This is a genomic window from Paenibacillus antarcticus (assembly GCF_001637225.1).
GTDB lineage: Bacteria > Bacillota > Bacilli > Paenibacillales > Paenibacillaceae > Paenibacillus_AQ > Paenibacillus_AQ antarcticus.
Window position 1 is genome coordinate 1 of record NZ_LVJI01000012.1, and the last position, 109,802, is coordinate 109,802.

Consider the following 109,802-nt stretch of genomic DNA (forward strand, 5'->3'; position numbering starts at 1 on the left):
CCTGTTGCTCCTGTTACTCCAGTAGACCCCGTGGATCCTGTTTCTCCTACTCCTGGACCTGTAGGTCCTGTTACACCTGTTACTCCCGTGGCACCAGTGGCTCCTGTTACCCCAACACCTGTAGGTCCTGTAGGTCCTGTAGGTCCTGTAGGCCCCGTTGGACCCGTCGGTCCTGTTACTCCATAACCATATTCTCCTAAAGCATACGAAATGGAAGCCTGAATCTGTCTGATTACGTCAACCATTTCATCTTTGCAAGAAGGGGCTATGCATAATACAAGTACATACACTAACAATTGTTCAAGCAATTGTTGTAGCGTTGTCCCAACACTAATAATTGAAAAAGGTGTTACCTCCGTTGAGACTATCGTCAATTCTAATATAGCTTGGACCTCTGTTGGATCCTGACCACAAAATTTCGGGGTTTTTAAAAAGTTCACTAATTGCCGCAAAACTGCCTGAAGATCAGTGATATTCTGTGTTGTTGGGTTCGTAAGTGCTGGTGGAACAACCTCCGAAAGCCTTATAAGAATGTTTAATAAAGCCTTAGCTTCTGAATCGTGATGACATGGGAATTCACTCATATGACTGTATCTCCTCCTTAAACCTTTTCTGAATTATTTAGAAGATTGAGTCATGCCAAATCTTCAATAGTACAATATATTCAGAGAAGAATTATTTGGTGCACAAACAAGCTGAATATTTTGTCGGTAATATAATTATTTGGAAAAACATACAGTCTATATATGTTTATATTCGGAGGGATTTTATGATAACGATAAGTCTCTGTTTAATAGTGAAAAATGAAGAGCAAACCCTTGATCGTTGCTTATCTTCTGTAGCTAAATTAGTAGACGAAATCATCATTGTGGACACGGGTTCGACAGATCTCACCAAGACGATTGCAAAGAAATATACGGAAAAATTATATGATTTCAAATGGATTCAAGATTTTGCAGCGGCCCGTAATTATGCGTTCAGTCAAGCCACAAAGGACTATATTTTATGGTTAGATGCAGATGATGTCGTGAAAGAGGAAGATGCTATTCGTTTTAAAGTTTTGAAGGACACACTGGACCCTTCTGTAGATTCCGTTACCATGAAATATCATCTAGGATTCGACTCCTTTGGAAATGTAACATCTAGCAACAGACGCAATCGACTTGTTAAACGGAGTAAACAATTTCGCTGGATTGGTGCAGTTCACGAATACCTTGAAGTAGGTGGAACCATTATCAATAGTGATGTTGCAGTAACGCATAGTAGCATTCATCATGACAGTGATAGAAACCTTAACATTTATGAGCAACGTTACACTAATGGAGAACAATTCTCTCCACGGGATCTTTATTATTTTGCCAACGAGTTATTAGACCATCGTATGTACGAACGTGCAATTACGTTCTATGAGAAATTCCTGGATACAAAAGAAGGGTGGATTGAAGACAATATTTCAGCATGTGGGAAACTTTCGGATTGCTACCATGGTCTAAATAATAAACAGAAGGAATTAGAATCGGCCTTAAGATCCTTCGAATATGATTCGCCTCGCGCTGAATTTTGTTGCAGAATAGGATATCATTTTCTACAGAAAGACCAAATTAACAATGCTATCTTCTGGTATAACACGGCTACTAAACTCGAACGAAACGCTAATAGTTGGGGATTCCAAAACCTTTCTTGTTCGACTTGGCTTCCTCATTTACAGTTGTGTGTTTGCTACGATAGAATCGGCAATTATCAGCTCGCCTACGAACATAACGAAGAAGCTCGCAAATATCGCAGTGATGACCCTAGCATCATACAGAATAAAACGTATTTGGAATCCATTCTTCACAAAGTGGAGGAGAATGTACAAGGTGAACCACTATGATCCATCCTAAGAAGCGCATATTGATCGGAAGCCCCATTCACCAAAAACCTGCTATTTTACAGGAGTTTCTTGCCTCGCTTCTTCTTTTAAAACAACAATTTATTGAACTAGACTTTTATTTCATAGACGATAATATAGATCAAGATTCAACCCACATTCTTCAACAATTCTCCCAACAATCCGAACACGTACTTCTTCAATCCTCTGGACTTTCTGACGACTATATTCGAGATGACACGACACACCTGTGGAACACCAATCTGATCTGGAAAGTAGCCAAATTCAAGAACACAATAATTCAGCACGCAGCCAAATTGAATTATGATTATTTATTTCTCATAGATTCCGATCTCATTCTCCATCCAGATACAATTGAGCATTTAGTTGCGACTGATAAAGATATTATTTCCGAAATATTCTGGACCCAGTGGCAGCCTGATGCTATGTTTCAGCCTCAAGTATGGATGCGTAATGAATACGATCAATGGGAACAACATCATGGTGAACGATTATCTAATGAAGATATTGCTATCCGATTCGCACAATTCATTTCCAAACTGAAGAACCCAGGTTTATATGAAGTAGGAGGATTAGGAGCCTGTACCTTAATTAGTCAAAATGCGATTAAAGCTGGTGTCAATTTCGATCTCATTCATAATGTTTCCTTCTGGGGGGAAGATCGCCACTTCTGTATCCGTGCCGTAGCATTGGGTATTCCATTATATGTAGATACACATTATCCTGCACTCCATCTATATCGAGATTCAGATCTGGATAAAGTATCTTCTTTCAAGAAAGAATCTGGAATCATTCAAATTGAAGAGTCTGATTCTATCTCAGAAACTCAACCCCCTTCCCCTGTAAAGATCATTCATGATCACCCAAAACTGACACTGACGATGGTTGTGAAGAATGAAAGTACCCGCTTTCTCAGACAAGTACTTGAGGAACACCGTAAGTACATTGATGAGGCCGTTATTATTGACGATGGCAGTAGTGATGGAACAATCGATCTATGTTATGAAGTTCTTCAAGGTATTCCAATACGCATGATTCACAACGATGTCTCTAAGTTCTCCAATGAGATTGATCTGCGTAAGCAACAATGGGAAGAAGTAATCAAGAGTAACCCCGATTGGATTCTCAATCTGGATGCTGACGAAATGTTCGAACCCAGATTTGCGATAGAAATCCATTCATTACTTCGAAATGCCGATGTTGATCTATACTGCTTTCGTCTCTTCGATTTATGGAACCAAGATCATTATAGAGAAGATCAATATTGGCAGGCTCATTTCAATTACCGTCCCTTTCTCATTCGATATAAACAAGATTTTGCATTTCAGTGGAAAGAAACTGCTCAACATTGTGGTAGGCTTCCAGAGAATATCTTCGCGTTACCACACTCTTTATCCAACCTGAGATTGAAGCATCTTGGATGGTCACGACCTGAATACCGATTAGAGAAGTATTTAAGATATCTTGCGTTAGATCCCAATGGCGAATTCGGTTGGAAGGAGCAATACGCCTCCATTCTAGATGAACATCCACATTTAATACCGTGGGTAGAATAAATGATTTAACCCTACTCTGAATGGAAAGGAGTCCTAATGAGAATCGTTCATACAATGCCTTTAATGATTCGTAGTGAACCTTTGAATACAGAAGATCTAACTATGGCGTACGCGTGCTTTGAAAGCTTAGCCTTATCCGATGATGTACTCGTGATTATCTACAATCAAGGTGGACTGAGCAATGACCAATTGAACCAGATATGCTCCTCCTATCAATTTACTGCCATCATACTTGGTGAAGGGGAGAATGTTGGGATTGCTCCCGCAAGACAGCGTTGTTTCGAGTATATTTGGAAACATTATAGCGATACAGCTTATATATCAGAAATTCACGTCGATATGGTATTCCCACCGAACTGGCATGCACCACTAATAGACTATTTAGATATCAATGATGAGCCTATGATTTCTCCAGGTATTATTACAATCACAGGAGAATTACAACCTCTCGGACAATATACGACCATTCCTTCAACTTATCGCGAATTAATTACTCACTTGGAGAGTTTAAGCGTAGAAGAAATTCATAAGGGATTTGTACACCCTGTGATACACAGAGCGAGTGCTTTACGTTCTGTCGGTGGTTATGACACACAATTTTTAAGTGGTAAACAAGGTTATGAGGATGACAGCCTACTCCTTGGTTACGTCTATTATATGGGAACTAAGACCTCTTGGCGTCCCAAGTGCTATTTAAAATCATGGGTATACCATGCCACTATGGCCCAGCGTATGTCTCTTCCCGATAAATATATTGATTTTGCCATAAATGAGAAAGGGCTGTTTCAACAATATGGAGCATACGGATTGAAGAAATTATCCGAGATTCACTCAAATTCCGATGAATTCGAAACGATAATTGATAGATATATTCATGGGGAGGACTAATATGGTCGATCAACAAAAAGAAGTGTGGGATACATTATGGTCACATAAGGTTTCATATCAATGGGATTCACTTAGTCAAGTCATTTACGATACCATCCACCAATGGGTCAGTCCCATTCAGAATTTGAGTATTCTAGAAGCCGGATCTGGTACCGGTAAAATTTCATTACGGCTCGCCTCAGAGGGTGCTCAGGTAACACTCGTAGATTATTCGGAGAACGCACTAGCGAATAGTCGAGAGGCATTCGGACAAGAAAGTTGCCAAGGAACATTTATTCTATCCGATATACGTAATATCCAAGCCCCTGACCATAAATATGATCTCACTTGGAACGCAGGCGTATTAGAGCATTTCACATTTGATGAGAAAGTAGATATCTTAAATGAAATGGCAAGGATCACCAAACCAGGAGGCACTGTCCTCATCTTAACACCCTATTCAAAGTGTCTACCTTATCGAGTTGGAAAAGCCTTTGCCGAGAAACAAGGTGTCTGGATGTATGGTGTAGAGGAACCAGTAACAACACTTGTGGAAGAATTTAAAGAGAGTGGAATCGCTTTACTTAGTGAGACAGATATTGGTTTTGTGAACAGCTTAGATTTCCTTGACTTTATTCCCCAATCGGACATCATCAAACAATCCATTATTCAATGGTACCAGGAGCTTTCAAGTGAAGAGCAAGGCTTATTTCCAGGGTACTTACTCGTCAGCGTGGGAAAAAAAGAAGGTTAACTATGCTCTTATACATCATCAAATCGCATCAATAAACCGTAACAAACCAAATATAGTGTACAGCTTATGGTTACCCTACCCAATGCTGTACACTATTTTTCTTTTCAAATTCCAGATCTATTCTCATTAGACTTCCCACCAATTAAAATTCAGAACAGATGTCATCGTTAATCCAATCGCAGAACTTGAAGAAGTAACCACTGCTGAAAGAGAACTACCTGGTGGAAGAATAATACTTCCTACGAACTGTTGCGCAAAGGTTCCTGGTGCTAGTTGAAATGAAGCTACAATAGTGCCTCCAGTTATCGCTCCTGTTGAGGATTGGGCTGTCGAAGTACTCGTTGTAGTATTCCCAAAGTTATTATTAGTAGGTGTTAATGTAGAAGGACTTGTTAATATCCCCCCTTTTACCATAGTCATAGTACCTGTTAAAGAAGACAGTAAAGATGAACCCCCAATACTACCATTGACTTGGGATAAGTACACCGTTCTACCACTACCAATCGGATTAGATAACAGAAGAGAAATAGTCGCTGAGGTAAGACCTAATACTACCAAGGACGAAGCGGAGCCAAATATTGAAAAAAGCCTTCCAAAATTACTAGCATTGGATTCGGGAGGTGCGCTAATAGCTGGGTTCTGATACGTATTCGTCATTTGAACATTTACTGGTTTGGTTATCGTATCAAATACATAATAGTTCGGCATTTCAACGTTCTCCTTTATATCGAATTAGTATTCCCACCAATTAATGCTAGCTGTTGCAGCAGAAGTACCTGATGAAAGTGTCGCTGTTACCGTAAATGATGTATTCGGAGGGACGATGATACTGCCAGTATAATTAATAACAAATGGGCCAGCAGCCAATAACATGGATGACACTGTAACAGGACTTCCTGTAACCGCTGTCGTTGCACTTTGTGCTGTCATCACACTTACCGCTGTGCTACCAAAGTTTAAATTCACCTTCGTTACAGCAGTTCCACTAACCGTCCCATTCTTTATAGTCGTTAAGATAACTGCCGCTGTTGCTGCACTTCCTAAAACACGAGAAACATACATATTCTTACCACTACCTGATGGATTGGTTATTTGAAGCACTAACGGAGCTGCTGTTGTGACCGTAGATGCAAAATTCACACCAAACAACATTCCTGCTTTGGAAGCAGATCCTTCCGGAGTAGAATCTATCCCCGGCATGATGTAAGTATTTACCTGCTGTGTATATAAAGGATTATCTATCTGATTAAATACAGAATAGTTTGCCATCATCCTCTGCCCCTTTTCTTTACATTTACTATAGTCATTAGATTGTATATTGCATTCTACTTCACTATATGCAAATTAATCGTACAAGTTGTGTAGGAGAATGCGTATTTTCACTGCTTCTTTAGCCTTATTAGAATGAAATGAAGTATAAATGACTAATTATATCACGTGTCCAATCATGAATAAGCTCGCCTCATATATTGATATCAGCAACAGACTCTATTTGAACTCAACATGATACATCTTACCTGCGTGTGGCCGCAGCGAATCCGTAATCAATGTATACATGAATGTTGGCCCTCGCCGATGGCAAGGGCCATTTATTTATGTCTTCACCTGATTCGATAATCTGCCTAAATTCAACGAACACAAAAATGGATTTACTTTTAGGAGGTGAATGAACATCTGTGATAAGCAAATCCAAAATAAAACAAAAACTATCAAACCAAGTAGGCTCAAACCGTGCAAGCCCAAAAAATGCAAACCAAAAAAATGCAAATTCAAAAAGAAAAAAAAGACATGCCTTCCCTTTAAAAAAACATGTTTCGTTAAACAAATTAATTACTACAAAATTGTAAAACCTGTACGCATTGTTCGACCCATCCAGGTCGTTGCAAAGGATTTAGATATAAGAAATTTAAACCCAACGAGAGATAAGATAGAAATATTCGGGTCAAATGGACAAGAACTAGTCCCTATACGAACCGATGCCATGGGACGACTTGAAGTCATTTCTAGCTCTAGTACAAGTACCATTTTTATGGAAGAAGAATTCTTGAACATCAACGTATCACACGCTATTACATCTCTTCCTGCACAAGACTCTAGAACTAAATCTATGACCTCTTATGCCGTTGCTAACCGCGGGGATGAACCTATAATCGTAAGAGTAGAAATTAGTCCTAATGCCCTTGATTATGCCAAAGACATGCAAGAAACTGTCCCTCCGCAATCCATGCGCGTATTCGTTCCTAACCGATTTCTTAAATGGACACGGTTATCCATAAATACAGAAGCATCAACAAGTGCAAGCATTGTCGATGTATATTTCCAATCTCAAACGACAGGAAGCGAACAAAAAATTTAGAATGAAAGGAAGAGATGTCTTGCCAAACTTTAGCGCTTTTCAATCAGATCCAGATAATCTACGTACTCTTATCTTTGGTCGAGATGAAACATCTGTTGATCGAGCAATAGCGACAGATTCTAACGGTAATATCTCAACCAACATCTTAAACGGGACCATTACGAGTGTACTCGGTGCTACCATTACTGCCGGTACGCTATCTTCCGCTGGGACCGTAACGAATATCTTAAACGGGACCATCGACAGTGTTCTCGGTGCCACCATCACGGCCGGTACGCTGTCTTCCGCCGGTACCGTAACTAATATCTTAAACGGGACCATTACGAGTGTACTTGGAGCTACCATTACGGCAGGTACTTTATCTTCCGCCGGGACTGTAACGAATATCTTAAACGGGACCATTACGAGTGTACTTGGCGCTACCATTACGGCAGGTACTTTATCTTCCGCCGGTACCATAACGAATATCTTAAACGGGACCATCGACAGTGTTCTCGGTGCTACCATTACTGCCGGTACGCTATCTTCCGCTGGGACTGTAACGAATATCTTAAACGGGACCATCACGAGCGTTCTCGGTGCCACTATTACTGCCGGTACTTTATCTTCCGCCGGGACTATAACTAATATCTTAAACGGAACCATCGACAGTGTACTCGGTGCTACCATTACTGCCGGTACCGTAACGAATATCTTAAACGGAACCATTACTAGCGTTCTTGGAGCTACCATCACGGCCGGTACGCTGTCTTCCGCAGGTACTGTAACCAACATCTTGAACGGGACCATTACCAGTGTTCTTGGGGCTACCATCACGGCCGGTACGCTATCTTCCGCAGGTACGGTGACCAACATCTTGAACGGTACCATTACCAGTGTTCTTGGGGCTACCATCACGGCCGGTACGCTATCTTCTGCGGGTACCGTAACGAATATCTTAAACGGGACCATCACGAGCGTACTTGGAGCTACAATTACAGCCGGTACTTTAAGTAGTGTCACTTCTATTTCGCAACGAAGCTTTATTGAACAATCTACGTTAGGCGTTGCAACCACTAACGTACTAACACCTTTACCAGCGATCACTACAAGCGTACTTGGAACATATTCATTCTTTATTCAGAACACCGGTGCCAACCCTGTCAATACACAGCTTCAAATCAGTGCTGACGGAACCAATTATTACGTCGATACTAATGGTGATAACCCACTAGCAGCAGGTGCCATTGATGTACTTGTCCCATCTCGATTCTTAAAATATACTCGCGTCGCGTACGTTTCAGCAAATCCAGCAACCACTTCAACCATCAACGTTATTTTCAACGCACAGGGAACCTAATTAAGAATAATCTCATAATATATCATGAGTCTTTAGAGTACATGGTCTTCCGTGTACTCTTTATTCGTGCATCCTAAACGTTATATCTATTGTCAATGAAGACTTGTTTTGAAATTGCTCCTAGCATTACGGGTTACAGCGTGAGGAGGAACATCCATGAATGAACATTCTATTGGCGTTCATATTATTACAAAAGATGAAGCAGAATTATTACCGCAATGTCTAGAAAGTGTACAGCACGCAGATGAGATCATCGTAATTGATACCGGTTCGAAGGACTCTTCCATTCTGATCGCTCGGTCTTATGGAGCCCATGTCATATCCATGGATTGGGAGAATAATTTCTCCAAGCCCCGTAATGAAGCGTTACGCCATGCGAATACGGAGTGGATTCTGATATTGGATGCAGACGAGCGTCTATTAACCCCACTTCATATCTTAAAAGAACAGTTGAGTTCCATTGAATCTCAGATTCAAGCTGTAACGGTTACTGTTGATAATCTGGTTAGTAGACAGCCCGAGAATCGGGTTACACATCAAGCGTTGAGACTATTTCGAAGTGACCGCGATTATGAGTTTCGAGGAATCATTCATGAGCAAATTGAGCCTTCTATTATTGATAAACATGGACTCTCTGCCATAACTAACTCAGATACTCAAATCATACACCTTGGTTATTTGCCTCAATATTTACACAACAAGAACAAAGTAGCACGTAATCATGCGTTACTTCAACAATCGTTAATGGAAACACCAGATGATCCCTTTCTTCTTTATAATATGGGTGTAACCCACTGTCAGGCAGGTCAATTAGAACAAGCACAACTTTGCCTTGAACACAGCTTAATGCTTGTTCCCCATAATCAGTCTTACCGTGCAAACTTGATACGCGATTTATGTAAGATTTATTTAGAACTGAACCTAACAAAACCATTAGATATTCTGTTGATTCATGAATTGAATCGTTACTCGGATTATCCCGACCTACATTTCTTACTTGCTCAATCTCTAGAACGACAAGGTTTACTTGAAAGAGCATACGATGCTTATCAGAACGCGACTTCTTGTACAATCGGCATATTACATCAGCGATACATTACCGAATTGGGTGTAGCACATTTTCTACCGTATTGTCACATGGGGATGATCGCACAACAATTAGGAAGAATAGAAGATGCAGCCCGCTTATTTCATCTATCCCTTCAGTTCAATCCATTATATACGCCCTCACTGAAGGGTATTACCTCAAGTTTTGATGCACTAGACGTGCCAAATAAGGACATTCACGCCTTACTACAACAGCTTGTAAATCCCCAAACAACAGAAGATCATATTCTAATAATAGAGGCACTGAAGGAAATACATGCTCATGAGTCTATTGCAAGTTACTCACAACAATCATATGTCTCTAACCCAAGAATCCTATTCGATGTTTGCATCTCACTTATTACAATTTCTCACTTAGAAGAGGCCTCCGTCCTGTTCAATCAACAAATGCCCCATCTTTCGTATGAGGATCTAATTGTGGCATGTCAGATGTGGGCTATTTGTCAATGGCAACAAGATCCGAAAGAACTTCAAGATAACTTTTACGTAAACATGCCCCTTGATATGTGTAAAAGATATGAGTTTGTGGATCAAATATTACAAATCCCTTCGGATACAACCAAACATCATTACCCCCCAGATATATTAGAACTTGTTATTACTCTTGTTCGCCAATCCGTGTTATTACACCAACCAGAAATAGCCCAGCGTCTTATAGAACATTTCCCCGAAGGTAAACTTACCTATGCTTCAACGTTGTATGTTCATGGAGATACGATGGCAGCGGCGGAAATACTACTATCTTTGTTACAACAAGATCTACTTGATGATGAAGCTAGCATTTACTTAGGTGAAATTCTGATTGATAAAGGCCATTATGCACAGGGTGCTGCATGGTTCGAACAACTTCTTCAGGCCCATCCCAGAAATGAAAAAATAATAACTGCCGTATCCATCTGTTACCTTCATCTCGCAGAGTCCTATATCACTGAGGCACTCGGATTAGCTGATAACCATCACAGCAGTCATCTACATGAAGATCTTAGCTCTATCCGATCGGCTATTCTATTATTGAATCGTACAGGATGGCATACCACAATAAATCTCAAGAGAACGACAACAGAGGTTCGTCATGATTAATAACCCTCACCCTCCAATAACCTTATGTATGATTGTAAAGAATGAGGCTGAACATTTAGCCAACTGTCTGGAAAGTATTCAAGAAGTTGTTGACGAGATCATTGTGGTAGATACCGGTTCTACGGATTCTACCATTCAGATCGCACAGCATTATGGAGCAAACATCATCTCACTTCCTTGGACTTCAGACTTTGCAACTGCACGTAATGTAGGAATTACCCAAGCAAAAGGAACATGGATTCTAGTCTTAGATGCGGATGAAGAACTGGATCAAGGTAGCAAAGACGAGTTAAAGCTGTGCGCTATGCATTTGCAATATGAAGGATTTTTCTTACGAATTCATAACCATACAGGAAAAGAAAAATCATCACCTACAGCAACCGTTAATCCTATTCTAAGAATGTTTCGCAATCGACCTGAGCATCTTTTTCGAGGCATTATTCATGAACAAATTGCAGCATCCATTACTGATCATCGTCCGAATGCTGCCCTTCACCTCTCAACGGTTATGATTCACCACTATGGATATGCAGATCATACAGTCATCGAGAAAGATAAAATACAACGAAATGTAACATTACTCGAGATAGCACTCAGCAGATCACCGAATGATCCCTTTCAACATTTCAATATGGCCGTTGAATATATGCGATTAGGTGAACACCAGAAGGCATTGACTCATATTCACAAGTCAATGGAACTTAGCGTAGCAGATACGAGTTATGGTCATTTACTGCACAAGTATGAAATTCGATGCCGATATGCATTAGGTGAAATCGACGAAGCACTGAATTGTTGCAACGAAGCCATTACTATGTATCCAGAATACACTGATATATTCCACCTCAAAGGAGCTATATTATTTGCAAACCGAAAACTTCAAGAAGCTAAATCAGTGCTAATGAAAGCAGTTGAATTAGGCCCCGCTCCCACGCACTATCATACAGAAACTGGGCTTGGGACCTACCTTTCATGTAATATGCTGGGTCAAATAGCCGAAGAAGTGGGTCATGATTCGGAAGCTATAACATGGTATACGAAAAGCGCTTTATTTCAATCAGACTGGGTGCAGAGTTCGAATCGAATATTGCGTATTATGAAATGTTCAAATCAGGAGCAAGATATTCCAGAATTGTTAGCTAATCAATTTCCACTTCAAATTCAATCCACAGAGATTAGGAATGAGATCATCCATTGGTTAGCCTTAGATGGCTCCTATCAAGCAGCTCAGACGCTAAATACACAGTTGGATACGAACATGACAGATGAATTGAAGGCGTCATGGAGAAGTTTAATATCTTCTGACCAACCCTTTACTTCAGACTTTTCTCAGGAAACACTTACCTTAGCCATTCCCTACGCATATCAATTTGGACAGGAGAATAAAGCATTTAATCTTCTTCGACAATGGGAACTTCGCTATCAGAACGAATCACGCATATGTGCTGATATATTACATTCTCAAGAACACGTCCAAGATCCAGTCCTCCAACCAAATAAGCCTACGGAGTCATTAATGAATGAAGCTATTCTTCTCAGTCGTACTTGGATTGCTCTCACAGACGCTCTACTTAGTCGAACTGAACCAACCTCACCCCACTATTCAGCCATCCGTCGCGTACGACTCATGCTACCCTTACCACGAATCAAGTAAAGGGGACCTCATCACATGCCAAAATTAGATATTTCCCTATGTATGATTATGAAAGATGAAGAACTTCATTTAGAGCGATGCTTATCTTCTATTCATCAACTCGTATCTGAAATTATTATTGCTGACACAGGCTCCCATGATAAGAGTGTCAGCATTGCCCATAAGTTCGGAGCACAAGTCATTCATATTCCTTGGGAAGATGATTTTGCAAAAGCAAGAAATACAGTACTGCAACAAGCATCCTGTTCATGGATTCTAGTCTTGGATGCTGATGAAGAAGCGGATAACTGGCAAGTAGAAGAATTATGTAATTTGCTTAACAACAATGATAACCAAGGGTACTTTCTATCTTTAAAAAGTTATGTAGGTGAGACAATAGAGCGCAGCTATGTTACCGATACGGTATGCCGATTATTTAGAAATGATACACGTATCACTTTCTCTGATCACATTCACGAAAGTGTAGCTCCGAGCATATGGGAAATACCTGATGCTAATATTGCATTCTCATCGTTACGTATTAAACACTATGGCTATTTACAGCATGAGCTTGTTCGTAAAGATAAGGGGACCCGCAATTTAAACATTATTCAACATAACTTACAACAGCAGCCGGGTCATCTACCACTTCTCTATGCACTCGGCACAGAGTATTATCAATTGGGCGATTATGAATCGGCCTCCACAATCTTGATCCCATTATTACGCCAGGTCCCGGCACATTCCGGTTATACATCTGACTTATATTTAAAATCTGCTTACGCTTTATACATGTGTCGGAAGCTTAAGCAATCTGAAGATATCCTCTTGGAAGGTATCGTTCTTTTCCCTGATTTCACAGATTTACTTGAAACTTATGCTTTCCTGTTAGCCGAACAAAATCGCTTCTCTCTAGCATATGAATATCTTCAAAAGGCACTCAAAGCAGGAGACGTATCCATCAAGTATAGTTCAACTTCTGGAAGCGGTACGTATCGAACTCATTGGGTCGCCGGAACAATCTGTGAACAGCTTCTTTTATTTGAAGAAGCATTAAGACACTATGAACAATCTCTGGAATTTCGCTCTGATTATATGCCTTCTTGGAGGAGCATCGTCCCTATATGTCTGTTATCTAACCAAATCCCTCGTCTATTACTCATCACCGAGAAATACCATAAATCACTATCCTCTGATATCCTAATGTTCCTAACGCCTTCCGCACTTAACAGCAGATCTACGCCTTGGCTATCTCAGCTGAGATCATATCTTCCCACAGAACCCGAGACCATTGTTGATGCCATGCTGATCCAACAGTCTGGTGATCGTCACGATAGTGTCCAGAGACTAGAAGTATTACTTCATACTTTTCCCAATCATCCAATGATTCTCTCCTATCTATGGGCAATAACGTACGAATCGGAGATGTCTCAATCTACTCTTCGATGGATGAATCAGTTAATACAAGTCAGACCTGATATGAACAGCATACAGAAACGCTTAGAAGATCATCCTGACACTTCCTTCAATCCACTCAACCAACAGCTACTTGAATACGGTATACAATTATTTATCCAGACAGGTTCTTGGAATACATTACTAGCCTTATTTCGGCATTCAAGTTCTGAGATTCACTGGTCTACACTCCCTCAATCTATTCTCGCAGGTTTACTACAATCCCCTCAGGCTGTTCAGCAACAATGGTGTCAGATCTTCTTGCAACAACAAGAACACCATTATTCCGATGATCAAACGCATGAACAAACAAGAGTATCCTCTGACATCTCCGAATGGCTATACTATGCTTCTATTGCACAAGCCTGTGGGGAAATACCTGAACTGAATGAACGAATAGAAGAATCGTTATGTCACTCCCGTGAAGTAATTCAACTTGTCGCACTCGCCTACTACAAACTTCTTCGTGTCGATCCAATTCATACGTCGTATATTCCAATAGGCTCAATCTGCTGGCCTCTTCTCTTTCGATCCTATATCAGCATCTAACATATGTTTAAATAACTTTATCCATTGCAACTTCCATACTTTCTTATCAAAGGCACCAGCCGTTCTCCGTCCGTTAGATCCCAAATATCTTCGTACATCAGCATGATCTAACAATCTAGATATTCCATTGAACAAATGATCTTCTAATGGCTCAACTAATATACCGTTATAGCCATCTACAATAAAATCGTTAATCCCACCACGATTACCAGCAATTATTGGAATACCACAACTCATCGCTTCAAGACAGGAATAGGAACTCCCTTCCTTAAAAAAAGAAGGAATCACAACGATATTAGCCTTCTTATATGCTTCATCCATTTTACGGAAAGAATATTTCTCATTAAAGATACGACCCTTATGCGGATGATTCTTAAGCCAGAGTCTGAAAGCAAAGGTATATTCGTTCTCTTCTTCTGACTCATTCGCAAATTCAACGATTACTTCAGGATAAACTTGTAGAATTCGATCAATCAAGAGAAGCGTATTAAGGACCTCTCGTCCCTGATCCAATAATCTTGGAAATACAATACGCAAAGCGTTTCTTAGTTCAGACCAATGTAGAACTGGTTTGAATTTCAATAGATCCACGCTCTGACGTATAACGATACCCAGAGCCTGCTCTTTCGTATGCTGATAACAACGAATTCCAGCGAGTGCGAGTGTATTCACTACTACAATTTGCTGTAAACGATCATAAGTAGCCTCTTCTAATGAACAGTCAACTACACTTCCTTGAGCATAGCTGATCCCAATACTTCCGATTTGATATGGAAATGCAGGGCCTAACTCCTCTATCCCTGCATAAACAATAAGTCCATCGATCGTATCTGACATTTGCATAATCTTTTGAACTCTCTCTTCTTCCCTTACTTGACGTCCTATGATCTCTATATTTCCTATTTGCTTGTGAAAAGAGCCTATAGATGTCAGTTGATGAACGGTTATCTTCATTCCTAGCTCTTGAATCGACTCACATAATTCCCATATGTACCGCTCTACTCCGCCTCCTGGGATCACATATGAGCCTTCACTATTCAAATTAAACAAATGAGATGTGAGTATACTGATCTCTTTCATAAGCGATTCTCTTTCCATTCGATCAATGTAGGATACTCATCGAGAATCGATTGGTACTGTTCAAGACTTCCCCATTCTCCATTGGGGTCGCTCGACATATAGCGTAAATATTTCTCATATCGTTCTTCTTTAGACACAGCCCAACCATAATGCTTCACCCTAAGTTCCGATTGAAATCCAGGTAATACGGCATAAGAAAGTGGAAGCCGCGGAACATGCTGATCCATTCTTGGATAGAAATAATAGAAATCAGGTAAATATCGTACGAGTAAACGTGTATGCCGCTGGTGAATTAACCACAGATCATCTTCACGGTAATGGGTGCACCCTCCCCAGAAATCATAGATACGAAACCCTACCCAGTCATACTTATCCTGATTAATTAAATCCCTCATTTGTAACTTGGCAAGATCTTCGTAAAATTCATCTGCGTCAACAGCTAAGAGCCAATCAGGATCTGTAGAAATGGCTAAGTCCCACAATCTTTGTCGTAGTTGCCACTCGTGGTTAAATTCAGATTTATCCAACTTTATAAGTCTTGTTACCTTAGCAAAAGATTGACATAATTCAAACGTTCCGTCGGTACTAGCATCGTCAATAATGACAATTTCATCTACGAACTCGCTCAAATCGTATAACACAGATTCAAGATAACGATTCGCCTCGTTACGAACTTGCATCATGGCCGTTAGTCGATTACCCGACGTCTTACGAATAGGCTTATGATTCATAGGCTATACTCCTTAACATTCGCTCTGCAGACTCTTCATACGAAGACATTTCAGTTAGCCATTGTAAGGCACTCAGCTCTACTGTCGTTGCTGTAAGGATGGCCTTTACGGCTTCATAAGGTCTGTTATGAAGCATATGGATCGTTCCTCGTATCAACAGGCTATTGACCAAACTTATTTCACTGTCCATCTCATGGCTTAAAGAACCTTCCTCTGTCAATCTCAGAGCATCCTCATAGCGATAGGTCTGCATATAATTGTCCCTTAATAACGATTTCGATTCAGAAGAATTTAACGGCTTTAATGTCCGAATCGCAGAAGCATAGTCTTCATTCAGTCTAAATATCTCAGCTTTTACTAAATCATCTTCTCCATGGTCTAGCCAAAGCCTCATCTCAATCACCTTCATTTGATCCACTTCAGAATATACTGAAACAGCATATATTCGAATTGCTTTCTCCAGATCACCCACTTGAGCCGCCATACTGGAGAGAAATCGATAATGAGAGTCTAAACAGTCTAAATAATCATGAAGAACCATCTGTTCAAATGAATTGACTACATACATACCCGCATCTGAACTTTTTCCTAACAAATACAGATAGGTTGCTGCCAGATAACTAATCGTGGCATGGAAGGGATACGTTGCACCCAAATCAACGTAATACTTGCAACGTATTTCCCATTGCACATAAGTCCATTGTTCAAACCGCTCTCCCTTGTTCATACACGATAATGCTTCGAACCAGATCATCTCATAATCGTTTAGAAATAATGTATCTTGCCGATGATTTACCATGCCATAAGTGAGCGGACTTTCTCCACTTAACAGAAATATACCTTCTCTTCTAAGACACTGCTCCAAATATATCCGCTCCGAGGCCGTACCTACGATATCTGCATGGGCTGCCAGAATTTCACTATATTTATTCCACATCTCTGCATCTTGGTCATCAGGGCACCTTTCTAGAAGTGCAATCATGTAGCGGGGATGAAGCGAGTTGACCGTCTTCAACCAATAAGGAGAACACACGATAGTCGTATACTCTGTTAGATCTAGTGACAACATGTTGGTTAAAGATATTGAACAGACATCATAATCTTGTTCATCCTTCTTCATCACTTCACCAACAACGATAACCTCATCACGGTCAGGTAATAGTTTCAGCATTCTTTTGTAAGAGAAATCACCCCAACCATTGTGACAAAATATCATATATTTCATGCCGAACCCCCCATTCTTCGGAAATCCCTATCTATTCATCCTCCGTTCCTTTTGTCCAATACACCGCTCGAAGTGAAGCGCGAGGGATGAAATAATACTCTTCAAGTGACCTCACGTAAGATCCCGCTTCTTGTATACGGCGATGTGCAGTTAGTGAAAGAGGAACAGGTAATGGCTCTTTGGGAATGTGAACCTGGGCTTCTAAGTTCGGAGTATCATTTCCTGTATTGACAACAACATCAGCGGATTCACGATACATGAAGTCCACCACTCTGGTTACATAGTCCGATTCGTAAGCTCTGGTAGCGAACATGAAAATGATAACTTCTCCTTTGGCTAACATGAAAGCCGCTTCTAGCGCCTCATGCCATTCTTCTACCTCACGCACCTTGATTAAGGCATCCAAACTACCCCAGATTCTATGTTCATTACAAGGGAGTTCCTGATGCTCTCCTATCAGAATACCAACCCATTGGATTCGACTGTATGTCTGTTCAATCTGCGTTGAATACTCGGGTTCAAATGTTGTATCCAATACCTCACTGACCACAAGAAACACAGTTATAAACAATGGTTCATGATGAATCGATATGAACGGTTGAATTGAACACTTAGAAATATCCAGTTCAGATATGCTCTTTAATGGGTAAGCCTCTCTCTCCATTCCCCATTTCGAACAAAATACATCCCATTCATCTGAGATAATCTTCTCTCCACGTCTCGGTTGGAGGGAATGAAGTGCTTGCACATACACATCCTCACACAACGCTAACTGTCTTGTAATCATGCGCGCTCTCAGACACCAGTCTGCAACTTTCAGTTCACGTGAGCGAAGACGTGGATCGAAGCCTCCTACAACATCAAGTAACTCTCTACGAAACAATAGACAGGATCCGGTGAACATCGTAACTTGGCGCCACAACCCTTGATTTCTTGGGTTGTGCTCCTCAGCATAACTTACAAGATCAACATGAGATTGAAACCATAAGTCAAGCTTTCCATCAAATTGTTCCGTAGGTGACATCGGGGACACGATCATGACATGTTCTTCGTCCAAACATGGCCAGATAAGACTGGACAACCACCTTGGTGTTACCATGATTCTATCTTCCATAAGCACAACAAATGGCGTCTCAATCGTTAAAAACGCTTGATTTACTCGATCTATTCCTGCCTCGTAAGGCCAGAACTCAATGGGATCTTCTTTTGCAAAATATTGCTGTATCGAGGGGAACTCTAAGCTGCCCGGGAGTGCAATAATTCGAATTGGATGTTCTGAATGAAGCAGTAGCAACTGTATACTATGAACCGCCCATACTGGATCAGTCATTTCCAAGATGATCGTTACTTTATCAATACTTGGTAAACCAATGAGCCCTATGTGATCCAAATGTGCGAATCTCTTTGCAAGATGCTCCGTATTTTTTTCGATGTTATCCCTGTTAGACATGATCCGTCACGCCCCATCGTCATACTATTCTATATTTATTGTATGATCGCCCTGGATTCATATCCCATAATTATCTTCTGGTTTGTCCTTTATGTATGCTCTGAACACAACAAAGGACTGAACCGATGATTGTCATCAGGTTCAGTCCTTTGTCTTACGTGGAACTATTTTATGGAATAAATTGTTGAACAATTCGTATAACTACGCCATCTTGTATCGTCAAATGGTAAGGGAATTGACTGAGATCCATCATTTCTGTATTCGCGAACACTTCTTGAAACTTATCTAGTGAAATAGGTTCATTCCAGTTAATGTCCATACCTTCATAGGTACCATCACGATCATAAATTTGCATCAGTACTTCCAAATTATCAGACACTTTATATGTTGTTAAATCTTCGTTGTCATTGACGATGTAATATCCATCTGGCGGACCCTCTAAGTCTCCAATATCTTGTTCACGTTCTAAGAATATCTTGTTAGCAGCTTCACCTTCATACCACTGAATATCATCTGCCTGAATGAATAGCTGTCCATCTTTATGTTCAAGCTTTGAAATATAAGCCGTGACTGTTTCTTTGTCAACTGGTACTGGCTCATACCCCACTGCACTTGCGGATGTGATAAAAGTTAAAAGTACAACCATCATAATCGTCATGATCAAAGCTGATTTTTTTCTCATGGAAATTCTCCTTTAATTACGTAATCATTACGCAACATTCAACTTCTTATATTTTACAATTACCCATCTAAAAAGTTATTCAATCATTTCCAATTCCCTTGAATGACTCTTACATAACTATAGACGATTCATAAGGCCAAAACGTTGCAATAAAGTTACAACAAAATTTAAATTTTGTACTTTTGTAAACGTACTATATTCAACCAAGAAGAAACGGCTACACCATCCCTTAAGGATGAGTAGCCGCCGCTATGGAAAATATAACCCTGTTACATTTTAGCCGTTCGAAAGCGCTGTGCAAGAACACCGTGTTTGGGTGAACATAAGAAACTAATCATAAACACGATACCTGTTGCAAAAGCCATGGATCCCGAGATAGAGGTATCTAGCAGTACCGCTATATAATAACCACCTATAGCAGATATTACGCCGAATGTTCCACTCAGAACAAGCATGATGGATAACCGATCCGTCCATAAGTACGCGGCAGCCGCCGGTGTAATCAGCATCGCAACAACCATAATAGCTCCTACAGCATCAAAGGCTGCAACCGTTGTAATGGATATTAGCGACATGAACAGATAGTGCATCAATGCGACGGGTATACCAATACTGGCTGCAAGCAAGGGATCGAATGAGGTTATTTTCCACTCTTTATAGAAGGCAAGTATGGCAACAACAACAATAATCAGTACGATCATAAGAATTAAGGTAGCCTCGGGTATCGCACCAAACCCAGGCAATTGGATGAGATCCCAAGGTACAAAGGTGATTTCGCCCATTAGTGCATGTTTCACATCAAGATGTGCATTCCCAACCTGCGTGGCGATCATAATGACTCCGATCGCAAAAAGGGTCGTAAACACAACACCAATCGAAGCGTCTTGCTGTACCCCCCGGGAATTAAACCATTGAACAAGCACCGCTGTGAGAAGACCTGCAATGATTCCACCTACCATCATGTGCCAACCACTCAATTCGCGTGTAATTAGATACGCACTGACGATACCTATCAACACCGAGTGGCTAATGGCATCTGCCATCATCGCCATCCGACGAAGAATCAGAAAGACGCCCATCAATCCACAAGATAATCCAACAAGAGATGCAGTGAGTAAAATCCATCCGGTATACGACATGCTATTCTCCTCCTTGTGTCAGATTAGATTGCGAAGAAGATACATGTGCTTTTCGCTGTGTACGAAGTTGTAATGCTTGTATTAATATCCCCTTCTGGATACCAAATACGAGTGAGATGACAAAGAGCGCAGAAGACGTAACGATAATAAAGGGGCCCGTTGGCCAACCATTCCCCATCGTACTTATGATCGTTCCGATCAATCCAGCTCCACCCCCAAATAGACCTGATAAGACAACCATCCATTTGAAGGATTGTGTCCAGTACCTTGCGCTTACTGCTGGAATAATGAGTAGTGCAGACATCAGGATTACGCCAACGACTTGAATCCCAGTAATAATAACTAGCACGAGTACCGTTAAATAAATACCATTCATTATTCGACCTGACAGTCCAAGTCCTTTCGCGAAATCAGGATCAAACAAGAATATTTTCCATTCCTTAAATCCAATAAATAAGACCAATATCACGAGTACAGCGAGTATGAGCATCGTATATACATCTTTACGAACCATCGAAGCCGCTTGACCAAAAATAAAACTGTCCAACCCACTCTGATTACCACCTGGCATTCGATTCACCATGGTTAGGAGCATAATTCCGAATCCGAAGAACACGGAAAGAATGATCCCCATCGCTGTATCCTCTTTAATCCGGGTTGAAGAACGGATCCAGTGAATGAGGAATGCTGCAATGATCGCACTGATCGCAGCACCTGCCATCATCACAGGTAAGCTCTTTACACCCATCAGTGCAAAACCTATAACAACGCCCGGAAGAGCCGCATGAGATAAAGCATCGCTCATAAGACTTTGTCGCTTCCAATAAGACAGACATCCCATCATGCCTGAGGCCATTCCCAGAATTAACGTACTTACAATAACCCACTGTGCATTGTGGGACAATAAAATATTCATGTTGAAGCCCCCATCATATAGCGGAGTGTTCCTCCATATGTTTGATAAACATTGTCCTTCGTAAATACTTCCTTCGTTATGCCATGGGCAACAACTGTTCGATTCAACAACAACACATGATCGAAATAATCTTCGACCGTTTGCAGGTCATGATGAACAACCATTACCGTTTTGCCCTTCATTCTCAATTCATTCAGAATCGTCATAATGGCCTGTTCTGTAGCCGCATCAACACCCGCCAAAGGCTCATCCATGAAATATAGATCAGCCTCTTGCACAAGAGCTCGTGCTAAGAAGACACGTTGCTGCTGCCCACCCGACAACTGACTAATTTGGCGTCCCGCGTAGTCGGCCATTCCCATCTTTTCAAGAGAATCCATTGCCTTCTCCCGATGTTCGCGCTTCGGCCATTTCAGCCATCCAATTCGTCCATACAACCCCATTAATACAACGTCTAGTGCATCTGTTGGGAAATCCCAATCTACAGAACCCCTCTGAGGAACATAACCTACTCTCGTCTTCATTTTGTTAAGCGTGGATCCAAAGAACGAAACCTCCCCAGAAAGTTTAGGGTGCAATTCCAACATCACTTTCAATAAAGTAGATTTACCTGCCCCGTTAGGTCCTACAATACTCGTTAACGATCCCGGCTCTACATTGAAGGACACATCATTCAGTACTTTATTCTTCCGATAAGAAGCCGTTAGATCATTTACAGTTAATACCGTCATAGTCACTCACCCTTTCCTGTTAGCGCATCATAAATTACATCTACATTGTGTTTGTACATTCCGATATAAGTACCTTCTGTCGTTCCCTTGGCTCCCATAGCATCTGAGAACAATTCCCCACCTAACTTCACAATTAACCCGGCGCTTGAAGCACCTTCCATAACTGCTGTGATTGAACTCTTATTGATACTGGTTTCCACGAAAACTGCCGGTATCTGATATTCAACAAGCAGATCAATGGTCGTCTGAATGTTAGATATGCCAATTTCAGCTTCTGTACTTAACCCTTGAAGTCCAACTACCTTCATGTCGTACATTCTTCCTAGGTATCCGAATGCATCATGAGCTGTAACGAGTACCCGTGTTTCTAATGGAATCTGTGACAATTTAGCTTCTGACTCCGCCTTTAGTACATCTAATTGTGTGAAATAAGCCTTCTTATTGTTTTCAAAATCGTCCGCATCCTCTGGGGAGAATTTCTTTAGCTCTTCTGTTGCAGCTTCTAATCCTTGCTTCCAAAGGTCAATGTCAAACCAAATGTGCGGGTCGATCGCACCGGAGTCATCTGTAAGTAACTGTTTCTTATGAATAACTTCTGTAATCCCTAGAACGGGCCTGGTCTTGCTAATATGTTCAAATATCTCTCCCATTTTCCCTTCAAGATGATGTCCACTATAAAAAATAACATCTCCACTCGCTAACTTCTTAATATCGCCTTGCGTGGCATTATACAGATGGGGGTCTACACCAGGACCCATTAGACTTATTACTTGTACGCGATCCCCACCTATGATGGATATTGGCTCTGCAATTTGTCCAATCGTAGTCACGACTTTTATTTTATTACCGTCTTCGGAATTGTCCTCTACCGAACCACATGCTGATAACACGAACACAAGTGTCATACCTAGAACCCACATGAATCCTAATTTCAACTTTCTCACTTTTCTCCGCAATCTTCTCTCCCCCTATATATTCCTAGTATGTATGGATGTCTCTATCGTTTAACAACTCACAACTTCACCTGAACCACATTTGTTTCCCTTAGGCAAAATTTATTTCCTTACACAAAAGTAATTCCTTATACGTTTTTTGTCAAGTATTTTGTAATTATTCTAGTTATTTATATTCAGAAAATCGCCTACTGTTCATAACTTATTGTTATTAAAACAGGGTATTATCAATAAATACTGTAATAATCTTTTACATGGTTAACTATGTTTGTCGAGAACAACAATCTTTTTTAAACCATAATCAGAAAAGTTGTGTTATGCAAAAGAAGACCTTGGGCATGGTTATGCCGAAGGTCTTCTTTTTGTTTATTGTAAAGGCGAGCACCGCTTTCGCAGTATCCTTGGTGGAAACTTCTAGGGAGCCTCACTTCCTATCACACTTTATTTCTTCACTTGATTTATGGGTATTGTGATCTCTAATGCAGGAAAAAACACCTTTTTTATTTCACCATCTTCTTCAAACTCAAATTTACTTTTGTCGACTTTATCATGAATATATTTGAATGTCTTAATGGTAATAGATTTAGGCATCGTTACAAAAGGTTCAAAGTGGGAATCCGTCAAATGAACATTACCACGCCCGGTTGGAAACGATCCGGAACCACCGCTAATTTGTTCCAGTTCATTACCCTTATCATCATAAATAGCATAGCCTAACTGCGGTTGCGATGATCGTTGTCTCATTGTTTCTGGAAACGTAATACGTGTGGTTATACTCGTTGTAATCGGCGTGATTTCAACCTTTTCAAGCGTCATGTTGATACTCTCATATTTTCGAGTTATAAATGGCGTTAGCACCACGTTATCTTTGGCATTCTTCTTCACTGGAATATTAAACGTAAATGGCTCTGAAATTCCTGACACTGTCGTCGTTAATGTTAATTCAAATTCATCAGGAAAAACCTTACCTCCTTGATTACGTAAATCTGAAATATGTAAAAAGGCTGTATTATCATTGTTTCCCGGATTCATAAATGAACCCATAGATTTGCCATACGGTGCATAAGATTGGGTAGACTTCCCGTTAATCAATAGGTCCCAACCGCTAATTTTTTTTGTTATAGTATCCTCTAAAAGTTTTTCCTCAGAAGTCTGGCGTTCAATCCCAAGAGAAACACGGATACCATCGTATACGACAACGGGCACTTTCAATGTTAACCCCTCATGAGTAACAATTTTATTAAGTGTTGTAACAAGACCTTTCTCATCCGCAGTTTTTAGGCCATAATCACTTGAATACTGAAAGATTGTGCCCTTTACTTGGCCCTGTTGGATGGAAGCAGTCGTTGTTGGTGAAACAATCCTTGTACTACCTATAACCAAAGTTACAACTGCAGCGGCTTTTGCCACACTTATCATTATTCTACGCAGTACATTTCTCCGATGAGAGCGATTGTATCTGGAGTCTTTCAAGCTGTTACTTTCAACTAGCTTCATTGTCCGTTCAACCGTATCTACACTTGTGCCCTTCACACCGTTACTTTCAACCCGCTTCATTGTCTGTTCAACTATATTCACTCTCATAGGCGTTTCTCGGATTAACTTCTTCAAATAATCGATCTCTTTATCCTCCAATTCTGAACGGTTGCTCATAGACTTCCCCTCCCTTATTCATGGGCTTTATTAGTTTTTTACGAAGCCGTTCATACTTTTTCCGAACCGTTGTCGGTTTAAGATCCATAATGGCAGCTATTTCATCGTAACTGTACTCTTCAAGAGATCGTAACAACAGAATTTGCCGTTCTTCAACATTCAGATGTTCTAATAAGTCATGGATGATCTCCGTATATCCGTGATCTTGTTCTTGCTCTCTGTTCTCCTTGTACTCCACTAAAGATTGATGATTCTTATTTCTTTTCTTAATGAGATCTACACAATGATTGTGAGCAATTTTATATAGCCATGCTGATAAAGAGGCCGTATGGGCGTAACGATGGATATGCTCCAACCCTTTTATAAATATATCCTGAGCAGCATCTTCTGCCTCTTCTTGACTCTTGAGGAGATAATAGCAGTACACAACGATTCGTCTTTGGAACATTTGAATAATGTAGGCATACGCCTGCTTGTCCCCTGTCTGTACCTTATACACCACATTCTTTATTTCTATATCGAAGTTCTCATCTGAACGACGTGATTCCTTCATTTAACCCCTCCTTTCTGCCTATATAACTGAAAATATTAGGGTTTTGTGACAGATGAGATGTTTTTATTTTCCACTAAGTAAACTTAACAAATAACAAGCAATAATACCAAAAAAAGAATAAGCGAAAAGAGCCTTACTCTGGCAGCAGGCTCTACATGGTTCATATGAATCATTACATCCTATATTAATATTCTATGATATAAGAAAGGGTTGGTCTTCTAACGCAATTCCCATCTTGCAATCATTCATTAATTTATCGTAAATAGCATTAATTGTGCGCGAACTTGGCATGCATTGATTACATTTATCCGCAATGAAATATTCTGAAAGAGAATCCGTAACTTCTGAAAGTGATTGGTCTTTTAGACTTCCCAAATTATAATTACTCGAAGCAAACCGAGGTTCGGCTTTTAAATCACAAGGCAAATATGCCATAGGGGCTTACTGTGGGTCTTGTATATTTCACAAAACATTGATTGACTCTTGATTTGTTTGGTATATGACCGTCCATCCATGCCACGAGTTCATCCGAAATATCTATTGTTGTATTATTGTAGAATCCGTTATTATCTTGTTCTCGTATTTGTATAAGTTGATTACGAATGATCTCAAATTCTATATCCGAAAACCCGTCTGTAACGTCTACTTCGTCTTTTCGAATGCATAGAAAATCAACACCTAAGTCTCTTGAAAAATCGCACATTTCTAATATTTCGCTATAATTCATAGGTTGAATGACAAATCCGATCCCTATTCTAAGCAAGGATCCTTCTTCTCTGGCCTTTCTAAGCTTCGCTACATTATTGCTAACGTTCTTTAATGCTTGTACTTTCTCTGGCATACCGGTTATTCGGTTATATGTAGTGGATCTAGGTGAATGTATGCTAAATCTGAACTGTTCCGCTTTCTTCAAACTTTCCCAGATATTATTATTTAATTTCTCTAAATTAAATCCGTTAGAATAGACATGGATGGTCATTCCTAGACTAGATACGTAATCAATCAGTTCACCCGCATCACGATTCTGAAAAAACTCTCCGCCACCAGAAAACACGATCGTCTTTACCCCTAATATGTTAGCCTCGTCAAATAATTGTTTCCATTCGTCAAATGTCATCAGTCCTTGAATATCCAAGCCTTTGGATGTATACGTTAATTCATTCTTATCAGACCACAAACACATGGTACAGGAATAATTACAAGTGCCTTTCGTAGAATGAACTTCTAGAACGTCAGGTACAATCGGTTGGCCCGAGATCAACTTGCGGAAGTTGTCTGGTTTGCTTAACCAACCCTTAATGATTGAATTCGCGCTCTGATAGAAAAGACGTTTATGATAATACAAAGAATGGATGTAGTCTACAATTGCAGTGTCTTCCTTAATTAACTTATAGGCGTGTTTTACTTCTTCAAGAGATACATTTAACTCTCTCATTAATACTTCTGAACTTTTCTCAGGCGATGTTAGGTGAGTATAGATCACAACTCTTTGCGATTCAGAAATTTGTTCTTTCATAAGCAGCTCATTCATATCGGCTAGTACTGATGTTAACACCAAATCTTTCATTGCTATCAGCCTCCTAATTTTAGATTAATATATGCTCCTACTGAAGCATTTATATCAATTGGAGAACTGATAGGGAAATATAAAAGAGAGTATGAGTTTCCTCATACCCTTATTTAATGATAAGAATTCCACCACATGATGACTTCTGAATATATTCGACCTCTAGTCCCTGTGCTTCTAGTTGAGGAACAATGCTATCGGCAACCATATAATATTCGTCATGATCCCAATGGTCTCCTGATACTATCTTGCATTGATCATGATCTTCCTGAGTTCTAAAGGAGACATCCGCTATAACAATGACACCGGAATCCTTCAAGTTACCTTTCATTTGAATAATGAAGTTAATCTTCAATGGGTCTTCAATATGATGAATAGCATATGACGACACGATATAATCATATTTATGACAACCCAATTCACTCGGAAGTCCATGTTGAAAATCAAATAAGAAAAACTCCCCATTTGGCATCTTTGCCTTTGCTAACTCAATCATTTTAGGTGAAAAATCTAGCCCGTGTATTTGCACACCTTTTTTGTAAATTTCATACGTTAGCGCTCCAGTACCAATTCCGATATCCAATACATAAGTATCTGGATTAATCTCTACGATATTCTGCACATAAGCCAAAAGATCATAGTAACCATCAAATGGGTATCCTGTACTTTTCAATATGGATTCTTCATAATCCCCAGCCCACGTGTCAAATCCTTCGCTTGTTAACATCTTATTCCTCCATATATATCATTTTTATCCATATACACATATCATTTACCCAACATAAAAGATATTACTTCATTCGACTATCAATCAATATTGTCTTAATCATCTCTTCATAAAAGAAAAACAATAAACAACGCAGTAACTGATCAAAGTAACCGCAAATATCATTCCTGTAAATGGCAAGACATGCTGTAGTTGTACAGGATCTGTTAGCAGAAGTAATGTATCCTGAAAGATCTTAGATGGTTTCAACAGCACGTCCCAGCTATTCCAACGAACAAATCTCCCAATATATATCCCCAGACTACTTAGCATTAGAATTATAAGAGCAAACAACCACCCAGTGATTTCACCAAATGTTCTACGCACTAACCCGTGAACTGAAAATAAGGAAACAATACTTAGTAATAATCCTATCAATGCCGCTGAGAAGAATAGGATTAGATGGTACCAAAATTCAAGATCATGTGTAAAACGTTCCCCTGCTTCAGGTTTATAATGAACGAACGGGTGCAACATATCGGTAATTAAGTATGCTGAATTGGGATAGAAGAATAGCCATGCCAATCCAATCAAAAGTAATAATATCCATCTAAATGTACGATTCTTGCTCATGTATGCATATACAATGTTCATCAACAGCGTTAACCCAACAGGTACCCAAGCTAGGAACACATCCCAGTTCAAATATAAATATAATTGCCTATTCGTATATTCCCTTAAATACGCTGCTAATGACAGACATCCTATGGTTGCAATGAACAGTAGAACTACAATGACGATATTAGGCTGTACATTTCGTTGTTTTAACCTTTTCAGGTCGCCACCTCCTCGAATCAAGCCAATTTCAACTCACAACGCCGTAGTCATATAAATTGTCGTAACCTCATCATATCTCTACACTGTAGACCATTCTCAAATATAGGTTCATCATAATGTCTTATGAAATAATCCTTATCGATGCCTACGATTCTAAATCCACATTTCTGATACAGATATAACTGCGGAATACTTGAGTTACCCGTGCCAATCTCGATACATGAATAACCTAATTCCTTTGAGGTCTGTATCGCGTGTTGAATTAATTGTTGACCGATCCCTTTACCTTGTAAAGACTCTTCCACAGCAACATTCATAATCTCTATCGTGTAAGAACGGGTTGGAAGTATGACATAAGTTCCTACAATCTTCCCATCAAGTTCCTGTACATAACATTTACTTCTTGTGATATAAGCTTGTATGGCTTGCTCCTTTGGATCAGCCAGTAATAGTAATGCCATCGGATACTTCGTCACTTCGGTTATGGTCATTCTAATTCATCCTTACTTCTTCGTAGAAATGATTCTTTAATTCTTCAACCGTCTTAACAATATATGTTGGTTTACTAACCGTCAGTTCCTCATGACTTCCATATCCATATTCAACAGCTATCGATGCAATGTCATTCTTATGAGCCCCAATAATGTCGTGTTTACGATCCCCGATCATAACCGTCTGCGACTTATCCAAATTATTATCTTCTATAATGGCCCGGATGATCTCACCTTTATCTGAACGAGTACCATCTAGATTACTACCATAAATATGTGTGAAATAAGGAGTCATTTCGAAGTGCTGTATGATTCTCTCTGCGAACACCGTTGGCTTCGATGTAGCTACAATTAACATCCTACGCTGATTAATCAGTGACTGTAGTAATTGGAGAATACCTACATACACTTCATTCTCATACAAACCTCGATCTGAGAAGTATTCTCTGTAATATTCAACAGCTTTCTTGCAATCCAATTCTGAGAACCCATAATATTCTGCAAATGAACCAGCTAAAGGTGGTCCGATAAAAGGTTCTAGCTTGTCCAAATCATTTTCAACAATGTCAAATCTGGACAATGCATATTGAACGGCCTGCGTAATACCTAACTTAGGATCTGTAAGCGTGCCATCTAAATCGAATAGTATGTTTTGAAATTGCATTCTTAGCACCCCTTCTATCTACACTTCCAGTGAGTAATGATAATACACTTCATCTCGACTAAAACCATTACGCTCATACAGCCTTTGCGCATTCACATTATCCGATGAGGTAGATAATTCTATTCCTTTAGCCTTTGTTATACGTGCAACATTCGATGCTGCATCTAATAGTGACTGCGCAACACCTTGTCTTCTACATTTCTCAATGACAAACAAGTCGTTAAGTATCCACATTTTCCTCATCGAGATGGAAGAGAACGAAGGGTACATCTGTACAAAACCTATGGGTTCTCCATCAGTCGCATCTCTGGCTAACAATATAACAGACTCATTATTGTCAAACCTATCGGAAATAAAGAAACGAGCATTAATCGTGTCTGAGTCTTGTCCATAAAAAATTCGGTATTGATCAAAAAGTATTATGACTTCTTCTATATCTTCTTTCGTTGCTTGAACAATTGTATGCATGCTTTCACGCCCCTTCATACCCATAATATATCATCCTGAGCATCTATTTCCATTTAAATTCCTTCGCGCACAGATTAATCATCAGATAAATGTGCTTTTTTATTGTATCTGAATCCAATCAATTTCCACTCTCACAACATATATTGTTTGGAGAAAGGAGGTTGATATAAATGGTGCAATCAAAAAACGTAATTACTCAAGTCGTCAACCCACGCCTTACCGTCTATTCTGAAGAGAATTTTCGTGGATTACGCAGAATTTTAAGAGGCAATCTAGGTATTCGAAATCTGGAAAATCTTCTAGGTGGAGTTGATAGTCTTAGATTCTTCTCTACAAATCCAAATGCAACGTTAGTATTATTCTCACGCACAAGATTTCGTGGCGAATTCCGCGTCATTCGTGGGAACCGAAATATCCGTGATTTAGATGATTTACTTGCTGGCCGTGATGTAGAATCTTTAATCTCATCTAACCAAAGATTAACCTTCGCACAAATTCGACAAATTCGTAGAACTGGCGTATTACCACGTGGATATCGAACAATCTAATCATTTGATTTACCATGTTTAAAGAGGCTGCTATTCTGTGAAATCCAACAGAATAGCAGCCTCTCTTTGTGTAATGAATATTGTTATGTAATTAGCCCAATAACGTTTTTCTCTTAAACACCATTATAATGTCACTGGATTGCCCTTACGAATAACTCATAATTCTTAATGGCGTGCAATAAAGTCATTCAATTGACCCATATGATGTTGATCATGCCATATGAAATCTTGGAGATATTGTGGAATATGAAAAGGTTCTCCGCTATCCAAATAACTTGCGAGATAGGCCTCTTCAGATAACTTACGAATATGCTGTATAATCTGTTCTCTTATGTTCATTGATTGTTCTATGAGTTGCTTAATATTCGTTCTCTTCCCATATTCCTTTGCGTTGTCATTAAATTCATCGAAATCCTGATGAATTATAGTCAGTTTCTCTTCCTTATAAATCTTCTCGATGGCTGTTTCGAAGAAATACTTATCCCATAACATCATATGGCTAACGATTTCCCGTAATGTCCATTTTCTCTCTGCTATTTCTTCATTCCACACATCTTCATCATACTCATTAAGTTTCATTATACAACCTATCCACTCACTAAATTGTTCTAATAATTGATCTCTACTTTCCATGATCTCCTCCGACATAACCAACCTCCTAAATTTATTATCCTCGAATTGAATGCATCGCTATTCCCACTCATATCGTCCATTGATTATGAAGAATTGCGACTAAGACCCAAGTATTCGCTTCTTTCTCGAACACAAGACGCAAGCTCTTCCAATCCATTTCTTCAAACTTTGGATCAAATCCATCGAAGTAATATTCAACGACAATACTTTCTGGATATATCATACGAACATTGTTAAGTGAATTCCCTAATCCAAGCGTCTGATTGTACCCAACCTTAGGAGCACTTGCAAAGTCATTACTATATACAAATCGTTTGTAGTAAGACTCAAATGTCATCGAAATAGGATCTCCAGTCCCATCTTCGGTGCCCCATAAATAGGTTTTCGTATTATTGAATCCTTCGGCAATCTTCTCATGAGGTATTACGATGTTCCTCTTCTGATCAATATAATTATAGGGTGCGAATAGAATTCCATGTTCTCGACTAGACAAATTCGAGAGTGTTGTGAAATCCTTATTCTTAATAGCTAGCATTGTCTTATCCGCGATTGTCGCAATCTGTACCTTTGCATCTTTTGGCGAAAGGAATGACTCTATCGCAGCGGTATGATTGGATGCATCCCAGCCGATCGTTGCCCCCATACTTTCCATGGCGATTCGAAGTGGGATAAATACTTTTCCTTCTCTAATCTCAGGTACTTCCAATATCTCTTCTTCTTTAGTATTTATCAGTGCTTGCTTACTCCCAACTAGAAATTGTACATTGTGTTCTCCCTTGTACACAATAATCTTTCGTTCTTTAGGTATCCAGGTTACAGTAGCACCAATAGCTTCAGCAACGACTCGAATAGGCACCATTATGGTCCCATTGCGTTGAAAGGATGTTCCTTCTCCCTGAATCCATGCACCATCTACTGTGATTTGAAAGGGCTTATCCGCATGAATTACTGAAGTAGCTGAACCCATACTTACAAGTAGCAGCAGACCTATCGTTCCAATTTTTCTTGAAAAGTATCGAAGTTGACTTGTATGTTGCATATATACCATCTCCCGTCACATCCATAATACCCCATTTCACGAGTTGGTTTTGTTAATCTTTTGTCATATTAAATTCACGTACAAAAAGAGCCAAAGAATAACATTCTTGGCCCTTTGTTAACTTTCACTTTTGTTTAATTAATCAAGATACAGCTTTACATTTCTCACTCTTCTGATTGAGTTTGCAGGAATGACATACGCCTTGGAAATCAAGACGATGATCCTCCACAGTAAATCCAAATTCTCGCTCAACACGCTTCTCTAAAAGAAGTAACCAATCCTCCAGAATTTCCTGCACCGCTCCACATTCCGTACAGATTAAATGATGATGGAAATGAGGTTGATTCTTTCTTCGTAGATCAAATCGATACACCCCGTCACCAAAATTAACTTTTTCAATGACATGTAACTCTTTTAATAATTCTAATGTCCTGTACACGGTGGCAATCCCAATTTCTGCAACTCTATTTTTAACTATCATATAAATTTCTTCAGTCGTTAAATGGTTATCTTCATTCTCAAGCAACACCTTAACCGTTTCTTCCCGTTGAGCAGTAAGCTTATATCCTTTGGCCGTCAATTGCTTTCTGATCTCATCAATACGTGCATCCATCATTTCATTAACGCCTCCTTCTATACTCTTGTTACCTTCTTCTCAAATTACTTAATTATAATTATTATCATTAAATAATAACTTAATTTATGAATAAACTCAAGTTGAATTTAAATATACGATGTATACAAGAAAGTGACAGTGCGAATTAACCTTGCATTAAATACCGCTATATCGTAATATTACGTTATATTGATTTATCGAAAGGTGAATAACTCCTATGGACAACAATTTTAAAGCTTACAACGAAACTGCTGATATATTGAAAGCATTAGCTCATCCAGTCCGTTTGTGTATTCTGCAAGGACTAATCAAGAAAGGATCCTGTAACGTCACTCACATGCAAGAATGTTTAGAACTGCCACAATCAACGGTCTCACAACATCTTCAGAAATTACGTAGTATGGGGATCGTACAAACAGATCGTAATGGTCTTGAAGTAAACTACAGTGTTGTAGATCCGAGAATTAAGATGATGATCACTACTTTTTTGGGAGGAGAAATAAATCATGAGTAATAAAGTTCTGATTGTTGGGGGAGTTGCTGGAGGAGCTTCCGCAGCCGCAAGGCTTCGTCGTTTAGATGAAGAGGCCCATATTGTGATGTTCGAAAGAGATCCTTACATTTCCTTTGCTAATTGCGGACTCCCTTACTATATTGGAGATGCCATCAAAGATCGTTCGAAATTATTAGTACAGACGCCTGAAGCGATGCATCAACGATTTAACATTGATGTTCGAATCCAAAGCGAAGTCATTTCAATTAATCCTATCGATAAAACAGTTCGTGTGCAAAGCAAGGAACGTGGGATCTATGAAGAAAGTTATGATCATCTAATCCTGTCACCTGGAGCTAAACCTATCCAGCCCAACTTACCAGGAATTGAAAGCTCTAGAATATATAAAGTCAGAAATATTCCCGATACAGACCGTATTAAACAGAAGGTAACGGGCGAGGGTACACGTTCAGCTATCGTTATCGGTGGCGGTTTTATTGGCGTAGAGATGGCAGAGAACTTGAAAAAAATTGGACTGGATGTGACTTTAGTCGAAGCAGGATCACATATTTTGGCTCCATTCGATGCGGAAGTCTCTAATATTCTTATGAAAGAGTTAGAAGATCATCACGTGAATCTATATCTCTCCAACAGTGTACAATCCTTTCATGAAACACAAGATCAGATTGAAGTCCATTTAGCAAATGGTGATGTTCTAACCAGTGATATGGTGATTCTGGCCATCGGCGTAACGCCTGACACGAACTTCTTGAAAGATAGCGGATTACATCTCGGACCTCGTGGCCATATTATAGTGAACGAGAAACTCGAAACAAATCTAGAAAATGTTTATGCAGTAGGCGATGCAATTGAAGTTATAGATTATGTAAATGGAAGTACTACAGCCATTCCCTTAGCGGGCCCTGCTAACAAACAAGGTCGAATTGCTGCTGATAATGTATGTGGATTAGGCACGGTGTATAAAGGTACTCAAGGTACTTCTATTATCAAAATATTCGGCTTAACGGGAGCCTCTACAGGGAATAACGAGAAGACGCTACAACGTTTAAATATTCCTTATAGAGTAATCTATGTACATCCAAGTTCTCATGCTTCTTATTATCCTGGAGCTAGCCCCATTACCATTAAACTTCTGTTCAATGACGAAGGAACAGTGCTAGGCGCACAAGCTGTTGGTTTCGATGGGGTCGATAAAAGAATTGATGCTATCGCCACAGTCATCCATTTCCACGGTACCGTTACAGATCTTGCAGAGCTTGAGTTAGCCTACGCTCCTCCTTATTCTTCTGCCAAAGACCCGGTCAATATGGCAGGTTATACAGCTGAGAACTTATTAACGGATAGAACTTCCGTATTTGTTCCCAAAGATATAGAAACACGTGATATAGAGAATACGATTCTCGTTGACGTTCGTTCCGAGATTGAACATGTGAATGGTCATATCCCTGACTCGTTGCTGATTCCAGTAGATGATCTACGAAATCGACTACAAGAATTAGATCGAAACAAAGAAATTTGGGTTTATTGCCAAGTTGGATTACGAGGTTATACCGCTTCTCGTATTCTAACGCAACGAGGCTTCAAAGTACGCAATCTCACGGGTGGATACAAGACATATCAAATGTCGCAGTACACTCCCCAATCACCGAATAAACCTTTGTTAGCATCCGTTCATTCAGATGTACAAGAAAAGATGGCAGCAACATTTGAGCGCGCAATTCATGCTGATGTGGTACTTGATGCCTGTGGATTAAGTTGCCCAGGTCCTCTTATTCAACTGAAATCTACCATGGATCAACTTAAAGATGGTGAAGTTCTGCATGTGACTGCCTCAGATCCTGGATTCTATGGTGATGTACAAGCATGGGCACAGATGTCTTCACAGCAAGTGCTTCAAGTCAATAAGACTTCAACAGGAATGATTGAAGCTTATCTTAGAAAGCAAGCAATACCATTGCTACCTACTTCTGAACGAGTAGTATCTCCCACTTCTGAGGGCACTTCCATGATCGTCTTCAGCGGGGATCTAGATAAAGCGATAGCTTCCTTTATTATTGCGAATGGTGCCGCGGCAAGCGGTAAAAAAGTGACCATGTTCTTCACTTTCTGGGGATTAAACATTATTCGTAAGCAGAACAAAATTTCGGTCGATAAAACCTTCATAGGTCGAATGTTCGGAGCGATGATGCCTCGCGGAAGTCGTAAATTATCGATGTCCAAAATGAATATGATGGGTATGGGTTCTAAGATGATTCGTGGCATTATGAAAAAGAATAATGTTTCTTCACTAGAAGAATTAATTGAGTCTGCCATCGAGCAAGGTGTAGAGATTGTAGCCTGCCAAATGTCCATGGACATCATGGGCCTTGCACGAGAAGAGTTAATCGATAAGATTGAGATCGGTGGCGTTGGATACTACCTAGGGAAAGCCGATCAATCAGGTATAAATCTCTTTATCTAAAATTTTTCAATACACAAAACCAGTCTAACATTATGGTTAGACTGGTTTTGTGTTGTCTACTTTTATCTCCATAAATCGATCATTGTCTATCATTTAATTCAATGTCATACTCCGGATTCTTTAGTCTAAATCTCATCACAAGTTGAATAAGGATAGCAGCAAGCAGTATAGCTAAATTGAAATAAAAGGCGACATACAATGAGAAAGAAGATACCAACATTCCCGCAACAATGGGAGATACAATAGCACCAAGCTCTGAAAAGGAAATCACATTCCCTATAAATGAACTCCGCTGCTCTTGACGAACAGTATCCGCAATATGAGCAAAGAAAGAATCCAGGTAACATGCCCCTCCAATTCCACCAATCAACATACCAAGGTAAACAATCCAATGTTGATCAAATGCCAAGAACAGAATTACTTCTACTGCAATCAGTGACAATCCAATCATACAGATCATTAATCTATCCTTTAATCGATCAGATATCATCCCAACAAATGGTGCTGAAATAAATGTAGATACACCCACCACCGTAAAGGCGGCACTCGTACTAAATGAGCTCCACCCCATAATATGAGTAGCATACAAAGCAAAATAAGTAAGGAAAACAGCAAAAGCACTCATTTCTAAAAAATGAACAGTCGAATAAAAAGCTAACTTTTGATTGATGTTGATTTTTCGACTCTTATCCTTTACAACGATCGCTTCAGAACGCTGTTCGAAATGATTACCTTTTATTCGTATTAATGCAAATAATGCAAACCCTGTACAGAGAGCAACAAAGTAAAAAGGAACATTCAAGGCGAAATATAGGGACATCCAACCACTAATAACTGGTCCTAGAACCATACCTGCACCATCACTGCTACTTATATAACCATTTAAAGTTCCGCGATTGTCTTCCGTACTCCACTCATTTATAGTGCTTCTAACAAATACAATTAATCCTGTTGCAATAGCTCCTTGAATAAAACGCAATCCACATAGAATCAAATAATTTGTTGTCAACGCAAATCCAATCATACTGATAACTTGAAGAGCTAACAAACTGATACCTACGGACTTGCCACCCCATCTTTTTAGCAAATACCCCGTAGGTACACCTCCGCATACTTTACCCACATAAAATATCGCAAAAATAACACTCATCGCAAACACCGAAAATTTCATTTGCTCTATAAATAATGGGAACAAGGGTAAGATCATATACCCTCCCATATTTGTAAAGAAACAAATCATAACCATGAGCACTACATTGTTATTCAACCCATTTGTTCGCATCAATTATCCCACCTTGATTTGGCTTCTCCGCACTAAGATATGCACAGATAACAAAAAAAGATAAAGGATTTCTCTTCATTCTATTTCATTCGCACTCGCAATGACACGCCAGTTGTTATTCAACGTAGACGTGATTACACCCTTACCTCTTATATAATCTGCAAGCAATTCCACCATATCTACTTGTATTTCCTTGATGATCTTCTTACCCTTGAACATAGGATACTCTCCACCACCACTAGCGCGGTAATTATTCATGACTACATCATATTCGCGGCATAATGATATCGGATTACCCTCATATTCTAATCGTACAATTCGATCACCACGGACTCTCGATACGTCCATTATATATTCAATACCTTCCCACATATCGTAATTGAAGTGCTGTGGCTTTGGAGTTAAGAAATCTCCACTCACTTCAATTTCCCCCATATCATTTAGCTGAAAATATTGAGCAGATCGTTCAAGTGCATCCTTTATATCTTGTCCACTAACCCGCATTACCGTTAATGTGTTGGGATATTTATAATTAATCATAATATCTCTCATCGTAATGTTAGGGCCAAATCCAGGTGAATGATTATCAAATAATGCCGCACAAGAAATTGTAACACCACTCAACTCCATTTGTACGCCGTTGATCCACTCCATAAATGGATGATCCGTCAGTCTAGTCTGAAGTGGATTTGAAATACGCATATCTTCACCTACAACAGATCCAATGGATTGATCCAACCATACTTCCAAAGCCTTCTCTGCCGGCTCAGCTAACTCTAATATTAACTGATCTGATTTCGTGTTCTTCGAAGATAAAAGTTCAGATTGTTTATCCACAACCAACCACTGATTATTAATCTGCTTCATTTGTACCGTTACTTTCCCTAAATAACACCCTTCACTCCCCGGCTGAATCACACAAACACCATTTACCGTTTCACCTGCAAGGCTTCGATGCTGATGACCTGTTAATAACACATCAATTCCAGGTACCTCTAGGCAAAGAGCATACCCTTGATTCTCACCCGTTAATGTTTCACTCGCTTCCCCTGTCAATACATCTCTCTCAAAGCCTCCATGATAAGATACGACGACTATATCTGCTCGCTCCTGATCTCGTAAATATGCAACCCATCGTTTAGCAGTTACAACGGGATCGATGAACTTTATTCCCCGAATATGATCTTCTTGTTCCCAGTTTGGAACATATGAAGTTGTCAGACCTAGTACAGCAAGGCGTACGCCATTGTCCCATTCCCAAACACGATAGGGAGCTCCAAATAAAGGTTCTCCCGTTGTTTCTGATATGACATTCGCAGATAACCACGGGAAATTTGATGCAGCAACTTCCTGTTCTAGATAGTTTCTCCCGAAATTAAACTCATGATTGCCAGGTACAACAGCATCATAACGAATAGCGTTCATGCATTGAATGACCACACTAGGATGAGAACAATCTACTTTTGCCTGATGATAAGTTAACGGAGAACCCTGTAGGAAATCTCCATTATCTATTAATAGAATCTCTCCCCCCATTTTACGTTGTTCAGCAATTAAAGTAGATATGATAGATAGACCATGATCCACAGAACGACCATCTTCATACGAATAGGGCCTGATGTAACCATGGTTATCACTTGTCTCTAATATAACGATCTTCATTTCACTCATCGGTTCTCTCATTTTCGATTACATCTCCCTTTATCCATTCCACACGTTGATAAATAGTATAGAGATGGATTGTATGTAGAAAGATTGTGATTTGTAATCAATATATTAAACACTTTGTAGTTTATCAACATAGGATAAACTCACTTTATTTTTAACATATATTTCATAAAAGTTATCATCCAATTTAATCCTTCAATTTACATATTCTGATAGGATGGATCTTGTCAGGAGTGAAAGAAAGAATCCATATTATTAGGGGGAATTGATTTTGTTTAAGAAAACATCAGCATTATGTATGACGTTACTACTTGGAGTTAGCCTAACGGCATGTGGTAGTAATAACGCTAAGACAACAAATGCAACAGAACCAGCTAAGGACTCTACTAAACCAACAACCGAAGCTTCCACAAAACCTGCTGAGACTGGTTACATTCCGAAAGAACTAGAAGTTCAATTCGTTCCATCTCAGAATGCTGAAACACTGGAAGCTAAGACCAAACCTCTTGAGAAGCTATTGGGAGATAAACTCAATATCCCCGTTCATGTGAGCGTTTCTCCAGATTACAATACGATTGTTGAGGCATTATCTTCCAAGCAAGTTGATATTGGATTTCTACCTCCCAATGCCTATGTACTTGCTCATGATTTGAGAAATGCAGCTGACTTACTACTTCAAGCCCAACGCTTTGGCGTTAATGATGAGACTGGACAACCTACGGAAGAGAAAGTGAACTTCTACAAATCTATGATTCTTGTGAAAAAAGATTCAGATATTAAAACACTTGCAGATTTAAAAGGTAAAAAGATCGGTTGGCAAGATGTTACTTCATCCGCAGGTTATGTATTTCCAGCAGCTGAACTGAAAAAGGCTGGTGTTGATCCAGAAACGGATGTACAAGGTGTGACCATTAAGGGTCATGACGCTGCCATTATGGCCTTGCTTAATGGTCAAGTCGATGCTGTTGCCAACTTCCAAGATGCTCGTAATGTTGTCGCAAAAGACGTTCCAGACGTATTCGAGCAGACTCGCGTACTTCACTTTACGGCTCCTATTCCAAACGATACGATCAGCGTTCGTTCCGACATGAATCAAGAATGGCGTGATAAGATCGCTCAAGCTTTTATCGCTATTACTGAAGATCCAGAAGGAGCTCAAATCGTAAAAGATATTTACACACATGTAGGTTATGTCGTTGGCGATGATGCTAACTTCGCTCCGGTTCGTGAATATGCTGAGGCAGTAGGTCAGAAGATCAAGTAACCATTCCCTTTACTCCAAATACTCCTCACTAGTGTAGGAGTTAAATCATTCACGCCGCTCACGTTTTAGTAACGTGGCGGCGCTGTGTGCTTTTATGTATTGAATAGTATTTCTTCAAGAAAGAAGGGTTAATGATGATTGAATTGCGGCAAGTCTCTAAGACATTCCCCAATGGAACCATTGGATTAAAGGACATTAACTTAAACATACAGGCAGGTGAATTTGTTGTTATCGTAGGATTGTCAGGTGCTGGTAAATCGACGTTACTACGTTCAATCAATCGATTAAGTGATGTCACTTCCGGTGATATTCAGATAGATGGTCAATCCATAACAACTGCTTCTGGTAGCAAGTTACGCTCAATCAGACGCAATATTGGTATGATTTTTCAAAGCTTTAATTTAATTAAACGTACCACTGTACTCAACAATGTTCTATCCGGGCGTGTAGGTTATCACTCAACCTTAAGGACCCTCCTTGGCTCCTTCCCAAAAAGGGATGTCGAGATTGCTCTTACTGCATTAGAAAGAGTAAACATTCGAGAAAAGGCCTATATTCGTGCAGATCAACTATCTGGTGGACAACAACAACGCGTATCTATCGCTCGTGCATTAGCACAGGAGGCAACCATCATATTGGCAGATGAACCCGTTGCTTCATTAGATCCCCTAACGACCCGACAGGTCATGGATGATCTTCAACGAATAAATCGAGAATTAAATATTACGACTATTGTGAATCTTCACTTTATTGATTTGGCACGTGATTATGCTACGCGAATTATCGGACTTCGTGCTGGAGAAATCGTATTCGATGGAAGTGTAGATGAAGCAACCGATGAGATACTTGCTGAGATCTATGGACGTCCAGTAAAGGCGGACGAGTTCTTAGATACATCAAGGGAAATGCAAGTCGTAGGTGTGGAATGAAATCGGACATCCAGTTAGCCAACTCTACCGTCATCCCATCGATACCGCCATCACCTAACGATTCAATTTCCGATGCATTGGATAAACCCAGACGAGGTAAGCGGATCGCAACATGGATATTGTTCATTGTCATTATAATTGTGTGCTCTCTTTACATCGACGTCACCCCTTATCAGCTGTTTGTCGGATTACCAGAAATGGGTGTTCTACTTAAAGAAATGTTTCCTCCCGATTGGAGCTATCTTCCAACCATTTGGGCACCTACCCTGCAAACGATAAAAATAGCCGTTGCAGGTACAATATTAGGTGCCATTCCGGCCATTCCTGCTGCCCTTTTCTCTGCCAATAATATTACGCCTTATAAAAGTATATCGCTACCTTTGCGAACCCTATTAAATCTTGTAAGAACTGTTCCAGATCTACTATTTGCAGCAGTCTTCGTCGCCGTATTTGGAATTGGTCCATTTGCTGGGATGTTAGCTCTGTTATTCTTTTCATTCGGGATTATTGCCAAATTAACATACGAGTCAGTGGAAGCGATCGATCCTGGTCCACTAGAAGCGATGATGGCGGTGGGTGCTACGCGCATTCAACTCATTGTGTTTGGTGTGATACCGCAAGCACTACCCGCCTTTATCTCATATCTACTCTATACTTTCGAGATTAATATCCGCGCTGCTACTGTACTTGGTTTCGTCGGAGCGGGTGGTATCGGGTTGCTACTTAATCAATCACTTGGACTATTTCGATACGATCGTGCTGCGACGATAATTATATTAACACTTGCGGTCGTTCTAATTATCGATTATACAAGTACTCGTATACGGGGGAAGCTATTATGAATCGTGTACATTACTTACGTAAATGGATGATCACAGCATTCGTTCTTATCCTATTTATTTGGTCCATGCTGGGATTAGATTACCAAGGGTTTCAATCTACATCTAAGGTCGTCTCTTTATCCATCTTAAAAGGCTTCATGCATCCTGATTGGGCATATGTTTATCTTCCTGAAGGAGAGGACTTATTACGTGAACTCCTAGAAACCTTAGTTATTTCAATTCTAGGTACCTTTGTCTCAGCTATTTTATGTATTCCGTTTGCCTTTTGGGCTGCAAGAATATGAGTCGTCTACGCGTTCTCCCTGGAATGGGTAAATTCACATTGAGTGTGATCCGAGTGTTCCCTGAAATGATTGTCGCTATTCTATTTATTAAAGCTGTTGGACCTGGATCTTTCGCTGGGGTTCTCGCTCTGGGTGTACATTCTATTGGTATGTTAGCCAAATTATTCTCTGAAACGATAGAAGGCATTGACTCAGGCCCAGAAGAAGCGCTTATCGCTTGCGGTGCAAATCGATTACAAATCATCCGTTTTGCAGTCATACCTCAGGTCATTCCTCAATTCTTGTCATACACCTTATATCGTTTTGAGATTAATATTAGATCTGCCACAACACTCGGCCTGGTTGGTGCAGGCGGTATTGGGACGCCATTAATCTTCGCCCTTCAAGTTCGTAATTGGAACAGAGTTGGTGTGATTCTATTGGGCATTGTACTGCTTGTTGTTGTAACAGATTTTATCTCCAGTCGCTTCCGTGCAAAGATTATATAGGCATAATGGTTCTTCAGTTACTTTATTATTCACAAAGAAACGGAGCTGTCAGTTTAGTTCATCTGACAGCGCAATATTACATTTAGCTTAGATTTCTACGATTAAATCCTTCGAATCATTTCTTACATTCCCTACTGTAGATGATACCGGATAGGCCTTCATCTCACTCGACTCATAGGGTCTAAGCAAATTCATGATAGCCATTTCATCATGGTTATCTCGGCTCAACCATTCCGTTTCATCTTTACGATGTATAATAACGGGCATTCGATCATGTATGTCAGCCATGAGGCTATTCGGTGTTGTGGTGATGATCGTACAAGTACTCAGTTTCTTTCCGCTGGGATCGATCCAAATGTCATATAAACCAGCCATTGAGAAAATACCATTATCACGCATAACGATTCGATAGGGTTGTTTGCTACTACCTTCCTTTTTCCATTCATAAAAACCATCTGCAGGAATGATACATCTTCGCTTACTTATAAGACGTTTGAACGATGCTTTCTCAAGAAGTGTCTCCGATCTCGCATTTATCATTTTACTACCCATCTTCTGATCCTTAGCCCATGAAGGGACGAGCCCCCAGCGGAGTTCTCCTACTCGATTCTCTTTCCCATTATGTATGACAGCAGGTACAAATTGCATAGGTGCCGCATTATATTTCGGGACATATTGGATCATTGTTGAATCGTTCGTGAGATATCTGATCCTCAACTCTTCCATAGAGACTGTTATTGTGTAACGTCCACACATATTCAACACCCCCCAATAATAATTATCTCCCAAGATCTATCTCTTTAGTTCCTCTACAATCTCTTTCTAATTAATCTAATCTGCCCTCGATGATTAACCTCATCCTCAAAAACGTGATACCATTTGAAATAGTTGTTAGCAGGCTTGTTATACCAGAAATCCTCATCTGTACGGTTGAGCCACTCATCATCTACCGTTGCGAATAACTGATACGTTTTCTTACGTACTTCATTTAATCGATCTATATAGTAGTCTAACCCATGCCCATGAATCTTTGCGCGGCCTTCTTCTCCTAAATTCAATGCTGGATGCCATACCAATAATTCAGCTTCTGACAATTCTCTACCTTCAAATGTTTCAACTTGATAAGCAACCTCTACAGCCGCAAAATGCATTAACAATGAACCTATCGAGTTACTATCTGTATCTAATATGAAATCTAATTGTTCAGTAGATAACCCCTTAACCGCTTCTAACGTTGTATGTCTTGCATAATTCATCATGGATAACAACCGACCGATTTGAGGTGTATATCCAGGTATATCTGTAATTAAATAGATTTTGTCCATGTTTATCATGTCGTAAACCTCTCTTTACATCAAATTTTCAATAGAAATGGGTCATATCCCTAAGTATTCATACTGAGCTCTTCTTGTTCTAGGTTTATGAATTATGATGGTATTGCGCCCCCCTCTATTCATATATTCGCGCATTAGAATCCTTTCCCTTTTTAACCTACTACAATGAAATACATTGACAAATAATGTATACACGAGTTAATATATAACCAACGGTTACTAACCACTGGTTACTTTTATCTTATTTATTAAAAGGAGTGCTCCTCAGGGATGTTAACTAAACAGGAACTTCGTTCACAAGCAACAAAGAAAGAGATACTAACGGCTTCTGCACAATTATTTGCTACAAAAGGGTTCGATTCAGTAACGATGCGAGAAATCGCCAAAGTGGCGGGCTGTTCACACACGACGATTTACATCTATTTCAAAGATAAGGAAGCGCTTCTTCATCAACTCTCTATGCCTCCACTCGAAGCCATACAGACACAGATGGAGCATATTTCTTTACAAATTGATCTGTCCCCTGAGGATAAGCTCAAACGGATCAGCCTTGAATTCATTCGATTTTGCCTGCTTCATCGAAATATTTATTCGATCTTCATGACTGTAAAGGCATCGCGTGTGGATGTAGAAGTCTCAGACAATGAAGTTAATACCATGCGAATAGCATTGTTCAACCTTCTGGAGCAATCCCTTCAGCAATACCTTGTCATTGAGGACGATGACGAACGTCTAATCATGTACACTCGTATCTACTTTTATACCTTGCATGGCATTATAAGTCTGTACACTGGCTCGGAAGAATCCCTTGAAAGCATAGTAGACCGGTTATTGCCGACTTTTGAAGAGGCGATTGAGGTACTATTAATTGGGTTTAAGGAAAAATTAAAAGGAGATGTATAACATGAAAATCACGCAAATCTCAGAACATATATGGAGCTTAAAAATATGGATCGTCATTCCGATTCACGTGTGGGTTGTTGTGGATAAGGATGACGTAACTTTAGTGGATGCAGGATTGCCTTTCATGGCCAAAGGTATTCTTCAATTTATTGAGAAGCTGAAGGCTGGCCCGTTGACTAGAATTGTCTTGACCCATGGTCATGGGGATCATGTCGGAGCCATTGAAAAGATACTATCAGTTATACAGGTTCCTATTTTCGCACACCGCATTGAAATTCCTTATATCGAAGGAAAAGTAACCTACCCTCGGAAAAAAAAGCCAATGATTACTGTAGCTAAGCAACGAACACAAGCACTTCCAGAGAACGAAGGGGAACTTCAATCTATGGGAGGATTAACGCCTTATTTCACACCCGGTCACTCACCAGGTCATGTTGTGTATTATCATCAGCAGGATCAAGTGTTATTGGTCGGAGATCTCTTCACTGCTAAAAAGGGAATACTCCGCAAGCCAATGGCCATCTTTACCGGAGATATGGAAGAAGCCATCAGAAGCAGTGCAATTGTGAAGCAATTGAAACCCTTACGTCTAGAAGTATGTCATGGCACATCGGTTCTCCAACCTGCGAATCAGTTAGATACCTATTTGAATTCATAGGAGTAATATCCTCTAAAGCCATTGTTGCGGGTACGGTAATGGGATTGCTACTGGTTCTATCTTTGGTCAGCGATTGGACATCGATTGGATAACCCGATTCATATGGTGATCTTCTGCCCAGACAGGCAATCACATCACAAAGCTACCATAACATCATGGTAGCTTTGTAAGAACACTCATTCTATCTTTCTTATTTGAATGCCACTACTCTTAACCGCTTATAGTCAGCGATCCAAGATTCACCATCAAATAATGATTCACTAGCATGAGTAGCTATTTTCGTGAAAATATCTTTCTTATCCGACTCGGAGATATCTTTGAAAAACACATCAGCTGCAAGTCCATTTAACCAGTGCTTAAGTCCATTTTTGCCGTCTTCAAGTTGTGTAGGACGGTCGAAATGGACCGCGTATGTTACTCTAAAACCTTGTTGTTCCAGCAATTGAGTATATTCTCCGATGCTCGGGAAGTACCAAGGGTTGAGTTCGTTCGCATCAACACCATAATCTTGAGATAAAACATCGGTTATCGACTTTACAATCATCTCAACGTTACCCCTCCCACCGAATTCCGCAACAAAACGGCCACCTTTCCCTAATGCATGCCAGACACTTGAAATGACACCCTCCGCATTCTTAACCCAATGTAGCGCTGCATTCGAGAATACAGCATCCACAGGTTCATCCAACGTGAAATTCTCAGCATTTCCACTGATGAAATGAATGTCAGGGTACTTAGTTCTAGCTCGATCCATCATCTCTTCGGATAAATCCATCCCGATAACGGAAGCGCCTTGTTGTGCAATTTCATGACTTAAATCCCCCGTGCCACATCCCAGATCTAGGACTGTCTCTCCTTGTTGCACATTCAGAATCTCTAGAATTCCTCTTCCATATTGTGATACAAATCCTAATTTATCATCATATAATCCTGCTTTCCATTCATGAATTGAACCCATATTATACATCCCCTTCAATACCATTTAATGTAGTTGAAGGTATTATTACATAAATATACTTATTCTTGAAATATATAAAATAAATAGAACTTATAGCTTTCACTTATAAGGCATGAGAAGTTCAACTAGTACAGGAATACACGTAAGAAGCTACCGTAACAATCACGGTAGCCTCAACTATTTAATCTTACATTACATTTTCTCAGCGACAATTGTAAATGTCTTAGGAATACCCTTATCGAACACTTCGGAAGAGAGGTTAGGCAATTCTTCTAAGATCTTAATGAATAACCCTTCACTTGCAACAGCAGTCACAATTTCTCCGATAGTCCATTTTCTTAAGCGAACTTTTTGCACATCTGGTTCTTTGTTCTCATAAGAAGTGAATTTAGAGAACGATATTTCCTTTTCCTCAAGGGAGGTATCGAAATAATCGCCTGTCACTTTGTGCTTTCTGATGTTTGCTGTAGTGCCTTTGGATGAGATTAATTTAGTTGAAATCGGATGAAAATCCTGTAGAATTAGTCGACCGCCCTGAGTAAGCAACTCAGACACGACATTAAATAATGGGTGCAAATCCTCAAAGTAATGAAGAATTCCAAACTCCATAAATACAATATCGAACTCTCCAGATAACTTCTCCATCGGCAAGCTTAGTACATCAGAAACGATATAATCTATCTTCACTTCGGCTGCATCAGCTAGTTCTAATGCATACGTTTCATTCTCAACGGAGAAATCCGCTATCGTAACCTCTGCCCCTAATAAGGCTAATGCTACAGCTTTATTCCCATTAGAACCAAGTAGATTAATGATTTTTTTATCTTTAACTCCGTCCATATGTTCGAACGCGTTACCAATTCTTTTGATAGGGTCATCTATGATCTTCTGTGCAGCTTCATTCGGTGTACCAAACCGATTAACCCACGCTTGGTATGCTCCTGTATTCCAAGCACTTTTATTCTGTTGAAATGGTTCCACTTTCATTCCTCCATACCCTTATGCTGGGATTCAATAGTTGAGATTTCCTTCCCTCACTAGAAGGACACGTCAAGAAATCATACCATGTTCAACACATGTCTTCAATTTATTATTTAATTACAATCGCTTTTTAGAACGGCATACATTTTCTGGTCTATGAATTCGCCCTTTATCTTTAACTGTTGGCGTAATATGCCTTCAAATTTCATTCCCACATTCTCCAGAACACGTGCCGAACCTATATTATTATAATTACATCTTCCTTCTAGACGATTCACATCGAGTTGTTCAAAACTATATGTAATGACCTCTCTTGTCGCTTCAGTCATGATCCCTTTATTCCAGTATTGACTCGAAAGAGCAAAGCCAATCTCTGCTCTCTGATGTCGTACGTCCCAACTGATTAATCCAGTTCTACCTACTAATTTATTGAGAGGCTTATACACAATTCCCCAACGATATGCCTGTCTAGATTCGTACTTCGCAGTTGCATATTCTAAATCCTTAATGGTATCTTCAAGCGATTCATGCCGATCCCATAAAGTGTTGGCAGATACAATGGGATCAGAGGCGAATTCATAATAGTCTTGTATATCATCTAAACTTAACTTGCGAAGTAGAAGACGTTCGGTTTCAAACACAGGCATTTCATTAAATAATTTTTCTACCTGCATGACCAGCACCCCTAATCAGATCATTTTCCTAAAACCTTGTACCTCATCTAACTTATATCCTAGCGACTCATAAAATTTATGGGCATCCTTACGATATGCACTTGATACGAATATAATATAATAGCAATCTGCAACCTTCGCGATATTCTCCATTTCATTCATGATCTTTCTTCCGAGACCCAAGCCCCGAAACTGATGTGAAATCACCACATTCTCAATGACCATGAAGGGTCTACAGTCCCCAACGAGATCTTGGCAAACAATCCCAATAACTGAACCCGCTAATTGACCATCAACCTTTATTCCAGTCAGACGATAATTCACATTACTCTTCATGCTAGTAAATTGTGCCTGCATCTTTACAAGATCAGACGGACTACCAATTAGTTCCTCATATAATAAACTAAGTTTCTCTAGATCTTCATGTTCAATGGGTTCAATACTAATCATACATAATCAACCTTTCTAATCTACGATGCTTTCCTTATTAATCAAACCAACCATGTGTAGGGATTTCAATCATCACTTTCCCAATCAATTTATCATAATCTATAAATGGATAATTCCATGCATGTGAGTCAAAACTTACGTTACGATTATCTCCTAAGAACAAATATTTATTTGCCGGCACGACGACAGGTCCAAAGTTATAATTCATTTTTTCTTGGATATACGATTCGTTAACGATTGTTTTATTTCGATATAGTTCTCCATCTCTTACTTCGATTTCATCTCCAGGTAATCCAATTAATCTTTTTACATATTTCTTATCTTCCTCTGGTGCTTGAAATACGATAATGTCCCCATGATTTAAGTTAGTCATCCACATCATTTTCTCTACAATAAGATGATCGTTGATCTGAATTGTCGGGATCATAGATCCCGTAGGAACTTTCATTGCTTCTGCTACATATGTCCGAACAAATATGGATACGACAAGTGCGATTAAGATACTCGGTAAATATTGCTTCATTATTTTCAGCATCATTATTCCTCCTGATTACGTATCAAATAAAATTAAGATCATTCGTTAACACAACAGATGATTGTATTTGTTCCTCTGGCACATGCCAATATTTACGTAATAACGTCTCTTTAGATGCCTGAGATACTACCTGAAATCCATGCTTCTCATAGAAACTAATTGCCCAGAATGCTGACGCCCATGTTCCAATAAGTAATGGCTTCTTTGTTAAAGTAATCAAATAGGCTAATAATTCCCCGCCTATGCCATTGTTCCGTTGATTGCTCCTTACATAAGCATGACGTATAAGAGATACTTCACCTTTTTCTTGCAACCCCATAACACCAACAATCTCGTTATCTACTTCATATCCCCAGAAAAGTACGCCATTCATTATTTCTACATTTAACTCTTCTAAAGACATATAAGGTTCATAAAATCTATCTTCAGGTATGATTCCTTTATATGCTTGTGCAGCATCATTAATAATATCATATATAGACTCCACATCGTATTCAACACATACCCGAATCATATTCATCCATCCCTTTCAGCGTTTTATTACACTAATCTCATTTCAAAAATAACCTCATCATCCTCGATCTCTCCGGTCTCTAGGAAACCCATCTTTAGGTACAATGCTCTTGCTGAGTCATTATCCGGGTCAAAAGAAATCCTAATCGCGGCTATATTCGTCATCGCCTTCATTTCTTCTATTATTTTCTTCATACTTGCTTTCCCATAACCTTGTCCTTGGAAGCTTGCATCAATCATAAATCGTGGAATCCAATGGCACATATCCTTCGGATCTGGCTCACTATCGATTAGAGCAAATCCTATTACTTCATTGTTAGCATAAATAGCGTAAGGCAATAAATTGGGTTCTACCTTCGATTGCGCAATCGAATACAGATTAGGCGCAATAAATTTCGTCTGATCTTCTTTTAACTTTAATCGAATACACTTATCCCAGTTATTTATATCTAATGCCTTCAATTCAATTGTTGGTTCTATCATTTTTTAGCATCCCCTTTGGTATTTTTACATTACCGTACCGATTAACCACATTAAATATAACAAATAATGGAATGAACTGCACTGTTAAATACCCAATGTAAAGAAGCCCAGTAGATACGACCCTCTGGACTTCAATTCATATTAGAGAATAATTGTACCGGTTATAAGAACAAGCTTCCTTCCATTGGGCTACTAGCGGAAGCATACCGTTTCTTCGGAATTCTACCCGCTTCGAATCCTAATCTACCCGCTTCAATAGCAAGTTTCATTGCCATAGCCATCTTCACGGGATTCTGAGATCCCGAAACAGCCGTATTCAGTAATACTGCATCGGCTCCAAGCTCCATGGCGAGTGCCGCATCAGAAGGACTACCTATACCAGCATCTACAATAATCGGAACGGTTGCTTGCTCAATAATAAACGATAGGTTCAACGGATTAATGATTCCTTGACCTGATCCAATCGGGGATGCCCCTGGCATGATGGCATGAACACCTAATTCTTGTAGTCTTTTGGCTAACAATACATCATCTGACGTATAAGAAAGAACGATAAATCCCTCCTCTAGTAACATCTCAGAAGCTTTTAATGTCTCCAATGGATCTGGCAACAACGTCTTCCAATCACCAATCACTTCAACTTTAATCATGTCGCACAGACCAGAGGCTTTCGCTAATCTTGCGATACGAACTGCTTCTTCTGCTGTTGAAGCGCCTGCTGTATTTGGAAGTAATGTATATTTACTAACATCTAACATCTCTAGAAAATTAGGCTGATTCGCCTCAAATATGTTCATCCGCCGTACCGCAAACGTTAATATTTGCGCCTCGGACACGTCAACGGCTTCCTTCTGGATATCAAAGCTTGGGAACTTACCCGTTCCTAGTAATAATCTCGATTTAAATTCATATGATCCTATCTTTAACATCTCAGCCACCTCCTACAAAGTGAACAATCTCAATACGATCTCCGTCTGACAAACACTTTGTTTCATGGTTAGATTTATCTACAATTTGTTTATTCAACTCAATAATCACAATCCTATTCTCTAATCCAAAATGAACAAGCATTGACGTAATCGTCGTGCAGTGACTAGGGATGTCAATCTCTTCGCCGTTAATCTCTAACTTCATGATGGAACACCTTCCTTCTCAAAATGAACATTCTCATGACGATCTACGCGATAAGAATCAAGTGAAATATTCTTATCTATCTTCCCTTCGGCCCAATCTGCAACGATTTTACCAGTCATGGGACTAAGTAGAATACCATTACGATAATGGCCTGCTGCCACATATAATCCTTTCCAATATGGATGTTCACCTAAATAAGGTAACCCATCTAATGTCTGTGGACGTAGGCCACTCCATGCTCGCTCCCACTCCGCATCCACAATACACGGTAAGAGTTGCTTCGATGCATCTAAGAGATTCCCAATTCCACCTAACGTCACCTTTCGATCATAACTATGTGAAGTCGTAGTTGCTCCAACAACCAAACGTCCTCCTTTCTTCGGAACCAAGTAACATCCATGACTAAAAATTGTAGACTGTACTAGAGGTGCATGACTCAGAACAGAGAAACACTCACCTTTCACCGGATAAATGGGACATGTTAATCCAGCCTGCGTAAGAAGTGAACCACTCCACGTTCCTGAAGCAATAATCACTTGATCAGCACGGATAGTTCCCTCACTCGTGATCACGCCAGTAACACGTCCTTCAGCCAGAAGAAGCGATTTCACTTCAGTGAACTCCTTTATTTGTGCTCCAAGTACTGCGGCAGCTTGTGCAAACGCTGAACATAGCTCTGGAGCATCTACTTGACTATCTTCTTCGATTAACATGGCCCCTCGTATTTCCGAGGAAATACTTGGCTCTTTGTGTCTCACTTGTTCCATCGACAACCACTCTGCTTGTTCTCCCGCTTTCTTTTGAAAATCTAATGTACACTGAATGTCCGTCACATCCACATCTGACATAGCTACTCGGAGCAGACCTCTTCGTTTCAATCCTATGTCTATCCCTGTTAACTCTTTTAAATCAGTAGAGAGTTGAGGGAATAACGTACGGCTAGCCAGCGCCAAATCGAACATAGGTCCAGCTTCCGTTATTTCCGCTTGCGCTGCGAGCATCCCCGCTGCCGCATTCGAAGCTTGGCTTCCCACACGATCACGATCTAAGAGAACGACCTTTATCCCTCTCGCAGACATGTAGTACGCAATGGCACTTCCGATAACTCCGCCACCTACAATAACAGCGTCTATTGGCTTCATCTGATCAGTGTCCTCCTCATAGTATTGAACATAGGCTTCTTGATGAGCATCGACAAAACGAACCTCGGAAGATCGTTTAACGATCTAATACCCTTCGGTACTCCCTTGCCGACTTTAATGGATTGTCACTTTCAGTAATCCCCGACAGTATCGCAATTCCTGCTGCACCAGTTGCTACAATCTGATGCACATTCTCAAGAATAATACCCCCTATCGCAATCACTGGAATAGGAACTTTCTTCACCAACTCTTCTAAAGATTTCGTTCCTCTAGGTTGCTGGCCCGGCTTCGAATTCGTTGGAAAGATATGACCATATACTAAATAATCAGCACCTTGCTTATACATCTCATCAGCTTCTTGAACATTATGAACAGAACGTCCTACTCTCAATCCGGGAAACACGCGCCTGATTACTTCAACATCTAAGCTATGATGACTGAGTTGGATACCTCCAACACCAGCGGCCCAAGCCACATCAACTCGATCGTTAATGATCACTTTACTCAGAGGTACCCCACCAGCCTTAAAGGATAGCATTGCCAGCCAAAGTTCTTTCGCGGTGCTTGATTTCTCCCTTAGATGAAAGGCTGTTACATATGGATGTATACGTGATGCTATCCTAGCAAAACGTTCCAACTCAGACTGACCATTCGAAATCACATGTAACTCTCGAGCACACATCCCATTTCCCTCCTACTCTTCACCCAGTCAAAATATGAAGTAAGAAATAATACCAACAAAAAAAGCCACCCTCTACATAGAAGGTGGCTCTATAACAATAGTCAAAAGAATGCAGACGCATATACGCATACAGACCTATCTTAACCAAAGCATTCAAGCTCACTTCCCTACGCTGGTACAATCCAGATCAGGTTCAAAGGGTTTGGAATCACATACTTCCGTCTCAGCTAAATAGCACCCCTAGTGATCAAACGTATTCAATTGGATACATCCTAACACAAATATTGGGAAAATTGAACCCCTATAACGATTCATCATAGCATTTTCTTTATTCTTATTAGATATTCTTATTAGATAATATAAAAAAAAATAATTTATAGTCTGAAAAGGGGTAATTACATAATGAGATTTACAGTAAAGACTAAATTTATTGCAGTTTCAAGTATGGTTAAAGGGTATTGAAACCATTCAAGCCATCAACTATCACGTAGAACATATCGATTACGCTAAACATCAAATCCTATCTACAAAAGTTCTACAAGAACGCTCCGATTTACTAACAGATATCTCTAGTAATATGACTACAGTTGATCATTTATTATTAACCTATCAAGAATCCCTTCTGAATGACGACGCCAAAGCAAATCTCACGAAGTTAATATTAGTCAAGTCTCAACATTAATCGGACATATTTCATCCCAAACAAATCTACTCGCATTAAATGCAGCTATTGAAGCAGCACGTGCTGGCGATGCTGGTATGGGATTTGCTGTGGTGGCTACCGAAATACGTAAGCTAGCATCACAGACTGATGCATTCGTTCTTAATATTTCGGAATTAATAAATAGTATCCAGACGGATTCCGCAATGGCGGTCAAAGTAATGAATGAAGGTCTAATTGAAGTTAATGCAGGATTACACGAGGTTGGTGAAGCAGAGATAGCATTCTAACAAATCTTTAAATCTTCTGAGCTTGTTACCCTGAAAGTACAAGAAACGGCGGCTGCAACTGAACAAATGGCTACTAGTACGGAAGAAGTTGCAGCAACTGTTACTAATGTAGGTGCTATAGCCCAACAAACATCAGCTACAGCTCAGACAGTGGCGTCCGCTGCTGAAGAGCAGTTGGCATCTACAGAAGAAATTACAGCTTCAGCTAAAAGCTTATTAGATATATCTCAAGATTTATCCAAAGTTGTAAATACCTTCAAGACTAACAAAACAAATCTCTAACCACTTACAATAAATATGATTCAACCCAGCTTCTAAAGTTGGATTGAATCATATTCTTATGACAACAGCCCTATTTCTCTGCCCATTCCTTAAATATCTGTATCATTTCTTCTAAATTCTTCAACCCACCTGCACCTTCGAAATATCCATCTTTTATCCAACATCTTATCCAGTCATTGTCATCACGATCGATGATAATTTCATTTAACAATTTACCTTCCAGTTCAGTTTCAAGCAAAGGAATCGTTACTCTCCATCCTGGTGTATCGATCGATTCAATTTTCAACCCATGGGTTTGCTCCCATTCATCGTCACAATAGCTTTCGTACCAACTTTCTAACCATTTAAGATAACTCATCCATACCATCCTCTTTCTTTTTCATCTGATTAACCCATGACCAATCCGCAACAAAAGATATAACTATCCCTACCGTATATCTAATTAAATCAATTCCCAAGAAACCTTTACCTAATATGAGTGCGCCCAATAGGGTTGATCTTATATCATTAATCCAACCCGCTTGGTATAACTGACTGAATTCAATTGTAAAACTAAAGATCATACTCAGATAAACAGACATAAGTAATCTTTGTCGTAAGAATAATATTCTACAGCCGAAATATACCATACTTGCCCACAACGCGTCTCCGAAATGTCTTGATATAAATAGTGGTAAAACATCTGTAAAGGATCTCGAACTCATACCTAGAATGATGACCATTAAGAATATAATAATATAGACTACCCTACCTCTAAACCATTCAATGACAGCTCACCGCCCACATAATATATACTTCATTCGAAAAACAGGTGTCTATACTCATTTAGGGTTCATTTTACCTTTGGCTAGATGGGTTTGCAACTTCGGAGCTTACGATTATTAATATAAAAGAGTCATGGAATAGGAATAATCTTCCGACCCCATGACTCTTATACTTACAACGATTCATTTAACGATTCATTCAAGCATTCTCTGCTGATGGCTTGACTGCTATCAAAATAAGTACCCCACCTATTCCCGCGAGTGCAGCCATTATACCGAATAAGATCCAGTGATTCACATTTTCAAGTAAGGATACGATTGGAGGGCCCAAAGAAACACCAATAAATCTCGTACTGCTATATAAAGATGTAATCGTCCCTCGTTGTTCTTTCTCAATACCTTCTGTAAGTAGCGCATCCATACAAGGAAGGGCGATACCAATCCCTGCACCACATAGGGAGAACAGACTAATTACAAACACAATTTGACTACTAAAGCCTGTAATAATTAGACATATCGTGATGAGCGCCATCCCACCGAACCCGATCCATTTCATCTTGTTCTTATTCTGTCCAATTACTTTTCCACCGATATAGGAACTTAGGCAAAGTACTGCAAGTGGAATCGCCAATACTAATCCTTTGAGAATTCCATCAAGCTTATATTTTGATTCTAAAGTTTCTGATAAGTAGAAGAGTACCCCAAACAATATAAACATACAGATGCAACCCACAGCGAATATAGCGTACAGCCAACGACCTTTCTCCTTCAATACATCTTTCGTACCAGACAGGAACTTTTTTAATGAAACATTACTTGGCGTTTTACTTGGCGTTTGGACGAGAAATATGACGAGTACCAACGAGATCATGCAGAGCACCGGTATACTTATAAAAGGCAAATACCACAATGCTATCCCAAGTGCTGCACCAAGGATTGGACTAATGACTTTACCTAATGTGTTCGAGGTCTCTATAATCCCCAACCCTTTACTTACCTCTTCTTCTTGGTCAAACATATCTCCCACTAAAGGAATCACGATAGGAAATGCCCCCGCCGCACCAATCCCTTGAAGAAGTCTCCCCCCCAATATGATCCAGTAAGCTGTCATATCAACCGTAAGCCAAGCTGCAATGGCAGAGATCGCCCCACCCACTGCTGCGATGATTAGACTTGGAATGATGACTTTTTTCCTACCGAATCGATCTGAAAGATACCCTGCAATAGGAATTAATAGTATAGCCACAATCGCATACACTGTAATTAACATGCTTACTTTAAAAGAACTCACATGAAGTTCCCGTGAAATCAGAGGCAATATAGGAATTAGCATGGAGTTACCAAGCGTCATGATGAGCGGAATAGATGCAAGAGCAACCAAGTCCCACTTCTTATTCTTCATTCTTAAACCACCTTTAGGGTACTTCAGACATACCTATTGTGGTTTAATTGTTCCAAACCTATTCACATGATAAATTTATAAGGGTGAAGATAAGAAATAGGCTCTCAGAAAGAGCCTATTCCTCGTTCTCCATATATACCCGGAGTGGTGGAAATGATTCCATAACAGCCGGGTCATCCGATTCAACGTATCTCTTAAGTGAGAACAGCTTGTTCTCCCAGAATCGTTCGTAGTAAGATAGCCATTTCTTAAGTTCAAGCAATGGTTCAGGATCTAATCTATAACGCGTTTCGCGACCAACCTTCTGATCTTTGACGAGTCCAGCGTCCGCAAGTACTCTTAGATGCTTGGACACGGCTGTACGACTCATTGTAAAATGTCCGCTTATGATGGTTACCGACATCTCCTGATCGCCAAGCAAGCGCAGTAGTCTGCGGCGCGTTGGATCGGCGATGGCTTGAAATACATCATGCTTAGATACGGACTCAGCCATCTTAGACCTCAACAAGCTTTCTAAGCGAATTCACCAAGCCAACCCATCCATTCGCCATTCTCTCGCGTACAATAGCATGTGTCTCTCCAAATTCAGTTATACTATCTGCATCCCAACCTGAATGAGTGAGTGTGAATTCTGTTGTACCGTCTACTTCAACTAATTCGAACGTTATAGCCCAATCTTTACCCCAATTGAAAGAAAGCTTATGCGGCGGATCAATAATCGTTACTTTACAAGGCGATTTACCAAAAGGTCCTGCTTCCAAATGAAACTCATGACCGTCGATCGGTTGAAAATCATTAGGCATAAACCATGCCGTTATTCCCTCGGCAGTTGCAACAGCGTCCCACACCTTTTGAATCGAAGCCTTAAGGATGAGGGTTTGTACAATATCCGGTATATCCTCTTGCGCTTGTGTATGTTTGTTGTCCATTGAATGGCCCCCATTAATATAAATTACGAAACAATTTGGTTTCATTTAATTATAATACGACACCTTTTGGTTACATGTCAAACATACCCTTGTTCTTTTTCTTGTTAGCATCTCCAAGAGCCTGTAGACCATACTTTATGCACAATTACGCAAAAAAAGGCAGTCAACTAGGACCGCCTAAATACTAACTTTAAGATTACAGATCTAACAACATTTACTTAATGAGATCATATTTCTCTGAACTAACCTCTGTGATGAAATGGCTTGGTTCACCTAGACTGTACATGTGAAGAAGATGCATAGCACGTGTACAAACCGTATAGAACAGCTTCCGCTCACTCTCACGAGAATATGCCTCATTAGAGGCGTTATAAATAATTACAGCATCAAACTCAACACCCTTAGCCAAATACGACGGAATAACCAAAGTTCCTTTTACAAACGAAGGCGTTGTTTTGGTTACCTTTTTCAGTGTCAAATCCTCCTTAAGAGAATCATACACTAGGTTGCTCTCCTCAAGCGTCTTACAAATAATCGCTGTATGTTCATACCCTTGATCATTAAGAAGTTTAATATCTTCAATGATCTTCTTGTGTAGTAGATCACGATTAGTTTCAATCACAACCATTGGCTTATCACCTTGGCGATTAAATGGGACGATATTCTCCCCACCAGGCATCATACTCCGAGTGAAATCTACAATTTCATAAGTTGAACGATAGCTTCTTATTAAGGATATCACTTCTGTTTCTTGTGGACCGTACAATTGCTGAAGCGATTCCATACTATCAAGCACAGATGCATGAGCATAAATCCCTTGGTTTAAATCTCCGAGTGCCGTCATGCGGGCACGTGGAAACAATCTTTTTAAATATTCAAGTTGGAATGGCGAGTAATCCTGTACTTCATCGATGAATACATACCGGATGGCATTGTTCGTCTGAAAGCCTTTGACCAATTCCTCTAAATATAGATAAGGGGTCGCATCCTCATAAGATAATTTACCGCTCTTCAAGTTAGCTACCGTAATTTCGCTAATTTCATTCCAGTAAGCAGGTAACGTACTCTGCCCGCTAACAGACTGAAGAAGTCCTTTACTTAAAAATAGTTCACGATACAATCCCTTAGCATCCACGAAACGTTTGCGTTTAATCCATCTACGAACGGGTTTCAACCATTCATTCACAATCATACGAGCTAGTAGATCTCTCTCCTTCTCATAATCATCGAATGTGTCTTTCTTCTTATGTTGTTTCCGTCGAACACGAGTATATGCTTTCTGATATTCATCAGCACTTAGCAGATCAATCTGATTATCTACCCAAGCTGCCTCTCGTTCATTCTTAGCGAATACTGACAATTCCTTCAGCATCCAATCCCGCATCATCTCAATACGATTATCTAACTTGACGCCGGGTTCAAAGCTGTAGAACTTCTCTTTCATCGTATCTGAAGAAATAATCAGTCTTCCTTGGAATTGAATGGCTCTGAACATCATCCCGCGGGACTCTAAGTATTCTTTATATCGGATAATGACCTCCAAATAAGCAGGAGATGATTTATAATTGATGGATGCCTTCTTTACTTCAAGTGAATGTCCTTCATCTGTATTTAGCATGGTTTCCATTTGTGAAAATATATCTTCAAGTTCAAATTCTTTAGCTAGTCGAAAATCTAAATAGGCCTGAAAGGTTGTCTGTTGCATATTCTCTTCACCAAGTTCAGGCAACACCGATGACACATAACTATTAAACAGGGGGTTAGGCGAGAAGAGGAGAACTTGATCTGCCTTCAAGATCGCACGATATTTATACAGTAAATAGGCGACACGCTGTAGTGCAGCAGAGGTTTTGCCACTACCTGCCGAACCCTGCACAACCAACATCCGACTCTTGTCATTACGTATTACTGCATTTTGTTCCTTTTGGATCGTAGCTACGATACTCTTCATTTGATTATCAGCACTATGGCTAAGCACCTGCTGAAGCAGCTCATCGCCAATCGTTACACCCGTGTCAAACAGGACTTCAATTTGAGCATTCCGAATGACGAACTGCCGTTTAAGCTTCATTTCTCCATTGATCTCACCCATAGGTGTATCATAACTAGCATGTCCCGGTGCTCCATCATAATATAGACTGGATACTGGCGCACGCCAGTCATATACTAGAAATGTTTCATCATCGTCGTCCAAGAAAGAAGCTATACCAAGGTAGATCGTTTCATTGTGATTCGATCCATCTTCTTCAAAGTCAATCCGACCGAAATAAGGAGACCTAACGAGTAACTTCATTTTCTTCAGGGACTCCGAAGACTGAAGGTGACTCCGTTCACGCTCTGACAATACCTGAGACTGCTGTCGTAGACTCGTAGAGGTTTCACCTAAGTCATCTGAACTACTAAAGTTCACTCTTACTTCGTCCCAGAATTCCTTACGTAAATCAACGACGTCACCCCGTACGTCACCTACTTCTCGTTGAAGTTTCTCAATTCTCTGTGTAACTTTTCTAGTTACATCATCGACTCGATGCTGTTCGTCACGCCACTTTTGGTCGCTCGTGCCCATGGTTGTTTCATCCCCTTACTTGGTTTGACAATATTAATGAATGGTACTATAATATAGTATTATTTGTATTTTTATGTTTTTCTTCCATTTAGATAACATGATCTATTGTAACAATCCGCTAAATAGAAATCAAATAACATGATTTATAACATTTAAACGGATATCACCTTTAATAGATGATATCCGTTTCTTGCGTTCCTATGCTTTATTCTTATCTATTCTCACACAACAGGGTCAAATAAAGGAACAATATCAATGCCCTCAGCTGAGATTCTTACTAGTCCCTTGTCTGACATACGAATCTCCGGAATTACTACAAGTGCAAGTAATGATAACGTCATGAACGCATTGTTAAGACTACATCCCGCACGTATCAATGCATGACTTATCGCCTCTGACTGAAGTGCTACCGTCTCAAACGGCTCTGGAGACATCAAGCCCCCAACAGGTAGTGGAAATGACGTAACTTCATCTCCTATTACCATAACCACACCACCCTGCATTTCAGCGGCTAAGTTTCCTGCCTTAACCATAAGTTCATCATCATTCCCAATTACTATTAAGTTGTGACTATCATGTGCTACTGTCATAGCGATCGCTGAAGGAATATTCAAGCCAACACCTTTCAGTATCCCCACTGCATGCCCTCCATTTAGACCATGACGTTCAAATACAGCCATCTTACATAAGTCATCTGAAGGATCTAGATTCACATGATGATTGTCTACTTTCACATGCACTTTTCTTTCTCGCGTGTCCACGTGATTCTCAACCACTTCAATTGCTTTAGCCACGATAGTCCCCTCAGCTATAGGAGCTTCTATCTGGAAATCCAGTTCAACCAATTGTCGACCAAGATGGACGGTCTCGAATGCTTCTTTAGGAATAGAATACCCTTCCCACGTCGTCGTCATAACGCCATTCTCAGCGACAACTTGGCCTGAAGCAATGGTCAATACCACATCCACATCGGCTATATTCCCATCAAGCAATATAATATCAGCACATGACCCAGGCGTTATCGATCCAATATCTCTAGCAACACCAAAACGTTCAGCTGTATTTATGGTTGCCATTTGGAAAGCAGTCACGGGCTTAACACCTTGGGCAATCGCATGACGTACTACAAAATTCATATGACCTTCTCTTAATAGAGATTCAGAACTTCGGTCATCGGTTACTAGCATCATTCGTCTTGTATCGATTCCACTTTCAGTATGAGCTTTAATTGTCTCTGCCACATCATGCCAAGCAGAGCCTTGTCGCATTTTGGCATACATACCAAGTCGAATTCGTTCAATGACATCTTCCTTGGTCACACATTCGTGATCTCCACTCACTCCGCTAGCTGCGTATACAGGCAAACGCCAGTCATCCGACTTCCACGTGAAATGTCCATCTGCATATTTCCCTGCACGAAGTGTCGCCTGAATTTCACGAATCATTCTATCATCACCATAAACGACACCGGGGAAGTTCATCACTTCACCTAATCCAATCATGTCCGGACCCCAACTTAGTGCTTCAGCTACTTCTTCTGGTCCAATGAAAGCCCCTGTTGTCTCAAGTCCAGGATGCGTTGAAGGAACACATGAAGCGACCTGCATATATGCCGCAAGGGGTGTCGTTCTTGCTTCTTCTAACATAAATCGCAGACCTTTAAGACCCATCACGTTGGATATTTCATGTGCATCGAAGAACCCTCCAGTTGTACCCAATGGAAGTACTGCCTTTGCGAATTCTGTTACAGTAAGCTGAGTACTCTCAATATGACAATGTCCATCCAAAAGTCCTGGTGCTGCATATTTTCCTTTTCCATCAATGACAATCGTGTTCTCATCTATAGCATGACTTATATCTTTACCTACATACGCAATTCTTGAACCCTTTATCGCTATTGACATTCCCGGTAGTATTTCACCAGAAACAACATTCACCAGTTTAACATTGACGAGCGCGAGCGTCGCTTTCAAATCTCCACGTGCTGTGGCTACAAGCTCAGGCATACAGTCCGCTAAAGTCGATCTGTTCGATTGAAATAATTGTGTCATAATAAATCCTCCCTAAGATAGATCTCACGATGAATTAAGCATCTAATGTGTTATAAGCTTGTTATGTATTATAAATGTATGTCACCTTCACGTAAATTAATATTTCATGAGAACAGAAAATACATTCATAATGTAAAAAAATTTCCGTTATACATTATGACAAACCAGGAGTAATTCAACTGTTATCAATATGATACCTACTCATATTGGCAATCTATCACACTCGACAAAAAAACTACCTTTGCAAACAAGGTAGTATATTTCTATCTCTTGCGAAACTTATTTAACCAACTCCGCCATCTACCCAAGATCAATTTGGGCTCGACTTTATCCTCATCATATCTGTGATTGTTATCTACTAGTCGATTAAGCCGATTTAATTGAAGCCCATAATCATACATCGATGCGGCAACAATAGCTAATCGATAGGACCCCTTGCCATCTTGTTCAATATAATGCTTCAGGGTTCCTTTGATAAATTCATCACTACTTTCTTCCGTCAATAAAGCGTCTGTCGTATTTGGCTTCAGCTTATGATCGAACTTGAGTAGAATATGTTCATGAAATTTAGTTAACATTTCAATCTCATCGATGAAAGCCTGATCAGTATCTGATATCCGTTCCGACTGGAAGTAATGATCTTCGATCGTTTCTAGCACTTCTCGACCTTTTTCCAATGCATGAAACATTTGCTTATATACTACTAGATGCCTGCTTTCATTAAATGAATTGCGCTTTAGCTTCTTATGTTCTTCCTCAAATAATACGTATTTATCAGATAGGAATCTTATGTCACCTTCTAATTTATTCTTTTCATCTCTAAATATATTCTCTTTCATCTCATCTGTAATGGAAGTCCGGAGCAATAAAGACATTTGATCGAAAATACCATGAATCTGTCCATACAATTGCTGCTTCGGTTTCGGTGGAATGACGAATATATTAATTAAAAAGGCCGAGATAATCCCAATAATACTAAGTGAGAATCGATTCAAAGCAAATTGCCACTGTCCTGAAGCCTCCATTACGGCAACTACGGTAACCAATGTTAACCCGATTGTATCGCCCATATTGAGTTTCAGACAAATCATAATAACTAGAATACAGACAAGCCCAACCGCAATAGGTTCACTTGAGAAAAAATACCCTGCGAGCATCGCAATAACCGCACCCAATGTATTGGTCTGAAGTTGATCTAGAAAGTAACGCCACGAACGATAAATCGAAGGTTGCATTGCAAATATAGCCGCTACAGCAGCAATAACGGAAGGGGCTAAATTAAGCCAAGAACTTAGATATAGGGCAAGGGTTACTGCAATCCCTGTTTTTAGCATACGTGCGCCAAAAGTCATAGCCAACTCTCCTTTCACAATAGGTTATACATGTATTACCCCATCCACGAACTAATGATGCATTAGCGTGATTAGGCCATTATGCATGAAATCACAAAGAATGATCATACTAATTCTGGAAAACAAAAGTATGAAGAGGTGAAATAAAACATGAATCACATGAGAAACTTTACTACACTAGCGTTAACAACGATGATTGCTGGTCTTATCGTGAGCGGAACACAAATCGTTTATGCAGATGAGACAGTTCCTGTAACTGATCCTCCTCATCATAGACCGCATGGAAATCATCATAAACATGGTGGTATCACAAAAGATGCAGCTCTTTTACTTGGGATGGAACGTCAGGACTTGTTAAAGGAATGGCAGAAAGGTAAAACGCTTGTTCAAATCGCGCAAACACAAAAGGGATGGAATGAAGAAACGTTCATCCAAAAGTTAAGTGACATTGAACTCAAAAAAATCGATGCTGCCATCAAATCTGGTAAGATAACTGAAGAACAAGGAATCCTAATCAAGAAAAAATTGCCTGGGAAACTGAAAAACGTGCTGAATCACAAACATGGTAATCACCATGAACGGATACCTGGCACTTTCACACACCTTTAACTTAATTAACCGCCTAAACTTTAAAATCCTAACTTATCGTTAGGATTTTTGTTATTTCATTTGAAATTATAATAATTTCTTCTTCTCAGGAGCTGACACCGGTACTTCCAGTAAATCCAGAGCGAACATGAAGATTGGCACTCCGAGAATAAGTCCCCATACGCCTAAGAAGTGTTCAAACACGATTAGAACAGTGAATGTATAGAAAATAGGTAGGTGCGTCTTGGAGGACATAAATTTAGGATTCATAAAGTAAGCTTCAAATGCGTGTAACCCCGCTACCATAAGAAGTACATAAACCACTTTTACGACGCCACCGATTTTGAATGCAATCGCACACAATGGAATTAATGAAACAAAGACACCTACTACCGGAACAAGTCCTAGAAGAAAAATCATAATTGCTAAGGCAAATAAATTTGGGAAACCAAACATCCAAAGGAATAATGTTGAGATTAAACAGTTAATGATCGCGATCAAGAATTGAACTTCAATTACTTTGCCGAAAGAGAATACAAACTTTTTACCGAAGTAGGCTAATTCATCATAGAAATAAGAAAATTTGCTTTCCTTAAATTTCGCACTGAAGTGAGTAACTTTCTCCTTCTCCAGCATGAAAAACAAGCTCATAATAAGAGCGATACCTATGTTGAAGCTCCACGTACCAATATTAGAAATCGTCTTCACGATAATATCCCAGCCCTGATCCACATAACTAGCTATATCAATCTTACGTGCTGATTCCATGAGATAGTTCATCACTTTATTATCCGTTGGTTCAAAGGGTTTACTATAAAATGCTATCACTTGCTGCACGAGATCATTCAACTGAGATATCAGCTTAGGTGCATATTTGATTGTACCGACTGTTAATACTGTCAGAACAAGTGCATATAGAATCACAACTATTACAATACCTTTAATCTTAAAACGTTTTGTGATGTTCTTGGTAAGGAATGAATGAACACGATTAACCAAGTATGTAATAATAAACGTGATTAATAAAAGATTCATCATACTTTTAAATGCGTAAAGCGCCAAGACTAACGTTATCAGAACGACTATTCTTTTTACTGCTGGGCTTTGTAGTACTTCTTTAAAGGATGTCATCACGTATGGCTCTGCTCCCTATATTTAAGGTATTTTTTAATATCGATAACGGCTTCTTTCACATAATTAACACTAATACCTATTGTATCATTAGACTCATACTGTTGAAAAGTGTGATCCTCCCTCGTCAGCAGATATTTTTCGAGAAAAATTAAAATCCCCTTAAAAAAATAAATAACTTTTTTATAAACTCTTAAGGATTGAATCTGAAACTTCTGATACACTGGTATCTAGTAAGTGTTCACATATTAAAGGGGGATTTAAGTTAATGACTGACAAACAATTAGGGAATCCAGGAAATGAACCATTCGAAGGAAAACCCGAAGAATCAAACTTAGACAATAATACAAACATTGAAAGTGAAGTTGTGTTAAGCGAACCGACGACAATTACAACTTCAGAACCACTTGAATTGAAAGAAGAGATTGTTGATCTACCTCTAGACGCTCAGGAACCATTAGAAAATGCTTCTGCTCCTGTTCCACCATCAAACAGTAACCGTAACCTATGGATGGGTCTTACGCTTGTACTTGCTGTCGTACTGGTGATCGTTCTTATTAAACCACCATTTAATAGCGGTGGTAGCAATGAAGCTGTCGCTACTGTAAATGGCGTTAAAATTACAAAGGACAAGCTGTATAACCAATTGGTTACCATTGGTGGTGTTCAAACACTAGATAATATCATAACGGAAGAACTTATTGATCAAGAAGTTACAAAGGCTAAGATCACGATTACAGATGCAGATGTAACGAAAGAACTCGATTCTCTCAAGAAGAGTCTTGGTACGGAAGAAGCATTCAATCAAGCTCTTACCCAAGCTGGTATGACTTTGGACGACCTTAAGAAGGAAATGGATGTACAGGTTAAAATTCGTAAGTTAGTTGAACCTCAAGTGAAAATCACTGATGCAGATATCAAGAAATATTTCGAAGAAAATGTCGGCGCATTTGATACAGCAGAACAAGTAAGAGCTTCCCATATTCTAGTGGCTACAAAAGAAGAAGCTGAAAGTATCTTGAAGGAACTTGAAGGTGGAGCTGATTTCGCCACTCTTGCCAAAGCTAAATCTCTGGATACAAATTCCAAAGAAAAAGGTGGAGACATGGATTTCTTCGCTCGCGGTGATGTTGGTGATGAAGATTTCGAAAATGCAGCATTTGCTCTTGAAAAAGGAAAGCTTAGTGGTGTTGTCCAATCATCTGGCGGATTCCATGTGATCAAAGCAACTGATCATAAAGATTCACATAAAGCAACGTTAGAAGAGAAAACAACAGAGATTAAAGAACTATTAACAAGTCAACAAATTACAACTTTATCTTCTACATGGTTAGCTACTCTTAAAGAAAAAGCTGATATCAAGAATACATTAGTTAAAGATGAAGTAGCTCCTACGACAGAAGAAGTAGTTCCTACGGCAGAAGAACCAGCTGCAACAGAATAATAACATATTCCTAAAAAATAGACTGCATGGGTACCCCGTGCAGTCTATTTTTATGGACTTTTTTAATCTGTAATAGGACTTCTAGCCTGAATCAATAATTATTAAGACCCATATATAGACTCTAGCTCCTATATAATGATAGTATATGAAAAAGAAGTTACATAAATTAGGAATATGGAGGATGTTTGCTATGTCATGGCTATTTAGACTTCCACTTCACCAAAAGGTTATCGCTGGATGTTATCTTGTTGCTGCCCTATTCTCTCTTCCTGTCTTTGTTACCTTTATTGTATTCGGAAAAATTTTTGTTGGAATCATACTTATTGCATTACTTTTAGCTCTTACATATCCTCTTTCTCGGTTTATTGAGAAAACGCTAACATCATCCTTTGATGAGATATCTATCGTCACTACTCGAATTGCACAAGGTGACTTCTCAGAACGAGCAAGTGAAACAGGCTCCATGGTCAAATTGAATCAGTCCTTCAATACTATGATTGATAAACTAACTACAATACTAAATGATGCATCTAGCATAACGAAACAAGTCATGGGAACGAGTCGCGGCATTACAGACAAGAATCAGGAACTGAAGCTAGTCATGACACAAGTAGCATACTCTTCGCAAGAACTAGCAGTTGGAGCGAATGAAATCTCTCAAGATATTGCAGGTATGACAGAGTCCATTCAAGATATTGAAGAAAAGGTAAGTAATTATACTATTTCAACTAAAGCTATGAATGAACGTTCTATAAACACACTTCAACTCGTTGAAAGTGGCCGTGAATCTGTTGCACAACAAGCTGAAGGTATGAAAAAAAATATTTATGCCACTCAACAGGTTTCCAAAAGTATTGATGCCCTATCTAGGAACGCAAAACGTATTTCTAGGATCACAAAATCGATATCTGATTTAGCTGAACAGACAAATCTACTATCCCTCAATGCTTCTATTGAAGCCGCACGTGCTGGCGAACATGGTAGAGGATTTGCTGTTGTAGCTCAAGAAGTACGTAAATTGGCTGAAGAATCAGCAACGTCTACCCAGGGAGTATTCGGGTTAGTAAGAAGTATAGAAGATGATATACAGCAAGCCCTTGATAACATTCTTATCAATGAAGAAATCGTGAGCCAACAGAATGAAATGATCGTTGAGGCTGAACAAATATTCTCCCAAATTATATTAAGTGTTCAGTACATATCCGAACAAATTGCTGCCTTCTCTAATGAAAGCGACATCATGTTGGAAAGTGCCCACAAAATTTCGTCTTCCATACAGAATATTTCAGCTATTACGGAAGAATCTGCAGCCGGCACACAACAGGTATCTGCATCCATGAATGGACAGATGTCTACTATCCAAGCTGTGGCTGAAGAAGCAGAGATTATGAATAAGTCTGTTTTCCAACTTCAGAAGACGATTAATATTTTCAAATTCTAATACTTAGAACAAACAAAGAGGCCCTTCAATGGGCCTCTTTGTTTGTTCTATTCGTATAGTGCAAACACTAAATTTCTGGAAAGTATCACTTTATATCATCCGAAGGTTCTTGAACATCATTAGCCTTCATTTCATCTTCATCAACCGATTCAACGACATTCCGCTGGTAGTGTCTACGTTTATCCTTATTCCGCTCTGCTTTGTTTCTTCGTATTAACCACAGAACTAACCATGCAATAATTACAAAGAGTAAGATTGGCGAAGCTCCAAACACAATAACGACCAACCATTGAAACAAAATGCTTAGAGCTGTAACGGTTCCTTTAAGTGCATCATTCGCGCGTTCGAATAAAGGTGCCTTCTCTTCCTTAATTAATGCTGAATCTACCACCCCTTCCTGTTGAAACAACCGAACTGTAATTGTAGAGTAGGACACATTATTATTAATGTAGCGCATCCGTCCTTTGGTTTGTTCAATATCTTCCTGAATTTTTCCTAGTTCATTCGCAAAAGCGACCAATTCATTCGTCTTTGTTGCCTTTTCCATAAACGCTGTATACTGCTTCTCCATAACCTCTTTCACTTTAAGACGGGATTCCAGATCTACATACTCCTCTGATACATCCTGACCTTTCATACTTTGCTGTAACGATTCATGCTTTATTTTCTCTATTTTATTTAATAAGGATGAGAACCCATTCGCTGGAACTTTAAGGACAAATGTGCCTCCAACCTCTTGTGTCGATTGATCCTCTGAGAACTCCACAATATATCCACCTGAAAGTGATACCAAAGTCCTCACTTCTGACTGAGCTTCTGAGTAATTCTTGACGCGCATAACGAGATTCGCCGTGTAAATGAGTTTCTTATTGAGTCCCTCTGCCGTTGAAGGACTATTAAATCCAACTGGTTGCTCAGAAGATACCACTGTCGTGGAAATTCCGCTAGTCTGTAGTTCTTTATCTGATAGGGCCGTCTTATCTTGCTCTCCCTCCTTAGGAGCCTCAGATTTTTCTTCGGTTGTAACAGATTGTGATTGTGATTGTGATGTTTCCGTACTGCTTGCATCTTGTGTATCTGCTTTGGATGCCGAATGATTCGCNNGATTCGCATTGGATGCCGAACAGCTACTTAACAACATTGACAATAAGAGAATACAAATAAACCCCCGTTTACGCATAGTTCCCCTCCCGATTTCTTTCATTCTAGCACCATCATCTTCGGCTTTATTGACGCTATACTCAGTGAACCGATATCAGATGCATTCTTTAAAGACGTTTACAATACTTGGAAAGTTGCACCTAGATGGAATAGATTGATGTTAACAATTTATCTTGTTTGTATGAAGCTTCTACGTGTATAATGATACAGCAAACATACGTTTGCATTAAGTCAACTTCGTCAGTCACAGGAGGTCCTATGAAAGGAACTACACATCTTGCTATTGGTACGGTAATCGGCATTGCTGCTGCTATGTACTATCCATTTACGATCCAGAATGCAGCTATTTATATTTCAGTATCCGCCTTTTCTGCGCTTAGTGCAGATTTAGATGGACCTAGTATTCTAAGCTCCAGAATTGGTAAGGTCTCCAAACAACTGCGTCAACTTCTAGTCTGGATTGGCGTATTACTCACATCTGTGTTAACCTTTCTGTTTTTATCCGAGAAGTCATTCTACCCCGAATACTCCATCATTTGTCTGGTCGCTTTATTATTTGGTTTCATTACCAAGGAAGGATTAATTCGCAATGCGCTTGTTAGTGCAATAGGTGGAATAATTATGTATGGTGGTTGGTATTTCCATATGAACTGGTTAATCGGGCTTGGTCTATTCATCGCTTGGGCACCATGGTTGAAACATCGGGGAATGACCCACACAGTGTGGGCGGTATGTATATGGGGAATCATAAGTTATGGCATGGAACAACAGCTACAAGTTAAAGGCTTAATGGCTGTATCGACAACAAGCTACCTCTCACATCTACTCGCTGATACGTTAACTCCGCAAGGTGTGAAATGGTTATATCCTCTTTATAAGAGATCAATAAAGCTACATCTGTGAAGGCTTCGGACAGGAAACCAAGCGGGAGTGATGATATTTCATTTCCTCTTGGTTTTTTATTTTATTTATTATTATATGGGATTCCAAGTTACGTTCTAACACTGTCAAAATGTATAGGAAAGAAATAATATTTCCTTCCTCGTCCACGCTTTTATTATCAACTACGAATACCTTATAGTATCACGATTTGAGAATTGCTCTTGAAATAGGCATAAGAACTTAAACAGAAAGGAGATAAATTTTTCATGTAATAACTATAATTAATGCGAATAAAAATCCTATCTAAAGGAGTCAATCAATATGACCACTTATTATATAAGTAACACCGGTAACGACTCTAATGTAGGAACCAGTAAAGACTATCCATGGGCTACATTAAGCAAAATTCGACAATCAGGTATTTCATTCATTTCAGGAGATAGTATCCTTTTAAAGAGGAATGACACCTTTTATGGTAGTTTAGACTTGCCGGGAGGGATATTAGAGGATAATAGGCTACTTATATCATCTTATGGTACTGGTGATAAGCCAAAAATATGTGGGTATAAGAATCTATATATTTCTAGTTCTTGGACACTTCATGTAAGTGGCGTATGGAAGATATCCCTTAGAGATACCTCGAAGTTCACAGGCAATATCTACACAACAGATACTAATGTAGGGTTTCTAAAAGTAGGTGGGGTCATCAAAGGTTTCAAGAAGTCAAAATTAACGTCTCTTATCAATCCTTGGGATTTCTACTGCGATGCCACTTATTTATATGTAAAAGCAACAGCGAATCCAACTACATTAAATACTGATATTCGAGCTACAGTTAATAAGGCTCTACATGAGAAAAAAAACAACACGAAGATAATAGGTATTGAGTTTATAGGCAGTGGTAGCCATGGGATGGCGGGAGCATCTGAAAATACAGATATTTATGATTGTGATGTTCATGAAATCGGTGGGTCTTACTTGGAAGGCTATGGTGATGGAACTGTTAGATATGGTAATGGGATAGAATGTTACACTTATTCCAAAAATGTCGTTATAGAGAACAATCGAGTATATGACTGTTTTGATGCTGCTTTTACCACACAAGGTCCCATACTACAAGGTAAATCTGGATTTGAAGACATCGTAATCAAGAACAACGTAGATTGGAATAACACCCAATCCTTTGAGACCTGGGCTGAAGGATCTGTAGTTGGAATCGGTTTTATACGGTGCAAATTCGAAGAAAATATATGCTTGAATGCAGGTTGGGGATGGGGTTATGATGTACGCTCAGATGTCTACTTAGGACAAAACTTACTCCTGTATCAAATAACAGTGCCCGTAGTAGATATCACCGTAAAAAATAATGTATTCTATAATCCAAAACAGAGTGCTTATTGGGGTTCTAATACTTTCGGTGGTAACTTCCCTACAGGCTATAACTTGGATGGAAATCAGGTTTTCATAGAAAAAGGAAAACTAATCAATGGAAATACCCTTGGTGGCACTTTCAAGATAGAGAATTATAGTTCTTTTGTAACAGCTACTGGAAAAGATAAGACATCAAGTTTCTATATAATACCCAATAATACTAATCAAGATATTCCTACCATGTTTACAAGTATCATAAATACGCTTGGTTTATCTAATGCCAAGGATAATATAATACAATTAAATTTAAGCGCAATCAAAGGCTCACTTGAAAAAGTGAAAGCCTCCCTCCTATCAAGCTCCACACTCGCTGAGCAAGTTATCCACACAGATAGGGGAATAGAGATACTACATGCTGGCTCATATGCTAAAGCAGTGGGAGGATATGTATCGTACTATACAGATGTTATAGGAACTGGCTATGCTAAATTGTTTACAACCACTATAACTAACGGGAATTCGAGAATGGACTTAACGATGGATTACATGTTATGTGGGGATTCTGTTAATAATCGAAAAACAGTTGGTAAGGTTAATTTACAGGTTATCCCCTCCCCCGTACTAGGAACTGGTACGAAAGTTACCCTTGATGTAATTGAGTTTTTAGATTTTAATTTAGGGTTTACTAGGACAGATTTTGTTGCTGTTGTAGAGAAAGAAACATCAAGTACTGTAATCGTTTCACTATTCTTCAATGTCGCAAAAAAGGATTGGATTAGACTCTGTTATCAACCCAACTTGTTATTTACAACAAGTCCTGCAAACGAGCCATATGTATTCTATAATAATCAACCTTTAGTAACATCGCTACCTAAGGGAACAAAAATATTGCCCTCTAATGATACTATGTATGTCCGAAAACCAACCGTTGGTACGACAGTCCCTACTAGCAAACCTAGTTATATAGGTCAACAATTTATTAACACTACCACTAAAAAGGTCTATATAGCGACAGGAATAACAGCAGTCACCGATTGGACAGCCATGAACTAAATATTTGGGGTCAGTAACTCTTAAAGAGCTCTTAAAAGAGTCTACTGACCAACTCACATCAATATTTTATTTCGATTTTACAATTATTGATTTAATCGTTTTCTTATTCATTTGAAATAGCGTAAAGGCTCTCAATAGCTTCGTTCTCTTTGTATTGTTAACGATGCGGATATGATAATTGATCTTAACCCTATCTGCCCAAAAAAACTTGTATTCTTGCCGACCACTCATAAAATCAATTTCTTTCACTCCACTATTCAAATAATGCTCCAACACTCGATTCAAAAGAATTAAGCCTACGCCGTATTCATTAAATTCAGTCGAGAATGACGTAATATACAAATAAACTTTATTCCGATAAGAAAAAGTAAACATAACAGAAGCAATATTGCCATTGACCTCAATATAAGAGAAATGAACACTGTTTTCTTCTTGAAAGAATAGAATGATTTCTTTATAAAAGGATACATTCCCTTGTTCGTTAAAGAGGCTTTCCTGCCACCTTTTTTTATGTAGTTCAGTAAAACTGTTCCAAACTCGATCATCACATGGCTCATTCAACTTAATACTCACTTCGTGCTGACGACATAACTTACGTTCTTTGCGCTGTATGGCTTTAATTCTATTGATATCTGCTTTTTGGTCATTGTACTTCTCCATGTTCACGTACGGAGATGAAGACAATTGCCTAGTAAACATTTCAAACTTCTCCCCGAAGCATTGGTGAACTAATGCTGTCGTAGAATTATCAGACTTAAAGCTAATCAAATCTATCCAATCCCATTCCTCTTGATAGAGGACAAGGGCTTGAAAGATTTGCTTCATCAATTTGATATGATGATAATGCTTATGTAAGTAGAATGTGTTGGATTCACCTGTTCCTGAAATAATACATTGTAACGATTTCACAGTACGCCATTTCACTTTATAAGTATGTATACATAATGGCGCTGTAGCTAAGCACTGATACTGATCTGTTACTACGACAATAAATAATTGCTTATTATCGTCATACATGTATTTTAAATAGGACTGTAGCCATTCCCATGTATAAAAAATTTCTGCCTGATCTATATTGTCAATTAAATCCCGCCATTGTTCCTCCAACTTTGACAACTCTTCTACGCTACGAATGATTGTAGTCTGCATAATATGCGTTCGTAACTCCTCTCCTATGAACAATTTTTATACTTTACCTCTAACCTGAAAGTTTACTGCTGACTAATCTTTCGTAAATTGGAAGTAAAGATTTGTAATATTGATTTGGACTATACGTTTGTGCATCAGTTATACATTGCTTACTCATTTTCAGATAACTACTGCTGTCCATGCTATATAGAAGACGAATAGAATCAGACAGTTCTCTAACATTACCTCTTTCAAATACGAAGCCCGACTGTCTATTCTTTATTAGCTCTCTTACACCGCCTGTTTCTGATCCTATAACAGGTGTCCCCATGCTAAACGATTCAATAATCGTCAGACCGAACACTTCATGCCAAATGGATGGAATCACGGTTGCCTTTGCTTTTAATATTAACTGCTGCAGTTCTATCCCTGACTTAAAACCTAAAAACGTTATATTGTTAGTTCCTTCCGAAGACACCCTTTGTTCAAGTCGCTCTCTTTCCGGACCTGTTCCTACAATCAATAACTTGCATGTGCCCTCTACTAATTTCATCGCATCTAATAAGACATCTATTCCCTTTTCTTCCGATAATCTTCCGTAATATAATAGATAATCCTCTTTAATTTCATCTTCTTGGTTTGCAGCAACTGTTGAGAAATCATTCGTAATAAAATTGGGTAAATGAACGAGCTTAGAATCCGGATATCCGTTTTTCAATAATTGAGAGTACATAAAGTTACTTGGACAAATAATAATATCCGCGATATTGTAAGATTTTTTGGCCTTATGATAATAGGCTTCAATTGTCAGCAACAAGCTTGCTGACCTTGAATTTTTATGGCAGTTATTTATAAAGCAATTGAAGTACTTATCATTTGCACACTTTGTACAAATCTCACCTTTATTAAACATCTTATAATTGGGGCAAATCATTTTATAATCATGCGAAGTATGTACGGTAGGTATATTATATTTCTTCAGTGCATGAAACACGGATGGTGTTAGCTGATGATACACCAAATTCACATGCGCTATATCTGGTTTGGTTGCTTCGATTAGCTTGCATAACTTATAGGAGGCTTCCTTAGAGTTAATCAGTTTTAATCCATCTTTCACTTTTCCAAGAAAAGAGCCATCTTGTCCATAATTGATATTATCTACAAAGTAGCTCTTATACTCACTATCCATATTCTTTTCATCTTCCATACTGAAATCAATCACAGTATGACCATTGTCTTCCAGCATTTTTTTAAGACCGAAAAAATACGTCTCGCTTCCACCTTTAACATAATAATATTTGTTAATTAATAATATCTTCATAGATATACTCCTTTACGCTCAGAAATCTCTGTCTCCAGGTATTTGCTTCAGCGTATGTCTTATATTTCTCCTTGTCGTGCGTTTCGTTTACCCCTTGCTTAATAAGTTCAACGAATTCGTCTTTTGTCTCATATAACCACGCTGGTGAATTCATTTCTTCAACTTCATTTAACTTGGCTGAAACAGCAGGTAACCCGGCAGCGAAATACTCGTACAATTTCAATGGGTGTATACTATTCGTTAACTTATTATTCGTAAAAGGCATTATACCAACATCAGCAGCTTTCAGATATTTAGGGATATCTGAGTGAGGTTTTTTTCCTAGTAATATTAGATTAGCGTTTTCTGAAGCAATAGATTGTATCTTTTCATTTGTCCCTCCGATGATGATAAACGCCATATGTTTCAGCTTTTTCACCGCATATTGAATTAATTCATAGTCGAACCAATCGTCGAGCGCACCCACATAAACCACCTTAGGCATATCCGTAATCGGAATATACTCTTCTGGTATTTCATCATTCGTATTTTTGAATCTCATAGTATCCACACCATTAGGGAGATAAAGAACATTTTTATTATATTTCCTCGCTTCATCAACTAAATTCTTGGCAGTTACGATCACTACGTTAGATTTCTTGATAAGTTCTGTCTGTAAATACAGTAGGTTACGGTAAGCTCCTGAAAATCCAGAAAAATCATCTGCCATCCGATGTACTAGATAACGATACTTCAACTTCTCAGTGCTATGATACATTTTTACATTCGTCATCCATAATACATCGTATTGCTCATCCTTTAACTCCTGATGGATACTTTTTGGAGCACACTCCAAGTAATACTTTGCCCACAACTTACTATTAAGAAGCGGCAACCTGCAAAATGGAAGACTAACGCGTGGGTAGTGGATATTAAGGTTTTCATTTATCTTATGATTAGACTTTTTGCTTAGGAAACTTGTGGGCTGAGGAGACCATGTGATGTGATTGCTGTCATTGGCAAACTCTTTTGCATAATAATGACTGCCAACTTGAAAAACAGTATCGTAGTCCATATACTCACACATTAATATTTTCATGTACGGCTTCCTCCAATTCCTGATACAACACGGTTACTCATAATGAATGATAGTCATTAATAAGTTACGATCTTATGTTGTGACTGGTTACTTACATGTTCCTGTACACTCGTCTTCTTCAAAAAAATCAATCCATATATCAAAATAAAAAATGTCAAAATACACATACTGTAATATTGATTAGGATTAAAATTGACGACAATAAAGTTTCCTATCATCAATGAAATAGGTAGCCACACGTCATCTTTAAAAACTCTTGTGCTCCAAATAAATAGAATGATGTATATCATAGAAAATAATATAAAACTAATTAGCCCCTGTTCGATCAATATATTAATAAATTGTGAGTGCAGCACGATATCTTGAATTCCGTGATTTGCCTCAATGTATGAATTATATTGACCCGCTCCAACACCAAACCATAAATTCTCCTTCATGATCCGAAAGGCTTCATTAAATTGTACAAATCGATTAGACTCTGTATCTCCCCTATTAATAAATAATATTTGGTATACATCATCAAAAAAGATTAGATAAGCAATAACGCCAACAAAAATGGAGAGTATACCTATCAAACACCTTCTAAGTAATTGATGCTTGTCGCGAATTTTAGAGAAAACAACAAAGATGAGACATTGAATGACAATGGATAAATATCCTATCCTTGTAAAGGTTAATACCACAAATAGAATATTCAACAATAGAGCTATACCACTGAAGAAATTCTTTTTTTTAAGAAAATAATATAATAATACAGAAAACAATATCGCCCCCAGATTACCTGCACCATTACTTGCTCCTACAAACCCCATTACCCTCTTCGTCACTACAGCGCCCTCATAATAATTAATAGAGTCACTTGCGCTAGACAGAAGAAATGATCGATTAAACACATATTGCAACACACCCAATAACGAATTACATATTGAGTACATAACGATAACCGCAAAGAAAGTGTTGATACTAAACTGATTGACAGATAAAAAGTAGAAAAATAATGCCAAGAGAATCAAGTTAATGAAAACATTAAAATGAAATGAATAGAGACCGATGTCGTATATTTGAGATATGTATACCTGAAAAAACAGAACCAACAATACACTACTGAGTAATAAAATCACACGATTAAGCTGCGTTCTTGAGATATCATCTAATTTTAATTCATTTATTTTACTACTTAGCATCATATGCGCCAATAATGCTAAATTGTATATAAACAATATGATGAATGGCATATCAATATTAATATTTGGATAACCGATATTGAATCGAACGTTACTAACCATACCAAAGATCAAAATACCAAGAAGAATTCCCTGTATAGTGTTGCCCTTAAATACATTTAGTACGAAGATACAACCCGCCCATAAGACCGGAATCGAAAGCAAAATGATAATTAAGTACATAGTTCCCCTCTTAACGATTCATTGTCAGATCCAAAAAGTCATGATCTTTAAATAATCAAATATTCACCTTTCATAACAGGCAAGTTCGCAAACCCTTCATTGACACTGATGTTTATCTTATTAGGAAGCATAATTCGAAATGGTGCATTTTCACTGAACTTTAGAGTAATGCACTGATTACTATACTTATCCGGGTGCTCCAGCACAAAGATGTTCTCATTCACACTTACTAAAGTGACACAGTCTCGAATATTCACATAATCCGCCAGTTCACTTCCCGTACAATACCACACGTTCTTATCTTCTAAATAACGAAAGATACCTATTAGACTTCCTTGATCATCAAATATATTAGGACTTTGCCTTTTACCATCATCTCTTGAAGGAGCTATATGCTCTTGCACACTAATGACCAAATGATGTTTTAATAAATAATCAATCTCGCGCAACTTCCAGCGAATGAATGACTTTTTAAATATCCTCTTTATGATCCCTTTGATCGATAGATCCAATGGATTCAAAGCGCCGTTTAGAAGTCCTCCATATACGGTGGATGGAATATCAATAACCTGATTGCTCCCAAATCTTTTTACATCAAAATTTGTAATGGGGTTCTTATCTTGCCCACAGATATCACTATCCCCTACACCTTTTGAAACGCCTCGGTTCCAATATCTGAACCACCATGAAAATCCAGATTGGTTAATGCTCTCATCAGAAAAGTCATTACCCGTATATCCGCAATACTTTCCACCCCGTGGTTTGACTCCGATGGCATCGTGATAAATGCTAATTCCTTCATTTATTGTGTTCTTCGCTTCATCTAAACTCATGAATGTAGCCCACTCTTGAACAAAATCAGTAGCCTGTTTGCCAACTTTCCCATGCGTAATTCCATGGTAAGCAAGTTCAAAATTAGGATTTTCATGAATGGACTTAAAGAACTGTTTACTTTCCTCATCCGCGTTCATTGGAAGGGATATTTGACAGAACAATGGATTCTCAAGTATCCCCACACGAACGCCAACGGGAACGAAAAAAGTTACTTTTATGTTAGGGAAGTATTTTAGAATCACATCATTTAGATACCGAAACGACGAGTTTTCTTGATTCTTGAAGTACCCCCAATCCTCTCCCAAATCTAATGACCCACTGTTATTCGTATCCACCCATGTATTAGCAAGATCATCGATCATCAGCAACACAGGGGATTTAGCATTGTTATACCATTTACAAATTTCAATGTTCATTACTCATACCTCGTACTGCCCGAATTAGACCTCTGGTTTTCGTAAGAAATCGAAGTATCTTTGTTTTCCGTGTGGGTAAATTCCACATAGAAAAGGAATAACTCACCGAAAATCGACTCGTCCATCTGAATTTCCATGAATAACTTCCAGCTCCGAAATCAATTTGTTCTCCATGATCATGTTTAAATAAATACTGAATCATCTCGATCATCATTACATCCGATACACCGTGATAATGTGAGTACTTTGGAGAATAGGCTGTATTCCATCCATACAGCACATTCCTATATAAATAACAAGAATTGTAGATTATGATTTCACCTTCTTCTGTTTCAAGTAAAAACGTAATCACCTGATCATTATCTTTAAACAATCGTTTAAGAAATTCTTCATTATTTTTGTTTTCAAATAGACTTGCCCTTTCAGATTTCCCCTTTTCACGTTGTAAATATTGCTTCTCCATTTTGTGAACCTGAGATATTCGTTCATAGATATCATCCTGGCTACCCATTACCAACTTGAACCGATACCCCGTTTGGCTACGTAACTTTTCATGTTTTTTCCTCATCTTAGTATTCATAAATTCTTTATCAAATTGTTCATATGAGGTGAAATCTTGAATATCGATCCGCGGACATGATGTTAAATAATTAATATGTGGATTATATTTATCGTGTCTTAGTAAATATCTTAGTAATTGTGTATCCTTCTGAATGTGTGTCAGCTCGATTCTATCCCACCGATTCGAATTCTCCTCAATCGCATGAAAGATATCTTTGATAATGGCCAATGATGAGAACCGACTGCTATCCACTATGAAATTGAAATAATCTCCTTTCCCTAAAAAACAAAGCTCATGACACGTGATTATTTTTTTATCGATTTCCCGAATCATAAGTGGTGCAATACCTACGATCTTATGATCCCTATAGCAGCAAATAATAAATAACTTATTATATTTATCTTGACCATATGTAAGCCACCAACAATAGTTGTAATGAAAGGTACTATAGTACGTCAAATCTGGATCCAATTGTTCTATTCTTTCCCAGTCCTCTTTTATGATCAAGAAATCTTCTGTGGTTGTCACCACATTTATTTGTGTATTCAAAGTAATGGAGCTCCTTTTCTAATCATTATCAGATGTGTGATAAGACTAATCACTACTGCGAATCACAATCTTGTCAACCTTACGTAACTTCAAGTGTTTAAGAAAACCAGCTAGCTCATCTTGGGATAGGAAATTGAATTTTATGCTTAGCAAGACATATCCAGCACATAAGATCATATTCATCAAAATCTCAATACCAATTAAGTGAATGTAGGACATGCAAAAAAAATAGACCCCGTATAATGGAGCCGTGACAATTAAAAATTTATATGGATATAGCAGTCCGAAGCCGAGCTTATAGTATTTTGAACCATAATAATAAAACAAACCATTTGCTACAACATACGCAATAACCGTAGATAGGGCTGAACCATAAATGCCGATCCAGGGAATCAAGATCAAATTAGCAATGATATTAATGATCGCTACGAAGATCGTAATCATCGAATTAACCTTTATTTTATTCGCAATATGAAGCCCCAACGAATAAAAAGCTATCGCTCCCGATAAGAAATATGAGAGTGCGATAATCGGAACTAAATAGCTTGCGGCTCTGTATTCGACAGGAGCAACGAGATCAACAGCAATATTGGCAAAGAGAGAGAGACCTAGAACACTAAACCACCCGATAAAATTATATAATCGAAACATATTAGCAATTTTCTCTTTTCCATCCACTTCTTTGTATACTGAGAACTTAAACGGTGTAAATACGGATACAAATGGATTGATAAATACGGGATTAATGAGCATTCCAATTTTATATCCGACAGAATAGATCGCTACAGAGGAGAAGCTCATATACCCTTTTATTAAAAAACGATCACTTAAGGTAAGTATCCAAGAAGACACATCACCTAGTAGCAACCCTGAACCATAACGAAGCATTTTTCTTAATTGCTCTAGCTTAAACATCAGTTTAAAATTTCGAATATCCATCATGAAAAGAAATATAAAGACGGATAGATTGCCACAAAGCTGGGCCAACAGAATGCCTACAATTCCCATCTTAAAATGGATAAAAAAAATGATTACAAATAGTAGCGTGGTGAGAATGGTGGAAAATTGAATTGCACTTGATTTCAAGGCTTTAAAATCCATCGCATGAAAACTTGAATAAGTCGTATTCAAACAAGTGAGCACTGAACTAATGACGATAATAGGAATGAATAGGTGTGCACTGGGATCTTGGCCGAACAACTTCAGATATATCCATGGATTCGCAATATACGCTATACCGATGCATAGGCTCCCCCAAATGAGCGAAAAGGTTATCGCTGTATTTTTTAAATTATTCTTATCCTCAAACTCATTGAAAAACCGAATCATACCAGAATATACTCCTAACGTTATTGCAATAGCCATGAGTTGCTGTACACTGATAATCAAATCGTAGTGCCCATACTCTGCCTGAGATAGGTTTCGTGTATACAACGGAATTAGGAATAAATTAATTAACTGCGTCAATACCGAAGAGAGTAAGTAAATCATTCCGTTTGAAAACATTTTTTTATTAGTTACATTCATCTATGATCACTTTACTTTCTAGGTCCAACTGTCCCGTAATTTGCTGATACATATCTAACAAATCCGTGGTATAATCCCTCATCGATAGACTCATGACCCTTTGTTTATGTTCGCTATAATGTTCCATAATCTCTTCTACCTTTAGCAATAAATCCTCTACATTTCGAGATTGAAATAGGTTAGTCCCCTCAGGGCGCATACAAACATCGCTTGCTATTGAAGGTATTGCACTATGGAGGGCTTCCGCAATAGAAACACCATACCCATCGGTCACCGTCGGTCGAATAAACAAATGACTCTTGTTCACAAGAGGATACAACTCCGTATTCTCAACCTCATAGAATAGAAAATCATCTTCCAGTCCATACTCCCTAATCCTTATCTTCAGAACTTCATAATACTGTTGTTCCTCTACATTTTGACTAGACACTCCTAGAAGGGCAAACAATATACGAACCCCTCTCTTCCTTATCCTTAATTCCTTTAGGAGATCAATAAGTAGATCTACCCCATACAAGTCTTGTCCCTGATAAAAACGAATATATCCATTTGCGGTAATAACAAAATTAGAATCTGCTATAAAATCAAAAACTTCATTTGCTATCGTAACATCATCATCTCCACTTTCCATAGGTTGAATATACGAGGGAATCGTGGTGACTTTATGATGAGCGAAACCTAATGCTAATAGTTTATTAGTATTGTCTTCATTGACACACACAATATGATCAATAGATCGCAGACTTGTCAGCAACATCATTCTTATAATCGGATTCGAACTCCTAATTTGATCCATTAAACTTTCTCCATGTACTGTAAGGATTATTTTTTTACCACAGATTTTATAGAAACCCAGTAAAATTCTTACGGTCCTACTAATGGAATGAAAATGAAAAAGATCCCCTTTCATAAAGGGAATCTTCAGTGCAAAATTTTTGTATGATCCAATGGGGTATACTCCTTCTTGTGAAATAAGAACATGCGATTCATTGTATACATCACATGCGATCCCTTTTTCCTTTAACCTTTGTACCACACGTTTGATATGAATAGAAATACCTCCAATAGGTGGAGGCATAGGACCAATCATGACAATTTTCATGCGATATCTCCTTCTCGTCCTATCCGTACTTCAACACTTTTAAACTTACCAGAAGCTCCCCTTGAGATATGATCTACAATGTGAATAGTGAACAACATCGATTCAGTAAAAATGGCATAGAGCCTCTCCATAACTAATTTCAATTCTTCCATAACCTGATCTTCGGATTGAAAAGATTCTACCAACATTTCGATTTCGTTGTACTGATGCTGAATTAATTTACAAGCGGTAACGGTCTTTGTCCCTCGAACAGCAATAGCTACTAAAGCTGACGATACCATATCCCCATTTGGTTTATACATGATTTCTCCAACTCTACCGTCAATCGACTGAATCGTAGGAAACAAATAGGCTATCTCATCTGGGGAAGGAATCACAGAGGATGCTATATCATTCAACTCATACCGAATAAGTGGCATAACATCATTAATGAAGGATGTTCCAATAATGGCATTTGTATCTTTATCAAATTCGACATATCCATACAAAGGGAGGAAGTTATATGCTGTGGAATCCCCATTCCACCCGGCTACAACCGTTTTCTCCGATTGACCATAATGTGCGTGCAATTTTACGTTGGGAAATGCTTTACGAATGATATCGATTTGGTACTCATACAAACTCTCTGAAGCTAATAAAATGGCTTTAGGTGTATACTGATTAACAACATTATTCTCTAATACTAATTTGGAAAAGAGACTTATGGATGAAGGATATCCATGGATATATTCATACCCTGAATCATGAATCAATTGTAGTATCTTCGAAAGATTATTGCTTGTTAACTGAGAGACATTAATTCGGAGTACACGATGATAATGATCCATCGTGTACTCTTCTCCACCTGAGAAAAAACCTCTGAGTTCTACTCGTCCGTCGCCTGGACGATATCCGACACTAGACCATAGATAACATGTCGCTGCCCATTCACGTTGATCGATTCTTTTATTAGCATATATCGTTAATGAACTTCCTGTTGATCCGCTCGTTGATCCTACAGTTAATCGTTTTGGATCATACTTCGATACGAGAATATCAAGACCGCTCTCTTTAACCATAGCTTTATTTATTACAGGAATTCGTTGTATATCTGAAAACTCTTTCAGTTGACTCGGATGAAATCCGTGATCGTCGTACAATTTACGATAGAAATTTGTTTCCTCGTAAGCTAGCTTCACCATATTTACGAAAGATTTGAATTGTTGCTCACGAATTTCATCAACGTTCATTCCTTTCATACTCTCAAACTTATGTAACCAATCATAAAATTCCTTACCGACATTTACATATCGATATGGAAAGTGGGACAATATCTGCTTAGCCATACCCTTGATAAGACTCATTTCATTCCCCTCTTCTCTTCAAATAAGCATTTCTTCGTTTACCAACGAATCAATGTACGCAACTTAGGCTCAGACCCCTTCATTCGAATCACCCTGCTCCATTCACGCACACCATATTGACTGGATACCCAACAGTTATGTATTTCTATATCTAACGCAGCGTAATTCGACAACTCTACTGTAAGATGTTGATGCCGCAATTCTATCTGATCCTCATGTTGAACAACTTCCACACCAGGTGCCAGTATATAGTAAGCATAGTAAGTAGGAACTTCTGTATTCAATGATTCCATTGGCTTCAGAACATCAATGATTTCAAGCGTCTGATCTGATAAATGAATTTCCCGCTGATGAATGACCCCACACTTCTTCACGTATCCTTCATGGCTTCCGACAAAATGATTAGCATCAAATAATTCACAATTTGCAAATGTCTGTTCTTTCAATAAGAACAGCACTAACTCATCAAAGTCATTCTGCTCTTCACCATCGACTTCTATCGTATTGTGCATGGAAGTGCTGCGAAACAAATTCCGCTTGCGGTAATCCGCTGTATACACATAAGATCCGGGATCAATCATAATATCCAACCCATCAATTTGTAATTCAAAACTCAATTGATCATTGTGGCTATGTGCCCCTTGTCCATGGAAGGATAACTCACCACAACGAATGAGGCAGTAGACTCGCTCATTACGTAGCACATAATATCCTCCATCCGGATACGCCACCGATTGTAATCTTGATTCTACAGAATCAAGATCAGCCTTAAAGCTTCCTGTAATCCATAATGCATCCTCTTGATACTCACGTCCGGCAATACGATAATCATTTCGATCGAAGACTTCGCCCGCAACGGCTAGCAAATGACGATAATCATTTCGAACCCACGAACTGTATTGTGACACAATCAGTAAACGTCCATCATCCGCATCCCCAACAATAGGGGTTAATCCATTTGGCTTCTGTATTGTTAGGATGAACTCACACATCTTTTCCAATCGACGCATGTAGCTTTCGGTGAAATAAATCTCATTACGAGCGCATAATACTGTCGTGTATAAGAAACATTCCGTTACTAACCGATGATACGATGTCGAAGCTTCATAATTCGAACCATCATTATTAACTTGTACAAACATCTCCCGTTCCATTTCTGCAATTCCGTATCGGAGCCAAGCTTGAGGGTCATTGTTTCTACTCCGTCTGTCTGTTATCTTAAACTCACCGAAATAGATCCCGAGTTCAATTAGTCCAACGAGATTAGTTAGATAATGATTTCCCGTATGATCTCCTGTGTTCTCTAAATTGTTCATCATGAATTGTCCATGTAAGTACAATGAAGTATGTATACGTTCCCAGAATGACGATGAAATGGATGAGCTATTCAAGAAAAATTGAATTCCTGAAATCCAGTTCACCGCACGAATTGCCACATCCATTGTGCACGTCCAGTTCACGGACATTTCCACAGGATTGTGTATCATCCAGTCATCCAACTGATCCTGAAATTCCTTTGCATATTTCTCATTATTTGTTAACCAGTAAGCTTTACCAAGCGTAAAAAAATGCTGACAACGCGAAAGCTCCCAAGGGACTTTCACATCTGCAGCATTGTTCAAATTAATAATTTGGATATGTTTATAGAATTCATTCTTCCATACGTCATTTGTCTTGAAGTCTTTGTTCCAAGGTATTCTCTCTCCCAGATCTGTCTCTCCAGAACCTAGCAAATTAAATTGATGAAGGCAGATGCGATCCGCATCTATAAGTATAGACTCCTCCTGTTTCAATCCCTTCATGCCCTCCACATAACGAATCCGGTCCTGTATATTAAACAAATGACGGCCGTGACTTTGGAAACCAGTCATAAGAGATCTGTCTAGCTGGATAGGAACAGCAAGAATCCAGTAGCGTCGTATACCATAACGGATTTGCCGTACGATCTTAAACATGACCTTTTTCAACACCATATCTAGTGGCATATCCTTCAGTTGCAAGATCTTTACCCGTAACGAAGACATCTATTCACACCCTAACCCTGATCATTTACAAGAAAATATGTGTACCTAGAACAACTATTTTTAATGAATGAAAGAATGATCATAATGATGAGATTCTAGTGTTTGTGTCTTTGACACTTCATGAAGAAAAACAATCTTCCCACAGAGTCCCTTTTGCATCAACTCAAATGCTTCCTCATATTGATCCAATCTAAACGTATGTGTCACCAATCCATCTAAATGAATAAGTCCGTTGTCGAGTAAACCTTTCATTTGATACCAAGTCTGATACATGCGTCTTCCCGTAATCCCTTCCACTCGAATACCTTTGAAGATAATGCGACCCAGATCCAGCGAAATATCTTCTGTCGGAATACCTAATAAAGATACTCTTGCTGCATTAGCTGCTGCTTCAAACCCTTCTCTAATCGCATCCGGATGACCTGACATTTCTAGCACAACTTCTGCACCTTCACCGTCTGTATGTTCACGAATAGCTCTTGATAACTGCGTAGTTGAACTGTTAATTAGAATATCTGCACCCATCTTATGTGCCATATCTAATCGGTATGGGTTAATATCCGCCGCTATGATCTTACCAGCGCCACATGCCTTTGCCACGGCGATGGACATTAAACCTATCAACCCCGAACCAATGACAGCTACAGATTTACCGACGATATCTCCAGATAGTACCGTCTGAACTGCATTGCCAAGTGCATCTTGTAAACAACCCAACTCAAATGGCATATCCGGGCTATTGTGAATGACGTTACTCGCCTTTACAACAGCATATGTAGCAAAACAACCCGGTGCTGTAATTCCAAAACTCCTTGTATTGACGCATACATGAGAGTTACCCGTTCGACATGGCTTACAATGACCACATACCATATGGCCTTCTGCGGAAACATGTTCCCCAATGTTTACATTATTTACTTGAGTTCCGATAGTCTCAACAATACCAGCGAATTCATGTCCGAATACGTTTGGTGTGACGACCGTCTTTGCTGCCCAAGCATCCCAATTGTAAATATGGACGTCCGTTCCACAGATTGAACTCGCTTTAACTCGAACTAATACTTCATCTGGGCCTATCTGGGGTACAGGGACCTCTTTAAACACTGCACCCGGTTCTCGTCTTTCCTTAACAAGTCCCATCATCGTTCTCTCCACGAGAATTCCCACCTTTAATCGCTAGTGCGACATATTTATAGTTCGATTTCTTTATGCGCTAACCATTGAACTAATTAAAAAATCCTCGTGTATCGATTACAATTTTCTCTTTCAGTAAATTAAGATCAATGTCATGAAATACATCATGATTGACCAGCAGGAGTACAATATCTGATTTACGTATCGCCTCTTCGGTTGCCATCAGCGAAACATGATCGAGCTGAATAGATACTGGAAGTTCCTCTATGTGAGGTTCAACAACATTAAGTCTACCCACGCCTAATTTGGATAAATGCTCCACGATTTCAACAGAAGGACTTTCACGAAGATCATCAATATTCGCTTTAAAAGAAAGCCCCAAACATGCTATTACAGGTTCCTTAAACCTTTCAGCACGTTCTTTCACCCGTTCAACAACATATCCCGGCTTATAGTCATTTACCATTCTCGCGGTATGAATAAGTTTCGCTTGTTCTGGCGCAGCATCTACAAGAAACCATGGATCCACAGCAATACAATGACCTCCTACGCCTGGACCAGGTTGTAGAATATTTACCCGAGGATGGTGATTCGCAAGTCGAATTAATTCCCATACATTGATGCTCAAATGATCACAAATGAGTGAAAGCTCATTAGCAAATGCGATATTCACATCGCGAAAGGAATTCTCCGTAAGCTTTGCCATTTCAGCTGTTCTAGCGTTCGTCTCCAATATCTTCCCACTTACAAATTGCTTATAGAATTCTACTGTTCTTAAGGTAGATTGGTGATCGATCCCACCAATAATCCGATCATTCTCAACAAGTTCCCTTAGAATTTGACCTGGCATAACCCGTTCAGGACAATGCGCGACATAGATACGATCGCATACCGCATGCACGGATTCAGAAATATTCAAATCGCTTCTCGCTTCCAGAATCCAATTCGTAATCCGCTCTGTCGTTCCAATAGGACTCGTCGATTCAAGAATGACAATATTTCCAGGACGTAAATAAGGAGCAATCGCCATTGTCGCTTGATGCACATAAGAAATATTCGGCTTATACTGCTCTTGAAATGGCGTAGGCACAGCAATAATAAAGATATCAGCCTCAATAGGCTCATTTGACACATGAAGTTGGCCACTTTGAACGGCAGCTTTAACCATAATGTCCAGATCAGGCTCATAGATATGAACTTCTCCTTGACTAATTAATTCCACCGCATGCTGATCCACATCTACGCCATGCACTTGAAATCCTTTGATCGCAAGTAAACTAGCCGTTGGAAGTCCTATGTATCCAAGCCCCACAACACATATTATCTTATCCATGTATGCGCCTACCTTTTTCCAATATTAGATTACTCTTCACATCTCTCGAAATAATTGGCCTACCTTTTCCGATTGTAAGATTCTCTCCATTTCTAGTAACAATGGTAATCGGATTTCCTTCTGCTGAAGTGCAAAATCAATGGTCGTTACAATAAAACCCAATTTTTCACCAACATCAAACCGATCACCAACAAACTCATATGCAATACCACCCTGAAGCGTAATTAATTTCTGAATCGCATCCGTCAACTGTATTTCACCACCATAGCCAGCTTCTAGGTGTTCAAGAATATTGAAAATTTCAGGTGTAAGAACATATCGTCCCATAATAGCTAGATTCGAGGGTGCATTTTTAGGGGTAGGTTTCTCAATGACACTCCTTAATGAATAGGTTCGACCCGTGTTTCCCAATAAACCAATGGGATCAATAATACCGTAGCGATGGCTCTGCTCACGTGGCACCGGGGCGACACCTAACACAGAACATCCGTGTTGCTCATATTGGCTTACTAACTGCCCAATGCAAGGAATGTCTGAACGAACGATATCGTCTCCTAATAGCACCGCGAAAGGCTCATTTCCGATAAAATTACGTGCACACCAAATGGCATGCCCTAACCCTTTAGCTTCCTTTTGACGAATATAATGAATCTCTACTTTCGAGGACCTGCGCACCTGCTCCAACAAATCCAATTTCCCATTTTCCATCAAATTATGCTCTAACTCAAACGCATTATCGAAGTGATCTTCAATCGCCCTTTTTCCTTTGCCCGTTACGATGATGATATCTTCAATCCCAGCAGCTATCGCCTCTTCTACGATATATTGAATCGTGGGCTTATCAACTATGGGCAGCATCTCTTTAGGCATGGCCTTTGTTGCTGGTAAGAATCGTGTGCCCAGCCCAGCGGCTGGAATGATCGCTTTTTTCACTTTACCCACTGGTGGATCCTCCTCAGATGTTTTAATCGCTTTGCTATGATGTTTTAATAAGTCATTTACTTCTGCTTGATTATCCATCAGAGATGAAAGTATGAGCTATAGTGTCAGGTCACAACATAGGTCATACTTCCATCCCGAAATATAAAAAAATAGGGGCATTAAACCCACCCTCACACCACACTTCCGACGATGATCGTCTAAGGTACATTCATACCCACAGCATGATCGAGTGTCTACCGTGATAAAGGTATAGTAGACATGACCTTATAAATAACAATGATATTCGCTTATTGTTTATTCCCGATGACTATAGTAGTTATATTGATTCGACTCAGATTTATTTAACTTTTTCTTATTTATTACGACACCAATGATATGTGCCTTCACGTGTTCTAACCTCTCTTTAGACTTCTGGATATACTCTTGCTTCACTTTACCGGCTTGCACAACAAGAATGACTCCATCGCATATCGAAGCAACAATAATTCCATCTGCAACAGCCATAATCGGGGAAGTATCTATTAGGATGATGTCGTAATCTCCCTTCCAACTTTCAACAATCTCATGCAATCTGCCTGATGAGAGTAACTCTGTCGGATTAGGTGGAATGGGCCCCGCAGTAATAATCGATAGATGGTCTATATCTGTGACCCGAATGACCTCATCTGCTGAACATTGATACGCTAAGATATTGGATAATCCAGTGCTATTCGTTAAGTGAAAAATATCTTGTACCGAAGGATGTCTTAGATCCGCATCAATCAGTAACACTCTCTTTCCTTCTTGGGCATAGGATACGGCCAGATTGCTAATGGTCGTCGTCTTACCCTCACCTGCTTGTGTTGATGTGACTGCCATCACTTGAAGCTTATGTTTCCAACTTGAGAATTGAATATTTGTCCGCACATTCCTATACCCTTCTGATATAGGAGACCTGCGATTGATATTCATAATTAATTTGGGATTATTGGCTGACCGACGCATATTTTTCACCCGCCTGTTCTTTTGATCGACTTCTTGATCTTTTTCTTAGATCCTTCTTCTTGATTTTTTGAATTGTACCTAACGTAGTTAGTCCCAAGTAACGTTCAACGTCTTGTTCATTTTTTATTGTGTCATCCAAATACTCGATGAGTAAAACAATCCCTATTGCCAACATGAGCGAAGCTACAAATGCTATCACTATATATATTTTCACCTTCGGACTGACAGGTTGCACATCAAGCTGAGGCTTCGCGAGATCCAAGATTGAGATATTATCCACTTTCATAATGTGAGGGATTTCATCTTTAAAAACTTTTCCAATCGCATTTACAATTTGCATGGCCTGTTCATAATTTGAATCTCTTATTTGCAATGTGATAATTTGAGAGTTTTGCGTTGTGATCACTTTAATTCGCTCCATCAAATCCTCGGATGAGACTTTTAATTCCGGATAACTCTTTACAACCTTATCCATAATCGTTGCGGAACTGATAATCACTTTATACGAGTTGATAAGCAAGATATTAGAATTAATCTGATTCATATCAAGTGTCGGTTTACCTTCGCTATCCATATTCGACTTATTAATGATGAGTGTACTTGAGGCTTCATATATTGGAGTCGTAAAGTATATAGTGTAGATTCCAACACTCGATGAACAAAGAATTACAAATACGATAATCATCCACAGTCGCTTTCTTATCATGCTTATCAATAACTTTAGCTCCATCATGATCTCCCCTTAAGCGTGTTATTTCCTCTATAGAAATCTATGAGAAAATCTTAATTTTCATTTTTCTTTGATTTTTTTCAGTTAGCTAGTTGTATATCGCAGCTCTTTGAAGTTATAATGATACAAAATGTATCAAAGGTACATTGTTAATTTACGATACAATTTGTATCATGTCAAGTTGTTTTTACCCTTTATTGAATATTATGGTTGATATGCTTAGGGAGGAAGATGGATGAAGATTGGGAATCGAATTGCAGAATTGCGAGAGCAGAAAGGATGGACGCAAGAAGAATTATCTACCCTTATTGGGATCAGCCGAGGGGCATTGTCACACTATGAGAAAAGCAGAAGAAACCCAGACTTCGAAACACTTACACAACTAGCAGATATCCTTCAAGTTTCAATTGATTATTTGATTGGTAGAAAGAATTTATCTCAGAACACCGTTGATCCGCCATTACAGGAGTATGCAGAATAAGGATTAGATTTCATTAACAAAAAAATAACAAAACAAAATAAGCTGCCGCTATATTAGCGACAGCTTATTACATTTAACTTATAATCCATGAGATTACAAATATATACGTTTATTTTCTTTGCCTGATTGATAAATTCCAGCGATCATTTCCTGTGTCTTGAGCGCTTCTTTTCCATCAATATAAGGAATTTGTCCATTCTTCAACGCTTCATAGTAATCAGAGATTTGTTTCAAATGACTGACACCCCAGTACATTTTCACACCTTCGCCATAATCTACTACTTCATTAGGATCCTTATCCCTCGAAATTTCTGTGCCATCATTGTATTTAATTGTCGCTTTTTCAGCAACCATCTTAGCAACACCCTTAGCACAGTGAATCTCAATCTCCACTGGAGCATCATAGCTATAGTAATTGATTGCGAAGAATCCACCAAATATACCGTTCTTAAATTTCATAACACCCTCAACACTATCTTCAACTTCAATAGCTTCATGAGCACGGTTACCAATTTGAGCATCAACATATTCTATTTCCTCACCTACGAACCAACGCATCAGGTCCATCGTATGAATGGCTTGGTCAATCAGAACACCGCCACCCTCTTTCTCCCATGTACCTTTCCAATCACTTAAGCTGTAGTATTCGTCAGATCGGTCCCATGTTACCGAACATTTAGCGCCGAGTACAGGACCCAAGCTACCGTCTTGAATCGCATTCTTAATCAGCTGTGACCCTGGATTATAGCGATTTTGAAATATGACTCCTAGTGTTACGCCATTAGTCTCACATCGTTCCACCATTTCACGAGCGTCTTCTGTACTTATACTCATAGGTTTCTCTGTCAGTATATGTTTACCCTTGCTTGCCGCGTACGCCGTCATCGGTGCGTGTAAATAATGTGGCGTACATATATGTACAACATCAATTTCTTCTTTATCTAACATTTCTTCATAACTCGTATAGAAATTACAATTGTATTTAACCGCAGCTTGTTTAGCCCGATCTTCCTTGTTATCACATACAGCGACAAGTTCTGCAACATCAGATAACTGTATTGAACTTGCATGCATGGGGAAAATGTTACCGCATCCAATAATAGCTACTTTAAATTTTTTCATGTATAATCTCTCCTCAAGTTAATAATTCATGTTATTATGTCATGTTAATTTGTATGAATAATTAATTCTTACGCTTGCACTGCATCTAACCAAGCTTTAGCGATAAGTGCGTGACCTGCCGGTGTTGGATGTACACCATCTTCCGCCCAGTGTGCCGGATCAATCTGTGTACTTGCTGCCGCGAACAATCCGTCTAATGGAACATATAACGTATGAAATTCACGTGCTAACTCACGTATCGCTTGGATCTTGGGATCTAAGTCTTCTCTCCACGCCTTACGGTCTTCCGGTATAGGTAAACAAAATGGTTCTACCAAAATCAATTTGGCATCTGTATGTTCATGTGTTCGTTCAATCAACTTGCGATAACCTTCATAGAACTCTTCAACAGAAGTAATTTCATGATCGTCATATCTGCGCCAAACTTCGTTTATACCAATGTATAAAGACACCCACGTCGGATTCAAGCGTAAACAATCTTCTTCCCATCTGCGATTAAGATCAATAACACGATTACCACTGACTCCTCGATTAAGAAACTCAATCTTCTTATTTGGGTATTTACGACCCATTTCAGCAGCGGCTAGAAAAGCATACCCAGAGCCTAAACTCCCTTTATTTAAATAGTCTCTTCCACAATCCGTAACACTATCTCCTTGAAAAAGAACAATGGCATTATTGTCAATGATAGTCAAATTAATCCCCCACTCTCTTAACGATTATGTATTGCGATAGTAAAAAAAAGCCTATTGAGCAATTCCAACGGGCTTCATCGAATATGAACTATTTACGCAAACGAAGGTTTGTGATCATTTACATTCCCACTAAGCACTTTAACATACTCTTTATCGCTTCCTTCAACAGAAGGACCTATAAACAGTGCTTTCCCTTGAAATTTACGAGCACTCATCCGATTGGCTCGGGATACTGATCTTCCTCTAGCTAGTGTTACATTTCTAATTGTTTCATCCTTCGCCACCCAAGGGCCTCTGGCGGGTAAATCTTGATGAGATTGACGAAAGCTGTCGTTATTATTCATTGTGTTCCCCTCCAACTAAATGCCTTATGGTACGAAGTAATTCATCATTAAAAGAAACAATATCTTCTAGATTATCTTCAGGTATCATTTCAACACCCGAAATGTGCACAGAGAGAACGTGTTCCCTTCCTAAAGGATAGCATAGCACATATACGTCCGCAACTTCCTTGTGTTTAAAGAACGTCCACTTACCACTATTATATACATCAAGCACATAAATGGGTTGTGATATTTGATTCAATTCTTGAACATTAAATGGATAAAACCGACCTCTCCCTACATTTCCTCCAACTTGTCTAATCCCATCATTCCCTTTCTTTTGCCAGAAGGCTGCACCTGTGACTCGACAATGGACTGGAGAGATGAATGAATTACGAACGGCTTCGCTTAATGCATGATATTTCTGATCTTCCGAAACCGTCACATTACGATTAAATTCCCAAAAGAAATGAAGAATGCTCTGCTTTCGTTGTAATTCTTCCTCCTTCTGTTTAAGGAGCACATATGGATCTATAAAATGTTTCTCCCGTTCAATAATATCTAATATTCTTATGCAAGCGGAATTTACCGCTGCTTCATAATTACGATCATTACGACATTCATATTCCAAAATTGTTAAACCAGCAAGATCGGAGAGCAAATGAAATTGTGCAATATTCACGCCAGCAACGAGATCTTCCCTTTGTGCGACTTCTTGCGGAACGATGCAGAATACACGATTCCTTCTTAGTTTCCCCCAAAATAAACCCATTTCAAATATCGTATTATCTCTTGTAATGAATACATGTTTCCCACGAATAAGTGCAACGTCATCTGGAGAAAATACAAATATGCCATAATCACTTTGATCCAAAATACGTTCCAATGATTCCATCGTATACTCATTAGCACCAAAGGTTCCTGCAAACCAAGGTGTAACCTGAACTAATCTGCCGATTTGCGACTGAATCGCACTTGCATATCTTATGGATTCCCTTGAGGATCCAATGAATAAATTAGGTTTAATAATTTTGATAGCCAACGGCATGTTCTCCTTTACGAGAAATTAAAGAAATTCACTATCTCTCATTATATATTATTACCATTTTTTAGGGAAGTTTGTACATGTGACAAATATTCCTCCAATCCCATCTTTATCATATTGAACTCTATGGACATACACAAATAGAGCCTGTCTTCTCGGTATTATCCGAATGAAGACAGGCTCTTCGCTTTCATCAACATCCATTTATAATATTAATATGGATCCGCTGAATGTCCTTTACTTTCTGCTTCTTGAACTCCTTCTTCCGTATGAACTGCTCCTAAGGGTGCTCCAAACTCCGCATCTAATCCACTTGATTTACCTGATTGAATACCATCATTTAGCCCTAACCCTTCCGCTACCCTACGTCCATAATCCGGATCACACTTCGTGAATAAATCCGTCATTCCTTGTTGAATATGCTGAGGAGCCGGTTTCAGTGTACCTACGAGATTGAGAATGAGATCATCGCGTTCCCAATCTTCAAATGCCCTATATTGTTCACCCGCATATTTGAAATCATTCGTACGTTCAATCACTTGACGTACTAAATTACCCTCGATGTATGGTGTATACTCCTTACCTGTCTTTGTCGCTTCATGAAGACCTCCTAGTGTTGAAGGTTCATAATTAATATGCGGATTCTGACCTGGCGCCTTATCCACACGATAAGCCATTTGTCCATCGCGTTGGTTCGTAGCAATATGCTTCTTCGGAGCATTGATTGGCAACTGTAAGTAATTTGGCCCAACCCGATATCTTTGCGTATCCGAATACGAAAGGGTGCGTCCTTGTAGCATTTTATCATCAGAGAAATCTAGTCCATCCACAAGTACACCCGTACCAAATGCTACTTGCTCCACTTCCGCAAAATAATTCTCCGGATTACGATTGAGAACCATCCGTCCAACTGGAAGGAACGGAAATGTATCCGTCGGCCACAGCTTCGTGTCATCTAGAGGATCGAAATCAAGTTCTGGATGCTCATCATCACTCATGATCTGGACACACAGTTCCCATTCTGGGAAATCACCTGATTTGATTGCTTCATATAAGTCTTGTGTCGCATGATTGAAGTTCTTCCCTTGAATATCCTCTGCTTCTTGTTGGGTTAAGTTCTTGATACCTTGTTTAGGCTCCCAATGGTACTTAATCAGAACAGCTTCCCCATCTGCATTCACCCATTTATATGTATTAACTCCTGAACCTTGCATTTGCCGGAAGTTGGCTGGAATCCCCCACGGCGAGAACAAGAATGTAATCATCATCATGGCTTCGGGTGTATTCATAATAAAGTCAAAAATACGTACCCCATCTTGAACGTTCGTAACTGGATCTGGTTTAAAAGCATGAATGAGATCTGGAAACTTGATCGCATCCCGAATAAAAAACACTTTCAAGTTGTTACCTACGAGGTCCCAGTTACCCTCATCTGTATAAAACTTAACTGCAAATCCCCTCGGATCACGTAGCGTCTCAGGCGAGTGACTCCCATGAATAACGGATGAGAATCGGACGAATACAGGCGTCTCCTTGCCCTTCTCTTGAAATAGACTCGCTCGGGTATACTTCGCTATTGGTTCATTTCCAACCGTTCCGTACGCCTCAAAAAAACCATGGGCACCCGCACCACGTGCATGTACAACCCGTTCAGGAACACGTTCTCGGTCAAAATGAGTAATCTTCTCAATAAAGTGATAGTTCTCTAGCGTCGTTGGCCCGCGGCTGCCTACCGTACGCATACTTTGGTTATTATCGATAGGATGCCCTTGACGGTCTGTCAGTGTCGTATCGTCTTCACCCGTAGCCATTCGTGGATCCATGGAGCTTCCCACGCCTTGGATTGAAGTACCCGAAGTCTCAATATCCTGCATATCACTTCCACGTCTTCCCTCGTCCATCACTTAGCATAACCTCCTTTAAATGTCATAATTATCATGCACTTCAATTCAGAGAAATATGCAACAATGTAACATGCAAAGTGTCATTCATAGCCAACGATAAAGTAAAAAAACTACCACCTCAATTGAGATGATAGATTTAGAAGATAATTACTATTTCTTTGTTTTTTCACGCCATTTACTTAACCGGTCAACGGAACCTATTAAAGCTGGTATTAATATTGGCAACATCACGAAACTTAGTAAGAATAGTCCTATAATAACGGTAGTCGCTACTTCAATCAGTGTCATTACCCCTGAAGGAATTAAGGAGGCAAATGTCCCTCCAAGAATAATCGCTGCTGAGATGACTACGCCACCAATATGGCGTGCTGCATCCACAATAGCCTGAGTCGAATCATCTTCCAACTCTTTATAACGCATCATCAAGAAGATACTATAATCTACGCCTAATGCCACTATCATGATGAAGCTGAAAAATGGCACATTCCAACCCAAAGCATCCACATCGAATATATAAGTACTTAGTAATTCACTCATCCCAAGCGCAGTATAGTACGCTAGAATCAAGGAACCAATGATAAACAATGGTTTTAACAACGAGCGCGTGAGGACGATAAGGACAATTCCTATCCCTATCAACATAATCGTTGCTGTACGAGCAAAGTCACTACCTGATATCTGTTCAAGATCAATATTCTGAGATGTCTTCCCACCGATAGCTACCTCAGCATCACTTAAATCACTACCTTTTAAAGTAGCGTATATGGTTTGCTTTAAGGTCTTAACGATAGACATCGCTTCTTTCGAGTACGGGTTCACATCCAGAATAATATTCATTTGCGTAATCGTTCGATCATCTGACATATACATATCTAACGCCTTCTGGAAATCATCACTTTGGAATACATCTTGTGGAATAAAGAACCTTTCTGATGCTTGAGATTCACTCAGACCACTTAAATAGCCTTGAGCATTCATTAACCCTTCGCTAACTTCTCCCAGTCCTTTCGTACTTTCAGACAGACCGGTTTGTAATGTCTCCATCTGGTCAGATAAATCAGTAAGTCCTGATAATAGCTGTTGCTGCCCATCATTGATTTGAGTTAATCCTGTTTCAAGTTGTGGCATCTTATCCGCCATTTCACTTGAACCATTTGCAGCTGTTTGAATACCTTCTTTTAAAATAACTGAACCTTCATGCAGCTGATTCACACCCGCCTGCACTTTAGAATAACCAGCATCCACTTGTTCAAGAGAAGCATTAGCCGCCTTAAATGACGCAATCGCTGAATCATACTTTTTCGTTAAATCACTCAACTTCGTTGATAGTTCCTCCAATTGCTGTTTTCCACCCGTTGCAATCCTAAGAGAGCTCTGGACATTCACATTCTCACTTAGTTCAGGGTTGGTATCCAACAGGTTGGTCATAGATTTCTCAATTTGTTCATACCCTTGGCTGGCCCCATCTATCGCTTTACCGATAGTACTAAAATGTTCGCTGAAAGATGCTAAACCACCATGAAGTTCAGAATACCCTGCGAGCAATTTAGATGTTGAGCTTGATAGCACTTTCATGTTCGTGTTTATCGAGGCTAAGCCGGCATTTAATTCTTTCGCACCTTTCGCTCCGTCGTTCATACCATTCGTTAACTTATTCAGTGCTTCCCCAAGAGCAGAGACACCATTCTTCACTTCAGTTGTACCATCGATAAGTTTCTGTACGTTATCAACACCACTTGTTCCTGACTTATTAAATTTCTCTTCAGCAGAAGATAAACCCTCATTTATTTTCCCAACACCAACGTTGGCGTCACCAAGTCCATCATTAAGTACTTTGGCCTGGTCATTAATATATAACTCACTTATTTTGTCACCTGCTGGACGAGTCGAGGTAAATACTTTCGATACCCCATCTACATTAGAAATCGTCTCAGCTAATTCATCTAATACCTGTAAAGTCTTCGCATTATCTAAAGGTTGATCCGATCGTATAACAAGCGCTGAAGGTGATGAGAAGCCTAATGAATAATGATCTTCGATCACATTGATCCCTTGCTTGGACTCGTACCCATTATCTACTTCAAGTAAATCATTATAGCTAAGTGAATCACTGTACTTCACTAAAAAAGGAATACAAATGATAGCAACAAACAGAAGAGATACTAAAGGTCTTGTAACAGACGTCTTAGCTAAGAATGCCCATATTTTACTATCTCCATGACCTTCAAAACGTTTAAGTGGCCAAAACATCTTCTTGCCTAACAACGCCATAAAGAATGGATTCAGTGTCATTAATACAAGAAGGAGGACAGCTACGCCAATTGCTACGGCTGAACTTGCTTGATATAGTCTAAATTCTGCTAATAGGAGTGCCATAAACCCGATAAATACAGCTAAGCCACTGTATAAAACTGTTTTTCCTGAGGCCTTGTATGTTTCTTTTACAGCATCAAGTACATTCTCTTGCTTACTTAGTTCTTCCTTAAATCTTGTGAAGAGGAGAATATTATAATCCGTGCCAATTCCAAATAGAATGACCACTAAGAATACTTGTGTAAAATTAGAAAACGGATAGTTAAACTTATCCACCATGTGTGCAATGATTCCCATCGATACAAGATAGGATACTCCGACTGATAGTAGTGAAACAAAAGGCACGACCGGTGAACGGAATACAAGAATCAATACGAGAATAATAAATACAATCGCGATAATCTCTGTCTTCTTAACCCCATCTTGTGTAGATTGAGAGAAATCTTCTAATACTAATCCTGTACCCGTTAAATAAGTATCCACATCATCCATATGTACGAGAGTCTTAAGTTGATCTGCTACTTCTGAGATCGTTCCCTGATCCTTGTTAACCGCAATTTGTGTTAATATCGTCGTCTGATCCTTAGATAACAATTGAGCTTCCGTCTGTTCATTATCCATGTGAGACACAATATCCGTAACCCCAAGCTGTGCCTGCTTCTCTTTCAGAGCACTAATGACATCCTCAATGTGTGTTTTCTGTTGGCCCGTTAATTTATCTTCTGTACCACTGTTAAATACAGCAATAATCTGATAGGTTCCTCCACTCTCTATACTCATCTCATCGATCATAGCTTGAGCCACGACACTTGGTGCCGTATCAGATATCGTGATTTGTCCCTTATCTCTTACTAACTGGTTCATGTCAGGCATCGTTATAACAATCACAACCGTAATCACTATCCAAAGTATAAGGGAAGTTAATCTCCAATTCTTAATCCTTTTCATCTCATCTAACCTACTTTCTAAAAATGATAATCATATTTATTATTTGTAATAAAGTTCCCTTACCGTTTCGTTTATAAAGGAAATGATGTAGGAATGAATATTCATTCCTATGATGACAAATGATAAGGATCAATGGATTCTTATCGCATTCCAACAACATTCTTCTATACTATCCAGAAGTTCTGTACTCTCTTGAATAACACCTATTCGAATTAACTTAAATAAGTGTGAGAATGCACCATACACAATTGCGATCAGCGCATCCGATGGTAATAGACACAGAACACCTTGTTCTTTACCATGTTCAATAAAGTTTTTTAGAAAATCGAGAAAATCTTGAAATATTTGTTTACTTTTTTCATCTAGATAATGCCCACTACAATGCGTATCAATGAAATGAAGCTCATGTGTATTATTCTCCGCATAATCAACCATGACGTGGAATAGCACATGAAATTGTTGGCGTACATCCGTCGTAGATTCCGGTTTGGTTGATTTGAATGCTTCTAAGAACTTGTGAATGCACTCTTGAAATAGAGCGTTTACTAGCGCTTCTTTATTCTCAAAATAGCGATAAATCGTACCTGCTCCTACTTGGGCTTTATCTGCGATCTTAGGCACCGTTGTAGCATCATATCCCCTTTCAGCGAATAAGAGTATTGCTGCGTTCAGAATATCCTCTCGTTTATTACTTGCCATGTAGCCACCTCCAGTTTTTCGGAATGAATATTCATTCATTCTATATCCAAATGAATCCAATGTCAAAATCACTTCTGTTTGTCTTACGTTATGTAGCGAATACTATAGTATAATAGAATTCCAAACCATTTTTTGAGGAGCGAGCATATCCTATGAAGATACAAATCACACCTTTAGCGCAACAGAAATTAAAAGAATCCCTTGGGAATCAACCAGGATTCTTCAAATTTTTTTTTGATACAGATGGATGTGGCTGCGACGGAATAACGGTGTTATTGATCACAGACGAACCAGACAACGGGGATATTGAAATCGATGCTGGCTCTCTTCCATTTATCATTAATGCTCAGCAAGCTATCTTCTATGAAGAGTTGATGATCCTTGACGTGGAGCGTAACTATCCTTCATACAAACTATCTAGCGATTCAACCATTTATAGTAGTAATGTGAAGACAAGAGATATGCGCGTTAATGATACAACATCCAAGTTATTATAGGAGCTACACATGAACCCGCAATTGCACATACTGTCATCGCTACCGAGCTCATCGAGACGGACTCCTCACCGTATTCCATCGCTTTCGCTGTACCTAGTGCGTGAGAAGCCGTCCCGAGTCCAATACCGATGCCAACTTCACCTTTAATTCGAAATAGCTTTAATATATAAGGTCCTCCAATGGCTCCCGTAAATCCGGCTATCATCACAAAAACAGATGTTAAGGACGATTCTCCGCCCAAATTACGCGATATTTGAATTGCTACCGGCGTAGTAATCGATTTGGGTAATAAAGAAAGCACGTATATTTTCGGGAATCCTAAAGCAATTGCCATGAATATCCCACTGAACATCCCTACAAGAAGGCCCATAAGAGTTCCACCTAAGATAATGGGAAGATTACGACGGAGAACATAGCGCTGCTTATATAGAGGATAGGCTAATGAGACGACCGCTGGCCCCAGTAGTTGGCTAATCCATTGGCCACCAATCATATACGTATCATAGGGAATCTTGAAATACAATAACAGGACAACAACAGCAAAAGAGGCTGTTAGCGCAGGCATAAGCACGGGAATGTGAAATCGTCTATACATCATCGACATCACAACATAAATGCTTACATTCATAAGAACAATTGCTACGGCAGTCATAACCATGGTCATTATTCAATGTCCCCCTTAGCCATACTCTCACTCACATTACTTCTTCTGTTCTTCCATCCTGTCAACCATTGACTTGAATGTGCAGCAGCACCAATCGTCAATACCGTACTTACGACGATGATAACGATTAATAGTAAGCCTTTTCCACTGAAAATGCCCAAATGATCCACAATACCTGCCGTAGCAGGAATGAAAAATAACGGTAGATACGTTAAAATTGCGCTCGAACCATGCTCGATCCATCTCACTGGGATTACCTTGCATAATAACAGCATAAAGAGCAGAAGCAACCCTACAATGCTTCCTGGAATCGGGATATGAAGTAGCTTCTGTATATAATCGCCAACCAGATAAAACAAATATAATAATCCAACTTGAATAATGATTCGAATGATTTTCATGATGTTGAATTCCCTTCATTAATGAGCGTATAATTTTTTATTAGTTAAATAACACGAACTCTAACAGCGTAACAGAGTTTTCATGATTTTTTCAATCGTTTTTATGTATATCGTATGAAAATACATCATCTATCAATAAAAAAAGATATTTTGGTTACTGTAATAGTTAAATAAGTACAAATTTTTGTTATAATCAATTCACATCGCTTTTTTTTCAATTCAGATATAGACAAAGGGGACGTTACCATTGACCAAAATTATTAAAACCTTAACTATTGCCGGAAGTGACTCGAGCGGAGGCGCAGGCATTCAAGCAGATTTGAAAACTTTTGAAGAATATGGAACTTACGGTTTCAGCGCACTGACAACCATTGTTACGATGGATCCAGACAACGGCTGGCACCACAATGTATATCCAATTGATGCGGCTATTGTTGCAGAACAACTGAAGACTATATTCGCAGGTGGGCCCGTTGATGCCATGAAGACAGGTATGCTCGGAAGTGTTGAAATTGTTCAAGTAACTGAGAAAGCCATTAAGAATAATCGCCAGACCAATGTAGTCATTGATCCGGTCATGGTATGTAAGGGAGAAGACGAAGTTCTGAATCCTGAGAGTGCTCATGCCATCCGCGATTTACTACTTCCATTAGCAACAGTAGTCACACCTAATCTATTTGAAGCCGGTGTCCTGTCGGGTCTTGGTAAACTCACTACAATTGAAGAAATGAAAGAAGCTGCGCGCCTAATTCATGAACTAGGAGCAAGTAATGTTGTCGTTAAAGGTGGCAAGTCGCTAGACGGAGATCAAGCGGTAGATGTCTTCTTTAATGGCTCTGATTATACGATCTTTACAGCAGACAAAATTGAGCCTGCAACAAATCATGGAGCAGGATGTACCTTTGCCGCTGCGATCGCAGGTGGCCTTGCGAATGGTCTATCGGTAGATGAGGCAATTGCGAAGGCAAAAGATTTCGTCTTAGCTGCCATTCGGAACGGTTTTGCATTCAATGAATATGTAGGACCTGTCTTCCATGGCGGATATCGCTTGGAGCAGTAGAATAATTTATTACGATTTGTATCAATAAGAAACAATGGCAGTCTAGAGGCTTAATAAGCCCTCTGGACTGCCATTTTTATTGATCAGCCATCACTATTGCGTTTGAAGACAGCGCTCCAATACGTCTTCGATCGTACTTATTTTAATTGGTTTATTAATGAAATCTATCATACCTAAGGACAAACATTGATCTTTATCGTTCTCTGATAACCTTGAAGTCACAGCTATGATATCAGGTCTGACCTGTTTCGGTATTTCCTCTACAATCAATCGTGTCGTCTCAAATCCGTCCATTTCCGGCATTTGGAGATCCATAAAGATGAGATCATATGATGAGCGCCCGAGCAAATTCATCACCTCATGACCATTCTTCGCACAATCAAAGGTATGCCCTAATTTATACAAAATACGTTCCATCAACATTTGGTGTATCGGATTGTCTTCTGCTACTAGAATGTGTAATTTGTCAGTCGAAGAAGTGATTTTATGAATGATTGTTGTATCCTCTTTTTCTATCTGAATCTGCGATGTAGATTCAGATAAGAAAAAGGACGTTGTTCTAATTGTAAAAATAAAGATTGCACCGTTCTTCACATCTTCTTGCGCATGAATATGCCCGCCCATTAATTCAACAAGGGTTTTACAAATTGCTAATCCAAGTCCAGTACCACCATACTTACGTGCCATTGAAGAATCTAATTGAGAGAACGGCTTGAACAAATCCACCATCTTAAGAGGAGGAATACCAATACCGCTATCCTTAATAACGAACTCAATCTCTAAAGCACCATTTGGAAGTGATATTGGATTAACCGTTACATAAATTCCACCGCTCTTCGTAAATTTAACAGCGTTACCAATAACGTTTATTAATACTTGTCGAAGTCGTGTGGCGTCACCAACAATGAGCTCAGGAATCTCTGCATCGATATAATACTCCATTTTCAAATCTCGTTCCAAGGTAGCTGCAGTAAATAATTCAAACGTTTCATGGAGCAAGGACTGTAACTCAAGCGGTTCCTCTTCTATTTCCATTTTGCCAGATTCCATTTTGGAGAAATCCAAAATGTCGTTAATTAAAGACATGAGTGCATCCGCACTGTTATGTATAATTCCAGCAAATCTTCTTTGTTCAGGATCAAGATCCAGTTCGAGAAGTAAGTCTGTCATCCCAATAACCCCATTCATAGGTGTACGAATCTCATGGCTCATCATGGCTAGAAATTCAGATTTGACGCGCAGGGCACTTTCCGCCTCTTCTTTCGCCTGCAATAGATCCCGATCCAACCCTTTGCGCTTCGTGATATCTCTAGCAATAACGTAAACACCGACAACTTTTACTCCAATAACGATAGGAATATTAATGACGTCATAGATAAAGGTATCGCCATAGGCATTCATCTCCTGTGTTTCATACCGCTGTACAATGCCATTCAATGATTCTTTGAAATAGTGTTCCGTGCTCTGTAAATGATTGGGGGAGGTAACCGTTCGGAAATTTAACTTTCGCTGCTTGATTTCAGCACTTGTTATCCCCATTATTTGCTCGAAAGCTGGGTTGATTGACATATAATTCCCAAGTAAGTCTAACGAATATATAAGATCTGGATGATGTTCGAACAAGGTTGCTGCGTCCCTAAATCGTTCCAACCCCTTATTACTTTGTTCCAGTTCAGCTTTGATCGCTTCTAATTCTTTTTTTTGTAGATCCAATTCAATAAATACCTTCACCTTACTTAGTAAAATATCTGTATTTACCGGTTTGAATAAGAAATCGACCGCTCCTGTTTCATAACCTTTATATACACTAGCGTCTTCTTTGTCGATAGCCGTTACAAATATAATCGGGATAAGTTTGGTCTTCTTATTACCACGGAGAATCTCAGCAAGCTCAAATCCGTTCATTTCAGGCATATTTACATCAAGTAATAATAATGCAAAATCATGCCGAAGCGCTAAACCTAAGGCTTCCATACCAGAGTGCGCTTTGTGAAATTCACAATCCAACGTATTTAATATTTTTTCCATCGCATATAAATTTTCTTCTCGATCATCTACGACTAGTATTTTGGCGATTAACTTTTCCTTTACAGCCATATTAGGCATAGGTACCCTCCTTTCTTTTCACACTTAATTAAGCAGCCATACTCGTATCAAAGATAGGAGATTGTCCGTATCTATTGGCTTCGTCATATAATCATTGGCGCCTCCATCAATACATTTCTCACGGTCACCCACCATGGCATTTGCCGTTAACGCGATAATGGGTAGCTTATTGAACTGAGGGTTCTCACGAATCCTCCGCATGGCTTCGTAGCCATCCATGACTGGCATCATGATATCCATAATAACCAACTCAATTCCCGCCACCTGATCCAGCATTTCCAAAGCAAGCTTGCCATTGTCCGCCATAAACACGTCCATTTCGTAATGTTGTAGCACCTTGGACATCGCAAATGTATTTCGTAAATCATCATCCACTAACAATATTTTCTTACCTCTTAGCGTATTATCTGCATCTCGCAACATACGATCCCTTTGGCGCTGTTCAAATGGGAATGAAATATTTACGTTATGCAAGAACAATGAAACTTCTTTCAATAAGTGCTCCTGAGAATAAGCACCTTTGATAACAATGCTATCCGTGAACTGATGTAATTCATTATATTCCGCTTCTGTCAATTCTTTACCTGTGTTGATAATAATCGGCGGTATATGTGTTTCTTTCGATTCTTCGAGTCTTGATAGTAATTCAAAACCTGTCATGTCAGGAAGTTTCAAATCGAGAATCATACAATCATAGTCTTGCAATCGTAATCTTCCTAAACCCTCAGCTCCAGTATTTACACAATGAATCTCAATTTTTTTATTCTTCAACATTTCATAAATTGCCTTCTGATTATGGATATCATCCTCAATGACAAGCACCTGTTTAATACGTTCATTTATAATGACATCAATCCTAGTGAAAATAGAATCCAAGTCAATGATACTTACCGGTTTCGAGAGAAAACTAACTGCCCCTCTCTCAAGCGAAGCTTCTCTTTCTTCTTTGCCCGTGATGATATGAACAGGAATATGCCGTGTTTCACTATCATACTTAAGTAAGTCAAGCATCTTTAGTCCACTCATATCAGGAAGATCTAGATCTAGTAATACAGCACTAGGCATATATTTCTTTATTAACTGAAGACCGCTGAATCCATCTTCCGCTACGATACATTTGAAGCCCTTCGTCTTGGATAGATGCAACAATATCTTCGCAAAATTCTTATCGTCTTCAACAATTAAGATCACTCTCTCATTTTGATGAGGTTCTATTTCTTTGCGGTCGTCAGCAATGAAAATTTTAATCCTTTGTGGGGTCATATTCTTATCATCCATTGTATCTAATAATAACTCATCCGTATGATTCACTGAGGATTCCTTCTTGGAAGAAACGATGTCCTTAAAGAATGCCCTACCGTTTATCGAATCACCCGTTGACGAGATATTCTCCATATCAAGCGGCAGGATTAAAGTAAACGTGCTCCCTATCCCCTCTTGACTCACCAGTTGGATTTCGCCACCAAGAAGCTTCGCTAGCTCCCGAGAAATGGTTAACCCCAATCCAGTTCCTCCGTATTTACGGCTTGTGGAGCCATCCGCTTGCTGAAACGATTCAAAAATCGCCTTTTGTTTATTCGGTGCGATTCCGATGCCCGAGTCCGTTACGATAAACGCCAAAGTATTATTTACGCCGAGCGCCTTATTTACAAATTGGACATTCTCTCCCGGTCGACAGACCCGTAAAGATACCGTTCCAGTGGAAGTGAATTTAAATGCATTAGACAGGAAATTAGTTAGTATTTGTTCTGTACGCTGTCCATCCGTTCTAATGCTCCACGGGGTGCCTTCTTCTATCTGCAGTTCGAACTGTAGACCTTTCTCCTGTGAAATAACATTGAATTGATATTTGAGGTTGTGGAAAATGGATTCAAGCTTCACTTCTTCTGGTATAACATTTAGTTTCCCGGCCTCTACCTTTGATAAATCCAAAATATCATTAATGAGTGTCAACAAATTCAGACCGCCACTATGAATAATTTGTGCTGACTCAATCTGATCTCCCGTCAAATTCCCCTCCAAGTTATTAGCCAGGAGTTTCGCCAAGATCAGCAAGCTGTTAAGTGGTGTCCTTAACTCGTGGGACATGTTCGCTAAGAATTCTGACTTGTAATTACTCGCTAACTCCAATTCGTTCGCTTTCACCTCAAGATCATCCTTCGACAATTGAATCATTTCATTCTGTTTGACGATATCCATGGTTTGCATTTCCAAACGTTTTGTTTTGACAGCCATCTCATCGTTAATTACTTGTAATTCCTCACTTTGAAGCTTCAATTTCTCTTCAGATAACTTCAACATGTGAGTCTGTTCTTCTAACTCTTCATTCGATTTCCGTAATTCTTCTTGTTGAATTTGTGCTTCCTCGGCTAATAATAATGCTTTTTCAGCAAGAAGCTGTGTCTCTAATAGAGATTCTTCCGTACGCTGACGGCTTGCAGCACTATTAATAATAACCCCTAAGGATGTGGACAATAATTCCAGTAGATTATGTTGTGTCGGTGTGAATGCTTTAAAGGAAGCTAGTTCTATTACGGCTACAACCTCTTCTTCGAAAATAATTGGCATCACAAGAATGGTAAGAGGTTTTCCTTCCCCAAGGCCCGAACTGATCTGAATATAATCATTCGGTACTTGAGTTAACAAAATAGGTTTCTTCTCCAATGCACATTGTCCGATCAATCCTTCTCCTAGTCGAAAACGTTGTGAAACATTTTCCCTTTCGATATAGGCATAGCTGCCCAGCAAGATAAAATCATCGATATGCTCGGAGTTTTTCCCGGTCTCTTTTACATAAAATGCACCTTGTCCTACTTCGATCAATTCAGAAATTTCAGAAATAAGCATTTTCCCTAACTTCTTCAAGTCTGTCATTCCTAATGAAAGTTCTGTCAAACGAGCCAGCCCAGCCTTTAACCAATATTGTCTTTCTTTCTCGGCTATCATTTCATGGAAGGTAAACCATACTTGTATGAGCAAAGAGAGAGACACGAATATAATTAGCAAATTAAGTAGAATTATAAAGACGAACCCGCCAAACTCTTGCCCCCTACTTTGTTCTATTTGGCTTGCTATACTTACTCCGAATTCATCTTCCACTTGCTTCATTAGATCAATCTCATCCGTTGACTGTTGGTACCAATACTGTGGATCTACACTTGAATTCTTTCCATTAACAGCGTCCAACACAAGAAGTCGAATACGATTTACCTCATTAACGACTTGCCCTTTCACGACCGACTTATGTAGACTAAGCCAATTCGGATACGCATTCGCAACAAATCTGCTGAAATCAAGCTCTCGTTCTTTTTCCAATAACAGTAGGTTATTCTTATCCGTCTCTTTTATTGGATTTACATATAAAATACGAGAAATCAGGACTCGCTCTTGGCTCAATATAAATTTGCTTTTGGAAAAGCTCTGAAATGCTGTAAGCATGCTTGCGATTTCTATATTCGAACTCGTAATTTTTATTTGATCTATCACATTAAAAAACGATCCAAACGTATCATCATAGTACGCAAGAATCGCTGTCTCATCCAATGTGTGATTGTCGATTAAATCCCGTTGATCATCAAGCTTATCCAACTTTCCTATGGCACGCATTAGATTATTCTCCATGGTGTAGTCCAGTTCACTTTTCGAAAAAGTTAGTACATATTCCTTAAGATTACCGATACTTTGATTCGAAATCTGTCGTTGACCAAGCATATTACTCCGCATAAGTTCCGATGGATCAGCATAATAACTTGATACCGTGGCCTGTTCCTTCTGAAGCTCATGGATTACGTCTAAAGCCTGTACTACAAGATTGGTCTTACTTTCTATTTGACTTAACTCCGCCCGATCGTTAAATTGGGTAACAACCGCTGTAACAGAGAAATATAACAATCCAATCATGGGAATTAGAACCATCACCATTAGCTTTGTGTTCATCTTCAAATTCTTCATCCACAACATTCCATATACCCTCTTTTCTCGCTCTAGCAAACCATATTCTATCATTTCTTACTCTGTTTCCAAATATAGTCTCTATATAAGAAGGGTAACACATTCATTAGCAACAAAGATATAAATGAATCTCTATGATTGCTATTCAACCAAATCCTATTTCGTAGGCATTGATGCCAATAATGCTCTAACGCATTTTTTTCGAAAGAAAAGAACCCGCTCACTTTGAAGTGACCCCTGTCAAGTAGACAATTAACAAAAAGCAATATTTAAGCAGCCTGAGTCCTGTATTCGTAGGGGCTCAGGTTGTTTAGTTTCTTTTGAAAGCGTTCATGGTTGTAGAAATGGATGTACTGCTTAACGG

103 protein-coding genes, 1 pseudogene and 1 riboswitch are annotated in these 109,802 nt (G+C 39.2%); of the genes and pseudogenes, 29 read left to right on the top strand and 75 right to left on the bottom strand.

Annotated features, from left to right (window positions below):
* On the bottom strand, window positions 1-584 hold a 584-nt coding region (locus PBAT_RS25205; RefSeq protein ID WP_157091302.1), incomplete at its 3' end, for a collagen-like repeat preface domain-containing protein.
* Window positions 585-769: 185 nt separating this feature from the next.
* Here PBAT_RS25205 and PBAT_RS08035 point away from each other — a divergent pair.
* Genes PBAT_RS08035 through PBAT_RS08050 form a run of 4 tightly spaced genes read left to right on the top strand, consistent with a single transcriptional unit; the run spans window position 770 to window position 5,068 of the window.
* Window positions 770-1,873: a tetratricopeptide repeat-containing glycosyltransferase family 2 protein gene (locus tag PBAT_RS08035; RefSeq protein WP_068648362.1), complete on the top strand. Its 1,104-nt coding sequence runs from the start codon at window positions 770-772 to the stop codon at window positions 1,871-1,873.
* Window positions 1,870-3,447, top strand: coding sequence for a glycosyltransferase family 2 protein (locus PBAT_RS08040; protein WP_068648366.1), 1,578 nt, complete (start codon window positions 1,870-1,872; stop codon window positions 3,445-3,447). Before PBAT_RS08035 ends, PBAT_RS08040 begins: the two co-directional genes overlap by 4 nt.
* A 54-nt stretch (window positions 3,448-3,501) precedes the next feature.
* Window positions 3,502-4,335 carry a glycosyltransferase gene (locus PBAT_RS08045; protein WP_248912419.1) on the top strand — a complete coding sequence of 278 codons (834 nt, stop codon included), beginning with the start codon at window positions 3,502-3,504 and terminating at the stop codon, window positions 4,333-4,335.
* A gap of 1 nt (window position 4,336) precedes the next feature.
* Window positions 4,337-5,068, top strand: a complete 732-nt coding sequence (locus tag PBAT_RS08050; protein ID WP_068648368.1) for a class I SAM-dependent methyltransferase — start codon at window positions 4,337-4,339, stop codon at window positions 5,066-5,068.
* A 126-nt stretch (window positions 5,069-5,194) separates the two neighbouring features.
* Here the strand turns inward: PBAT_RS08050 and PBAT_RS08055 are convergent, their stop codons facing one another.
* Both PBAT_RS08055 and PBAT_RS08060 read right to left on the bottom strand, forming a co-directional pair.
* On the bottom strand, window positions 5,195-5,776 hold the full coding sequence (locus PBAT_RS08055; RefSeq protein WP_068648369.1) for a hypothetical protein: 582 nt from the start codon (window positions 5,774-5,776) through the stop codon (window positions 5,195-5,197).
* Between the two features lie 24 nt (window positions 5,777-5,800).
* Entirely contained in the window at window positions 5,801-6,337 is a 537-nt protein-coding gene (locus PBAT_RS08060) for a hypothetical protein (protein ID WP_068648370.1), read from the bottom strand.
* Between the two features lie 712 nt (window positions 6,338-7,049).
* On the opposite strand from PBAT_RS08060, the gene PBAT_RS25210 reads away from it, so the two are divergent.
* The 5 genes from PBAT_RS25210 to PBAT_RS08085 all read left to right on the top strand — a co-directional run bounded on the left by PBAT_RS25210 (window position 7,050) and on the right by PBAT_RS08085 (window position 14,587).
* Complete coding sequence (locus tag PBAT_RS25210; RefSeq protein ID WP_157091303.1) at window positions 7,050-7,424, top strand: DUF6385 domain-containing protein; 375 nt, start codon at window positions 7,050-7,052, stop codon at window positions 7,422-7,424.
* A 19-nt stretch (window positions 7,425-7,443) separates the two neighbouring features.
* Window positions 7,444-8,763, top strand: coding sequence for a DUF6385 domain-containing protein (locus PBAT_RS08070; protein ID WP_248912420.1), 1,320 nt, complete (start codon window positions 7,444-7,446; stop codon window positions 8,761-8,763).
* Between the two features lie 156 nt (window positions 8,764-8,919).
* On the top strand, window positions 8,920-10,950 hold the full coding sequence (locus PBAT_RS08075; RefSeq protein WP_068648372.1) for a glycosyltransferase family 2 protein: 2,031 nt from the start codon (window positions 8,920-8,922) through the stop codon (window positions 10,948-10,950).
* The gene (locus PBAT_RS08080) at window positions 10,943-12,604 is read left to right on the top strand and encodes a glycosyltransferase (RefSeq protein ID WP_068648373.1); all 1,662 of its coding nucleotides are present in this window, start codon (window positions 10,943-10,945) and stop codon (window positions 12,602-12,604) included. The genes PBAT_RS08075 and PBAT_RS08080 overlap by 8 nt, the downstream gene beginning before the upstream one ends.
* 15 nt (window positions 12,605-12,619) lie before the next feature.
* Complete coding sequence (locus PBAT_RS08085; protein ID WP_068648375.1) at window positions 12,620-14,587, top strand: glycosyltransferase; 1,968 nt, start codon at window positions 12,620-12,622, stop codon at window positions 14,585-14,587.
* Here the strand turns inward: PBAT_RS08085 and PBAT_RS08090 are convergent.
* From PBAT_RS08090 to PBAT_RS08170, 17 genes are all read right to left on the bottom strand, one after another.
* A complete protein-coding gene (locus PBAT_RS08090; RefSeq protein WP_068648377.1) occupies window positions 14,543-15,667 on the bottom strand; it encodes a glycosyltransferase family 4 protein in 1,125 nt (374 codons plus the stop codon). The two genes, PBAT_RS08085 and PBAT_RS08090, sit on opposite strands and share 45 nt — an antisense overlap.
* Window positions 15,664-16,398 (bottom strand): glycosyltransferase, encoded by a 735-nt coding sequence (locus PBAT_RS08095; protein WP_068648378.1) that lies wholly within the window; start codon window positions 16,396-16,398, stop codon window positions 15,664-15,666. Before PBAT_RS08095 ends, PBAT_RS08090 begins: the two co-directional genes overlap by 4 nt.
* Complete coding sequence (locus PBAT_RS08100; protein ID WP_068648380.1) at window positions 16,388-17,623, bottom strand: hypothetical protein; 1,236 nt, start codon at window positions 17,621-17,623, stop codon at window positions 16,388-16,390. Before PBAT_RS08100 ends, PBAT_RS08095 begins: the two co-directional genes overlap by 11 nt.
* Window positions 17,624-17,654: 31 nt before the next feature.
* Window positions 17,655-19,073, bottom strand: a complete 1,419-nt coding sequence (locus tag PBAT_RS08105) for a glycosyltransferase family protein (protein WP_068648381.1) — start codon at window positions 19,071-19,073, stop codon at window positions 17,655-17,657.
* Between the two features lie 169 nt (window positions 19,074-19,242).
* Window positions 19,243-19,755, bottom strand: coding sequence for a hypothetical protein (locus PBAT_RS08110; protein WP_068648383.1), 513 nt, complete (start codon window positions 19,753-19,755; stop codon window positions 19,243-19,245).
* Between the two features lie 269 nt (window positions 19,756-20,024).
* Window positions 20,025-20,894, bottom strand: a complete 870-nt coding sequence (locus PBAT_RS08115; RefSeq protein WP_068648385.1) for a metal ABC transporter permease — start codon at window positions 20,892-20,894, stop codon at window positions 20,025-20,027.
* 1 nt (window position 20,895) lies between these two features.
* Window positions 20,896-21,810, bottom strand: coding sequence for a metal ABC transporter permease (locus tag PBAT_RS08120; RefSeq protein ID WP_068648387.1), 915 nt, complete (start codon window positions 21,808-21,810; stop codon window positions 20,896-20,898).
* Entirely contained in the window at window positions 21,807-22,541 is a 735-nt protein-coding gene (locus tag PBAT_RS08125; RefSeq protein ID WP_068648389.1) for a metal ABC transporter ATP-binding protein, read from the bottom strand. Before PBAT_RS08125 ends, PBAT_RS08120 begins: the two co-directional genes overlap by 4 nt.
* Before the next feature lie 2 nt (window positions 22,542-22,543).
* Entirely contained in the window at window positions 22,544-23,461 is a 918-nt protein-coding gene (locus PBAT_RS08130; RefSeq protein WP_068648517.1) for a metal ABC transporter solute-binding protein, Zn/Mn family, read from the bottom strand.
* 474 nt (window positions 23,462-23,935) lie between these two features.
* Window positions 23,936-25,147 carry a DUF4179 domain-containing protein gene (locus PBAT_RS08135; RefSeq protein ID WP_068648393.1) on the bottom strand — a complete coding sequence of 404 codons (1,212 nt, stop codon included), beginning with the start codon at window positions 25,145-25,147 and terminating at the stop codon, window positions 23,936-23,938.
* Window positions 25,119-25,700 (bottom strand): RNA polymerase sigma factor, encoded by a 582-nt coding sequence (locus tag PBAT_RS08140; protein WP_068648395.1) that lies wholly within the window; start codon window positions 25,698-25,700, stop codon window positions 25,119-25,121. Before PBAT_RS08140 ends, PBAT_RS08135 begins: the two co-directional genes overlap by 29 nt.
* Window positions 25,701-26,115: 415 nt before the next feature.
* Window positions 26,116-27,267, bottom strand: a complete 1,152-nt coding sequence (locus tag PBAT_RS08145) for a radical SAM protein (RefSeq protein WP_068648397.1) — start codon at window positions 27,265-27,267, stop codon at window positions 26,116-26,118.
* A gap of 109 nt (window positions 27,268-27,376) precedes the next feature.
* Window positions 27,377-27,994: a class I SAM-dependent methyltransferase gene (locus PBAT_RS08150; protein WP_068648399.1), complete on the bottom strand. Its 618-nt coding sequence runs from the start codon at window positions 27,992-27,994 to the stop codon at window positions 27,377-27,379.
* A 99-nt stretch (window positions 27,995-28,093) separates the two neighbouring features.
* On the bottom strand, window positions 28,094-28,831 hold the full coding sequence (locus PBAT_RS08155) for a DUF1361 domain-containing protein (protein ID WP_084402896.1): 738 nt from the start codon (window positions 28,829-28,831) through the stop codon (window positions 28,094-28,096).
* Between the two features lie 26 nt (window positions 28,832-28,857).
* The gene (locus PBAT_RS08160) at window positions 28,858-29,301 is read right to left on the bottom strand and encodes a GNAT family N-acetyltransferase (RefSeq protein WP_068648400.1); all 444 of its coding nucleotides are present in this window, start codon (window positions 29,299-29,301) and stop codon (window positions 28,858-28,860) included.
* A 1-nt stretch (window position 29,302) separates the two neighbouring features.
* The gene (locus tag PBAT_RS08165; protein WP_068648402.1) at window positions 29,303-29,965 is read right to left on the bottom strand and encodes an HAD family hydrolase; all 663 of its coding nucleotides are present in this window, start codon (window positions 29,963-29,965) and stop codon (window positions 29,303-29,305) included.
* 18 nt (window positions 29,966-29,983) lie between these two features.
* Window positions 29,984-30,433 carry a GNAT family N-acetyltransferase gene (locus tag PBAT_RS08170; RefSeq protein ID WP_246168180.1) on the bottom strand — a complete coding sequence of 150 codons (450 nt, stop codon included), beginning with the start codon at window positions 30,431-30,433 and terminating at the stop codon, window positions 29,984-29,986.
* 170 nt (window positions 30,434-30,603) lie between these two features.
* On the opposite strand from PBAT_RS08170, the gene PBAT_RS08175 reads away from it, so the two are divergent.
* The gene (locus PBAT_RS08175; protein WP_420848741.1) at window positions 30,604-30,981 is read left to right on the top strand and encodes a hypothetical protein; all 378 of its coding nucleotides are present in this window, start codon (window positions 30,604-30,606) and stop codon (window positions 30,979-30,981) included.
* Between the two features lie 165 nt (window positions 30,982-31,146).
* Here the strand turns inward: PBAT_RS08175 and PBAT_RS08180 are convergent, their stop codons facing one another.
* The 3 genes from PBAT_RS08180 to fur all read right to left on the bottom strand — a co-directional run bounded on the left by PBAT_RS08180 (window position 31,147) and on the right by fur (window position 33,266).
* Window positions 31,147-31,629: a DinB family protein gene (locus PBAT_RS08180; RefSeq protein ID WP_084402897.1), complete on the bottom strand. Its 483-nt coding sequence runs from the start codon at window positions 31,627-31,629 to the stop codon at window positions 31,147-31,149.
* A gap of 52 nt (window positions 31,630-31,681) precedes the next feature.
* Window positions 31,682-32,653, bottom strand: coding sequence for a stalk domain-containing protein (locus PBAT_RS08185; RefSeq protein ID WP_068648403.1), 972 nt, complete (start codon window positions 32,651-32,653; stop codon window positions 31,682-31,684).
* Window positions 32,654-32,795: 142 nt separating this feature from the next.
* The gene (gene fur / locus PBAT_RS08190; protein WP_068648527.1) at window positions 32,796-33,266 is read right to left on the bottom strand and encodes a ferric iron uptake transcriptional regulator; all 471 of its coding nucleotides are present in this window, start codon (window positions 33,264-33,266) and stop codon (window positions 32,796-32,798) included.
* Window positions 33,267-33,486: 220 nt separating this feature from the next.
* On the opposite strand from fur, the gene PBAT_RS08195 reads away from it, so the two are divergent.
* On the top strand, window positions 33,487-33,783 hold the full coding sequence (locus tag PBAT_RS08195) for an ArsR/SmtB family transcription factor (protein WP_068648404.1): 297 nt from the start codon (window positions 33,487-33,489) through the stop codon (window positions 33,781-33,783).
* Complete coding sequence (locus tag PBAT_RS08200) at window positions 33,776-36,244, top strand: FAD-dependent oxidoreductase (RefSeq protein ID WP_068648405.1); 2,469 nt, start codon at window positions 33,776-33,778, stop codon at window positions 36,242-36,244. The genes PBAT_RS08195 and PBAT_RS08200 overlap by 8 nt, the downstream gene beginning before the upstream one ends.
* 79 nt (window positions 36,245-36,323) lie before the next feature.
* Here PBAT_RS08200 and PBAT_RS08205 read toward each other — a convergent pair whose 3' ends face one another.
* Both PBAT_RS08205 and PBAT_RS08210 read right to left on the bottom strand, forming a co-directional pair.
* Window positions 36,324-37,526 carry an MFS transporter gene (locus PBAT_RS08205; RefSeq protein ID WP_246168177.1) on the bottom strand — a complete coding sequence of 401 codons (1,203 nt, stop codon included), beginning with the start codon at window positions 37,524-37,526 and terminating at the stop codon, window positions 36,324-36,326.
* 75 nt (window positions 37,527-37,601) lie between these two features.
* A complete protein-coding gene (locus PBAT_RS08210; protein ID WP_246168175.1) occupies window positions 37,602-39,209 on the bottom strand; it encodes a bifunctional metallophosphatase/5'-nucleotidase in 1,608 nt (535 codons plus the stop codon).
* A gap of 256 nt (window positions 39,210-39,465) precedes the next feature.
* Between PBAT_RS08210 and PBAT_RS08215 the strand changes: the two genes are divergently transcribed.
* From PBAT_RS08215 to phnE (PBAT_RS08230), 4 genes and pseudogenes are all read left to right on the top strand, one after another.
* Window positions 39,466-40,458: a phosphate/phosphite/phosphonate ABC transporter substrate-binding protein gene (locus PBAT_RS08215; RefSeq protein ID WP_068648409.1), complete on the top strand. Its 993-nt coding sequence runs from the start codon at window positions 39,466-39,468 to the stop codon at window positions 40,456-40,458.
* Window positions 40,459-40,592: 134 nt separating this feature from the next.
* Complete coding sequence (gene phnC / locus PBAT_RS08220) at window positions 40,593-41,387, top strand: phosphonate ABC transporter ATP-binding protein (protein ID WP_068648411.1); 795 nt, start codon at window positions 40,593-40,595, stop codon at window positions 41,385-41,387.
* A complete protein-coding gene (gene phnE, locus PBAT_RS08225; protein WP_068648413.1) occupies window positions 41,384-42,229 on the top strand; it encodes a phosphonate ABC transporter, permease protein PhnE in 846 nt (281 codons plus the stop codon). Before phnC ends, phnE (PBAT_RS08225) begins: the two co-directional genes overlap by 4 nt.
* Window positions 42,226-43,001, top strand: a pseudogene (gene phnE / locus PBAT_RS08230) (phosphonate ABC transporter, permease protein PhnE). Before phnE (PBAT_RS08225) ends, phnE (PBAT_RS08230) begins: the two are co-directional and overlap by 4 nt.
* Window positions 43,002-43,088: 87 nt before the next feature.
* Here the strand turns inward: phnE (PBAT_RS08230) and PBAT_RS08235 are convergent.
* Both PBAT_RS08235 and PBAT_RS08240 read right to left on the bottom strand, forming a co-directional pair.
* Window positions 43,089-43,757: an SOS response-associated peptidase gene (locus PBAT_RS08235; RefSeq protein WP_068648414.1), complete on the bottom strand. Its 669-nt coding sequence runs from the start codon at window positions 43,755-43,757 to the stop codon at window positions 43,089-43,091.
* A gap of 53 nt (window positions 43,758-43,810) precedes the next feature.
* Complete coding sequence (locus PBAT_RS08240; RefSeq protein ID WP_084402899.1) at window positions 43,811-44,335, bottom strand: DinB family protein; 525 nt, start codon at window positions 44,333-44,335, stop codon at window positions 43,811-43,813.
* 270 nt (window positions 44,336-44,605) lie between these two features.
* Here PBAT_RS08240 and PBAT_RS08245 point away from each other — a divergent pair, with 270 nt between their 5' ends.
* The gene (locus tag PBAT_RS08245; protein ID WP_068648415.1) at window positions 44,606-45,238 is read left to right on the top strand and encodes a TetR/AcrR family transcriptional regulator; all 633 of its coding nucleotides are present in this window, start codon (window positions 44,606-44,608) and stop codon (window positions 45,236-45,238) included.
* 1 nt (window position 45,239) lies between these two features.
* Window positions 45,240-45,896 carry an MBL fold metallo-hydrolase gene (locus PBAT_RS08250; RefSeq protein ID WP_068648416.1) on the top strand — a complete coding sequence of 219 codons (657 nt, stop codon included), beginning with the start codon at window positions 45,240-45,242 and terminating at the stop codon, window positions 45,894-45,896.
* Window positions 45,897-46,086: 190 nt separating this feature from the next.
* On the opposite strand, the gene PBAT_RS08255 is transcribed toward PBAT_RS08250, so the two are convergent.
* The 11 genes from PBAT_RS08255 to PBAT_RS08305 form a co-directional block, all read right to left on the bottom strand.
* Window positions 46,087-46,854 carry a class I SAM-dependent methyltransferase gene (locus PBAT_RS08255; RefSeq protein ID WP_084402900.1) on the bottom strand — a complete coding sequence of 256 codons (768 nt, stop codon included), beginning with the start codon at window positions 46,852-46,854 and terminating at the stop codon, window positions 46,087-46,089.
* 192 nt (window positions 46,855-47,046) lie between these two features.
* A complete protein-coding gene (locus PBAT_RS08260) occupies window positions 47,047-47,835 on the bottom strand; it encodes a class I SAM-dependent methyltransferase (RefSeq protein WP_084402901.1) in 789 nt (262 codons plus the stop codon).
* Between the two features lie 113 nt (window positions 47,836-47,948).
* The gene (locus tag PBAT_RS08265; RefSeq protein WP_068648420.1) at window positions 47,949-48,509 is read right to left on the bottom strand and encodes a GNAT family N-acetyltransferase; all 561 of its coding nucleotides are present in this window, start codon (window positions 48,507-48,509) and stop codon (window positions 47,949-47,951) included.
* A gap of 15 nt (window positions 48,510-48,524) precedes the next feature.
* On the bottom strand, window positions 48,525-48,959 hold the full coding sequence (locus tag PBAT_RS08270; protein WP_068648423.1) for a GNAT family N-acetyltransferase: 435 nt from the start codon (window positions 48,957-48,959) through the stop codon (window positions 48,525-48,527).
* 37 nt (window positions 48,960-48,996) lie between these two features.
* The gene (gene lepB, locus PBAT_RS08275; protein ID WP_084402902.1) at window positions 48,997-49,494 is read right to left on the bottom strand and encodes a signal peptidase I; all 498 of its coding nucleotides are present in this window, start codon (window positions 49,492-49,494) and stop codon (window positions 48,997-48,999) included.
* 22 nt (window positions 49,495-49,516) lie between these two features.
* A complete protein-coding gene (locus PBAT_RS08280; RefSeq protein ID WP_068648425.1) occupies window positions 49,517-50,008 on the bottom strand; it encodes a GNAT family N-acetyltransferase in 492 nt (163 codons plus the stop codon).
* A 26-nt stretch (window positions 50,009-50,034) separates the two neighbouring features.
* Window positions 50,035-50,490 carry a GNAT family N-acetyltransferase gene (locus tag PBAT_RS08285; RefSeq protein ID WP_068648426.1) on the bottom strand — a complete coding sequence of 152 codons (456 nt, stop codon included), beginning with the start codon at window positions 50,488-50,490 and terminating at the stop codon, window positions 50,035-50,037.
* Between the two features lie 161 nt (window positions 50,491-50,651).
* On the bottom strand, window positions 50,652-51,419 hold the full coding sequence (locus PBAT_RS08290; protein ID WP_068648427.1) for a thiazole synthase: 768 nt from the start codon (window positions 51,417-51,419) through the stop codon (window positions 50,652-50,654).
* A gap of 1 nt (window position 51,420) precedes the next feature.
* Window positions 51,421-51,624: a sulfur carrier protein ThiS gene (thiS, locus tag PBAT_RS08295; protein WP_068648429.1), complete on the bottom strand. Its 204-nt coding sequence runs from the start codon at window positions 51,622-51,624 to the stop codon at window positions 51,421-51,423.
* Window positions 51,621-52,766 (bottom strand): glycine oxidase ThiO, encoded by a 1,146-nt coding sequence (gene thiO, locus PBAT_RS08300; RefSeq protein WP_068648431.1) that lies wholly within the window; start codon window positions 52,764-52,766, stop codon window positions 51,621-51,623. The genes thiS and thiO overlap by 4 nt, the downstream gene beginning before the upstream one ends.
* A gap of 76 nt (window positions 52,767-52,842) precedes the next feature.
* Complete coding sequence (locus PBAT_RS08305; RefSeq protein ID WP_068648433.1) at window positions 52,843-53,448, bottom strand: thiamine phosphate synthase; 606 nt, start codon at window positions 53,446-53,448, stop codon at window positions 52,843-52,845.
* A gap of 147 nt (window positions 53,449-53,595) precedes the next feature.
* A riboswitch (TPP riboswitch) is annotated at window positions 53,596-53,700 on the bottom strand.
* 178 nt (window positions 53,701-53,878) lie between these two features.
* On the opposite strand from PBAT_RS08305, the gene PBAT_RS08310 reads away from it, so the two are divergent.
* From PBAT_RS08310 to PBAT_RS08320, 3 genes are all read left to right on the top strand, one after another.
* Window positions 53,879-54,130, top strand: coding sequence for a hypothetical protein (locus PBAT_RS08310; RefSeq protein WP_068648434.1), 252 nt, complete (start codon window positions 53,879-53,881; stop codon window positions 54,128-54,130).
* 8 nt (window positions 54,131-54,138) lie between these two features.
* Complete coding sequence (locus tag PBAT_RS08315; RefSeq protein WP_276326539.1) at window positions 54,139-54,399, top strand: methyl-accepting chemotaxis protein; 261 nt, start codon at window positions 54,139-54,141, stop codon at window positions 54,397-54,399.
* Between the two features lie 66 nt (window positions 54,400-54,465).
* Window positions 54,466-54,681, top strand: a complete 216-nt coding sequence (locus PBAT_RS08320) for a hypothetical protein (RefSeq protein ID WP_068648437.1) — start codon at window positions 54,466-54,468, stop codon at window positions 54,679-54,681.
* A gap of 70 nt (window positions 54,682-54,751) precedes the next feature.
* On the opposite strand, the gene PBAT_RS08325 is transcribed toward PBAT_RS08320, so the two are convergent.
* The 8 genes from PBAT_RS08325 to PBAT_RS08360 form a co-directional block, all read right to left on the bottom strand.
* A complete protein-coding gene (locus PBAT_RS08325) occupies window positions 54,752-55,039 on the bottom strand; it encodes an immunity 53 family protein (RefSeq protein ID WP_068648439.1) in 288 nt (95 codons plus the stop codon).
* Window positions 55,026-55,385 (bottom strand): ribosomal maturation YjgA family protein, encoded by a 360-nt coding sequence (locus PBAT_RS08330; RefSeq protein ID WP_246168671.1) that lies wholly within the window; start codon window positions 55,383-55,385, stop codon window positions 55,026-55,028. Before PBAT_RS08330 ends, PBAT_RS08325 begins: the two co-directional genes overlap by 14 nt.
* A 259-nt stretch (window positions 55,386-55,644) precedes the next feature.
* Window positions 55,645-56,847, bottom strand: a complete 1,203-nt coding sequence (locus tag PBAT_RS08335; protein WP_068648443.1) for a bacillibactin exporter BcbE — start codon at window positions 56,845-56,847, stop codon at window positions 55,645-55,647.
* 115 nt (window positions 56,848-56,962) lie between these two features.
* The gene (locus tag PBAT_RS08340; RefSeq protein WP_068648445.1) at window positions 56,963-57,340 is read right to left on the bottom strand and encodes an ArsR/SmtB family transcription factor; all 378 of its coding nucleotides are present in this window, start codon (window positions 57,338-57,340) and stop codon (window positions 56,963-56,965) included.
* Between the two features lies 1 nt (window position 57,341).
* Window positions 57,342-57,776: an SRPBCC family protein gene (locus PBAT_RS08345; protein ID WP_068648447.1), complete on the bottom strand. Its 435-nt coding sequence runs from the start codon at window positions 57,774-57,776 to the stop codon at window positions 57,342-57,344.
* Window positions 57,777-57,990: 214 nt separating this feature from the next.
* Window positions 57,991-60,342 (bottom strand): RNA polymerase recycling motor HelD, encoded by a 2,352-nt coding sequence (gene helD, locus PBAT_RS08350; protein WP_068648449.1) that lies wholly within the window; start codon window positions 60,340-60,342, stop codon window positions 57,991-57,993.
* A gap of 221 nt (window positions 60,343-60,563) precedes the next feature.
* A complete protein-coding gene (locus PBAT_RS08355) occupies window positions 60,564-62,393 on the bottom strand; it encodes an adenine deaminase (RefSeq protein WP_068648451.1) in 1,830 nt (609 codons plus the stop codon).
* A 263-nt stretch (window positions 62,394-62,656) separates the two neighbouring features.
* A complete protein-coding gene (locus PBAT_RS08360; protein WP_068648453.1) occupies window positions 62,657-63,745 on the bottom strand; it encodes an FUSC family protein in 1,089 nt (362 codons plus the stop codon).
* Between the two features lie 150 nt (window positions 63,746-63,895).
* On the opposite strand from PBAT_RS08360, the gene PBAT_RS08365 reads away from it, so the two are divergent.
* A complete protein-coding gene (locus PBAT_RS08365; RefSeq protein WP_068648455.1) occupies window positions 63,896-64,354 on the top strand; it encodes a hypothetical protein in 459 nt (152 codons plus the stop codon).
* A gap of 66 nt (window positions 64,355-64,420) precedes the next feature.
* Here PBAT_RS08365 and PBAT_RS08370 read toward each other — a convergent pair whose 3' ends face one another.
* Window positions 64,421-65,464, bottom strand: coding sequence for an AI-2E family transporter (locus tag PBAT_RS08370; protein ID WP_068648535.1), 1,044 nt, complete (start codon window positions 65,462-65,464; stop codon window positions 64,421-64,423).
* Window positions 65,465-65,732: 268 nt separating this feature from the next.
* On the opposite strand from PBAT_RS08370, the gene PBAT_RS08375 reads away from it, so the two are divergent.
* Entirely contained in the window at window positions 65,733-66,908 is a 1,176-nt protein-coding gene (locus PBAT_RS08375) for a peptidylprolyl isomerase (RefSeq protein WP_068648457.1), read from the top strand.
* Window positions 66,909-67,098: 190 nt separating this feature from the next.
* Window positions 67,099-68,349, top strand: coding sequence for a methyl-accepting chemotaxis protein (locus PBAT_RS08380; RefSeq protein WP_068648459.1), 1,251 nt, complete (start codon window positions 67,099-67,101; stop codon window positions 68,347-68,349).
* 85 nt (window positions 68,350-68,434) lie between these two features.
* Here the strand turns inward: PBAT_RS08380 and PBAT_RS08385 are convergent, their stop codons facing one another.
* Complete coding sequence (locus PBAT_RS08385; protein WP_084402906.1) at window positions 68,435-69,553, bottom strand: DUF4349 domain-containing protein; 1,119 nt, start codon at window positions 69,551-69,553, stop codon at window positions 68,435-68,437.
* Window positions 69,554-69,768: 215 nt separating this feature from the next.
* Between PBAT_RS08385 and PBAT_RS08390 the strand changes: the two genes are divergently transcribed.
* Entirely contained in the window at window positions 69,769-70,413 is a 645-nt protein-coding gene (locus PBAT_RS08390; protein WP_068648463.1) for a metal-dependent hydrolase, read from the top strand.
* Window positions 70,414-70,713: 300 nt separating this feature from the next.
* Window positions 70,714-72,816: a hypothetical protein gene (locus tag PBAT_RS08395; protein ID WP_068648465.1), complete on the top strand. Its 2,103-nt coding sequence runs from the start codon at window positions 70,714-70,716 to the stop codon at window positions 72,814-72,816.
* A gap of 66 nt (window positions 72,817-72,882) precedes the next feature.
* On the opposite strand, the gene PBAT_RS08400 is transcribed toward PBAT_RS08395, so the two are convergent.
* The 15 genes from PBAT_RS08400 to PBAT_RS08470 form a co-directional block, all read right to left on the bottom strand.
* The gene (locus PBAT_RS08400; protein WP_068648467.1) at window positions 72,883-73,965 is read right to left on the bottom strand and encodes a GNAT family N-acetyltransferase; all 1,083 of its coding nucleotides are present in this window, start codon (window positions 73,963-73,965) and stop codon (window positions 72,883-72,885) included.
* Window positions 73,966-74,014: 49 nt separating this feature from the next.
* The gene (locus PBAT_RS08405; RefSeq protein ID WP_068648469.1) at window positions 74,015-75,265 is read right to left on the bottom strand and encodes a glycosyltransferase family 4 protein; all 1,251 of its coding nucleotides are present in this window, start codon (window positions 75,263-75,265) and stop codon (window positions 74,015-74,017) included.
* Entirely contained in the window at window positions 75,246-76,343 is a 1,098-nt protein-coding gene (locus PBAT_RS08410; protein WP_068648471.1) for a glycosyltransferase, read from the bottom strand. The genes PBAT_RS08405 and PBAT_RS08410 overlap by 20 nt, the downstream gene beginning before the upstream one ends.
* A gap of 56 nt (window positions 76,344-76,399) precedes the next feature.
* Window positions 76,400-77,749 carry an O-antigen ligase family protein gene (locus PBAT_RS08415; protein ID WP_068648473.1) on the bottom strand — a complete coding sequence of 450 codons (1,350 nt, stop codon included), beginning with the start codon at window positions 77,747-77,749 and terminating at the stop codon, window positions 76,400-76,402.
* 47 nt (window positions 77,750-77,796) lie between these two features.
* Window positions 77,797-78,999 (bottom strand): hypothetical protein, encoded by a 1,203-nt coding sequence (locus PBAT_RS08420; protein WP_068648474.1) that lies wholly within the window; start codon window positions 78,997-78,999, stop codon window positions 77,797-77,799.
* On the bottom strand, window positions 78,989-80,110 hold the full coding sequence (locus tag PBAT_RS08425) for a GNAT family N-acetyltransferase (RefSeq protein ID WP_068648475.1): 1,122 nt from the start codon (window positions 80,108-80,110) through the stop codon (window positions 78,989-78,991). Before PBAT_RS08425 ends, PBAT_RS08420 begins: the two co-directional genes overlap by 11 nt.
* A gap of 45 nt (window positions 80,111-80,155) precedes the next feature.
* Window positions 80,156-81,637 (bottom strand): lipopolysaccharide biosynthesis protein, encoded by a 1,482-nt coding sequence (locus tag PBAT_RS08430; protein ID WP_068648476.1) that lies wholly within the window; start codon window positions 81,635-81,637, stop codon window positions 80,156-80,158.
* Window positions 81,624-82,739 carry a glycosyltransferase family 4 protein gene (locus PBAT_RS08435; RefSeq protein ID WP_068648477.1) on the bottom strand — a complete coding sequence of 372 codons (1,116 nt, stop codon included), beginning with the start codon at window positions 82,737-82,739 and terminating at the stop codon, window positions 81,624-81,626. Before PBAT_RS08435 ends, PBAT_RS08430 begins: the two co-directional genes overlap by 14 nt.
* Complete coding sequence (locus PBAT_RS08440; protein WP_068648479.1) at window positions 82,736-84,082, bottom strand: phenylacetate--CoA ligase family protein; 1,347 nt, start codon at window positions 84,080-84,082, stop codon at window positions 82,736-82,738. The genes PBAT_RS08435 and PBAT_RS08440 overlap by 4 nt, the downstream gene beginning before the upstream one ends.
* A 38-nt stretch (window positions 84,083-84,120) precedes the next feature.
* Window positions 84,121-86,106 (bottom strand): alginate lyase family protein, encoded by a 1,986-nt coding sequence (locus tag PBAT_RS08445; RefSeq protein WP_068648481.1) that lies wholly within the window; start codon window positions 86,104-86,106, stop codon window positions 84,121-84,123.
* A 60-nt stretch (window positions 86,107-86,166) separates the two neighbouring features.
* Entirely contained in the window at window positions 86,167-87,261 is a 1,095-nt protein-coding gene (tdh, locus tag PBAT_RS08450) for an L-threonine 3-dehydrogenase (protein WP_068648483.1), read from the bottom strand.
* Between the two features lie 70 nt (window positions 87,262-87,331).
* Window positions 87,332-88,573: a UDP-N-acetyl-D-mannosamine dehydrogenase gene (gene wecC, locus PBAT_RS08455; protein ID WP_068648485.1), complete on the bottom strand. Its 1,242-nt coding sequence runs from the start codon at window positions 88,571-88,573 to the stop codon at window positions 87,332-87,334.
* A gap of 36 nt (window positions 88,574-88,609) precedes the next feature.
* The gene (galU, locus tag PBAT_RS08460) at window positions 88,610-89,515 is read right to left on the bottom strand and encodes a UTP--glucose-1-phosphate uridylyltransferase GalU (RefSeq protein WP_068648487.1); all 906 of its coding nucleotides are present in this window, start codon (window positions 89,513-89,515) and stop codon (window positions 88,610-88,612) included.
* A gap of 294 nt (window positions 89,516-89,809) precedes the next feature.
* The gene (locus PBAT_RS08465; RefSeq protein WP_068648489.1) at window positions 89,810-90,499 is read right to left on the bottom strand and encodes a CpsD/CapB family tyrosine-protein kinase; all 690 of its coding nucleotides are present in this window, start codon (window positions 90,497-90,499) and stop codon (window positions 89,810-89,812) included.
* Window positions 90,480-91,232 carry a YveK family protein gene (locus tag PBAT_RS08470; protein ID WP_084402907.1) on the bottom strand — a complete coding sequence of 251 codons (753 nt, stop codon included), beginning with the start codon at window positions 91,230-91,232 and terminating at the stop codon, window positions 90,480-90,482. Before PBAT_RS08470 ends, PBAT_RS08465 begins: the two co-directional genes overlap by 20 nt.
* 232 nt (window positions 91,233-91,464) lie before the next feature.
* Here PBAT_RS08470 and PBAT_RS08475 point away from each other — a divergent pair, with 232 nt between their 5' ends.
* Window positions 91,465-91,710, top strand: coding sequence for a helix-turn-helix domain-containing protein (locus PBAT_RS08475; RefSeq protein ID WP_068648493.1), 246 nt, complete (start codon window positions 91,465-91,467; stop codon window positions 91,708-91,710).
* Window positions 91,711-91,803: 93 nt separating this feature from the next.
* Here the strand turns inward: PBAT_RS08475 and PBAT_RS08480 are convergent, their stop codons facing one another.
* The 7 genes from PBAT_RS08480 to PBAT_RS08510 all read right to left on the bottom strand — a co-directional run bounded on the left by PBAT_RS08480 (window position 91,804) and on the right by PBAT_RS08510 (window position 100,759).
* The gene (locus tag PBAT_RS08480; RefSeq protein WP_068648495.1) at window positions 91,804-92,832 is read right to left on the bottom strand and encodes a Gfo/Idh/MocA family protein; all 1,029 of its coding nucleotides are present in this window, start codon (window positions 92,830-92,832) and stop codon (window positions 91,804-91,806) included.
* A gap of 68 nt (window positions 92,833-92,900) precedes the next feature.
* A complete protein-coding gene (locus PBAT_RS08485; protein ID WP_068648497.1) occupies window positions 92,901-93,527 on the bottom strand; it encodes an SGNH/GDSL hydrolase family protein in 627 nt (208 codons plus the stop codon).
* 92 nt (window positions 93,528-93,619) lie between these two features.
* A complete protein-coding gene (locus tag PBAT_RS08490; protein WP_068648498.1) occupies window positions 93,620-93,871 on the bottom strand; it encodes a hypothetical protein in 252 nt (83 codons plus the stop codon).
* Window positions 93,864-94,898, bottom strand: coding sequence for a TIR domain-containing protein (locus PBAT_RS08495; RefSeq protein ID WP_068648500.1), 1,035 nt, complete (start codon window positions 94,896-94,898; stop codon window positions 93,864-93,866). The genes PBAT_RS08490 and PBAT_RS08495 overlap by 8 nt, the downstream gene beginning before the upstream one ends.
* A 209-nt stretch (window positions 94,899-95,107) precedes the next feature.
* Window positions 95,108-96,718: a catalase gene (locus PBAT_RS08500; protein WP_246168867.1), complete on the bottom strand. Its 1,611-nt coding sequence runs from the start codon at window positions 96,716-96,718 to the stop codon at window positions 95,108-95,110.
* 231 nt (window positions 96,719-96,949) lie between these two features.
* On the bottom strand, window positions 96,950-100,060 hold the full coding sequence (locus tag PBAT_RS08505) for an MMPL family transporter (RefSeq protein WP_068648505.1): 3,111 nt from the start codon (window positions 100,058-100,060) through the stop codon (window positions 96,950-96,952).
* A 129-nt stretch (window positions 100,061-100,189) separates the two neighbouring features.
* Window positions 100,190-100,759, bottom strand: a complete 570-nt coding sequence (locus PBAT_RS08510; RefSeq protein WP_068648507.1) for a TetR/AcrR family transcriptional regulator — start codon at window positions 100,757-100,759, stop codon at window positions 100,190-100,192.
* 152 nt (window positions 100,760-100,911) lie between these two features.
* Here PBAT_RS08510 and PBAT_RS08515 point away from each other — a divergent pair, with 152 nt between their 5' ends.
* On the top strand, window positions 100,912-101,256 hold the full coding sequence (locus tag PBAT_RS08515) for an iron-sulfur cluster biosynthesis family protein (protein ID WP_068648508.1): 345 nt from the start codon (window positions 100,912-100,914) through the stop codon (window positions 101,254-101,256).
* Here the strand turns inward: PBAT_RS08515 and PBAT_RS08520 are convergent.
* Window positions 101,228-101,920 (bottom strand): LrgB family protein, encoded by a 693-nt coding sequence (locus PBAT_RS08520; RefSeq protein ID WP_068648509.1) that lies wholly within the window; start codon window positions 101,918-101,920, stop codon window positions 101,228-101,230. The two genes, PBAT_RS08515 and PBAT_RS08520, sit on opposite strands and share 29 nt — an antisense overlap.
* Window positions 101,920-102,321 carry a CidA/LrgA family protein gene (locus PBAT_RS08525; protein WP_068648510.1) on the bottom strand — a complete coding sequence of 134 codons (402 nt, stop codon included), beginning with the start codon at window positions 102,319-102,321 and terminating at the stop codon, window positions 101,920-101,922. The genes PBAT_RS08520 and PBAT_RS08525 overlap by 1 nt, the downstream gene beginning before the upstream one ends.
* Window positions 102,322-102,568: 247 nt before the next feature.
* Here PBAT_RS08525 and thiD point away from each other — a divergent pair, with 247 nt between their 5' ends.
* A complete protein-coding gene (gene thiD, locus PBAT_RS08530) occupies window positions 102,569-103,381 on the top strand; it encodes a bifunctional hydroxymethylpyrimidine kinase/phosphomethylpyrimidine kinase (protein WP_068648511.1) in 813 nt (270 codons plus the stop codon).
* A gap of 93 nt (window positions 103,382-103,474) precedes the next feature.
* Here the strand turns inward: thiD and PBAT_RS08535 are convergent, their stop codons facing one another.
* The 3 genes from PBAT_RS08535 to PBAT_RS24695 all read right to left on the bottom strand — a co-directional run.
* Complete coding sequence (locus PBAT_RS08535; protein WP_068648513.1) at window positions 103,475-105,487, bottom strand: response regulator; 2,013 nt, start codon at window positions 105,485-105,487, stop codon at window positions 103,475-103,477.
* Window positions 105,488-105,511: 24 nt separating this feature from the next.
* On the bottom strand, window positions 105,512-109,447 hold the full coding sequence (locus tag PBAT_RS08540) for a response regulator (protein ID WP_068648514.1): 3,936 nt from the start codon (window positions 109,445-109,447) through the stop codon (window positions 105,512-105,514).
* 260 nt (window positions 109,448-109,707) lie between these two features.
* Window positions 109,708-109,802, bottom strand: a 95-nt coding sequence (locus PBAT_RS24695; protein ID WP_157091304.1) for an IS3 family transposase, incomplete at its 5' end; no start/stop codon positions are given.

What these genes read in the sequence shown, in the direction of transcription:
- PBAT_RS08335 (WP_068648443.1), bottom strand. Translation starts at nt 56,847, where the DNA reads ATGAAGAATAAGAAGTGGGACTTGGTTGCTCTTGCATCTATTCCGCTC.
- PBAT_RS08180 (WP_084402897.1), bottom strand. Translation starts at nt 31,629, where the DNA reads ATGTCGGAGGAGATCATGGAAAGTAGAGATCAATTATTAGAACAATTT.
- PBAT_RS08375 (WP_068648457.1), top strand. Translation starts at nt 65,733, where the DNA reads ATGACTGACAAACAATTAGGGAATCCAGGAAATGAACCATTCGAAGGA.
- PBAT_RS08345 (WP_068648447.1), bottom strand. Translation starts at nt 57,776, where the DNA reads ATGGACAACAAACATACACAAGCGCAAGAGGATATACCGGATATTGTA.
- PBAT_RS08520 (WP_068648509.1), bottom strand. Translation starts at nt 101,920, where the DNA reads ATGACCATGGTTATGACTGCCGTAGCAATTGTTCTTATGAATGTAAGC.
- PBAT_RS08075 (WP_068648372.1), top strand. Translation starts at nt 8,920, where the DNA reads ATGAATGAACATTCTATTGGCGTTCATATTATTACAAAAGATGAAGCA.
- PBAT_RS08235 (WP_068648414.1), bottom strand. Translation starts at nt 43,757, where the DNA reads ATGTGTGGACGTTACACAATAACAGTCTCTATGGAAGAGTTGAGGATC.
- PBAT_RS08055 (WP_068648369.1), bottom strand. Translation starts at nt 5,776, where the DNA reads ATGCCGAACTATTATGTATTTGATACGATAACCAAACCAGTAAATGTT.
- PBAT_RS08430 (WP_068648476.1), bottom strand. Translation starts at nt 81,637, where the DNA reads ATGAATGTAACTAATAAAAAAATGTTTTCAAACGGAATGATTTACTTA.
- PBAT_RS08355 (WP_068648451.1), bottom strand. Translation starts at nt 62,393, where the DNA reads ATGACACAATTATTTCAATCGAACAGATCGACTTTAGCGGACTGTATG.
- PBAT_RS08115 (WP_068648385.1), bottom strand. Translation starts at nt 20,894, where the DNA reads ATGTCGTATACCGGATGGATTTTACTCACTGCATCTCTTGTTGGATTA.
- phnC (WP_068648411.1), top strand. Translation starts at nt 40,593, where the DNA reads ATGATTGAATTGCGGCAAGTCTCTAAGACATTCCCCAATGGAACCATT.
- PBAT_RS08160 (WP_068648400.1), bottom strand. Translation starts at nt 29,301, where the DNA reads ATGACCATAACCGAAGTGACGAAGTATCCGATGGCATTACTATTACTG.
- PBAT_RS08130 (WP_068648517.1), bottom strand. Translation starts at nt 23,461, where the DNA reads ATGTGGGTTCTAGGTATGACACTTGTGTTCGTGTTATCAGCATGTGGT.
- helD (WP_068648449.1), bottom strand. Translation starts at nt 60,342, where the DNA reads ATGGGCACGAGCGACCAAAAGTGGCGTGACGAACAGCATCGAGTCGAT.
- PBAT_RS08390 (WP_068648463.1), top strand. Translation starts at nt 69,769, where the DNA reads ATGAAAGGAACTACACATCTTGCTATTGGTACGGTAATCGGCATTGCT.
- PBAT_RS08505 (WP_068648505.1), bottom strand. Translation starts at nt 100,060, where the DNA reads ATGAAAAGGATTAAGAATTGGAGATTAACTTCCCTTATACTTTGGATA.
- PBAT_RS08140 (WP_068648395.1), bottom strand. Translation starts at nt 25,700, where the DNA reads ATGAAGGAATCACGTCGTTCAGATGAGAACTTCGATATAGAAATAAAG.
- PBAT_RS08475 (WP_068648493.1), top strand. Translation starts at nt 91,465, where the DNA reads ATGAAGATTGGGAATCGAATTGCAGAATTGCGAGAGCAGAAAGGATGG.
- PBAT_RS08395 (WP_068648465.1), top strand. Translation starts at nt 70,714, where the DNA reads ATGACCACTTATTATATAAGTAACACCGGTAACGACTCTAATGTAGGA.
- PBAT_RS08525 (WP_068648510.1), bottom strand. Translation starts at nt 102,321, where the DNA reads ATGAAAATCATTCGAATCATTATTCAAGTTGGATTATTATATTTGTTT.
- PBAT_RS08050 (WP_068648368.1), top strand. Translation starts at nt 4,337, where the DNA reads ATGGTCGATCAACAAAAAGAAGTGTGGGATACATTATGGTCACATAAG.
- PBAT_RS08035 (WP_068648362.1), top strand. Translation starts at nt 770, where the DNA reads ATGATAACGATAAGTCTCTGTTTAATAGTGAAAAATGAAGAGCAAACC.
- PBAT_RS08405 (WP_068648469.1), bottom strand. Translation starts at nt 75,265, where the DNA reads ATGAAGATATTATTAATTAACAAATATTATTATGTTAAAGGTGGAAGC.
- PBAT_RS08255 (WP_084402900.1), bottom strand. Translation starts at nt 46,854, where the DNA reads ATGGGTTCAATTCATGAATGGAAAGCAGGATTATATGATGATAAATTA.
- PBAT_RS08245 (WP_068648415.1), top strand. Translation starts at nt 44,606, where the DNA reads ATGTTAACTAAACAGGAACTTCGTTCACAAGCAACAAAGAAAGAGATA.
- PBAT_RS08060 (WP_068648370.1), bottom strand. Translation starts at nt 6,337, where the DNA reads ATGGCAAACTATTCTGTATTTAATCAGATAGATAATCCTTTATATACA.
- PBAT_RS08185 (WP_068648403.1), bottom strand. Translation starts at nt 32,653, where the DNA reads ATGCAACATACAAGTCAACTTCGATACTTTTCAAGAAAAATTGGAACG.
- PBAT_RS08440 (WP_068648479.1), bottom strand. Translation starts at nt 84,082, where the DNA reads ATGAGTCTTATCAAGGGTATGGCTAAGCAGATATTGTCCCACTTTCCA.
- PBAT_RS08435 (WP_068648477.1), bottom strand. Translation starts at nt 82,739, where the DNA reads ATGAAAATTGTCATGATTGGTCCTATGCCTCCACCTATTGGAGGTATT.
- PBAT_RS08465 (WP_068648489.1), bottom strand. Translation starts at nt 90,499, where the DNA reads ATGCGTCGGTCAGCCAATAATCCCAAATTAATTATGAATATCAATCGC.
- PBAT_RS25210 (WP_157091303.1), top strand. Translation starts at nt 7,050, where the DNA reads ATGGGACGACTTGAAGTCATTTCTAGCTCTAGTACAAGTACCATTTTT.
- PBAT_RS08150 (WP_068648399.1), bottom strand. Translation starts at nt 27,994, where the DNA reads ATGTTAACAAGCGAAGGATTTGACACGTGGGCTGGGGATTATGAAGAA.
- phnE (WP_068648413.1), top strand. Translation starts at nt 41,384, where the DNA reads ATGAAATCGGACATCCAGTTAGCCAACTCTACCGTCATCCCATCGATA.
- PBAT_RS08105 (WP_068648381.1), bottom strand. Translation starts at nt 19,073, where the DNA reads ATGTCTAACAGGGATAACATCGAAAAAAATACGGAGCATCTTGCAAAG.
- PBAT_RS08445 (WP_068648481.1), bottom strand. Translation starts at nt 86,106, where the DNA reads ATGTCTTCGTTACGGGTAAAGATCTTGCAACTGAAGGATATGCCACTA.
- PBAT_RS08080 (WP_068648373.1), top strand. Translation starts at nt 10,943, where the DNA reads ATGATTAATAACCCTCACCCTCCAATAACCTTATGTATGATTGTAAAG.
- PBAT_RS08210 (WP_246168175.1), bottom strand. Translation starts at nt 39,209, where the DNA reads ATGAGAGAACCGATGAGTGAAATGAAGATCGTTATATTAGAGACAAGT.
- PBAT_RS08280 (WP_068648425.1), bottom strand. Translation starts at nt 50,008, where the DNA reads ATGATTCGGGTATGTGTTGAATACGATGTGGAGTCTATATATGATATT.
- PBAT_RS08175 (WP_420848741.1), top strand. Translation starts at nt 30,604, where the DNA reads ATGGTGCAATCAAAAAACGTAATTACTCAAGTCGTCAACCCACGCCTT.
- PBAT_RS08095 (WP_068648378.1), bottom strand. Translation starts at nt 16,398, where the DNA reads ATGAATCATAAGCCTATTCGTAAGACGTCGGGTAATCGACTAACGGCC.
- PBAT_RS08110 (WP_068648383.1), bottom strand. Translation starts at nt 19,755, where the DNA reads ATGAGAAAAAAATCAGCTTTGATCATGACGATTATGATGGTTGTACTT.
- PBAT_RS08490 (WP_068648498.1), bottom strand. Translation starts at nt 93,871, where the DNA reads ATGAATAATAACGACAGCTTTCGTCAATCTCATCAAGATTTACCCGCC.
- PBAT_RS08125 (WP_068648389.1), bottom strand. Translation starts at nt 22,541, where the DNA reads ATGACGGTATTAACTGTAAATGATCTAACGGCTTCTTATCGGAAGAAT.
- PBAT_RS08540 (WP_068648514.1), bottom strand. Translation starts at nt 109,447, where the DNA reads ATGTTGTGGATGAAGAATTTGAAGATGAACACAAAGCTAATGGTGATG.
- PBAT_RS08290 (WP_068648427.1), bottom strand. Translation starts at nt 51,419, where the DNA reads ATGTTAAAGATAGGATCATATGAATTTAAATCGAGATTATTACTAGGA.
- PBAT_RS08415 (WP_068648473.1), bottom strand. Translation starts at nt 77,749, where the DNA reads ATGTACTTAATTATCATTTTGCTTTCGATTCCGGTCTTATGGGCGGGT.
- PBAT_RS08200 (WP_068648405.1), top strand. Translation starts at nt 33,776, where the DNA reads ATGAGTAATAAAGTTCTGATTGTTGGGGGAGTTGCTGGAGGAGCTTCC.
- PBAT_RS08320 (WP_068648437.1), top strand. Translation starts at nt 54,466, where the DNA reads ATGGCTACTAGTACGGAAGAAGTTGCAGCAACTGTTACTAATGTAGGT.
- PBAT_RS08480 (WP_068648495.1), bottom strand. Translation starts at nt 92,832, where the DNA reads ATGAAAAAATTTAAAGTAGCTATTATTGGATGCGGTAACATTTTCCCC.
- PBAT_RS08495 (WP_068648500.1), bottom strand. Translation starts at nt 94,898, where the DNA reads ATGCCGTTGGCTATCAAAATTATTAAACCTAATTTATTCATTGGATCC.
- PBAT_RS08045 (WP_248912419.1), top strand. Translation starts at nt 3,502, where the DNA reads ATGCCTTTAATGATTCGTAGTGAACCTTTGAATACAGAAGATCTAACT.
- PBAT_RS08365 (WP_068648455.1), top strand. Translation starts at nt 63,896, where the DNA reads ATGAATCACATGAGAAACTTTACTACACTAGCGTTAACAACGATGATT.
- PBAT_RS08090 (WP_068648377.1), bottom strand. Translation starts at nt 15,667, where the DNA reads ATGAAAGAGATCAGTATACTCACATCTCATTTGTTTAATTTGAATAGT.
- PBAT_RS08370 (WP_068648535.1), bottom strand. Translation starts at nt 65,464, where the DNA reads ATGACATCCTTTAAAGAAGTACTACAAAGCCCAGCAGTAAAAAGAATA.
- PBAT_RS08380 (WP_068648459.1), top strand. Translation starts at nt 67,099, where the DNA reads ATGTCATGGCTATTTAGACTTCCACTTCACCAAAAGGTTATCGCTGGA.
- PBAT_RS08165 (WP_068648402.1), bottom strand. Translation starts at nt 29,965, where the DNA reads ATGCAATTTCAAAACATACTATTCGATTTAGATGGCACGCTTACAGAT.
- lepB (WP_084402902.1), bottom strand. Translation starts at nt 49,494, where the DNA reads ATGCTGAAAATAATGAAGCAATATTTACCGAGTATCTTAATCGCACTT.
- fur (WP_068648527.1), bottom strand. Translation starts at nt 33,266, where the DNA reads ATGGATGCACGTATTGATGAGATCAGAAAGCAATTGACGGCCAAAGGA.
- PBAT_RS08330 (WP_246168671.1), bottom strand. Translation starts at nt 55,385, where the DNA reads ATGAGTTCGAGATCCTTTACAGATGTTTTACCACTATTTATATCAAGA.
- PBAT_RS08250 (WP_068648416.1), top strand. Translation starts at nt 45,240, where the DNA reads ATGAAAATCACGCAAATCTCAGAACATATATGGAGCTTAAAAATATGG.
- PBAT_RS08410 (WP_068648471.1), bottom strand. Translation starts at nt 76,343, where the DNA reads ATGAAAATATTAATGTGTGAGTATATGGACTACGATACTGTTTTTCAA.
- PBAT_RS08325 (WP_068648439.1), bottom strand. Translation starts at nt 55,039, where the DNA reads ATGAGTTATCTTAAATGGTTAGAAAGTTGGTACGAAAGCTATTGTGAC.
- PBAT_RS08500 (WP_246168867.1), bottom strand. Translation starts at nt 96,718, where the DNA reads ATGGATCCACGAATGGCTACGGGTGAAGACGATACGACACTGACAGAC.
- thiS (WP_068648429.1), bottom strand. Translation starts at nt 51,624, where the DNA reads ATGAAGTTAGAGATTAACGGCGAAGAGATTGACATCCCTAGTCACTGC.
- PBAT_RS08040 (WP_068648366.1), top strand. Translation starts at nt 1,870, where the DNA reads ATGATCCATCCTAAGAAGCGCATATTGATCGGAAGCCCCATTCACCAA.
- PBAT_RS08340 (WP_068648445.1), bottom strand. Translation starts at nt 57,340, where the DNA reads ATGGCTGAGTCCGTATCTAAGCATGATGTATTTCAAGCCATCGCCGAT.
- PBAT_RS08120 (WP_068648387.1), bottom strand. Translation starts at nt 21,810, where the DNA reads ATGAATATTTTATTGTCCCACAATGCACAGTGGGTTATTGTAAGTACG.
- PBAT_RS08285 (WP_068648426.1), bottom strand. Translation starts at nt 50,490, where the DNA reads ATGATAGAACCAACAATTGAATTGAAGGCATTAGATATAAATAACTGG.
- PBAT_RS08145 (WP_068648397.1), bottom strand. Translation starts at nt 27,267, where the DNA reads ATGAAAGATTTGGTGTTAACATCAGTACTAGCCGATATGAATGAGCTG.
- wecC (WP_068648485.1), bottom strand. Translation starts at nt 88,573, where the DNA reads ATGGATAAGATAATATGTGTTGTGGGGCTTGGATACATAGGACTTCCA.
- PBAT_RS08085 (WP_068648375.1), top strand. Translation starts at nt 12,620, where the DNA reads ATGCCAAAATTAGATATTTCCCTATGTATGATTATGAAAGATGAAGAA.
- PBAT_RS08305 (WP_068648433.1), bottom strand. Translation starts at nt 53,448, where the DNA reads ATGTGTGCTCGAGAGTTACATGTGATTTCGAATGGTCAGTCTGAGTTG.
- PBAT_RS08100 (WP_068648380.1), bottom strand. Translation starts at nt 17,623, where the DNA reads ATGAAATATATGATATTTTGTCACAATGGTTGGGGTGATTTCTCTTAC.
- thiO (WP_068648431.1), bottom strand. Translation starts at nt 52,766, where the DNA reads ATGAAGCCAATAGACGCTGTTATTGTAGGTGGCGGAGTTATCGGAAGT.
- PBAT_RS08240 (WP_084402899.1), bottom strand. Translation starts at nt 44,335, where the DNA reads ATGATAAACATGGACAAAATCTATTTAATTACAGATATACCTGGATAT.
- PBAT_RS08420 (WP_068648474.1), bottom strand. Translation starts at nt 78,999, where the DNA reads ATGAACATTGAAATTTGTAAATGGTATAACAATGCTAAATCCCCTGTG.
- PBAT_RS08400 (WP_068648467.1), bottom strand. Translation starts at nt 73,965, where the DNA reads ATGCAGACTACAATCATTCGTAGCGTAGAAGAGTTGTCAAAGTTGGAG.
- PBAT_RS08510 (WP_068648507.1), bottom strand. Translation starts at nt 100,759, where the DNA reads ATGGCAAGTAATAAACGAGAGGATATTCTGAACGCAGCAATACTCTTA.
- PBAT_RS08470 (WP_084402907.1), bottom strand. Translation starts at nt 91,232, where the DNA reads ATGATGGAGCTAAAGTTATTGATAAGCATGATAAGAAAGCGACTGTGG.
- PBAT_RS08515 (WP_068648508.1), top strand. Translation starts at nt 100,912, where the DNA reads ATGAAGATACAAATCACACCTTTAGCGCAACAGAAATTAAAAGAATCC.
- PBAT_RS08205 (WP_246168177.1), bottom strand. Translation starts at nt 37,526, where the DNA reads ATGCGAACAAATGGGTTGAATAACAATGTAGTGCTCATGGTTATGATT.
- PBAT_RS08360 (WP_068648453.1), bottom strand. Translation starts at nt 63,745, where the DNA reads ATGACTTTTGGCGCACGTATGCTAAAAACAGGGATTGCAGTAACCCTT.
- PBAT_RS08135 (WP_068648393.1), bottom strand. Translation starts at nt 25,147, where the DNA reads ATGAGCAACCGTTCAGAATTGGAGGATAAAGAGATCGATTATTTGAAG.
- PBAT_RS08270 (WP_068648423.1), bottom strand. Translation starts at nt 48,959, where the DNA reads ATGATTAGTATTGAACCCATTGAACATGAAGATCTAGAGAAACTTAGT.
- PBAT_RS08535 (WP_068648513.1), bottom strand. Translation starts at nt 105,487, where the DNA reads ATGCCTAATATGGCTGTAAAGGAAAAGTTAATCGCCAAAATACTAGTC.
- PBAT_RS08265 (WP_068648420.1), bottom strand. Translation starts at nt 48,509, where the DNA reads ATGCAGGTAGAAAAATTATTTAATGAAATGCCTGTGTTTGAAACCGAA.
- PBAT_RS08170 (WP_246168180.1), bottom strand. Translation starts at nt 30,433, where the DNA reads ATGCATACAATTGTTCAAGCAACGAAAGAAGATATAGAAGAAGTCATA.
- PBAT_RS08195 (WP_068648404.1), top strand. Translation starts at nt 33,487, where the DNA reads ATGGACAACAATTTTAAAGCTTACAACGAAACTGCTGATATATTGAAA.